General features: G+C 63.9%; 107 protein-coding genes (2 of these 107 running past the window's edge). 48 read left to right on the top strand and 59 right to left on the bottom strand.

The genetic code is table 11. The features are described 5' to 3' along the window. The 12 genes from pta to F3N42_RS09675 all read right to left on the bottom strand — a co-directional run. Positions 1–491, bottom strand: the 5' portion of a protein-coding gene (pta, locus tag F3N42_RS09720) for a phosphate acetyltransferase (RefSeq protein WP_150864232.1). Its footprint begins 1561 nt before the window's first position; the window shows 491 of its 2052 coding nt (coding positions 1–491); it begins with the start codon at positions 489–491; its stop codon lies off the left edge, out of view. A gap of 4 nt (positions 492–495) precedes the next feature. Further along, the gene (locus F3N42_RS09715; protein ID WP_150864231.1) at positions 496–1674 is read right to left on the bottom strand and encodes an acetate/propionate family kinase; all 1179 of its coding nucleotides are present in this window, start codon (positions 1672–1674) and stop codon (positions 496–498) included. A 151-nt stretch (positions 1675–1825) separates the two neighbouring features. Next, on the bottom strand, positions 1826–2908 hold the full coding sequence (locus F3N42_RS09710) for a hypothetical protein (protein WP_150864230.1): 1083 nt from the start codon (positions 2906–2908) through the stop codon (positions 1826–1828). After that, entirely contained in the window at positions 2905–3045 is a 141-nt protein-coding gene (locus tag F3N42_RS15620) for a hypothetical protein (protein ID WP_191621341.1), read from the bottom strand. Before F3N42_RS15620 ends, F3N42_RS09710 begins: the two co-directional genes overlap by 4 nt. Positions 3046–3123: 78 nt before the next feature. After that, complete coding sequence (locus F3N42_RS15615; RefSeq protein ID WP_191621340.1) at positions 3124–3285, bottom strand: hypothetical protein; 162 nt, start codon at positions 3283–3285, stop codon at positions 3124–3126. 195 nt (positions 3286–3480) lie between these two features. Continuing rightward, the gene (locus F3N42_RS09705) at positions 3481–5196 is read right to left on the bottom strand and encodes a Mur ligase family protein (RefSeq protein WP_150864229.1); all 1716 of its coding nucleotides are present in this window, start codon (positions 5194–5196) and stop codon (positions 3481–3483) included. Continuing rightward, on the bottom strand, positions 5186–7993 hold the full coding sequence (cphA, locus tag F3N42_RS09700) for a cyanophycin synthetase (RefSeq protein ID WP_150864228.1): 2808 nt from the start codon (positions 7991–7993) through the stop codon (positions 5186–5188). Before cphA ends, F3N42_RS09705 begins: the two co-directional genes overlap by 11 nt. A gap of 94 nt (positions 7994–8087) precedes the next feature. After that, the gene (locus F3N42_RS09695; protein ID WP_150864227.1) at positions 8088–8912 is read right to left on the bottom strand and encodes a cyanophycinase; all 825 of its coding nucleotides are present in this window, start codon (positions 8910–8912) and stop codon (positions 8088–8090) included. Positions 8913–8919: 7 nt separating this feature from the next. After that, complete coding sequence (gene iadA / locus F3N42_RS09690) at positions 8920–10083, bottom strand: beta-aspartyl-peptidase (RefSeq protein ID WP_150864226.1); 1164 nt, start codon at positions 10081–10083, stop codon at positions 8920–8922. A 90-nt stretch (positions 10084–10173) separates the two neighbouring features. Further along, on the bottom strand, positions 10174–11010 hold the full coding sequence (locus F3N42_RS09685; RefSeq protein ID WP_150864225.1) for an SMP-30/gluconolactonase/LRE family protein: 837 nt from the start codon (positions 11008–11010) through the stop codon (positions 10174–10176). 43 nt (positions 11011–11053) lie between these two features. Next, a complete protein-coding gene (locus F3N42_RS09680) occupies positions 11054–11266 on the bottom strand; it encodes a type II toxin-antitoxin system HicB family antitoxin (RefSeq protein ID WP_150864224.1) in 213 nt (70 codons plus the stop codon). Positions 11267–11275: 9 nt separating this feature from the next. Then, on the bottom strand, positions 11276–11437 hold the full coding sequence (locus F3N42_RS09675) for a type II toxin-antitoxin system HicA family toxin (protein WP_318190952.1): 162 nt from the start codon (positions 11435–11437) through the stop codon (positions 11276–11278). A 224-nt stretch (positions 11438–11661) separates the two neighbouring features. Between F3N42_RS09675 and napE the strand changes: the two genes are divergently transcribed. The 7 genes from napE to F3N42_RS09640 all read left to right on the top strand — a co-directional run bounded on the left by napE (position 11662) and on the right by F3N42_RS09640 (position 17983). Next, positions 11662–11838, top strand: coding sequence for a periplasmic nitrate reductase, NapE protein (napE, locus tag F3N42_RS09670; RefSeq protein WP_150864223.1), 177 nt, complete (start codon positions 11662–11664; stop codon positions 11836–11838). A gap of 3 nt (positions 11839–11841) precedes the next feature. Next, the gene (locus tag F3N42_RS09665; RefSeq protein ID WP_150864222.1) at positions 11842–12129 is read left to right on the top strand and encodes a chaperone NapD; all 288 of its coding nucleotides are present in this window, start codon (positions 11842–11844) and stop codon (positions 12127–12129) included. Next, entirely contained in the window at positions 12120–14612 is a 2493-nt protein-coding gene (gene napA / locus F3N42_RS09660; protein WP_191621339.1) for a nitrate reductase catalytic subunit NapA, read from the top strand. The genes F3N42_RS09665 and napA overlap by 10 nt, the downstream gene beginning before the upstream one ends. 10 nt (positions 14613–14622) lie before the next feature. Then, entirely contained in the window at positions 14623–15081 is a 459-nt protein-coding gene (locus tag F3N42_RS09655) for a nitrate reductase cytochrome c-type subunit (protein WP_150864221.1), read from the top strand. Between the two features lie 3 nt (positions 15082–15084). Then, positions 15085–15672 carry a cytochrome c3 family protein gene (locus F3N42_RS09650; RefSeq protein WP_150864220.1) on the top strand — a complete coding sequence of 196 codons (588 nt, stop codon included), beginning with the start codon at positions 15085–15087 and terminating at the stop codon, positions 15670–15672. 100 nt (positions 15673–15772) lie between these two features. After that, positions 15773–16222, top strand: coding sequence for a cupin domain-containing protein (locus F3N42_RS09645; protein WP_191621338.1), 450 nt, complete (start codon positions 15773–15775; stop codon positions 16220–16222). Positions 16223–16297: 75 nt separating this feature from the next. Further along, complete coding sequence (locus F3N42_RS09640) at positions 16298–17983, top strand: tetratricopeptide repeat protein (RefSeq protein WP_191621337.1); 1686 nt, start codon at positions 16298–16300, stop codon at positions 17981–17983. 15 nt (positions 17984–17998) lie between these two features. Here the strand turns inward: F3N42_RS09640 and F3N42_RS15610 are convergent, their stop codons facing one another. Further along, on the bottom strand, positions 17999–18592 hold the full coding sequence (locus F3N42_RS15610; protein WP_191621336.1) for an ECF-type sigma factor: 594 nt from the start codon (positions 18590–18592) through the stop codon (positions 17999–18001). A gap of 82 nt (positions 18593–18674) precedes the next feature. On the opposite strand from F3N42_RS15610, the gene F3N42_RS09630 reads away from it, so the two are divergent. Continuing rightward, entirely contained in the window at positions 18675–21269 is a 2595-nt protein-coding gene (locus tag F3N42_RS09630) for a serine/threonine-protein kinase (RefSeq protein WP_191621335.1), read from the top strand. 77 nt (positions 21270–21346) lie between these two features. Here the strand turns inward: F3N42_RS09630 and F3N42_RS09625 are convergent, their stop codons facing one another. The 4 genes from F3N42_RS09625 to F3N42_RS09610 all read right to left on the bottom strand — a co-directional run bounded on the left by F3N42_RS09625 (position 21347) and on the right by F3N42_RS09610 (position 26681). Then, positions 21347–22723, bottom strand: a complete 1377-nt coding sequence (locus F3N42_RS09625) for a DUF1214 domain-containing protein (protein WP_150864215.1) — start codon at positions 22721–22723, stop codon at positions 21347–21349. Positions 22724–22886: 163 nt separating this feature from the next. Further along, positions 22887–23447: a type 1 glutamine amidotransferase domain-containing protein gene (locus tag F3N42_RS09620; protein WP_150864214.1), complete on the bottom strand. Its 561-nt coding sequence runs from the start codon at positions 23445–23447 to the stop codon at positions 22887–22889. Between the two features lie 502 nt (positions 23448–23949). After that, positions 23950–25815: a hypothetical protein gene (locus tag F3N42_RS09615; RefSeq protein WP_150864213.1), complete on the bottom strand. Its 1866-nt coding sequence runs from the start codon at positions 25813–25815 to the stop codon at positions 23950–23952. Between the two features lie 23 nt (positions 25816–25838). Then, positions 25839–26681, bottom strand: a complete 843-nt coding sequence (locus tag F3N42_RS09610; protein ID WP_150864212.1) for a phosphogluconate dehydrogenase C-terminal domain-containing protein — start codon at positions 26679–26681, stop codon at positions 25839–25841. Between the two features lie 97 nt (positions 26682–26778). Here F3N42_RS09610 and F3N42_RS09605 point away from each other — a divergent pair, with 97 nt between their 5' ends. From F3N42_RS09605 to F3N42_RS09590, 4 genes are all read left to right on the top strand, one after another. After that, the gene (locus tag F3N42_RS09605; RefSeq protein WP_150864211.1) at positions 26779–28023 is read left to right on the top strand and encodes an MFS transporter; all 1245 of its coding nucleotides are present in this window, start codon (positions 26779–26781) and stop codon (positions 28021–28023) included. Positions 28024–28067: 44 nt separating this feature from the next. Continuing rightward, the gene (gene nanR, locus F3N42_RS09600) at positions 28068–28787 is read left to right on the top strand and encodes a transcriptional regulator NanR (protein ID WP_150864210.1); all 720 of its coding nucleotides are present in this window, start codon (positions 28068–28070) and stop codon (positions 28785–28787) included. A gap of 159 nt (positions 28788–28946) precedes the next feature. Next, complete coding sequence (locus tag F3N42_RS09595) at positions 28947–30896, top strand: glycoside hydrolase family 127 protein (RefSeq protein WP_150864209.1); 1950 nt, start codon at positions 28947–28949, stop codon at positions 30894–30896. Next, positions 30896–32623: a DUF5060 domain-containing protein gene (locus F3N42_RS09590; RefSeq protein WP_150864208.1), complete on the top strand. Its 1728-nt coding sequence runs from the start codon at positions 30896–30898 to the stop codon at positions 32621–32623. Before F3N42_RS09595 ends, F3N42_RS09590 begins: the two co-directional genes overlap by 1 nt. A 57-nt stretch (positions 32624–32680) precedes the next feature. On the opposite strand, the gene F3N42_RS09585 is transcribed toward F3N42_RS09590, so the two are convergent. The 7 genes from F3N42_RS09585 to F3N42_RS09555 all read right to left on the bottom strand — a co-directional run bounded on the left by F3N42_RS09585 (position 32681) and on the right by F3N42_RS09555 (position 40354). Further along, complete coding sequence (locus F3N42_RS09585) at positions 32681–33346, bottom strand: aspartate/glutamate racemase family protein (protein ID WP_150864207.1); 666 nt, start codon at positions 33344–33346, stop codon at positions 32681–32683. Between the two features lie 20 nt (positions 33347–33366). Next, positions 33367–34647 (bottom strand): four-carbon acid sugar kinase family protein, encoded by a 1281-nt coding sequence (locus F3N42_RS09580; RefSeq protein ID WP_150864206.1) that lies wholly within the window; start codon positions 34645–34647, stop codon positions 33367–33369. Continuing rightward, entirely contained in the window at positions 34644–35909 is a 1266-nt protein-coding gene (locus F3N42_RS09575; RefSeq protein WP_150864205.1) for a ribulose-bisphosphate carboxylase large subunit family protein, read from the bottom strand. The genes F3N42_RS09580 and F3N42_RS09575 overlap by 4 nt, the downstream gene beginning before the upstream one ends. Positions 35910–35996: 87 nt before the next feature. Then, entirely contained in the window at positions 35997–38942 is a 2946-nt protein-coding gene (locus F3N42_RS09570) for a TonB-dependent receptor domain-containing protein (protein WP_150864204.1), read from the bottom strand. Positions 38943–39241: 299 nt separating this feature from the next. After that, positions 39242–39607, bottom strand: coding sequence for a phage holin family protein (locus F3N42_RS09565; RefSeq protein ID WP_150864203.1), 366 nt, complete (start codon positions 39605–39607; stop codon positions 39242–39244). Between the two features lie 132 nt (positions 39608–39739). Further along, positions 39740–40093: a HigA family addiction module antitoxin gene (locus tag F3N42_RS09560; RefSeq protein WP_150864202.1), complete on the bottom strand. Its 354-nt coding sequence runs from the start codon at positions 40091–40093 to the stop codon at positions 39740–39742. A 15-nt stretch (positions 40094–40108) separates the two neighbouring features. Then, on the bottom strand, positions 40109–40354 hold the full coding sequence (locus F3N42_RS09555; RefSeq protein WP_318190951.1) for a type II toxin-antitoxin system RelE/ParE family toxin: 246 nt from the start codon (positions 40352–40354) through the stop codon (positions 40109–40111). A 257-nt stretch (positions 40355–40611) separates the two neighbouring features. Here F3N42_RS09555 and F3N42_RS09550 point away from each other — a divergent pair, with 257 nt between their 5' ends. After that, positions 40612–41202, top strand: a complete 591-nt coding sequence (locus F3N42_RS09550) for a MerR family transcriptional regulator (protein ID WP_150864200.1) — start codon at positions 40612–40614, stop codon at positions 41200–41202. A gap of 2 nt (positions 41203–41204) precedes the next feature. Beyond that, positions 41205–42545, top strand: a complete 1341-nt coding sequence (locus tag F3N42_RS09545) for a vWA domain-containing protein (RefSeq protein ID WP_191621334.1) — start codon at positions 41205–41207, stop codon at positions 42543–42545. Positions 42546–42583: 38 nt separating this feature from the next. Here F3N42_RS09545 and F3N42_RS09540 read toward each other — a convergent pair whose 3' ends face one another. Together F3N42_RS09540 and F3N42_RS09535 are read right to left on the bottom strand one after the other, a co-directional pair. Continuing rightward, entirely contained in the window at positions 42584–42898 is a 315-nt protein-coding gene (locus F3N42_RS09540) for a hypothetical protein (RefSeq protein ID WP_150864198.1), read from the bottom strand. A gap of 58 nt (positions 42899–42956) precedes the next feature. Next, positions 42957–44699, bottom strand: coding sequence for a toll/interleukin-1 receptor domain-containing protein (locus F3N42_RS09535; RefSeq protein WP_150864197.1), 1743 nt, complete (start codon positions 44697–44699; stop codon positions 42957–42959). 163 nt (positions 44700–44862) lie between these two features. Here F3N42_RS09535 and F3N42_RS09530 point away from each other — a divergent pair, with 163 nt between their 5' ends. Further along, the gene (locus tag F3N42_RS09530; RefSeq protein ID WP_150864196.1) at positions 44863–45486 is read left to right on the top strand and encodes a hypothetical protein; all 624 of its coding nucleotides are present in this window, start codon (positions 44863–44865) and stop codon (positions 45484–45486) included. A 15-nt stretch (positions 45487–45501) separates the two neighbouring features. On the opposite strand, the gene F3N42_RS09525 is transcribed toward F3N42_RS09530, so the two are convergent. The 7 genes from F3N42_RS09525 to F3N42_RS09495 all read right to left on the bottom strand — a co-directional run bounded on the left by F3N42_RS09525 (position 45502) and on the right by F3N42_RS09495 (position 55221). Next, on the bottom strand, positions 45502–48474 hold the full coding sequence (locus F3N42_RS09525; RefSeq protein ID WP_150864195.1) for a DUF3427 domain-containing protein: 2973 nt from the start codon (positions 48472–48474) through the stop codon (positions 45502–45504). Continuing rightward, complete coding sequence (locus F3N42_RS09520; protein WP_224784835.1) at positions 48461–48874, bottom strand: (deoxy)nucleoside triphosphate pyrophosphohydrolase; 414 nt, start codon at positions 48872–48874, stop codon at positions 48461–48463. The genes F3N42_RS09525 and F3N42_RS09520 overlap by 14 nt, the downstream gene beginning before the upstream one ends. A 27-nt stretch (positions 48875–48901) precedes the next feature. Next, positions 48902–49834 carry a phosphorothioated DNA-binding restriction endonuclease gene (locus F3N42_RS09515; RefSeq protein ID WP_150864194.1) on the bottom strand — a complete coding sequence of 311 codons (933 nt, stop codon included), beginning with the start codon at positions 49832–49834 and terminating at the stop codon, positions 48902–48904. 504 nt (positions 49835–50338) lie between these two features. Next, on the bottom strand, positions 50339–51985 hold the full coding sequence (locus F3N42_RS09510; protein WP_150864193.1) for an ATP-binding protein: 1647 nt from the start codon (positions 51983–51985) through the stop codon (positions 50339–50341). A 122-nt stretch (positions 51986–52107) separates the two neighbouring features. Continuing rightward, a complete protein-coding gene (locus F3N42_RS09505; protein ID WP_150864192.1) occupies positions 52108–52782 on the bottom strand; it encodes a HEPN domain-containing protein in 675 nt (224 codons plus the stop codon). Beyond that, on the bottom strand, positions 52775–54025 hold the full coding sequence (locus F3N42_RS09500) for an ATP-binding protein (protein ID WP_150864191.1): 1251 nt from the start codon (positions 54023–54025) through the stop codon (positions 52775–52777). The genes F3N42_RS09505 and F3N42_RS09500 overlap by 8 nt, the downstream gene beginning before the upstream one ends. A gap of 134 nt (positions 54026–54159) precedes the next feature. Then, a complete protein-coding gene (locus F3N42_RS09495) occupies positions 54160–55221 on the bottom strand; it encodes a nuclease-related domain-containing protein (protein ID WP_150864190.1) in 1062 nt (353 codons plus the stop codon). A gap of 394 nt (positions 55222–55615) precedes the next feature. Here F3N42_RS09495 and F3N42_RS09490 point away from each other — a divergent pair, with 394 nt between their 5' ends. Together F3N42_RS09490 and F3N42_RS09485 are read left to right on the top strand one after the other, a co-directional pair. Beyond that, positions 55616–55915: a type II toxin-antitoxin system HigB family toxin gene (locus F3N42_RS09490; protein ID WP_150864189.1), complete on the top strand. Its 300-nt coding sequence runs from the start codon at positions 55616–55618 to the stop codon at positions 55913–55915. Further along, complete coding sequence (locus tag F3N42_RS09485) at positions 55915–56283, top strand: helix-turn-helix domain-containing protein (protein ID WP_150864188.1); 369 nt, start codon at positions 55915–55917, stop codon at positions 56281–56283. The genes F3N42_RS09490 and F3N42_RS09485 overlap by 1 nt, the downstream gene beginning before the upstream one ends. A 1-nt stretch (position 56284) precedes the next feature. On the opposite strand, the gene F3N42_RS09480 is transcribed toward F3N42_RS09485, so the two are convergent. Next, positions 56285–58534 (bottom strand): hypothetical protein, encoded by a 2250-nt coding sequence (locus F3N42_RS09480; protein WP_150864187.1) that lies wholly within the window; start codon positions 58532–58534, stop codon positions 56285–56287. A 46-nt stretch (positions 58535–58580) separates the two neighbouring features. On the opposite strand from F3N42_RS09480, the gene F3N42_RS09475 reads away from it, so the two are divergent. Continuing rightward, the gene (locus tag F3N42_RS09475; RefSeq protein WP_150864186.1) at positions 58581–59204 is read left to right on the top strand and encodes a hypothetical protein; all 624 of its coding nucleotides are present in this window, start codon (positions 58581–58583) and stop codon (positions 59202–59204) included. Between the two features lie 7 nt (positions 59205–59211). Here the strand turns inward: F3N42_RS09475 and F3N42_RS09470 are convergent, their stop codons facing one another. Further along, complete coding sequence (locus tag F3N42_RS09470) at positions 59212–59619, bottom strand: anti-virulence regulator CigR family protein (protein WP_150864185.1); 408 nt, start codon at positions 59617–59619, stop codon at positions 59212–59214. Positions 59620–59677: 58 nt separating this feature from the next. After that, positions 59678–61717 (bottom strand): DUF4910 domain-containing protein, encoded by a 2040-nt coding sequence (locus F3N42_RS09465; protein WP_150864184.1) that lies wholly within the window; start codon positions 61715–61717, stop codon positions 59678–59680. 129 nt (positions 61718–61846) lie between these two features. Here F3N42_RS09465 and F3N42_RS09460 point away from each other — a divergent pair, with 129 nt between their 5' ends. Then, positions 61847–62236 carry a DUF3127 domain-containing protein gene (locus F3N42_RS09460; protein WP_150864183.1) on the top strand — a complete coding sequence of 130 codons (390 nt, stop codon included), beginning with the start codon at positions 61847–61849 and terminating at the stop codon, positions 62234–62236. A gap of 3 nt (positions 62237–62239) precedes the next feature. Here F3N42_RS09460 and F3N42_RS09455 read toward each other — a convergent pair whose 3' ends face one another. Both F3N42_RS09455 and F3N42_RS09450 read right to left on the bottom strand, forming a co-directional pair. Then, positions 62240–62677: a hypothetical protein gene (locus F3N42_RS09455; RefSeq protein WP_150864182.1), complete on the bottom strand. Its 438-nt coding sequence runs from the start codon at positions 62675–62677 to the stop codon at positions 62240–62242. Between the two features lie 84 nt (positions 62678–62761). Further along, entirely contained in the window at positions 62762–65170 is a 2409-nt protein-coding gene (locus tag F3N42_RS09450) for a tetratricopeptide repeat protein (protein WP_150864181.1), read from the bottom strand. A 116-nt stretch (positions 65171–65286) separates the two neighbouring features. Between F3N42_RS09450 and F3N42_RS09445 the strand changes: the two genes are divergently transcribed. Then, positions 65287–66168, top strand: a complete 882-nt coding sequence (locus F3N42_RS09445) for a dienelactone hydrolase family protein (protein WP_150864180.1) — start codon at positions 65287–65289, stop codon at positions 66166–66168. Between the two features lies 1 nt (position 66169). Here the strand turns inward: F3N42_RS09445 and F3N42_RS09440 are convergent, their stop codons facing one another. The 4 genes from F3N42_RS09440 to F3N42_RS09425 form a co-directional block, all read right to left on the bottom strand. Then, entirely contained in the window at positions 66170–66532 is a 363-nt protein-coding gene (locus F3N42_RS09440; RefSeq protein ID WP_150864179.1) for a hypothetical protein, read from the bottom strand. 57 nt (positions 66533–66589) lie between these two features. Then, on the bottom strand, positions 66590–66928 hold the full coding sequence (locus F3N42_RS09435; RefSeq protein ID WP_150864178.1) for a type II toxin-antitoxin system PemK/MazF family toxin: 339 nt from the start codon (positions 66926–66928) through the stop codon (positions 66590–66592). Next, positions 66915–67151: a ChpI protein gene (locus F3N42_RS09430; protein ID WP_150864177.1), complete on the bottom strand. Its 237-nt coding sequence runs from the start codon at positions 67149–67151 to the stop codon at positions 66915–66917. Before F3N42_RS09430 ends, F3N42_RS09435 begins: the two co-directional genes overlap by 14 nt. Before the next feature lie 108 nt (positions 67152–67259). After that, positions 67260–68399 carry a hypothetical protein gene (locus tag F3N42_RS09425; protein WP_150864176.1) on the bottom strand — a complete coding sequence of 380 codons (1140 nt, stop codon included), beginning with the start codon at positions 68397–68399 and terminating at the stop codon, positions 67260–67262. 140 nt (positions 68400–68539) lie between these two features. On the opposite strand from F3N42_RS09425, the gene F3N42_RS09420 reads away from it, so the two are divergent. Continuing rightward, complete coding sequence (locus F3N42_RS09420; protein ID WP_150864175.1) at positions 68540–69124, top strand: fasciclin domain-containing protein; 585 nt, start codon at positions 68540–68542, stop codon at positions 69122–69124. A 59-nt stretch (positions 69125–69183) separates the two neighbouring features. On the opposite strand, the gene F3N42_RS09415 is transcribed toward F3N42_RS09420, so the two are convergent. Beyond that, on the bottom strand, positions 69184–70254 hold the full coding sequence (locus F3N42_RS09415) for an acyltransferase family protein (RefSeq protein ID WP_150864174.1): 1071 nt from the start codon (positions 70252–70254) through the stop codon (positions 69184–69186). 36 nt (positions 70255–70290) lie between these two features. Continuing rightward, entirely contained in the window at positions 70291–71853 is a 1563-nt protein-coding gene (locus tag F3N42_RS09410) for a tetratricopeptide repeat protein (RefSeq protein ID WP_191621333.1), read from the bottom strand. A 135-nt stretch (positions 71854–71988) separates the two neighbouring features. On the opposite strand from F3N42_RS09410, the gene F3N42_RS15605 reads away from it, so the two are divergent. From F3N42_RS15605 to F3N42_RS09400, 3 genes are all read left to right on the top strand, one after another. Further along, complete coding sequence (locus F3N42_RS15605) at positions 71989–72534, top strand: hypothetical protein (RefSeq protein WP_191621332.1); 546 nt, start codon at positions 71989–71991, stop codon at positions 72532–72534. A gap of 120 nt (positions 72535–72654) precedes the next feature. Beyond that, the gene (locus F3N42_RS15910) at positions 72655–72840 is read left to right on the top strand and encodes a type II toxin-antitoxin system HicA family toxin (RefSeq protein WP_150864172.1); all 186 of its coding nucleotides are present in this window, start codon (positions 72655–72657) and stop codon (positions 72838–72840) included. A gap of 4 nt (positions 72841–72844) precedes the next feature. Further along, positions 72845–73186 carry a type II toxin-antitoxin system HicB family antitoxin gene (locus tag F3N42_RS09400; protein ID WP_150864171.1) on the top strand — a complete coding sequence of 114 codons (342 nt, stop codon included), beginning with the start codon at positions 72845–72847 and terminating at the stop codon, positions 73184–73186. Position 73187: 1 nt separating this feature from the next. Here F3N42_RS09400 and F3N42_RS15760 read toward each other — a convergent pair whose 3' ends face one another. Then, positions 73188–73496, bottom strand: a complete 309-nt coding sequence (locus F3N42_RS15760; protein WP_224784834.1) for a type II toxin-antitoxin system VapB family antitoxin — start codon at positions 73494–73496, stop codon at positions 73188–73190. Positions 73497–73570: 74 nt separating this feature from the next. On the opposite strand from F3N42_RS15760, the gene F3N42_RS09390 reads away from it, so the two are divergent. From F3N42_RS09390 to F3N42_RS09365, 6 genes are all read left to right on the top strand, one after another. After that, positions 73571–75739 (top strand): V-type H(+)-translocating pyrophosphatase, encoded by a 2169-nt coding sequence (locus tag F3N42_RS09390; protein ID WP_150864170.1) that lies wholly within the window; start codon positions 73571–73573, stop codon positions 75737–75739. Between the two features lie 102 nt (positions 75740–75841). Beyond that, positions 75842–76714 (top strand): sulfotransferase family protein, encoded by an 873-nt coding sequence (locus F3N42_RS09385; protein ID WP_150864169.1) that lies wholly within the window; start codon positions 75842–75844, stop codon positions 76712–76714. A 223-nt stretch (positions 76715–76937) separates the two neighbouring features. After that, positions 76938–77570, top strand: coding sequence for a TorF family putative porin (locus tag F3N42_RS09380; RefSeq protein WP_150864168.1), 633 nt, complete (start codon positions 76938–76940; stop codon positions 77568–77570). Between the two features lie 267 nt (positions 77571–77837). Further along, positions 77838–80489 (top strand): bifunctional [glutamate--ammonia ligase]-adenylyl-L-tyrosine phosphorylase/[glutamate--ammonia-ligase] adenylyltransferase, encoded by a 2652-nt coding sequence (gene glnE / locus F3N42_RS09375; protein WP_150864167.1) that lies wholly within the window; start codon positions 77838–77840, stop codon positions 80487–80489. A 41-nt stretch (positions 80490–80530) separates the two neighbouring features. Then, positions 80531–80740, top strand: a complete 210-nt coding sequence (locus F3N42_RS09370) for a zinc-finger domain-containing protein (RefSeq protein ID WP_224784833.1) — start codon at positions 80531–80533, stop codon at positions 80738–80740. Between the two features lie 33 nt (positions 80741–80773). After that, on the top strand, positions 80774–82057 hold the full coding sequence (locus F3N42_RS09365; protein ID WP_150864166.1) for an O-antigen ligase family protein: 1284 nt from the start codon (positions 80774–80776) through the stop codon (positions 82055–82057). Here the strand turns inward: F3N42_RS09365 and F3N42_RS09360 are convergent. Then, a complete protein-coding gene (locus F3N42_RS09360; RefSeq protein WP_191621331.1) occupies positions 82030–82983 on the bottom strand; it encodes an LpxL/LpxP family acyltransferase in 954 nt (317 codons plus the stop codon). The two genes, F3N42_RS09365 and F3N42_RS09360, sit on opposite strands and share 28 nt — an antisense overlap. Positions 82984–83068: 85 nt before the next feature. Between F3N42_RS09360 and waaA the strand changes: the two genes are divergently transcribed. After that, on the top strand, positions 83069–84340 hold the full coding sequence (waaA, locus tag F3N42_RS09355; protein WP_150864164.1) for a lipid IV(A) 3-deoxy-D-manno-octulosonic acid transferase: 1272 nt from the start codon (positions 83069–83071) through the stop codon (positions 84338–84340). 159 nt (positions 84341–84499) lie between these two features. On the opposite strand, the gene F3N42_RS09350 is transcribed toward waaA, so the two are convergent. Continuing rightward, on the bottom strand, positions 84500–85849 hold the full coding sequence (locus F3N42_RS09350) for a TolC family outer membrane protein (RefSeq protein ID WP_191621330.1): 1350 nt from the start codon (positions 85847–85849) through the stop codon (positions 84500–84502). Positions 85850–85866: 17 nt separating this feature from the next. After that, the gene (locus F3N42_RS09345) at positions 85867–86526 is read right to left on the bottom strand and encodes a protein-L-isoaspartate O-methyltransferase family protein (protein WP_150864162.1); all 660 of its coding nucleotides are present in this window, start codon (positions 86524–86526) and stop codon (positions 85867–85869) included. Between the two features lie 148 nt (positions 86527–86674). Here F3N42_RS09345 and F3N42_RS09340 point away from each other — a divergent pair, with 148 nt between their 5' ends. The 5 genes from F3N42_RS09340 to F3N42_RS09320 are packed head-to-tail and all read left to right on the top strand — an operon-like array spanning position 86675 to position 90920. After that, complete coding sequence (locus F3N42_RS09340) at positions 86675–87274, top strand: sigma-70 family RNA polymerase sigma factor (protein ID WP_318190950.1); 600 nt, start codon at positions 86675–86677, stop codon at positions 87272–87274. After that, on the top strand, positions 87261–87866 hold the full coding sequence (locus F3N42_RS09335; protein WP_191621329.1) for a DUF3379 family protein: 606 nt from the start codon (positions 87261–87263) through the stop codon (positions 87864–87866). The genes F3N42_RS09340 and F3N42_RS09335 overlap by 14 nt, the downstream gene beginning before the upstream one ends. A 55-nt stretch (positions 87867–87921) precedes the next feature. After that, on the top strand, positions 87922–88920 hold the full coding sequence (locus F3N42_RS09330; RefSeq protein WP_150864159.1) for a DUF2333 family protein: 999 nt from the start codon (positions 87922–87924) through the stop codon (positions 88918–88920). 40 nt (positions 88921–88960) lie between these two features. Beyond that, complete coding sequence (locus F3N42_RS09325; RefSeq protein ID WP_150864158.1) at positions 88961–90310, top strand: amidohydrolase family protein; 1350 nt, start codon at positions 88961–88963, stop codon at positions 90308–90310. A gap of 28 nt (positions 90311–90338) precedes the next feature. After that, on the top strand, positions 90339–90920 hold the full coding sequence (locus F3N42_RS09320) for an LOG family protein (protein WP_150864157.1): 582 nt from the start codon (positions 90339–90341) through the stop codon (positions 90918–90920). Positions 90921–91109: 189 nt separating this feature from the next. On the opposite strand, the gene F3N42_RS09315 is transcribed toward F3N42_RS09320, so the two are convergent. Genes F3N42_RS09315 through cmoA form a run of 7 tightly spaced genes read right to left on the bottom strand, consistent with a single transcriptional unit; the run spans position 91110 to position 97983 of the window. Next, positions 91110–92360, bottom strand: coding sequence for an ABC transporter permease (locus tag F3N42_RS09315; protein WP_150864156.1), 1251 nt, complete (start codon positions 92358–92360; stop codon positions 91110–91112). Continuing rightward, positions 92357–93550, bottom strand: coding sequence for an efflux RND transporter periplasmic adaptor subunit (locus tag F3N42_RS09310; protein WP_150864155.1), 1194 nt, complete (start codon positions 93548–93550; stop codon positions 92357–92359). The genes F3N42_RS09315 and F3N42_RS09310 overlap by 4 nt, the downstream gene beginning before the upstream one ends. After that, positions 93547–94578, bottom strand: a complete 1032-nt coding sequence (locus F3N42_RS09305) for an HlyD family secretion protein (RefSeq protein WP_150864154.1) — start codon at positions 94576–94578, stop codon at positions 93547–93549. Before F3N42_RS09305 ends, F3N42_RS09310 begins: the two co-directional genes overlap by 4 nt. Continuing rightward, on the bottom strand, positions 94578–95531 hold the full coding sequence (locus F3N42_RS09300; protein ID WP_150864153.1) for an HlyD family secretion protein: 954 nt from the start codon (positions 95529–95531) through the stop codon (positions 94578–94580). The genes F3N42_RS09305 and F3N42_RS09300 overlap by 1 nt, the downstream gene beginning before the upstream one ends. Beyond that, positions 95524–96234, bottom strand: a complete 711-nt coding sequence (locus F3N42_RS09295) for an ABC transporter ATP-binding protein (protein WP_150864152.1) — start codon at positions 96232–96234, stop codon at positions 95524–95526. The genes F3N42_RS09300 and F3N42_RS09295 overlap by 8 nt, the downstream gene beginning before the upstream one ends. Then, on the bottom strand, positions 96227–97249 hold the full coding sequence (cmoB, locus tag F3N42_RS09290) for a tRNA 5-methoxyuridine(34)/uridine 5-oxyacetic acid(34) synthase CmoB (RefSeq protein WP_150864151.1): 1023 nt from the start codon (positions 97247–97249) through the stop codon (positions 96227–96229). Before cmoB ends, F3N42_RS09295 begins: the two co-directional genes overlap by 8 nt. Further along, positions 97246–97983 carry a carboxy-S-adenosyl-L-methionine synthase CmoA gene (cmoA, locus tag F3N42_RS09285; protein WP_150864150.1) on the bottom strand — a complete coding sequence of 246 codons (738 nt, stop codon included), beginning with the start codon at positions 97981–97983 and terminating at the stop codon, positions 97246–97248. Before cmoA ends, cmoB begins: the two co-directional genes overlap by 4 nt. Positions 97984–98154: 171 nt before the next feature. Between cmoA and F3N42_RS09280 the strand changes: the two genes are divergently transcribed. From F3N42_RS09280 to F3N42_RS09260, 5 genes are all read left to right on the top strand, one after another. After that, on the top strand, positions 98155–99099 hold the full coding sequence (locus F3N42_RS09280) for an SPFH domain-containing protein (protein ID WP_150864149.1): 945 nt from the start codon (positions 98155–98157) through the stop codon (positions 99097–99099). Position 99100: 1 nt separating this feature from the next. After that, positions 99101–99550 carry an NfeD family protein gene (locus F3N42_RS09275; RefSeq protein ID WP_150864148.1) on the top strand — a complete coding sequence of 150 codons (450 nt, stop codon included), beginning with the start codon at positions 99101–99103 and terminating at the stop codon, positions 99548–99550. A gap of 86 nt (positions 99551–99636) precedes the next feature. After that, positions 99637–100524 carry a glycine--tRNA ligase subunit alpha gene (glyQ, locus tag F3N42_RS09270; protein ID WP_150864147.1) on the top strand — a complete coding sequence of 296 codons (888 nt, stop codon included), beginning with the start codon at positions 99637–99639 and terminating at the stop codon, positions 100522–100524. After that, positions 100524–102611, top strand: coding sequence for a glycine--tRNA ligase subunit beta (gene glyS / locus F3N42_RS09265; protein ID WP_150864146.1), 2088 nt, complete (start codon positions 100524–100526; stop codon positions 102609–102611). Before glyQ ends, glyS begins: the two co-directional genes overlap by 1 nt. Further along, positions 102611–103081, top strand: a complete 471-nt coding sequence (locus tag F3N42_RS09260) for a hypothetical protein (RefSeq protein ID WP_150864145.1) — start codon at positions 102611–102613, stop codon at positions 103079–103081. Before glyS ends, F3N42_RS09260 begins: the two co-directional genes overlap by 1 nt. 51 nt (positions 103082–103132) lie before the next feature. Here F3N42_RS09260 and gyrB read toward each other — a convergent pair whose 3' ends face one another. The 4 genes from gyrB to dnaA all read right to left on the bottom strand — a co-directional run bounded on the left by gyrB (position 103133) and on the right by dnaA (position 109443). Further along, on the bottom strand, positions 103133–105526 hold the full coding sequence (gene gyrB / locus F3N42_RS09255) for a DNA topoisomerase (ATP-hydrolyzing) subunit B (RefSeq protein ID WP_150864144.1): 2394 nt from the start codon (positions 105524–105526) through the stop codon (positions 103133–103135). Positions 105527–105663: 137 nt separating this feature from the next. Then, on the bottom strand, positions 105664–106740 hold the full coding sequence (gene recF / locus F3N42_RS09250) for a DNA replication/repair protein RecF (RefSeq protein ID WP_150864143.1): 1077 nt from the start codon (positions 106738–106740) through the stop codon (positions 105664–105666). Between the two features lie 53 nt (positions 106741–106793). Then, positions 106794–107894, bottom strand: coding sequence for a DNA polymerase III subunit beta (gene dnaN, locus F3N42_RS09245; RefSeq protein ID WP_150864142.1), 1101 nt, complete (start codon positions 107892–107894; stop codon positions 106794–106796). Positions 107895–108129: 235 nt separating this feature from the next. Continuing rightward, positions 108130–109443, bottom strand: a complete 1314-nt coding sequence (dnaA, locus tag F3N42_RS09240; RefSeq protein ID WP_150864141.1) for a chromosomal replication initiator protein DnaA — start codon at positions 109441–109443, stop codon at positions 108130–108132. 427 nt (positions 109444–109870) lie between these two features. On the opposite strand from dnaA, the gene rpmH reads away from it, so the two are divergent. The 7 genes from rpmH to F3N42_RS09205 all read left to right on the top strand — a co-directional run. Beyond that, positions 109871–110005, top strand: coding sequence for a 50S ribosomal protein L34 (rpmH, locus tag F3N42_RS09235; RefSeq protein ID WP_150864140.1), 135 nt, complete (start codon positions 109871–109873; stop codon positions 110003–110005). Between the two features lie 61 nt (positions 110006–110066). Continuing rightward, positions 110067–110447 carry a ribonuclease P protein component gene (gene rnpA, locus F3N42_RS09230; protein ID WP_150864139.1) on the top strand — a complete coding sequence of 127 codons (381 nt, stop codon included), beginning with the start codon at positions 110067–110069 and terminating at the stop codon, positions 110445–110447. 11 nt (positions 110448–110458) lie between these two features. Continuing rightward, entirely contained in the window at positions 110459–112162 is a 1704-nt protein-coding gene (gene yidC / locus F3N42_RS09225) for a membrane protein insertase YidC (protein WP_150864138.1), read from the top strand. After that, the gene (mnmE, locus tag F3N42_RS09220; protein ID WP_150864137.1) at positions 112163–113503 is read left to right on the top strand and encodes a tRNA uridine-5-carboxymethylaminomethyl(34) synthesis GTPase MnmE; all 1341 of its coding nucleotides are present in this window, start codon (positions 112163–112165) and stop codon (positions 113501–113503) included. A 10-nt stretch (positions 113504–113513) separates the two neighbouring features. Beyond that, positions 113514–113951 carry a YeeE/YedE family protein gene (locus F3N42_RS09215; RefSeq protein WP_150864136.1) on the top strand — a complete coding sequence of 146 codons (438 nt, stop codon included), beginning with the start codon at positions 113514–113516 and terminating at the stop codon, positions 113949–113951. Then, on the top strand, positions 113948–114361 hold the full coding sequence (locus tag F3N42_RS09210; protein WP_150864135.1) for a DUF6691 family protein: 414 nt from the start codon (positions 113948–113950) through the stop codon (positions 114359–114361). The genes F3N42_RS09215 and F3N42_RS09210 overlap by 4 nt, the downstream gene beginning before the upstream one ends. Before the next feature lie 83 nt (positions 114362–114444). Continuing rightward, positions 114445–114454 carry the beginning of an NAD-dependent succinate-semialdehyde dehydrogenase gene (locus F3N42_RS09205; RefSeq protein ID WP_191621328.1) on the top strand. The gene runs 1454 nt beyond the window's last position, so 10 of the gene's 1464 nt are visible here — the first part of the coding sequence; its start codon is at positions 114445–114447; its stop codon lies off the right edge, out of view.

Raw genomic sequence — 114454 nt, 5'->3', positions numbered from 1 at the left:
GCCGCCGGGCGCGCATGCAACTGGCGCAACTCGTGGCTGGTCTGCTGCACCACCCGGGCGATCTCTTCGGCACTGCGGCCGTGGCCATGCACCACCAGGGCCACCGGCGAGCCCAGGTTGGCGGCGATACGGCCGTTGATCTCGAACTCGACCGCACCGGACACGTCGGTATAGTCCGTACCCACCACCAACACCGCGTCACAGCGCTCGGCGACGGCGTGGTAGCGGCTGACGATGGTCGCCAGCGCCGCTTCCGGGTCGTCGTGAACGTCCTGGTAGGTGACGCCGATGCAGTCCTCGTACGCCAGGTCGGTGCCGTCCTGGTCCAGCAGCAGGCTCAACACGTAGTCCGAGCCATCCTCGGCCCGGGCCACCGGCCGGTAAATGCCAACCCGGCCGACGGTGCGGCCCAGCAGGACAGTCAGGCCCAGCGCCACCGTGGACTTGCCGCTGGCGCCTTCCGGCGAGGTGATATACAGGCTGCGTGTCATGCGCTCATGGTGTCACAAACGACCCGGTGTCCTCCACGAAAGTCAGCGTCTGGCGGGCGATCTCGAACTCTTCACGCGTGGGAATCACGTAGACAACGATCTTTGAGCCGCTGGCATGGATGGCAAAACCGTTGTCTTGCGGCGCCGCGTTGCGCTTGGGGTCGACATGAATGCCCAGGGCGCAGAGCTCGGCGCAGATGCCGGCACGGATTTCCGGGTTGTTCTCGCCGATGCCCGCGGTAAACACCAGTGCGTCCACGCGGCCCAGCGCGGCGGCGTAGGCGCCGACCTGCTTGGCCGCCTGGTAACAGAACTTGCGCACGGCCAGTTCCGCGGCCTCGTCTCCACTGGCGCTGCGGCGCAGCACTTCGCGCATGTCGCCGGCGCCGCACAGGCCCTTCAGGCCGCTTTCGCGGTTGAGCAACGCCGACAGGTCGTCGGCCGAGTAGCCCGCGCTCGTGGCGAGGTGCAACAGCACACCCGGGTCGATGTCGCCGGGGCGCGTGCCCATGACCAGGCCGGCCAGGGGTGTCATGCCCATCGACGTGTCGATGCTGCGGCCGCCACGCACTGCACAGGCGCTGGCGCCGTTGCCCAGGTGCAGGCTCACCAGGTTCACCTGGTCCACCGGGCAGCCCAGCCGCCGGGCCGTCTCGCCGGTCACGTACTGGTGCGAGGTGCCGTGAAAGCCGTACCGGCGCACACCATGCTCGCGGTAGACCGCTTCGGGCACCGCGTAACGGTAGGCATGGGCCGGCATGGTGGCGTGGAATGCCGTGTCGAAAACGGCGACGTGCGGGATACCCGGAAAGGCGTGGCGCGCGACTTCGATGCCGTCGGCATTGGCCGGGTTGTGCAGCGGCGCCAGTGACGCCAGGTCACGAATCGTCTGCAGGGCATCGTCGTTGACGCGGGTGGGCGCGGTGAACGCCTCGCCGCCGTGCACCACCCGGTGGCCCACGGCGACCAGGTCGTTGCCATCGATGCCCGCCTTGCCAAGCTCATCGACGATCAGCGCCAGCGCCTGGCGGTGGTTGCCGGCCTCGCCACCGGGCTCGCCGATGCGCTCGACCTGGCCACGCGCACGCTCGGACAGGTCACCGGCGTCAAACACCACGTACTTGATCGACGAGCTGCCGGCGTTGAGCACCAGCACGTGGTGCGCCGGGGTCGATGCGGCCATCTGTTTTCCCACTGGATCAACAACGGCCTTCACTCTAGCATCAATCGTTTACACGCTTGATGACGGTTCGGGGTCTAAAACCATGGCCGCAATGACCGTATCGAACTGCGGCCGTGCGGCGCGAGTGACCTGGCATCGCCCCCTGTCCCGGTCAGTCAGCCAGGCATTCCCCGGGCACCAGCTTCTGCACTTCAACCTCAAATGCATCGAACGACGTGAGTTCCGGTTTTGGTGACACCGTGGCCATCGCCGTGTTGCAGTCCGAGTAGTCGAGCGTGATCGACCCCCAGGGAATACGCACGACATCGCCCGGATCGAAGTCCGGCCCGAAATCGGCACCCTCCGTGATGACCAGGTCATCGAAGGCAATGCGGTCACCTTCACGGATACCCGTGCCGATCAGCCAGGCTTGCCGGCCGTCGAGGTAGGTGTACCACGTGATGACCTCGATGCCGGTTTCGCCCAGCACGGTCACCTGGAACCCTTCGCCGTCGCGGGCCGCGTTGTAGTAGGTGCCTGACAGCAGGGGACGCAGGTCGTCATCGGCCGGCGGGTCATCCGGCGGGCCGACGTCCGGCCCATTGCCGATGGGGCCGCTGGTAGTGACGGGCCCAATTCGCACCAGGCCGTTGAAGGACTCCTCGAAGGCCACGCTCATGGCGACGACCGTCACTGTGGTGAAATCAAACGGCGCGGTGGGGTTTGAGAAGTTGAAAAACTGCTCGATGGGCAGCGAGTAGACACCCGGCCCCGGATTCTCCAGGAACGCCACGGCGCCGTTGGTTTCCTCGCCGGAAATCACGTCACTGAGAGATACCGAGCCATTGATCAGGATCACGGCGACGATGGCGCCCGCCGCCGCTTCCAGGATTTCAAACTCCACGGCGCCGGCTTCCGTGAAGTCGAACGAGTCGCCTTCCTCATCTCCAGGCCAGCCGACGGTGCAGCCACCGCCGAAGCTTGTGGCTGTCAGGTCACACTCGAAGACGCCCCCGACGATCGATGTTGTGGCCCGGTCGCTTGCGGGCGCCTCTTCATCGACCACCGGCACCAGCACACGAAAGCCGCCCAGCACCCCGGCGGCAAACATGGTGGCCTCTTCTTCGGTCGGCTCTTCGCCGGGACCAACGGTAATCGGGCCCATGGGCACGGTGAAGTCGTCCACGGTATCGGCCAGCGCGGGTAATGTGGCGGCCACAAGGAACACGGCCAGGGCATAGCGTATCAGTGTCATGGTGCACCTCCGGCGATATACGGGAACTGAACATCTGCGGACATCGCGTCAATGGTTCGGAAACTGGACCGTGTGTTGCGGTCGATGTCGTCCGGGTCTTCGTAGACGCTGCGGATCTCGTAGCGCTCAAGGATCATGACGTGGTTCCTGTTTCGTTACCGTTCAGTTCCTGTGGGATCTAACGGAAAAAGAAATGTAACTCCGCCAAAACCGGTTCAGGTGTCCAGTTTCTTCAGTGTGGCCTTGAAACGCAGGTCGACGGGCAGGCTGTCATTCATGTTTTCCTCCCCGTCGATGGTTTCATGGCGATTGATCTCACCGCTGGCCGTGCCGCTGACAAGCACGTCATCACCATTCTCCTCAAACGTGTCGAACACAACGGTCACCGCGCCATCAAAGAACCGCCCTCCGGAGCACCCGGTCAACAAACCGGCCAGAATCAGTAAAAGTAGTCGAAAAGGGCGCTGCAACATGGACTCGTCTCCCGTGCGGGACGCCGGCCGGTAGGGCCGGACATTTCCGGTTCACATGGGATAACGACAAATCCAGGATAGATTCGCCGGAGACGGGATCTACGTCGCCCCGGCGTTTCGCCAGCTGTCGATCAGCCGCAGTACGTCGTCGCGCTGGCTGAGCGCCAGCAGGACAAGCAGGTCGCCCGGGCGGGCATCGTCCAGCACGGCGCGTACCGATGACACCGGGTCGGCGAAAATGTCGATCGCGGCGGGCGCCAGGCCCGCGGCCACCGCGAACCCGCGGATCAGCGCCGGTATGGCCCCCGGCGCGCGACCACGCTCGTAGCCGGGCAGGTCGCAGGTGACCAGGCGGTCGGGGTGCATCTCCAGCGCGGCGTTCACCATGTCACGGATATCCCGGTCCGCGCGATCGCCGGCCTGTGACATCAGCAACACCCGCCGTTGCGCCTGCATCGCCGCCACCATCCGCGCCAGGGCGCGCATGCCGTGCTCGTTGTGGGCGAAGTCGACCAGGATGCGCACGCCGCGCGCTTCGAAGCAGTTGCTGCGTCCGGGGTTGTCCTGCGCGTCACCGCGAAAGGCCGCCAGGCCGGTGCGAATCGCGTCATCATCCACGCCCAGCGCCTGGCAGAGCAGCATCGCGCCCAGCGCATTCTGTATGTTGTGACGTGCCGCACCGCCCAGGGTCGCGGGGATCTCATCCGCAGCGATGATGCGGCGTTTAGCCTCGCCTTCCGCCAGCACCAGCCAGCCGTCTTCCAGCACGGCAGCGCGTCCACCCGCTTCACGGTGCGCACGCAGCAGCGGATGGCCGGGGTCGAGGGAGAACCATGCCAGCGGCTGGTCCAGCCCGGCGGCGAAACCGACGCAACCGGCATCGTCGGCATTGAGGATCAGCGGCGCAGCACCGTGCAGGGCGCGGCGGACGATGAACTTGGCCTCGACCAGTTCAGGGACGGTGTTGATGCCGTAGTCGCCAAGGTGATCCGCGGCCACGTTGGTAACCAGCGCCGCGGAAGCCCGGTCGACGCCCAGTCCGCGGCGCAACAGGCCGCCGCGCGCGGTTTCCAGGACCGCGACCTCGGTGTCCGCATGCCGCAGCAAGGTGCGTGCGCCACCGGTACCGGAGTAATCGCCGCGGTCGAGAATCGTCTGGCCAACACGAATCCAGTCGGTGGAGGTCAGGCCGGCGCGCAGGCCGGCCGCGGCGAGAATGGCGGCGGACATGCGCACGGTGGTGGATTTGCCGTTGGTGCCGGTGACCAGCGCGACCGGGATGGCGCCGGCCCGGTTCCAGTCGACGTGTTCGGGGCTGGGCAGCTGGTCCGGCGGCCAGGTCTTTGCGCCGGCGCCGTGCCCCACCGAAACCGCGTCGTCGTCCCACAGGAAGGGCACACCATGCCGGGCGGCCGTCGCCTGCAACGCCAGCAGCGCCGGGTTGGCCTCCTCGGCGAACAGCCCGGCCAGCCGTGCGGCCTCGGCGGAAAAATCCGCCGCCCCCTTGCCGCCAAGCGTAGCCCGCGCGGCGCCGAAGGCCACCTCGTTGAGTTCGCACATGCTGTACAGCGCGTCGATGGGTGCGCTCACCAGCAGGCTGGCGCCGCCGTCGAAGGTCCGGTGAGTGAGTTGTTCATCGCCACGGCCCGTGGCTTTGAGCAGCCTGGTCACGGCGTCTTGCCAGGCCGCGATGAAGGCCGATGGATCGCCGCCGCAGGCCATGTCGATGATGGCGGCGGGCCGATCCCAGAACAGGTTGGCGCCGGTCAGGCGCCGGCTGTCGGTCAGTTCCGGCAACGCGGGCTCAGTCACCATCCTCGGTGTCCTGGCGGGCGATTCTCACACCGCGCTCGTCGCGAATCAGTTCCTCGCCATGTTCCAGGCGGAACGCACCCGGGTCCTCCTCGATATAACTCTGCCCCTGGCGCGCATCGTCATCCGATCCCTTGCCGCTGTCGAAATTGATCACCTGCTTCCAGGTGTGGGTGATGTTGTCACCGAAGATCACCAGCAGGTCACCCTCGCGGGCCAGCTCCAGCGCCGCGGCAACGGCGGCGGGTTCATCGGGGATGACCTCCACGGCCCCGGCATCCACGCCGCGCTCCAGCAGCCGGGCGCGCATCATCTGCGGCACCTCGTCCTCGCCGCGGCCACGACGGTTGTCGTCGGCCTTGCAGATGAAATGATCAAAGTGGTCGGCCACCTCGTCGGCGATGGCCAGGACATCCTCGTCGCGGCGGTCGCCGGGTGCGCTGATCACCACGATACGCTGGCCGGCCACTTCCAGGCGGTCGACCAGTTGGCAGACGGCACGCATCGCGGCCGGATTATGGCCATAGTCGAGGATCACCTTGAACGGGTGTTCGTCGTACACGTTCATGCGCCCCGGCGCCTGGAAGAACGTGGTGTTGAACGTCCGCAGGCCGTGGCGGATGTCCTCCAGCGACTTGCCCAGGCCATGCGCCAGCGCGGCAGCGAACATGGCGTTCTGCACGTTGTGCGTGGCCTTGCCTTCCAGGGTGGCGGGGATCAGGTAGGTCCACAGCAACCGGAAATGCGCCCCGTTGTCGTACAGCGTGATCATGTCGCCGTTGATGCCCTGCTCCAGCACCACCGCGCGACCGCCCGAGCGCACGTGCTCGCGCACCAGCGCGTGCGCCGGGTTCATCGTGACGTAGCACAGGTGTTCGGCCTCGCAGTAATCGGCCATGTGCAGGCACAGATCGTCATCAGCGTTCAGCACCGCGGTGTCTTGCGCCACTTCCACCACCACGCGCTTGATCTCGGCCAGCTGCTCCAGGGTATCGATACCCTTCAGCCCCAGGTGGTCCGAAGACACGTTGAGGCAGGCGGCGACCGTGCTGTGCCGATAGCCCATGCCGGCGCGCAGCAGGCCGCCGCGCGCGGTTTCCATCACCGCGATATCCACGCCCGGGTCACGCAGGACGATCTGCGCCGACTGCGGGCCGGTCATGTCGCCCTTCACCGACAGGCGGCCGTCGATATACACGCCATCGGTCGAGGTCATGCCCACCACGTGCCCGGCCGACTTGAGAATATGCGCCAGCATGCGCGACGTCGTGGTCTTGCCGTTGGTGCCGGTTATGCCCGCGATTGGTATACGATGCGGGGTGTCCGACGGGAACAGCATGTCGATGACCTTGCCCGCGACATCGCGCGGCTCGCCTTCCGACGGGGCGACATGCATGCGGAAACCGGGCGCGGCATTGACCTCGACGATGGCACCACCGATCGATTTCCAGCTGCGCGAAATGTCCTGCGTCAGGAAGTCCACGCCGCCAACATCCAGCCCCACCGCCCGAACGGCGCGTTCGGCCATTTCCCGGTTGTCCGGGTGCACCACGTCGGTCATGTCGATGGCGGTGCCGCCGGTGGACAGGTTGGCAGTGGAGCGCAGGTAGAATATCTCGCCCTGCGGCAACACGGTTTCGGCGTCGTAACCGGCCTTGGCCAGCAGGCGTTCGGCCTGGTGGTCGAGCTCCAGGCGGGTCAGCACCTTCTCATGGCCGATGCCGCGCCTGGGGTCCAGGTTGACCTCGTCGACCAGCTGGCTGATGGTCTGCCGGCCGTCGCCGACCACGTGGCCGGGCACCCGCTTGGCCACGGCCACGAGTTCGCCGTTGACCACCAGCATGCGATGGTCGAAACCTTCGATGAAGGACTCCACCAGCACGCTGCGCCCGCGCGCGGACTCCAGCGCCTTTTCGTAGGCGACGCGCACCTGGTCGTCATCCACCAGGTTGATGGACACACCGCGGCCGTGATTGGCGTCGAGCGGTTTGACCACCACCGGAAAACCGATTCGGTTCGCCGCGGCCAGCGCCCGCCGCTCGCGGGTCACCACGATCTGCCGCGGCACCGGCAGGCCCAGGTCCCGGAGCAGCGTATGGGTTTCTTCCTTGTCGCAGGAAATCTCAACCGCGATATGCGGCGTCTTCGACGTAATGGTGGCCTGGATGCGCTGCTGGTACTTGCCGTGGCCGAACTGCACCAGCGAGTACTCGTTGAGCCGCAGCCAGGGAATATCGCGCTCCTCGGCGGCACGCACCAGCGAAGCGGTGCTTGGGCCGAGCTCCTTCCGCTGCGCAAAGCGGATGAAGTCGTCACGCTCTTCGTCGAAGTCGAAATCGCCGTCAACATAATCGGACAGCGCCTCCCGCAGGTCGGCCGGCAGCAGGCTGAGCAGCAACTGGCGCGCGATCCGCGCCGCCTCCAGGCCCACGTCACGCTGGTGGTACTCGAAGACCATGTTGTACTGGCCGCTGTCCACGTCGCCGATGCTGCGGGTGCGCCCGAAGGACACATCCGAGCCGGCCATGTTCTGCAACTCGATGGTGGCGTGTTCCCAGGTATGGGCCATCCAGGTGCCGTCGTCCTCGCGCAGCCGGCGCAGGAAACCTCCGGGCTCGCCATAGGAGCAGCCGTGGCCGGCCAGCCCGGGCAATGCGTCGACCAGGGCGTCGATAAACGCCGGGCCCAGCTTCGCCGATGGCCACTGTTCCAGCACGCCGATGTCGACCTGGTGACGGATCACCGGGAAGTGCGCGTACTGGTTGGGGCCCACGTAAACGTTGGTGGCGAGGATTTTCATGCGCGGGCCATTGTTGCCAGGGGGGCTGAAATGTTACCCGTGTTACCAGGGACGTGAAAGGGAGGCTGACCCGTCACCCGTCACCCGTCACCCGTCACCCGTCACCCGTCACCAAAGCTTCCCGCTTCTCCAGGTCATAGCGCGCGCCTTCCGCCAGCACGTGCAGCCGCAGGTCGGTCAGGGTCACTGCCTGGGCCTTGCGCACCCGGCTCATGGACGAATGCCGCAATCCGGAAGGGTCGATCACCGTGACCGTGCCGCGCCCCACCACTTCAAACACGCCATCGGCATTGATGAACGCGGCGGTGTTCTCGTCGATGCCCAGGCCACAGATGAAGGGGTTGAACGACAGCGCCGACAACAGCCGGCCCATGCGACCACGCTGGCTGAAATGCTGGTCGACGATGGCGCGGTTGGTCAGGCCCAGGCCGGGCGCGAGCTCGACGCCGGATTCGCGCGGAGAAGGCCCGCTTCGACCGCCGGCGATCATGTGCTCGGACATGATGGCCGCACCCGCGGAGGTGCCGGCGACCGGCACGCCCTCGGCATGACGCCGGCGAATGGCGCGCGCCACCGGCGTGCCGCCCAGGATGGTGGACAGGCGAAGCTGGTTACCGCCGGTCATGAAAATGCCGGTGGCCACATCCAGCTTGGCCACGATCTGTTCTTCGAAACACTGCTCGCGCGTCTCGACCGGCATGCACAGGGCCCGGGCATCCATTTCCTCGAACAATTCAACGTAGGCCGGGCCGGTCTCGTCCAGCTGCGATGCGGTGGGGATGACCAGGATCTTTGCCGCCTCGCCGCCACACAGCGCCACGAAGCGTTTGAGTATGACGCTGTCCTTGCGTTTACCCTCGGCGCCGCCGATGGGGATCAGCCAGCCGCGCTGGCCGGATTCTTGGGGTACTGACGGCATAAGCGGTCTATCCTTCGAAAGTTCCAGTCACAAGGGCGCGGCCATCGCGCACCATCCAGCGCCCGCGCGCCATTACGTGGCAGGGGCGATGCCGGGTATCCAGCACCACCAGGTCCGCATCCATGCCCGCGGCGATGCGACCCTTGCGCGGCAGGCGCAGCAGCTCGGCGACATTGCGGGTCAGGCAGGGCAGCACCGCGGCCAGTTCGTGACCGCGACCCAGCAGCTCTGCCAGGGTGTCGGTGAGCCCGGCCGAAGTGGCGAAATCCATGCGCAGCATGCTGCCCTGGTTGTCGAACACCGGCAGGCAGCCGCCACCATCGGAGCTGACCGTCAGGCGCCCGGCCGGTGCGCCGCTTTCATGGAAGCGTTCCCAGGCATCCGCTCCCGACCAGGCGTCCTCGTCCGGGCCCACCGGGAACGCGGTGACATCCACCGTGCTGCCGCCGGGCGCCAGCTCACAGGCCTCTTCGAACAGCGCCTTGCGCCGGTTGACGTGGGTCGGGTGAAACATCCGTGGCGGCAGCTCGGTTTCGGCCAGCAGGCGACGCACCGGCTCCAGGCCACGCGGCCCGTCGCCCAGGTGCAGGTGCATGACCCCGGCCTTGCGGCTGAGCAGGCCCGCCACGTGGACTTCGGACGCCAGCCTCGCCAGTTCGTCGTGCGTTGGCTGGCTGGAGCGATGGTCTGAGATGGCGATTTCACCGAGGCCGATGACCGGCCCCAGGCTGACGATGTCGCGGCGCACACTGCCCGTCAGCGTGGTCGCCGGCAGGTGATAGCCGCCGGTCCAGCACCAGGCCGACAGGCCCTCTTCGCGCAGCGCGCGTGTACGCGCCAGCAGGCTGGCGGTTGAACGGGTTTCATCGTCAGTGCCCAGCAGGCCGACCACGCTGGTGACGCCGTGCGCCGTGTAAGCACTGAGCGGTACCGGCATGGCCTGGGTGGAAAACCCGTCCTCGCCGCCACCGCCGGTGACATGCACATGGGCGTCGACCAGGCCGGGCACCAGCGGCGCGCCCTGCAGGTCGAGCCGCTCGGCCAGCAGCCGGGCGTCGACGTCAATCCGCTCGCGGTCCACGTGAAGCACGCGCCCAGCCCCGACCAGCAGGTGGCAGATGCCACGCGCTTCGGGCGCATACAGGTCGGCGTTCTCGATCAGGCTGAGCATTGGGGGGTATCGCAGCGGGCTGGTAAGCAAGGCGCAGATTTTAAGGCATATGACCGGCCAATTGTGAGACCGGCATCACGCGCCCCGGCGTCAATCGATGACGAGGCGGTAAGCCGCCACGGTGTTCTCCCAGAAGCCGGGGAAAAAGGCGATGCGGTTGACGGGGTCATAGCCCATGTCGGCGGCCACGATCGTGCCGGACTCGTCGTCCAGCAGGGTGACCTCGCCGTCCCGGGTCACGTGGAAGACCGGACCCTTCCAGCACGACACCAGCCACGAATCGGCGTCGATGCGTTCCACGCCGTCCACGCGGCCTTCAATGCCGCTGGCCAGCGTCGTGTACGCACCATCGTCACCAACCAGGTGCAGGCCGCCGTCGGCCACGAAGAACAGTTCGCCATCGCTGTAAAGCACGCCGTTCAGGGCCGTCAGGCCGTCGACGAGGGTGGTGAACTCGCCATCGGCCAGTTCGTGTACCAGGCCTTTCTTCGAATCGGTGACGTACAGCACACCGTCCTCGCCCAGGCTGATGTCATTGATATTGCCGGCGTCCGGCACCGGCAGCCGGTCGATGATGGCGCCTTTTTCGATGTCGATGGTCACCACGGCGTCGTTATCGGTAACGTACAGGCGGTCACCGGCCAGGGCCATGCCCTTGGGCCCGTTCAGGCCGTCGACCCAGTCCACTTCGATGATGTTGCCGTCCAGGTCCAGGCGGCCGATTGAACCCACACCGTCGTTCTCCCAGGGCTGGGTGCCATCGATATTGGACACGTAGAGCACTTTGCGAGCCGCGTCGTAAAGCACCGACTCCGGCACTTTCAGCGTGGCCTCGGTCTGCCAGAGCTTCTCCAGGCGGGGCTCGGCAGCGGCCAGCGGCGTTGCTAGCACGGTGGCGGCCAGGACGATAAAACGCCATTCAGACATGGTTACGTTTCTCTTGGTAGTTGGAGTTGAGCGAACAACATTCTCAGGCCGCGACTTCGATCTCCACGGCGGAGGTTGTCGGCACGGGTACAGGATCGCCATCCTCCCGCATCAACGCGATATGGTCTGGAATTGCGCTTGAGAGGAGTAGCAACACTTCTTCCCGCGTAGCGCCTGCGGCGACAACGACGGGTAAATCAGGAACATAGCCACTGAATCCGGCACCTGACTTTTCAATGATCACCGTATATTTCATATCACAAGTCTAGCGCAGACCCGCCTGCTTAAGGATATGCAGGTAAGTCCCGACGCTCAATTCCGCGCTTGGCTTGCCCGCCACGGTGACCTTGCCATTTTTTACAGGATGTTTGAACTGCCGATGACTGCCTGTCGTTTTTACGTGAATCCATCCATCATGTTGAAGCATCTTCAGAACCACTCGCACTTTCATTCTGAAAATGGTGCGGCCAAAAGTTGTTGTCAAACTATCGCAATAGTTCTCCTGTACATGTAGGAAATGCGAGGCAGAAGCCGGGTTCGCCGTATTTCATTGAATTGGAACTGCCGCTTAAGTTGGATTAGATTAGATGGCGAAGGCGGTGAATCAAGGGCGATTCGCCAGGTCACTAAAACCCGGAGGCCCGCGCACCCATGAGTGAGCAACCCACAGCGCCACCCGAAATACCCACAAAGCGCAGCGAGCGCCGCGTCTTCCTGTTCATCACCGTCTTCCTGTTCCCGGTGCTGTCGGTGATGATCGTCGGCGGCTACGGGTTCATCATCTGGATGCTGCAGCTGATCTTTGGCCCGCCTGGGTCACACGGCTGATCCATGTCCGAATCCAGCGCGATTTCCGAACGCCCCGGGGCTTACCACGTGGCGTCCTTCGTGCTGCATGCCCACCCGGAAAGACTGCCTGACCTTCGCGAGGCGATGGCCGCCTGGCCGGACGTCGAAGAGCACGCCGCCCAGGGCGGCAAGGTGGTCCTGACCATCGAGGGCGCCGACACCCGCGACATCGCCGACCGGGCCCGCGACCTGTCGGAGCTGGACGGCGTACTTCAACTTTCACCCGTTTACCACGAACTCGATTCCGGAGAGACCCAGCCATGGACCTGAAACGCAGGGACTTCATGAAAGCCAGCGCCGTCGCCGCCGCAGCGGGCGTTGCCGGCATCACGGTACCCGCCAGCGCCAGCAACCTGCTGACCGACGCCACCAAGACCCGCCTGAATTGGGACAAGGCCCCGTGCCGGTTCTGCGGTACCGGCTGTTCGGTGAACGTCGCCACGCTGGACGGCAAGGTGGTCGCCACCCACGGTGATATCAACTCGCCGGTGAACAAGGGCATCAACTGTGTGAAGGGCTACTTCCTGTCGAAGATCATGTATGGCCGCGACCGGCTGAAGACACCGCTGCTGCGCATGCGCAACGGCCAGTACGACAAGAACGGTGAGTTTGAACCGGTCAGCTGGGACCAGGCCTTCGACATCATGGCCGAGAAGTACAAGGCCGCACTGAAGAACAAGGGCCCGACCAGCGTCGGCATGTTCGGCTCCGGCCAGTGGACCGTCATGGAGGGCTATGCGGCGGTCAAGCTGATGAAGGCGGGTTTCCGTTCCAACAATATCGACCCGAACGCCCGGCATTGCATGGCTTCGGCCGTGGTCGGCTTCATGCGCACCTTCGGCATCGACGAGCCCATGGGCTGCTACGACGACATCGAGGCCACCGACGCTTTCGTGCTGTGGGGCTCCAACATGGCCGAGATGCACCCGATCCTGTGGACCCGGGTCACCGACCGCCGACTGTCGGCGCCGCACGTGGAGGTGGCCGTGCTGTCGACCTTCCAGCACCGCTGCTTCGACCTGGCCGACAACGGCATGGTGTTCACGCCGCAGACCGATCTCGCCATCCTGAACTTCATCGCCAACTACATCATCCAGACCGGCCGCGTGAACCGCGATTTCGTCAATTCGCATACGAACTTCCGCCGCGGCGCCACCGACATCGGCTACGGCCTGCGCGACGAAAACCCGCTGCAACAGGCGGCCGCGAACCCCAACAGCGGCGACTCGGAACCGATGAGTTTCGAGGAGTTCGCGGCATTTGTCGCCGATTACGACGCAGAAAGCGTCTCGAAGCTGAGCGGCGTGCCGGTCAAGCAACTGCAGCGCCTGGCCGAACTCTACGCCGACCCGGACCGCAAGGTGGTGTCGTTCTGGACCATGGGTTTCAACCAGCACACACGCGGCGTGTGGTGCAACAACCTGGTCTACAACATCCACCTGCTCACCGGGAAAATCTCCACGCCCGGCAACAGCCCGTTCAGCCTGACCGGCCAGCCCTCGGCCTGCGGCACCGCGCGCGAGGTCGGTACCTTCGCGCACCGGCTGCCCGCCGACATGGTGGTGACCAACCCCGAGCACCGCGCCATGGCCGAGAAAATCTGGCGACTGCCGGAAGGCACCATCCCGGACAAGCCCGGTTTCCATGCCGTTGAGCAGAACCGCCGGCTGAAGGACGGCGACCTGAACGTCTACTGGGTACAGTGCAACAACAACATGCAGGCCGCGGCGAACATGAACGAGGAGGGCTGGCCCGGCTACCGCAACCCGGACAACTTCATCATCGTCTCGGACGTGTACCCCACGGCCACCTGCGGCGCCGCCGACCTGATCCTGCCGGCCGCCATGTGGGTCGAGAAAGAGGGCGCCTACGGCAACGCCGAACGCCGCACCCAGTCGTGGTACCAGATGGTCGAGGCGCCCGGCGAAGCACGCTCCGACCTGTGGCAGCTGATGGAGTTCTCGAAGCGGATCACCACCGACGAGGCCTGGCCCGCCGAACTGCTGGACCAGTCGCCGGAGCACCGCGGCAAGACGCTGTACGAGGTGCTGTTTGCCAACGGCCACACCAATCGCTTCGGCCTGGAAGAGGTGCCCGAAGGCAAGCTGAATGACGAATCACGCCACTTTGGCCATTACGTGCAGAAAGGCCTGTTCGAGGAATACGCCGAGTTCGGCCGCGACCACGGCCATGACCTGGCCCCGTACGAGACCTACCACCAGACCCGCGGCCTGCGCTGGCCGGTGGTCGATGGCAAGGAAACCCTGTGGCGCTACCGCGAAGGCTCGGACCCGTACGTCTCCGAAGGCAGCGGTTTCGAGTTCTACGGCAAGCCCGACGGCAAGGCCATCATCTTCGCGCTGCCGTACGAGCCGCCGGCCGAGTCACCGGACGAGGAATACGACCTGTGGCTGAGCACCGGCCGGGTGCTGGAACACTGGCATTCCGGGTCGATGACCCAGCGCGTGCCGGAGCTGCACAAAAGCATGCCCAACGCGGTGCTCTACATTCACCCGGACGATGCCCAGGACCGCGGGCTGCGCCGCGGCGACGCGGTGAAAGTGATTTCCCGGCGCGGTGAAACCATCACGCGCGTGGAAACCCGCGGCCGCAACAAGCCACCGAAAGGCCTGGTGTTCATGCCCTGGTTCGATGCCTCGCGACTGATCAACAAGGTCACGCTGGATGCCACCGACCCGCTATCGAAACAGACGGACTTCAAGAAGTGCGCGGTCCGGCTGGTGAAGGCCTGAGGAGTCGACCATGAAGAAACTGATCATCGTCCTGCTGCCACTGGCGCTGGCCCTGGCCACCGCCGCGCTGGCGAAGGAAATTGTTACGCTACGCGGCGGCACGCCCATCGACGCCGAGTCCGAGCCCGCGCCGATGCCCCGAGTGGACAACTCTGACATCAAGCGCAAGCGCAACTACCCGATGCAGCCACCGGTCATTCCACACGACACGCGCGGCTACGAGATCAACCTGCAGGTGAACAAGTGCCTGGCCTGCCATGCCCGCCATCGCACCGAGGACAGCCAGGCGCCGATGATCAGCGTCACGCACTACATGGACCGCGACGGCAACTTCCTGGCGGAAGTCTCACCGCGACGCTATTTCTGCAACCAGTGCCACGTCAACCAGGCCCAGGTGAACCTGCCGGTGGAAAACGACTTCCACGACATGGACGCACTACTGGGCGACACGGACGGCCAGGAACGCTGAGCGATGTTCACCTATTTCAAAAAAGTATGGCGCTCGATGCGGCGCCCCAGCGTCCACTACAGCATCGGCTTCCTGACCATGGGCGGGTTTATCGCCGGCGTGATGTTCTGGGGCGGCTTCAACACTGCACTGGAGCTGACCAATACCGAGGAGTTCTGCATCAGCTGTCACGAAATGGAAGACAACGTCTACCAGGAGCTGCGCACCACCATCCATTTCTCCAACCGCTCCGGCGTGCGCGCCACCTGCCCGGACTGCCATGTGCCGCATGAATGGACCGACAAGATCGCCCGCAAGATGCAGGCCTCGAAAGAGGTCTGGGGCAAGATTTTCGGCACCATCAACACCCGCGAGAAATTCCTCGAGCACCGGCTGGCGCTGGCGCAGAACGAATGGGCCCGCCTGAAGGCCAACGACTCGCTGGAATGCCGCAACTGCCACGGCTTCGACTTCATGGATTTCACGCTGCAAAGCCCGCGCGCATCAAACATGCACTCCACGTCGCTGGCTAGCGGCGAAAAGACCTGCATCGACTGTCACAAGGGCATCGCCCACCAGTTGCCGGACATGGAGGGCATTGAAGGGTTCTGACCACCAGGCCGGCTTCGTTGACACGGGTAACTATTTCCGGCGGCGTCTATAGTAAGGGGGGGGGAGAATGAAGCTGGCAACAACAAGAGGAGCCCTTTCAATGTTCACCAGACAACTCGCACCGACCCTGGCCTTCGTTGCCGCGGCAATAGCCAGCACTACGCTGTATGCCGGCGAACCGACCACCCACATGTCACCGGACAACCCGGACCTGGAATGGATTGCCTGCCCCGAGTTTTTCCATGCCGACTGCGGCATCGCCATCCTCCGGATCAACGAAGACGGCAGCAACGCCGACGTGTTCTTCCGCTACCCGGCCGGCGAATCCTTCGTTGAGCACTGGCACACCTCGGCCGAGCGGATCGCCGTGCTCCGCGGCACGCTGGAGGTCACCTACGAAGGCCAGCCAACGGCCACGGTGGCCACCGGTGAGTACGCCTACGGCCCCGCCGGGCGCAAGCACTCGGGCGCCTGCGTGGGCGACGAGGACTGTGTCCTTTTCATCGCCTTCGAGCAGGCACCGGACACGCATCCGGTGGACTCGCGCTGAACCATTCCATCGCGATGGATGGCGCGCGCACCCAGTTTGCGCCAGAATGGGGGCAATAACAGGGAGATACGCGCCATGGGCGAGGACGCGTCGGGGTTCAGGGTATTCCTTGAGAACCTCAAACGCCGCAAGGTGATCCGTGTGGCCATTGGCTACGCGGTGGCTGCTTTCGTGTTGATGCAGATTGCCGACGCGACTTTCGAGCCGCTCAACCTGCCCGACTGGTCGGCCACGCTGGTGTTGTGGCTGCTGGTTCTGGGCTTTCCGGTGGCGATCTTCATGTCGTGGATGCTCGAGGTGACCCCCGAGGGCATCAAGCGCACCGACGCCGATACGCCGCAGGGCGGCGCGCTGAAACGCGAATCCGCCGAACCGGCTGCCGCTGCCGGGACGCGCGCCACACGCGCGGCGCCAGAACCCGCGCCACGGCCGGCACCCGGCCCACCGCCCGCCGCCGTGGCCCCGCCCGACGACGGCCGCCGCTCCATTGCCGTGCTGCCGTTTGTGAACATGAGCAACGACAAGGAGAACGAGTATTTCTCCGACGGCATCTCCGAGGAAATCCTCAACCTGCTGGTCAAGCTGCCGCGCCTGCGCGTGGCCTCGCGCACCAGTTCCTTCGCCTTCAAGGGCAAGGAAGCCAGCATCCCGGAAGTCGCCGGCAAGCTGGGCGTGGAGACGGTGCTGGAGGGCAGCATCCGCCGCGCCGGCGACCGCGTGCGGATCACCGCGCAGCTGATCGAAGCCTCCACCGACTCGCATTTATGGTCTGACACCTACGACCGCGAGCTGAAGGACGTCTTCGCCATCCAGGACGACATCGCCCAGAGCATCACCGACGCGCTGGAGATGACGCTGACCCCCAAGGAACGGCGATCGATCCAGAACGTGGCCACCGCCGACGCCGGTGCCTACGACTACTACCTGCGCGGCCGCAGCTACATGTACACGATGACGAAGCACGACTACGAGCACGCCATCAACATGTTCAAAAAGGCCATCGTCCACGATGACAAGTACGCGCTGGCCTTCGCCGGCATTGCCGACGCGTACTCGTACATGTTCCGCTACACCGACGCACAGAAAGAAAATGCCCGAAGTGCCCTGGAGTATTCGGAAAAAGCGGTGGACATGGACCCGGATTCGGCCGAAGCGCGCGCCAGCCGTGGCCTGGCGATGTTCATCAACGAGCGCTACGAGGAAGCCGAAGAGCAGTTCAAGCGCGCCGCGGAGATGAACCCCAACCTGTACGAGGCCTGGTACTACGCCGGCCTGGCGTACTCGTCACAGGGCAAGTTCACCGAGGCCATCGAGATGTACAAGAAGGCCAACCAGGTGAACCCGCTCGACTACCAATCGGCCATGTTCCTGGGCCAGGCCTACGCCTCGCTGGGCCAGAAGCACGAGGAAATGAAGGCGCGCGTGGCCTCCATCGAGCTGATCGAACGACATATCGAGATGAACCCGCACGACACGCGGGCGCTGTGCATCGGCGCCAACCAGCTCAGCAACGTTGGCGAACTGGAACGCGGCGAGCGCATGGTGGAAGAAGCGCTGATCCGCGGCAAGGACGAACCCCTGGTGCTGTACAACACCGCCTGTTTCTACGCCATCAAGGGCGACGAGGAACGCGCACTGGAACTGCTGGAAGACGCGGTCAAAAAGGGCTGGGGCGACCGGGCCTGGCTGGAAACCGACAGCGACCTGGACGCCGTTCGTGAAGACCCGCGCTTCCAGGCGTTGCTGGACAGCATCGACTGACAGCGCCGTTGCGCTTCAGGCGGGGAATCGCCTGGAGCGCGCCACCAGGAAGGCGCGTGCGCGCACCCAGTCGCGCTTGATGGACCGCCCGGAACGCTGGTGCAGGGCACCGATCTCGTCGTGGGTCAGCCCGCCAAAGAACTTCAGTTCGACCAGCTCACGCAGGCGTGAATCCAGTTGATCCAGGTCGCTTAGCGCCTCGTCGATTTCCAGCAGCTCCTGGGCCCTGTCGGGGGCCGCGGCCAGCGAGGTCACCAGCGTGAGCTGGCGGACATCGCCGCCGCGTTTTTCCGCCAGCGCCCGGCGCGCGGCGTCGGCGACAATAAACCGCATTGCCCGCGCGCAGGTGGCGAAAAAATGCTGGCGGTCCGTGGCATCGAACGCGCTGCTGCCATCGAGCTTCAGGAACAGTTCGTTGACGACCGCGGTGGGCTGCAGTGTACCGTCGGGGCGGACCCCGGGGCGGGCCATCGCCATGCGGTGCAGCAGTGGGTAGATCGCCTCGTAGAGATGGTCGATGGACACATCGTCACCTGACCGCGCCGCGACCAGCCACAGGGTGATGGGGGCCGTCTCGCCCGGGGCGATGTCTGCCGCTTCGTCCGTCATACCTTGCTCGCCACGTGGGCCCTGGCACCTTTTGCTGTCGGATGACGAGTTCATCTTACAATGACACGGTTGGAGGTGCGCATTGAACCCGGAAGAGTCGCAGCGCTGGACCAGGGCACAGGCCCTGCTTGACGAGATCCTGGCCAACCCGGGACAGGAAACGCTTGCCCTCGCAGATTCACGGGCCCGCGACGCCGGTTGCGCAACGGAGCTGAAGGCCCTGCTGGCGGCACTGGACGCCGACAGCGCACTGGACCACCCACTGGCCCAGGCCGTGCGCGAGTTTTCCGGCGAGGCCAATGGCCGTGGTGCCCTCACCGGCAGGGTCATCGACCGCTGGGTGCTGGGTGACGAGATCGGCCGCGGCGGCATGTCGGTGGTCTATCACGCCCACCGAGATGGCGATGGTTTCGGGCAGGACGCCGCCATGAAGATCCTGTCGATGACCTTTGCCGGGCGCGCCATGCTCGACAGTTTCCTGCGCGAGCGCAGGATTCTCTCGGGGCTACACCACCCCGGCATTGCCCGGCTTATCGACGGCGGCGTCACCAATGACGGCGCGCCATGGCTGGTCATGGAGTATGTCGACGGGGTCCGCATCGACCAGTGGTGCCGGGACAACCATGCGAACACCCGCTCCGTGGTCCAGTTGGTCGAACAGCTGGCGCGGGCCGTGGCCTACGCGCAAAGGCACCTGGTCATCCATCGCGATATCAACAGCGCCAATGTGCTGGTAAACGAACGCAACCGCCCGGTACTGATCGACTTCGGTATCGCCGGGCTGATGGGCCGTGAAGACACCCGCACCATGCACGCCTTTACCCCGCAGTTCGCGGCCCCGGAGCAGGTCGCCGGCGAAGACTGCACCACGGCCACCGACGTCTACGCCATCGGCCGCCTGCTCCAGACCCTGCTGGTCGACCACACCGTGGACCGTGACCTTCGGTTGCTCATTGATGTCGCCACCCACCAGGACCCCGACCAGCGCTACGCCAATGCCCGCAACCTGGCCGAAGACCTGCAGGCCTGGCTGGACAACCGCCCGATGCGGGCGCGCGCACCCAGCCTGCGCTACCGTGCCGGCAAGTTCATCGCCCGCAACCGCTGGGGCGTTGCCGCCGCGGCGCTGCTGTTCGTGGCGATACTGGGCGGGCTGGCGACATCGCTCTGGCAGGCACGCATTGCCGCCCATGAACGAGACGTGGCCCGGGCCGAGAGCGCCCGCGCACGCCAGGTGACCCACTTCCTGCAGAACCTGTTCCGCGCGTCCGACCCGGACGAAGCACAGGGCGAAACGGTCACTGCACGCGAATTGCTGGACGTGGGTGGCCACCAGTTGTCCGGCGCCTTCGAAGGGGACCCCGCCCTGCGGGGCCAGATGCTGGTTCTGCTGGGCAACCTCTACCGTGAGCTGGGTGAACTCGACACGGCAGAACCGCTGTTGCGAGAAGGCCTGGCACTGGCGGACACGCACGGCGATGACAACGACCGCGTCGACGCCCTGCGCGCCCTGTCCCGCGCGCAGATGGATGCCGGCAACCACGACGACGCCATCGCCAGCGTGGAACGCGCCATCGGCATCCTCGAGGAACTGGACCAGGTGCCCGGTCCCCGCCATGCGACGTTGATGGAGCCCCTGCTGTTCAGCCTGACCGAACTGGGTCGTTCCGAAGAGGCCGTCACCCGGGGCCAGGCCGCACTGGACCTGGCGCGACAAGTGCCATCCTTGCCCGACCCGTCGCTTTACGAATACCTGTACGCGCTGTCCACGGCCATGGGCGTCCTTGAACTGAACGACCGTGCACTGCCGCTAATGCGCGAAGCCGCCGACCTGGGGGTCGTCGATGAAGACTCACCCAGCAGCCTGATCAGCCTGCTGGGCACGCTGGCTTCCGGACTGGAGCGCCAGGGCAACCTGACCGAAGGGCTCGAACTGCGCCAGCAGGCGCTGGCCACGGCCGAGCGAATCTACCCACGGGACCACCTGATCCGGGCCCGGACGCTGAACAACCTGGGCAACACGTTCAATCGGCTGGGCCGGTATGAAGAGGCCGCTGCCGCGCTGTCCAGGGCCCTGGCCATCTACGAGAAAACCTACGGCGACGAAGCCATTCCACGCGTGGCGGCGGTTCATAACAACCTGGGCAATGCGCTGCGCAGCGCCGGTGATCTGGAAACAGCCGCCACGCATATCGGCCGGGCACAGCAGATGGCCGGTGAAATCTTCGGCCTCGATGACTATCGCTTTACCATCGCGACCTGCAACCTGGGGAATGTCCATCGCCTGCTGGGCCGGTTCGAATCGGCCGGCTCATTGTTCCGGCAGTGCCTTGAAACACGGCTTGAAGTCATGGGTGCGGATCATCCCAGCGTGGGCAATGCCCAGGTGCTGATGGCTGACCTGCGGCTGGACGAGGGGAAATACGCCGAGGCGCTGGCCCTGTGCAACGCCGCGATGGCGCTGTACGACACTATTGGCTACGACCGCCCGCGTGAACGGCTGGCCACGCTCACCCGGCACGCCCGCGCCCTGGATGGGCTGCAACGCCATGCCGAGGCCAGGACAGCCTTCAACGATGCCGCCGCCCTGGCAGAAGCCGCCGGCGAAGACGCCGGCTCCAGCCGCGAAGAATTCGAGGCGGCCTACGCCGCGTTCCAGTCCCGCACAACGCCGTAGCGCCGGCGAACGTTGGGGTCAGGGTAGAGGGTCAGAGTAAATTTACTCTGACCCTTTACCCTGACCCCCTCACTCCCTCACTCCAGCGGCGGCGGGAACCAGTCGCCGGCGAGCACGTTGTCCTTCGGCACGTACATCCGCAACGTCAGGTTGAATCGCCCCTTCGACGGTGACGGCAGCCAGTTCGACTGCGGCCATGCCGGGTCCAGCGATGGCGCCACGTACAGCGTCAGCGAGCCGTCATCACCATAGGTCAACGACGAGTAGTTGTTGAAGTTGTAGCGATCGAGCGCATTACCCACCACCCGGTAACCGGGAAAGTCCACCAGGATCACCGACCAGAAGCCGTTGACGTTCTGCGCCGGCAGTTCATCGGCGGTGAAGTGCAGCCGGTAAGCCTTGCCGTCGCCCAGCGTTTCGCCGGCACCGTCGGTTGAGGCGATGAAGTAGATCACCTCCTCGGATGTATTGGCCCAGATGCCGACGAAATTGGCCGCGGCGCGGGTCCAGTAATCACCGTCGTAATTGCCCGCGGTCAGCGTCGCCAGCCAGCCGTTTTCAAACTTGCCGGCCTTCTGCGTAGCGAACTGGATAAAGCGAGGCATGGCCTGCTCGTTGATCACCTGGTCGGCATGGGCCGCCGCCGGCCCACCGTTGGCCACGTAGGCGGCGACGCGACGCGCCGTGGCGCGGATCGTCGAGGCGTCCATTTTAGTGTCGGGCGTTTCCAGGAAATGATCCACCAGGCGGAACAGTTCCACCCCGGGTGGGTCCTGGTTCGAGAACTTCGGTAGCGGCAGCGGCATCTGCGTACTGGGCAGCCCGATCACGCTCATGCGAAAGCCCTTCTGCAAGGCGATCGCGCCATCCAGGTCATCCTGCAACTCTACACGCGCCAGCATTTTCAGCTTGCGGTCGGGCACCTCGACCGCCAGCACGTCATCCGGCAGCTCGACATCGCACGGCGCCATGCACAGCGCGAAACGGCCATTCGGGTGGTCCGGAAAGTTGCGCTCATTGATGTTGACGACCACCTCGCCCCAGCCATCCAGGAACTGCGCGGTGTAGTACCGGCCCTCGATCTCCGGGATCTCCAGCACCACGGCCGAATCATCGTCGATGGCCACCCAGGCTTCCATGTAGGCCACGTCAAGGTTCGGGTTGACGAAGTCGGCCTTGCCGGCCTCGTTGTACCTGATGTCGTTGTAGGACAGCCCGGTGCCCTGGAAATCCATCTGCTCCTGGCGCACCACCAGGGCGCGGCTGAGCAGGTAGACCCAGGCCTCGACGATTTCGTCGTCGGAAACGGCCGGCTCGGTGTGCTGGATGTCGCTGGTGGCGGCGTCCGTGGCCAGCGTGGCCGATTCCGGCGCTTCTGAAGCAAGCGGGTCACAGCCGGCCAGCGCCAGGCACATCAGCACGGCCAACAGGCCGTCGAAACAAAACCGGTTCATGCTGCAACACCCCCTGAAGCGTGAACACGAAAGGTAACATGCCCGCGGGCCGGCACGCGTAACGGCCAGGCAAGAAAAAGCCCGGCACGCGGCCGGGCTCTGTTGCCGGGTAGGCCGCCCATCCAGGGCGTGTGAATGGCCGGCCGTCCGACCGAAACACGCATCAGGCGGCTTCTCTCCGCCCCTCGTGGCGACCTTCGCGGGTCTCTTCGATAACCTTGTCGCAGAAGGCGTCCAGGTCCGCAGGGCTGCGGCTGGTGACCAGGCCCTTGTCGACCACGACCTCTTCGTCGGCCCACAGCGCGCCGGCGTTGGTCAGGTCGGTGCGGATGGACGGGTAGCTGGTGACCTTGCGGTTGCGCAGCACGTTGGCCTGCGCCAGCATCCACGGGCCGTGGCAGATGGCCGCGACCGGCTTCTTGGCGTCGAACATCTCGCGGACCAGTTGCACGGCCGGCTCGCTCTGCCTGAGCGTGTCCGGGTTCAGCAGGCCGCCGGGGATGACCAGGCTGTCGAAGTCTTCGGCGCTGATGTCGTCAACCACGGCGTCAACGTCGACCTCCTCGGCCCACTCGCGGCCGCGCATGCCGCGGATCTTGCCGCGCTGTAGCGACACCACTTTCACATCGGCGTCGGTGGCGCGCAGGCGGTCGAGCGGTTCGGTGAGTTCCGACTGTTCAAAGCCGTCGGTGGCGAGAATGGCGATGCGTTTGCCTTGTAGCATGAAACCTCCATGGATTGTTGATGAGTGGCCCGGTACGACGACCGGGCGCGTTGCGCTATGCACCCTCTATCGATGCAAGAACAATGCCGACCGTTGCGCAATTCTCGCGCGACACGCGCAAACGGCTTAACCATGGGCCCGGGGGGCCATGAATGGCCGAAAAGCACGCGCCCCAGGCACGTTGAAAACGTGACCGCCCATTGAATTTTTTGCAGGCGTTTGAAAATTCGAAAGCGGCTATAGCCAGCTTGGCAGTGTGTCTATAGCCAGCTTGGCAAAGTGGCTATAGACACTTTGGCAAATCGTCTATAGCCAATTTGGTGATCTGGCTTTAGCCAAAATTGCGTGTTTATAGACAAGGGGGGCGTTTACGCGCCAACTTTTCGGGCGGTAGCGAGTAATTCAACATGAAACAAACGTCGCCACCCGCTCGCACAGAGCGCGTACTGAAAAGCCCGGCCGCCGCCGGGCTTTTCTTTTCAGGGCGTCCGCCCAGCCCGGTTCAGTTTCGGACACACATGACTGCGTAAGCCCCCAGTTCAAGCTCGATGTGGTCCTCCCCGACACCGTTAATCACCACCGGCCGGGGTTCACTGCCCAGGTTGGCCAGCCAGTACTCCGGGCCATCCGCCGCTTCGATCACCAGGCCAGTGACGCCTGGTGTGGCGGGGCCGTCCAGGACACGCGCCGCGACACCGCCGTGCCGCGCGATCCCCGACAGCACACGGAACACGGGGAAAGGTCGGTCCGGCGCTCCGCCGATACCGAACGGCCCGGCGACGGCGGACAGGCACAGTCCATCGACACCGGCGGCCAGCGCCCGGGCGATGTAGCCCAGGGTCCATGCGGCGTTGAACTGCCCCTTTTGCCGGGGATCAATCCGGGCCGAGGCGCGGCGGATATTGTCGGGGTTGGGCATGGTCGAATCCGCGTACGGATTGAAGCGCATGCCCAGCGCCGTGGGGCCTATCCAGTAGGGTATGTCGCCGGCCAGCGCGCGCACGGAGTCGAACACCCAGGGCAGCGATTCCAGCGTTTCCATCACCGAGCGGTCGTCGGCGGCATGCACGATGGGGCAGGTCGAGTGGGTCACCCAGTCGGCCTGGTCCATGGGCAGCGGCCGGCGGTTGAACTCGGTGAAATAGCTGTGCATGCCCACGGCCACCGCGGCACCCGGGAACGCGGCCCGGGTCCGTTCGTAGACGACCTCCAGGGCCGGCGCCTTCGGCCACGGCCCTTCGACCTGGTAGCCGCGGTGATAGCAGGCTGGCGAGGCCGATACCGCGGCGAAGGTGACTCCGGCTGATTCCGCGGCCTGCCTGGCCAGGCGCATATCGGCGTCGAGGGCATCGATGCTGTCGGTGTAACGCCCAGCCTTATCTTTTAGCGGCAGCACGGCCTCCAGCACCAGCGCCGCGCCGCTGTGTTCGTGCAGCTGTTTGAAGCGCGTCATCGTCCCGGCGTCGTGGCCGGCCGCCGGGTTGAACATGCAGAACAGGTGACCGACGCCGCTCTGCCGGGCCCATTCGGCCGCGATGTCCCAGTCATCGATATCGTCGGGATTCACGGCCAGCGCCAGCGCCGGAACGTGCTGGCCGTCAGACGCAGGCACGGACAACCGGGCCGGGCCAGGGCTGGACGTCACGGACGGCACAGGAATCTCACCGTCGACCGCCAAGCCCACGCGCTGCACATACCCGGTGTCGGGTTCCAGCGTGTAGGGGTGCGGGTCGGCCAGCGGGCGGATGTAGGTCTTGAACGAGCCGTCGGTCCAGTTGCGCTGGTCCTCCATCTCGAAGGCATCCCCCTCCATCGTGCAGGTCACGGCCACGCCCGGCATCACCTGGTGGCGAAGGGCGCGGATGTCCGTGAACGGCTGCGAGGGCGCGATCAGCGCGGGGAACCGTGATTCTTCGGTCGAGCCGTCCGTGTGCGTGATGGTCACCGGCTCACCGGCCACGCCGTCGATGGGGTGCAGCACCACGAAACCGGCCCGGCTGGTCAGGAACGGCGCGTCGACGCGGGCGCGGACCACGAACTCCAGCGAGCCGTCAGCGTGGCCCTCGATCATGGCGCGGTAACGGATCGCCTGTTCATCGTCCGTGCAGATCGCGTCATAGCCGATGCGGAAGCCGCCATCAAAGGACTCGACCTCCAGGTCGGAGATCCGCGGCACGTAGGTGCCCCAGTGACGGTCGCGGACGATGAAAGCGATGGCGCGGATGGCCTCGCGGCCGGCGATCGAGATACCCCGCAGGCTGCCGTTCTGCAGCACCACGGACAGCACGCCGGCGGTGATTGTCCGGCTCGGTTCCTGCAGTTCCCCGGTGCCGAACAGGCGGACATTCAGCGAGTCGGCCGGCGTCATTCCGTGATCACCATCCCGCTCACTCAGGTGATCCGCCGGATACTCGCGGCCAGTGCGTCCGGCTCAAAGACCTTCTTCCAGTCGGGTTGGACCAGGTCCGGCTTACCGTACTTGATGGCCTGGTAGCAGGCATCGGAGAAGCGCCCCTCGATCTCGTCGAAGATCACCGCGGAAAGGATGTTCATATGACCCAGCAGGAAGGCTCTCGCGGCGTCTTTCGGCACGCCGCGGGCCACCACTTCGTCCAGCGCCTCGCGCAGCGTGACCAGCAGCGTGGCGCACACGGTCTCCGAAAGCCCCGGTTCCAGCAGCGCCATCTGCTCCACGGTCAGCCGATAGGTGTCGGTCACCGGCGCGTAGATCAGCCGGGCGATGGCTTCGCCGGTGTCCCAGGCCTCTTCCGGGCCCTGCATCAGTGAACTGACCACGGCCTGCCGGGCCTTGTCGCCGCCGAAAAAGTCGCGGCGGGCGTCCGGGTCGGACTCGTCGTTGAAGATCGACGGGTGACAGGGGTGGGTAACAAAGTAGGCCAGGTCGTCGCGGTCCGGCAGGTGGCCGGCGAACGGCGCGGCCGCGTCCAGCACCACCACCATCGTGCCCGGTTTCAGCGCCGGGGCCAGCTGGTGTGAGACCTGGCGGATCAGCGTATCGGGCACGGCCAGGATGACCACGTCGGCGCCCTCAACGGCGGTGTCGGCGTCAATGCACTCCACGCCCAGTTCGTCAAACAATCGCTGGCGCCCGTTCGGGTTACGCTCCACGTGGCGAATGTCCAAACCGGATTCGGACAGGTTCGACGATATCCTGAAGCCCATCTTTCCACCGGCGCCGATCACGGCCACGGTTTTCAGTTGATTCGTGCTCATCTGTGTTAAACACCCCATTCGTGCATGCGGTACGGAGTAGTGGCATACTTAGTATACCAGTTAGAACAACGATCGCTCACGCAGGCAGACCATAACGATGACATCTGAATTCAGGCGCGGCTGGCAGGCCGTCTTCTCCGGCGCGGTGGGCATGGGCACCGGCCTTGGGCTGTACTCCATGCTCAACAGCGTTTTCATTATCCCGCTTTCGGAAGAATTCGGCTGGGAACGCTCCGAACTCGCCTTCAGCAACGTCATCGGCCTGGGCGCGCTGGTGTTCCTGCCCTTCCTGGGCGCGCTGGTCGACCGTTTCGAATCACGCCGCGTGGGCCTGATCGGCCTGTTCATGCTGGGCCTGAGCTACGTCGCACTGGCACTACAGCCGGGCCAGCTGTGGGTCTACTACCTGACGCTGTTGCTGATGACCTTCTTCGGCATGGCCACCGGGCCGATGATCTGGACCAAGGTGGTCAACACCTGGTTCCACCGCTCACGCGGATTGGCGCTGGGCATCACCATGTCGGGCATCACCGCCACCAGCATGGTGCTGCTGCCGCTGTTCGCCTTCATCATCGAGCAATGGGGCTGGCGCGTGGCCTTCCTCTGCTTCGCCATGGTACCGCTGCTGATCGGCATACCGGTGGTGGCCTGGGGCCTGCGTTCGGCGCCACCGGGCTACCTCTCGGACATCAGCGACGAAGGCGGAGACGTCGACCTGCAGAACAGCGCCCTGCCCATGAAAGACACGCTCACCAGCGCCAAGTTCTGGCTGTTGGGCCTGGCGCTGCTGACGGCCAACATCGGCGTGGGTGGCATGCTGCACCAGATGCAGCCGGTGCTGGTCGCGCAGGGCTTCGGTACCGCCCAGGCGGCCACGCTGGGTTCGGTGTTCTTCGCCGCGGTCGCCATCGGCCGGCTCAGCTCCGGCTGGATGCTCGACCGCTTTTGGCCGGCCGGCGTCGCCGCGCTGTACCTGCTGCTCCCCATCATCGGCATCATCATCTTCCTGGCCGACGTGCCGGCGGTGTTCTGGGTGGGCATCCCCGCGGTGTTGTTCCTGGGCCTGGCCCAGGGTGCCGAGGTGGACTTCCTGGCCTTCCTGGTGCCGCGGTACTTCGGCCTGGGTAACTACGGTAAATTGTTCGGTATCCTGTTGGTCATGCTGGCATCGGCGATGGCGACCGGCGGCTACATCTTCGGCGCGCTGTTCGACCATTTCGGCGACTACCGCATGGCGCTGATGCTGGGGCTGGTCGCCTACGCCTGCAGCGCCGGCCTGATCCTGCTCAGCGGCATCGTCGGCAAGGACTTCGACCCGTCCAGCGCGGTTGCGCGGGGCTGAAGTTCGGAAATATCATCGAATCAACAACGTTCCGAGGGGATCGAGTGAAAGCCACACAGAAAATCAGCAAGCGCAAACTGTCCGACGATGTCCTGGAGCGGTTGATGGAACTGATCCAGTCCGGGCAATACGAGGCGGGTGACCTGTTCCCGTCCGAACGCGAGCTGATGGAGCGCTTTGGCGTGGGCCGCCCCGCCGTGCGCGAGGCCATGCAGTCACTGCAGAACGCCGGGCTGATCACGGTGCAGCAGGGCCACCGGCCCAAGGTCACCGCGCCCACGGCCAACGGCATCATTTCGCAGATTGATATCGCCGCCCAGCACCTGCTGCGCACTTCGCCCAGCTCGCTGGAGCACCTGAAAGACGCCCGCCTGCTGTTCGAAAAGGGCGTGGTGCGGCGCGCCGCCGAGCAGGTCACCGACGAGCACGCGGCCCGTATGCGCGCGGCCCTGGACGCGCAGGAAAAGTACTACCTGACCGAGCCGGACAAGTTCGTCGAGGCCGACATCGCCTTCCACATCGCCATCGCCGAGACCACCGGCAACCCCATCCTGGTGGCCACCGAGAAGGCCATGCTGGGCTGGCTGAAGCAGTACAACTCCAAGATCGTCCGCCTGGACGGCAAGGAACACATCACCCTGGACGAGCATCGCAAGATCTACGAGTACATCGTGGCCCACGATGCCGAGGGTGCGGCCTATGCCATGGCCGACCACCTGAACCGCTCCCGCGTTATCTTCCAGAACACCGACGACAGCGCGTAGGCTTAACCGCCGCGGCCAGTCAGCCGTGGCTGGCGGTGATACCGGTATCATCACCGGTAACACAATGGTTTGCTTGTCATATATACTTAGTATATAAGTTGATATTCCCCCGCCACGGCAAGGCTCGGCCTGGCGACAAGGCAACCAGGTAAAACACAGATGAATACATTAAAAAACACGGCCAAGGTCCGCTCGGCGTGGACCGGCGGTTTCTGGAAAAACCGCTGGGACGCCTGCCGCGACCACATGATCCCGCACATGTGGGAGATCCTGGATGACAAGGAACTCAGCCACTGCTGGGAAAACTTCCTTATCGCCGACGGCCAGGCCGAGGGTGAGCATGTCGACCCACCGTTCTGGGACGGCGACCTGTTCAAGTGGCTGCAGGCGGCCATCCGGGTCTACGGCGACTCCGACCAGCAGGAATGGCTGGATCGCATTGACGCCATTATCGACACCATTACCCGCATTCAGCGCGATGACGGTTACCTGTTCACCTACAGCGCCATCCAGCACCGCAACAACGCCGATTATGAAGACCTGCAGGAAGCCAACAATTTCGAGATGTACAACCTGGGCCACCTGATCAGCGCGGCCGTCGTGCATCACCAGGTCACCGGCAAGACGAATTTTCTTGACGTGGGCATCAAGGCGGCGGCTTTCCTGGCCAGCCTGTTCGACGAGACCCGCGGCGCCGTGCCACGCACGGCCGTGTGCCCGTCGCACTACATGGGCCTGGCCGAGTTGTACCAGGTGACCGGCGATGAGCAGTACATCGAGCTGCTGGAAAAGCTGATCGCGCTGCGCGACCGCGTGGAAGACGGCACCGACGACAACCAGGACCGCATTCCGCTGGGCGAGCACCGCGAGATCCTGGGCCACGGCGTGCGCGCCACCTACCTGTATGCCGGCGTGACCGACCTGTACCGCGCCACCGGCGATTCGAAGTACGCCGAGGTCGTCCAGGCCGTCTGGAACGACCTGGTCTCGAAGAAGATCTACATCACCGGCGGCTGCGCGCCGCTGTACGACGGCGTGTCGCCTTACGGCAGCTGGGAGCACGACAAGATCCAGCGCACCCACCAGTCGTTCGGCCGCGCCTACGAGCTGCCCAACACCGCCGGCTACAACGAGACCTGCGCGTCCATCGGCAACTACCTGTGGAACTACCGCATGGCCAGCGCGTTCGGTGACGGCGTGTATGGCGACTACATGGAACGCGCCATCTACAACAGCATCCTGTCGGGCATCGACCTGGCCGGTGAGAAATATTTCTACACCAACGCCCTGCGCTGCGTACACGACCTGCCCTACGACCTGAAATGGGGCCGCCACCGCGAGGCCTACCTGACCTGCTTCTGCTGCCCGCCCAACGTGGTGCGGACCCTGGCCGAAACGCAGGATCGCCTGGCCATCACCCATGGCGACGGCATCGCTTACCTGATGTACGGCGACGCCCGCACCACGTTTGAGCGCGAAGACGGCACGGGCGCGACCCTGCGCATGCGTTCCGACTACCCCTGGGATGGCGAGATCAGCATCGTGGTCGAGGAGCGCGCCGGCACCGCGGCCTTCCCGGTCACCCTGCGCATTCCGGCATGGGCCGATGGCTGGTGTCTGTCGGTCAACGGCCAGGCCGTCGACGCGACCGCGGACAACGGCTTTGTCGAGCTGCAGCGCGACTGGCAGGCCGGCGACCGCATCGAGCTGTCGCTGCCCATGGCCGTCACGCTGAACGAAAGCCACCCCATGGTCGAAGAGACCCGCAACCACGTGGCGGTCACCCGCGGGCCCATCGTCTACTGCCTGGAGACCGCGGACCTGCCGGCGGGCACGGCCATCAGCGATGCCTATATCGACCCGGACACGCCATTCACGTTCGCGAAAACCGACATCGGCGGCACCGGGCTGGGCGTGCTGCGGGGACAGCTGCACGTCTCTCGCGCACCCGCCTGGACGGCCGACACGCTGTATCGCAGCCGCGCGCTGCCCGAGTTCGAAAGCATCCCGGCCACGCTGGTGCCGTACTTTGCCTGGGACAACCGTGACCAGGGCGAGATGACGGTCTGGCTGCCTTTACAACCCACAGATTCACAAGGAGCATCCTGATGTACACCCTGCTCAATCGCGCCGGCTTCCTCCGGGCCACCGCGGCGATCACGCTGCTGGCGGCCAGCGCCGTCGCCATGGCCGAAGATGTCGGCCTTTACCGCGTCTTCGAGACCGCGGTGGTCAACGACGGCGACTACGACAACCGGTTCACCGATGTCGAACTGCTGGTCGACTACACCGCGCCGTCCGGCAAGACCTGGTCGTTCTGGGGCTTCTACGACGGCAACGGCCAGGGCGGCGGCGACATGACCAGCGGCGACACCTGGAAAATGCGCTTCATGCCCGACGAGCCCGGCACCTGGGAATACACCTGGCGCTGGAGCGATGGCACACAAGGCGGCAGCGGCCAGTTCACCGCCACCGAGGCCAACGCCGGCCCGGGCATCATCCAGGCCTACGCCGACAACCCGTACTGGTTCGCCTACAACGGCACCGAGCCGGTCTACCTGAAGTCCTACTACGAAACCGGCCACGGCAGCATCGCCCAGGATTTCGACTGGGTCTCCGAGAACGTCTTCCAGCCACTGGTCGACGCCGGCTATAACCACCTGCAGGTGAACTGGCTGATGTCGCTGTGCTGCTTCACGCAGTACTACGACGACGGCCCGGAGCCCAGCACGCTGGACCTGGCGCTGTACGAAAACGGCGAGGTCACCACGACGATGAACCTGGGCGTGTGGCGACTGATGGAGCAGCGCATGGCCTGGCTCAACGACCGCGACGTGGGCGTGCACATGTTCCTGGGCTTCGACGGCAGCCGCAACGACGGCCCGCGCTGGGAAGACCTGGACGAGGACGAAAAGGTCTTCTACGTGAAGTACGCCGTGGCCCGCCTGGCACCGTACGCCAACCTGGCCGGCTGGAACTTCGTCTGGGAAGTGGAAGGCGACCGCGAGACCCACGAACTGGGCCTGGCGAAGCTGCTGGCCGAGTACGACATCTTCAACCACCTGCGCACCTATGAAGACGAGATGCCGCGCGAGAACCACTGGGACCAGGACGCCTACACGTTTGCGGCCACCGAGAACCACGAGATCGTCTCAACCGACAGGATCGTGGAGCGCTACAACTACTGGCGCACGCCGTGGACGCACTACATGTCCAGCCTGCTCAGCTACGTCGGCAAGCCGGTGTATATGTCCGAGGGCAACGCGCTGTGGCGCCGCTACTGGCACCAACGCACCGGCGCCACCCAGGACGACCTGCGCGGCGCGGCCTGGGCCACCACCATGGCCGGCGCCTCGTTCAACTGGAACGGCCATTCCCCGGGCGGCCGGCTGGCGGCCCATGGCCCCGATGGCCTGCCGTTCGACCCGGAGCATGCGTTCTACCCGTCGGCCCGCGCCATCGACATCCTGGTTGACGTGATGACCGACGAGGTCGAGTGGTACCGGCTGACACCACAAAGCGGCCAGCTCACCCACCACGACCCGTTCCGCGTCTTCGCGCTGGTCGAGGAGGGCCGCCAGACGGTGGTGTTCTCCATGAAGGGCGAGCCGTTCTCGCTGTTCCTGGCCGAGGTCGAGTACAGCGACAACGCCTGGATCAACACGAAAACCGGCGAGCGGCAGGCCGTGCCGGCGGTGACCGGCCATGGCGCGCTGGAGATCACGCCCAATGGCAATGGCGAACGCGAAACCTGGCCGCAGTCGATCCGGTTCGAACCGCCCAGCACCGATACCGATTGGGTGCTGGTGCTGCGCAAGGACGGCGTCAGGCCGTAAGCAGATTCGCTGGTTGAGGGTACGCCCCGGAGAGCCCGGGGCGGAAATCCGCTTGGGCTAGCCCCGCCCGGCCAGTACGTCGGCGGCCCGCCGCATGCCCAGTTCCGGGCTGGAATACGCGGGCACCTGCAGGGCCCCTTCCGGCAGCGTGTCGAGCACGCGCGCCATCGAGGCCTGGGCCAGCACGATGGCGTCCACGCCCGCCAGCCCTTCCGTCAGGCCCTGGCCGACAATGCGGTCATGGGTGGCGCCGTCTCCGGCCATCACCGCCTCGAAGGCGCCTTCACACAACTGCTCGACCACCTCGATATCACGGCCCGCTTCGGCCGCCACCGTCTTCACCAGGTCGACGGTGGGCTTGAGCGTGGTCGGCAGCGTGGCCGCCACGCCGATGCGCGCACCGGCGGCCACGGCAGCCTCCGCCATCGGCCGGTCCACGCGCAGGACGGGCAGGTCGTAGAGTGCCGCCGCCATGTCCACGGCCGGGCCGATCGACGAGCAGGTCACCAGCGCCACGTCGGCACCGGCATCAAACGTGGAGCCCACCAGGTTGATCACCCGGCGCATCGTGGCCTTTTCCAGTCGGCCACTGGCGATGGTGTTCTTGATCAGGCTCTCGTCCACGAAATGCAGCACCCGCGCGTCCGGCACGAAGCGGGCGGCGAGTTCATTGAACAGCGGGGCCAGCACCGGGGAGGTGTGAACCAGGGCAAGCGTCGACATATACGGAATTCCTTGATTGTTCAGGCGTGGCCGCGCCGGACCACTTCGAAAAAGTCTTCACCGCCCACCTGGCCGCCTTTCAGCACCATCTCCAGGCCGTCAATGGCCGGGTCGTCCGCGTGGGCGCGCACCATCGGCGCGCCGCGTTCCATGGGCGCCGCCCAGGTGAGCGCCTCGGCGCCCAGCTGGCAGACACCATAACTGGAGGTGTCGCCGCCGGCGAACATCACGCGCCGCAGCCCGGTCGCCTGGATCAGGTCATGGGCGACTGAACCCAGCACGCTGCCCAGTTTATCGCCGATGGGCACATGGCCGTTATCCAGCGGCCCCCGGGCGGAACAGATGACGCAGGACTGCCCGGCTTCGAGCGCGGCCTGAGCCGCGGCCCGCAGCCGCGCGGCCTCGGCGCCGGCATCGGCCAGCAGGGCCGGCACGTCCACCTCGTGGACGGCAAAACCCCGCTCGGCGGCTCGGTTGATCTGTTGTGCGGTCACCGGCGAGCAGCTGCCGCTGACCACCAGCAACTGTTCTACCTCGCCCACGTCTGAAGCGCCGGCCACGCCGGCACCCGGCTCGGTATCCGGCCAGGCCAGCACCAGCGCCCGGGTCAGCCCTGAGCTGCCAGCCATGAAATGTACATTGCGCGACAGCAGCACCTGGCCGGCCTGCTCCAGGTCGGACTGGTCGACGCTGTCGAACAGGACGATATCGGCGTCTTCCACGGCCCGGTCAAACACCTCGCCGGCCTGGCCCGCGCGGATGCGGTCCAGCGGCACCAGCGCCACGCGCGCGTCGGTCTGCGCGGCCAGGTGCAGGCGCAGGTCGGCCTCGTCCATCGGGGTGACCGGGTGCCGGCTCATCGTCGGGTGCTGGTCAATGCGATAGACCTGCTCGCCGGCGCGCGCGAACAGGTTGCCGTAGACCACGTAGCGGCCCATGTACGGCGCGCCCACCAGCAGCGCGACCGGCTGGCCGAACTGGCGAATGCCAATCTCGATGGCGCGACCGATGGAGCCGGTATGCGGAGCGCTGTCGAAAGTGGAGCAAATCTTGTAGTGGATGATGTCGGCGGCGGGCAGGGCGCGGAAGGCGTCGGCCAGGTGCTCGTCCATCCATTCCGGGCCGCGGCTGCGGCTGTCGCCGGCAATGCCGACGGCCTGGACATCGGGGAAGCGGTCCAGCAGCGCCGCGTCCGGCGTGCGCAGGAACAGCACCGCGCTCACGCCGCCCTCGGCCAGCTGCTCGAGCACATCGGTCGAACCGGTAAAGTCATCGCCGTAGAAAGCGTAGCGCAGCGTCACTTTTTGAAGGCCCCCAGCGCGGCCGCCAGCTCGGGGTGTTCACGCGCGGCCTCTTCCACGGGCACGCTGTCCACCGCCGCCGCCCAGGCCTGCTGCAGCGCCGTCACACCGGCCGCGGGCCCGCCCGGGTGGGCAACGATGCCGCCGCCGGCCGCGTAGATCAGGTCGGTACTGCCCAGCGCCTGGTAGGTGGCCGCCACCTGCCGGGCCGACTGGCCGGAGGAAAACACCGGCATGATCTCGCAGCCGGGGTGCGGCGGCTCGAACATCGGCGCCAGGCACTCACGCGCGGACGCAACAACGCTGTCATTGTCCTCGCAAAATTTGTTGTCGATGCCGTTCACATGGGTATGGTCGATGCCCGCCAGGCGCCACAGCTTCTGGTAGGCGATAAAGCTCATGCCCAGCGCCGGCGAACGGCCCAGCATGCCCCAGCCGTTGCGGTGGCCGTGGATGGGCAGCTGCGATTCGGCCCGCAGCGCCTTCATCGCCGGCAGTCCCACCGAGTTCATGCTCACCATGATGCAGGTGCCACCCTCGTCCAGCACGTGCTGGTGGCGGGCCAGCATCTCGTCGATGTCGCCGGTGATGTTGGCGGCGTACATGACCTTTTTCCCGGTCTTGTCGGCATGCTCACGAATGACCCGCATAACCGCGGACACGCGCTCATTGAACGGGCAGTGCGGCCCATCGGCCTGCAGCTCATCGTCCTTGATAAAGTCGACACCGGAAGACAGCAGGCGCTCGACCAGCTCGGCCGTCACTGCCGGCGACATGCCGACGCTGGGCTTGATGATGGTACCGATCATCGGCCGGTCATAGACACCGGCCAGACGACGCGTGCCATCAACGCCGAACTGCGGGCCCTGGTAGCGCTCCAGGAACACCGGCGGCAGTTGCAGGTCGACCAGCTTCAGGCCGGAAAAGGCCTTCAGCTCGGACAGGTTGCCGGCCACGGTGGCCAGCAGGTTGGGCAACGATGGCCCGAAATTGGATACCGGCCACGACAACGTGACCTGGGCCGCGCGGCGCTCGCCGCCGCCGGCCGGCAGGCCGGAGCCGGGCAGGGAAGGCCGTTCCACCGGCCCCAGGTCGGTCAGCGATTCGACCCGCGCGGCGTGCGCCTCGCGCATCTCGTCGGTCTCGCCGGGTACGCGGACGAAAGTCCCGGTCGACTGCTCCCCCGCCATCGACGCCGCGGCGTCGGCCAGCGCAAAGGCCGTCTCGATCCGGTACGTCGCCCGGACGCGTTGATCAGTCATGCAACATCCTTATTCCAGAAACAAAACAGGAGCGGCCACAAACGCGACCGCTCCCAGACGCCGTTGGCTCTAACGGCATCACCCGACTTAGAACCTTGCGGTCACGCCCGCGTAGAAGCGCTGCCCGATGGCGTCGTAGACACCCGGGTTGGTGCCGTAGTCCGCGCTGCCGCCGGCCACACCGCCGTACAGCGGCGCCGGATCTTCATCAAACAGGTTGTTGGCGCCCACGTAAACTTCGTAGTGCTCGCCAAACAGGTACTTCAGCTGCATATCGATGTACAGCACCGAGTCGACCTTGAAGTTCTCCTTGCCGGCATCGGCGCCGAATCGGCCCATCCAGTACTCGTCATCCAGGTAGGACTCGCCGATAAACTCGCCCATCAGGCTGGCGCTGAAGTTGTCCAGCTCCCAACCAATGCTGGCGAACCAGCGGTTTTCCGGATCGCCGATCTCGCCCACGGACTCGTTCTCCGCATCGCCGGTGAGCGGGATGATGCCCTTCTCCAGCAGGTGGGTGTAGCTCAGGCTGTAGTTGGCGAAGCCGCCGAACAGGTCATGCGCGTAGCTGGCGGTCAGGTCGATACCCTCGGCCCAGCTGCCACCGCTGTTGACCAGGCCGCGAACCACCTGCTCGACGGAGCCGGCGCTGTACGGCGTGGCCTCGACGGTACGGCGGGTGACGAAGTCACAGAACTCTGACAGGCTTTCTTCGTAGCACTTGTTCAACACCGTCGCCGTGGACACACGCGAAATGGCGTCCTCGATCTCGATATCCCAGTAGTCGACGGTCAGCGCCAGGCCGTTCAGGAAGCCCGGCGTCCACACCGCCCCGAATGTCATCGTCTCGCCGGTTTCCTCGGCGATATTCGGGTTATTGGCCGACAGCGTGCCCACGCCCTGGATGTCTGACTGATTCAGCGTGAACACGCCGCCGTTGGCGTTCATGTTGGCCAGCACACCCGGGTCGTTCTTACAGTTGGTCGCCAGCTCGCCGGTGTCCGCAATGTTCACACCCTCACAGGGGTCATTGATAGACGAGATCCCCGCGTTAGGTGCGGCGAACAGCTCACCGATGTTTGGCGCACGCACCGCCTGCGCGTAAGCCGCGCGGAAGCGCAGGTCGTCCGTCGGTGACCACTCGATGCCGGCGTCGAATGCCGTCACACCGCCGACCGTCGAGTAATCGGAGTAACGACCGGCCGCGCGCATGGTCAGGCTGTCCAGGATCGGCACGTTTACTTCCAGGAACACCTCCGAAACGTCCAGCTCACCCTCGGTGTTGGTCTGCTGCGTGTAGCCGTTCTGCGCGGAGTTCGACAGCGGGTCGAACACGTGAGAACTGGATTCCTCGCGGTACTCCACACCGGTGGCGATCAGCACCGGGCCCGCCGGCAGGTCGAACACGGAGCCGGCCAGGTTGCCTGCGATCACTTTCATTTCCTGCTCGGAGTTCTGGATCAGCGAGCCGTTGACGTATGCGAGCATGGCTTCGGTCATGTTGTTATCGCCAAACATGTTGGCCGGCACACAACCGTTGGACCGGGCAGCAGCATCGACACACACCGCGTCGGTGGTATCGCCATCGCCATCCAGGTCAAACACGTCCTGGCCCACCGTCAGCGCGTTGCGCAGGTTGGGACCGTGGAACAGGCCGTCCATGCGGCCATTCAGCGTGCTGCGACCATAGGAGACAAAGGTCTCGTAGGCCCAGTCGCTGTCCCCGACCAGGCCTTCCACGCCCATGACGGTACGGAAGGTGTCGCGATCCACCGGCGCCAGGCGGGTGCCGGGGCCGAACTGCGTCAAGCGCGAGTTGAAGCCGGCGTCACGCAGGCCATCACCGTTGGAATCAACGCCGCTGTTGTAGACCACGTCAGGCATGAACGGGTTACGCACCAGCTGGACTTCACCCGTAGCCGGGTTCAGCAGCCAGTTCTCAAGGTTCAGCGGTACGCCGATACCCAGCACCGAGTCGGTGCCCACGAACGGCGACGGCTCGAAGTAGGTCCGCGACTCGACCTTGCCGTAGGTGCCATCCAGAAAGATGTTGGCGTTGTCGCCCAGGTCGTAGATCGCGCGAATGGCAAAGGTCAGCCGATCAACCGGCGAGGCGATAGCGCGGTACTCGTTACGGTTGAAGCGCTCGTCCTGCGAGCCACCCCAGACCACCGCGTTACTGGCGTCGTCAAAGGTGTAATTGATACCACCGGCCTGGACAATACCGGCCGGAATCACGCCGGAGCGGCTGATGGTCTGCTCGAACACGGTGCTCGGGTCACGGGTGTTGTGGCCCAGGCTGGCGTAATCATCGTCAGTACGGGTGCGGTCCTGCGAACTGACCAGACCCTGGTCCGACCAGCCGATATTGAACATGAAGTTGCCGCGGTTTTCGGCAAAATTCACGCCGCCGGTGACGCTGGCCTTGTACTGCTCGTCATCGCCCTCGGCGGAGATGCCCGCCTGGCCGTTGAACACCAGGCCTTCGAAGTCGCGCTTGTAGATCATGTTGACCACACCCACCACGGCGTCGGAGCCGTAAATGGCCGAGGCGCCACCGGTAAGGGTGTCGACGCGCTCAATAAAGTCCGGCGGAATCATCGCCAGGTCGACCTGGGTGGAGCCGGGCGTTCCGGCCACCACGCGCTTGCCGTCCACCAGCACCAGCGTGCGGTCGGCACCCAGGTTACGCAGGTTGACGGTGGATGAACCCACCTCGGTAATGTCGGTATTCGAGGTCGTGCGGCTGGAACCCGCAATGCCGTAGACCGGCAGGCGCTCCAGCGTGTCCTGGAGGTTGACCGTGCCCAGGTCCTCGATCATGTCCGCGCCCACCACCTGCACCGGTGATGCCGCGGTGACCGCAGCGTTCTTGATCATGGTACCGGTGACGACGACCTCCTCCAAAAGGCCTTCGACATCATCGGCGTCTTCCTCGTCCTGCGCCAGGGCGCCGGTGGAAACACACAGCATGATCGCTGTCGCCAGGCGACCGAGCGCTGACAATTTAAGTCCTGAAGTACTTGGTTTCATCGTTATGCCTCTACTGGTGAATGTCGTCCACTTTGCCCATGGGGAGTAACGGACTGTTTTGAGCCTCACTGGTATACTATGTTACTAGGTATATCTGTTTGTCAACGGATTATTGACTTTTTATGACATCTTTTGATTGCTTATGACGCTTAGGGATGCGTTTTGACGACAACCAGGCACAAAAAAGCCCGGCTCGAAGGCCGGGCTTTCCCGTCTATAGCCAGTCTGGCAATTCGTCTATAGCCAATCTGGCAGTTTGGCTAAAGCCATTTGGGCAAAGTGGCTATAGCCGACCAGGCTCATGTCGTGCTGATCGCACCCACCAGCAAGATCGCCAGCAGAAACTGGATCAACGCAATGGCCACCGCGGCAATAAACGCGCCGCCAAATCCATTCACGGTCAGCCCCTTCAACATCGAGCCCGCCAGGTAGATCACCGCGGCCGCGATGACCAGGTTAATGATCGCGCCCACAATCCCGGTCAGCCCAGGCACAAACATGCCCACCAGCCAGGAAAGAATGCCGATCACCAGGCCGGCAATGATCGCCGCCCCAAAGCCATCGACCTTCAGCCCCAGGTTCAGCTTGCTGACCACCCAGATCACCACGCCAGACACCACCGCGGCAATCGCGATGGCGATAATCGCACCGATTAATGCACCCATGTTCCGATCCTCCAACCAGACGTTATGGAGAATTGACGGTACACCGGGGGGTGAGGTGGGTAAAGCGCAGGTGGCTGCTATAGCGAACCTGGCAAAGTGGCTATAGACAATTTGGCAGACAGGATAAAGCCATTAAGGTGCGCTGGCTTCAGTCAAGCTTTCATGCTCATCACTGTCCAGCCTTGCTTTGATGGCCGGCATCATCTGGATCGCCTGGTAGGCTTCCTGACCGACGTTCGTCCTGGCCTGGTCGATCTCGTAGTTTGCCTGCAGGTTCAGCCAAAACTCCGCCGTCATATTGAAATACCGAGACAGACGTATTGCTGTATCCGCAGTAATCGCACGTTTTCCCCGAATGATCTCCATGATCCTTGTCTGAGGAACGTCGATGTCTTTGGCCAGGCGATATTGGGTCAGGCTCCATTCATCCATGAGCCGCTTCAGGTGCTTTCCCGGATGTGAATGTGGAATTCGGAATCTGGTCATCTGATCACACTGGTTTCAATGGTAGTCGACAATTTCTACATCAAATGCATCGCCGTTCCGCCATTCAAAGCAGACACGATACTGACGATTGATGAGAATGCTGTACTGCCCGGCACGGTTGCCTTTCAACTTCTCCAGGCGGAAGGAACGAAATGCCCGAAGATCATTCAGGTGACGGGCCGCGTTAAGCTCATCCAGTACTTCCCGTGCCTTGTCTCGCAAAGTTGCAGGAAGCTTCCGGGTCGCGAGGCCTTCAGCCACGTACCTTGATGACCTATTACGGAAACTTCGAATCATCAAGAAACGCTAACGCAAAGCGATACTACCGCGATACAGCAGTATTCTCAAATCTCCGTAGGGAATCGCCTCAAACCCCCGTCGGCATTCTCCCCTTTTGAGAACCCCCACCCCCAGAATCACCCCCAACCCGGCAACTAATTCACCACCACCCCTTGCAATTACAGTTTTCTACACTATATTACAGTTTCTCGCAGTTAACGCCGACAAGGCCCGAAACGATGCCGAAACTCTACGACCTGCAGGAAATCGCCAAGGTGACCGGCCTGCCCGAGCGCACCGTGCGCTACTACCTGGCCAAGGTGGTGAACGCGCCCAGCGGCACGCCGGGGCGCAAGTCGTACTACGACCAGCAGACCGTGGACCGGCTGAAGCTGGCCAAACAGGTACTGGCCAGGGACTACGACCCCAAGCGCGGCGAGGTCAAACCGTCGCTGGAGCAGTTCAGCGACTGGCTCGACAACCTGGATGAAGAGGAGATCCACCGCCTGGCCGAGATGCCCTACCGCATCAAGCCCAAGGCCATCACCCAGCCCGGCAGCGCGCCGCGCCGGATCGCAATGAACGTGGCCCAGAAAGCCCACACTGAACCGAACCTGTTACAGGTCGACGAATCCGCGTCGAACTACCTGGACCGGATCATGGGCCCCGACCCGCACCGCAAACCAGAACCACCCACCGCGGACCACTGGAACGAGTTCCAGTTCGGCCATGACCTGGTCATCCGCGTGCGCAACCCCCTCACCCGCGACCAACGCCGACAGGTGGAACTGGCCGGGGCACTCCTGAAATCCGTCGTCGGAGGAAAATGACCATGACCGATATCCAAATCAAAGCCCGCTGGGACCACGCCCAGGCCCCCACCGGCAAAGACGCCACCCGCGGCCTGCTGATCGACATCATCGCCCCGGAACTGCCCGCCGATGAAGGCAACACCGAACGCCCACCCGTCAACCTGGCCCTGGTCATCGACCGCAGCGGCTCGATGAGCGGCGGCCCGCTGGAGGCGGCGAAAGAAGCGGCGATTGGCCTGGCCAACCGCCTGCGCGACAGTGACCGCCTGTCCGTGGTCGTCTACGGCTCCGATGTCACCGTCGTCGTTGATTGCGCGCGCATGGACACCACCGGCAGGAAGTCCGCCGTATCTGCGATTCAATGCATCGAGACAAGCGGAATGACCAACCTTTCCGGTGGTTGGCTCCGTGGCGCCCGCTGCGCAGCAAACGCCATGGATGAACACGGCTTTAAGTCAGGCCACGTTATCCTGCTCTCCGACGGCTGCGCCAACGAAGGCGAGTGCAACCCCGAACGCCTGGCCGAACTCGCCGGCGACCTGGCCGACCGCAACGTGACCACGACCTGCGTCGGCATCGGCGCCCACTACTCCCCCCTGCAACTGACCGCGATTGCAGAAGCCGGCCAGGGCGAACTGCACCAGTCCAGCGAGCCCAACGAAATCGTCGAAGTCCTCTCCGGCGAAATCGGCGAACAGACCCAGGTGGTCGCCCGCAAATTCATGCTGCACCTGCAAGGCCCCCACGCCGAAAACGCCCGCCAGCTGACCCACTACCGCCAACCCGGCAACGGCAACGGCGCTCGTGCCGGCGCCGGCTTCGGCCCTATCCACATCGGCACCCTGATCGCCGGCCAGACCCGCCACGTGGCGCTGCTGCTGGAGTTCGAAGCGGACCATCTGCCGGAGCCGATGACGCTGGACTACACGATCTCAAGCAACTGGCAGCACCCGGATACCGACACCGCCCATACCGCAACCGCCCGGACACAACTGGCCATCGTCCCGCCCAACACGTTCAGCGAAGACACCCGCGACAAAGCCGTCGCCGAAACCATCGCCGAACTCTGGCTCGCCCGCCAGGGCTACGAGGCCATGCTCCACAACGAGCGCGGTGACTTCCGCCAGGCCGGCGCCTCCTTCAGCGTCAACGAAGTAGCCTTCGACGCCCTGGTCCAGGACCTCGACAGCTCCGTCTCCATGCTCAGCCGCCGCGACCGCATGGCCAGCCGCGTCCAACGCAACTGGGACGGCATGTCCAAACGCGAAGCCATGGCGCTGGCCCGCAAGTCGATGCGTTCGAAGCCGGATTTCCGTAGAGCCAGGAAAGACGCCGACTGGGCGGACTCACAAGACAGCTAATCGCGGGCAGATCCGCCTGGCCGCGTCACCCTGCGCGGTCAGGCGGGATCAATCGTACCGTTGCGCGGGCCAGCGTCATCTGTACACGCGTTGTACGTGTAGGTGCCACGGTCGACACGGCGGCCCACCCGACCAACCCAGGCCTTGCCGGCGGGAATGGTGATCTGGTTGTGCTGAACCGGCGTGAGCAGGGCATTGCTGATGTTTGTCAGCGACTGCTCGTGGCCGGACAGGTTAACGATGACCACCTCGGTCTGCTGCGGCGGCCGCCAGGGGTCCTCGCTCGGAACACAACCTTCGCCCCCATCCGCGCAAGGACCCAGCACCAGTACATCATGGATATTGTTCGGCATCTTCTTCTTCCTCCCTTGTGTCACAAACGCACCGCGGCTCGCCCGCGATGCCCATACTTCAATCGGCGGCGGCCAGGCGCGGGTCACTCATCAGCGGCTTCAGCACCCGGTTAACGGTCAGCTGGCGGCTATCCGCACCCGCCGCTATGGCCTGGTTGATGTAGTCGATAGCGGTTTCGCGGTCGCCCAGCAGTTCGTGGACCTCGCCGGCGGCCATCAGCACCTCGGATGAGTCCGGGGAAAGCGCCAGCGCGGTATCGAGCCGCCGTAGCGCCAGCTCGCCGTCGCCCTGCCGTGCGTAGTAGAGCGCCAGGTCGCTGTGGACCCAGGGATCGCGTGGGTTCTGTTCACGCCCGGCCTCGGCCAGGCGAATGGCGTGAGTAAATGTCTCGTCGGCCTGGATCTCGCGCCCACCCATGTCGGTGTAGACGAAGGCCAGGTTGCCCCAGGCCAGCCAGTCATCGGCATCGATGGCCAGCGCTTCCTCGAACGCCGCCACCGCGTCCTCAAACCGTTCCTCGCGCCAATAGGCCGTACCCAGGTTGCTGTAACCCATGTAGGAAGGCCGGATGGCGATGGCCTGTTCGTACTGCTCAATGGCCTGGGCATTGCGCCCCAGCCCACTGAAGGCCGCCCCCAGGTTCACCCGCGCGCCAAAATGGTCCGGCGCCGCGTCAATCACCATGCCCCACTGGTCGGCAGCGTCCTGGTAGCGGTCCTGTCGATAGAGAAAGTTGGCCAGCGAATCGCGCAGCACAAGATTGTCCGGCGCCAGCGCCACGGCCCGCTGAAACGCCGCCTCGGCCTCATCAAGCTTGCCCTGGCGCTCCAGCAACTTGGCCATCGCCTGGTTGGCATCAGCATCGTTCGGGTCAGCGGCCAGCGCCCGCTCCACCGCCACCGTCGCCAGGTCCAGGTTGCCCTCCACCAGGTGCAACCGCCCCTGGGCAACCTGTACCGCCGCCAGGCCATCATCCAGCGCCAGCGCACGCGCCACGCTGTCAGCCGCGCTGTCCAGGTACGACCGGTCACCCGTGAGCACATAGCGCATCCGCAACGCCTCGGACAGCCGCGCATGCGCCAACGCAAAATCCGGATCAACCGCAATCGCCTGCCGATAGAGGCTCACCGCCTGCGCCAGGTTATCGCCCTTGTCCCAGCGCATCAGCAACGCCTGCGCCTGCAAATACGTCGCCTGCGCATCACCCACACCCGGCCGCGCCGCCTCACCACCAGGCGCCGACACGCCGGTCCGCGCCCCCATCAACGGCCCCCAAAGCGCAAACAGCACGGCGACCAGCGCAACCGCGCCACCCACCCAGACCGGCCACCCCAACCCCCGCCGCCGAGCCGGCGGCCGATGCCCACCCACCCGCCGAGCCACACCCGGCGCCGCCAGGCAAGCCTCGACCAGGCGATCGGCATAGCGTTCATCGTCGTAACGAAACAGCGCCTGCACGCTCCCCAGCGACAGCGCCAACTCAGAAGGCAACTCACAGGGCTCCAGGTAGACAGGCAGAATGTCCAACCCCCGATCCAGCGCAAAATCCACCTCGCGCTGACAATGCGGCGAAGCCAGCGACGCCGGCGACACATAAAACACAACCCGCGCAGACCGCTCCAACGCCCCGGCAATCTCCGCCCGCCAACGCGCCCCCGCCGAAATCCCCTCGTCATACCAGGCCCGCACCCCACGCCCACCCAGCATCAACAGGTCGTCATAAACCACCCCGGAATCGGCATGCGAATAGCAGACGAACACATAAGGCTCGTCACCCCTATACGCCTCCACCTTGCCCATACGCACCCGATCCCCACACCCCGCCGCCCAGGCAACGAGACACGCTAAACGTTTAATCCCAGTTTAGCTTGTTTGCGCAGAGCGGGTGGCCTGCAGCCCCCACCCGGCATGCTAGTCTTACCCGCAACAACTAAACGCCAGGCCAGAAGCCATCAAGCAGCGAATGCAAGCGACAAAGACACTCCTCTTTTACGCCGCAGTCATCACCACACTGGCCACGCTGGGCTACGCATTCTGGCTGGACACCCGGCCACAAGCCCCCGAACCCGAACCGAACCATTCCAAAGCCACCACCGCCCCACCAACGCCATCCCACCAGCCGCCGCCGATCGCCGCACCTTCGCCATCACCCGCCCGGAAGACACTCCGCAAATGCACCGGCGACCACGGCGAACCCGTTTTCACTGTCACCGACGACCCCAACTGCAAGCCCTACACCAGCGGAAACACCCTCTCGGTGATCGAACAGATGCCCCGCAATAGCTGGCTGGAGCAAAAGCGCAGGGCCGAGCAGGCCCAGGCTGAAAACCGCCGCACCAACACACCGCGCAAGTACAACCCCGACATCCGCCTGACCGGCAAGAGCCCGCCACGCGGCACCACGAGGGAGTGCAAATTCCCGATTGGAAGGGCTCTGGAAGTCGAACGCATGCTCAGTGCGGCTGACGATGCCAGTGAAAGCGCCTGGCTCGACGAGTACTGCGAGTGGGTTAGTGAGGCCAGTGGGCTGCAGTGCCCGGACCTGGCGAGCACGCTCTATTACGAAAAGCTTTGTTACTTCAAATAGGTCCAGCTACCCGGCTCAGTGAGCTTCGTCATGGGTGAAATAGTCGTACAACGAATCTTCAACCGGGTCTGACAGGCGGAACTGAACCTTAACGACTGGTAGCAGTTTGCCTTTATCGTTGCTAATTGTGGCTTGCTCAAAGCTATCGTCTAAAGCTTCGAGGTCGCCCACGAAATAGAAATCAGCGCCTTCATCGTCGGACTTTTTGATAAACAGCGGCATTCGCATACCAGTGTCACGGGCATTGCGAATAGCAAGTACGTCGTTGCTGTCTAAACGTCGGTTCGACTTCGACATCCAGGCGAAGGTCAAATTGTTGATGAAGTAATCTTCATAGTTTGTGGACTCCGATATGCCCTCACTCTTGTGATACGTCACGAAAATGGGACAGTTCGTTCCGTCCTCGCTGACAATGTAGCCGCCAACGTTCTGGGCGACGGGATTGGTTTCCCAATTGAGGATACGAAAGACATCTTTGCGGCTGTACTTCTTATAGAGCTGAAAACCATCACGCATTTTGGAAGCAGCGAACGCCGCATCGAAAATCGCCATCGAGTACTCAATGTTGTCGATAAGATATTTTTTAAATACTGGTTGTGCCAGACACGCCAACAGATCAGGATGAGGGCGAACGGACGAACCCCATCGTTCTACCGCCTGAAATCCCAAGATCTCGCCCACGGGCAACATTTTCCCGTCTTTTTTTGCCCTTACGAACCTCAAGTTCAGGCCGTTGATTGCAGCGTCAATGGCCGCATCCGTCAGGTCGCCATACTTTCTCGTGAATGTGCGCTTGAACTCAGTTAGATCGACAACACCATTATTAATTACGGCCAACAACAACATCGACTCTTCCGCTCGAACGCCGTTGTTGATCTCTTTCGAGAACTTCTCCTGGACTAGCTTTTGCTTCGGCGTCAAAGCGCCCTTCAGTGTGTCTTCTTGAGTTTCAGCGAAATGAAAAAACGACTTTTTAGCATCGACATAGAGATATGGGTCTCGCGATCCGTGCTCGATAAAGTCCATCATCATTGGCGCTCGGCCTAGTTGGAACTTCAACAACTCATAGTCTTTTCGCAAGTCCTTGAGCCGCTGCATGTTCGCTGTATCAATCGCGCTGTAGATTCTCTTTTTCGAGATCAGGTCGAAATTGATCGTAGATGTGCCCGGGAGCGTTCTACTGCCATCATTTAGCAACTTGCGAAGGCGGTCCTTGTTGTATGAGTGATCGCCGTAGAGCGCGATCGGTACCAGAAAGTTATTCGTGTAGTTCCCGATAAAATCGATGATCGTTAAGTACTCTTTACCACCGGTCTTTCGAAGGCCACGCCCCATTTGCTGCACAAACACAATCGCTGACTGGGTTGGCCGCAGCATAACGACCTGGTTCACCCGCGGAATGTCGACACCCTCGTTGAAAATGTCGACTGTGAAAATGTAGTCCAGTTTGTCGGCTGGGTCCTCAGACTCAAGGCGGTGGATCGCCTCAACCCGCGCCGACTCAGAATCTTCGCCGGTGAGCGCAATGGCTCGAACGCCTCGCGCCCGGAACTGCGCGGCGAGCGCCTTGCACTCATCGGTACGCGAGCAGAACACTAAACCTCGTACCTCGCCTGAGTCAGTGCCGTAAAAAGCGGTTTTCTCCAAAATCCGCGAAACGCGCTCTTCCGAGGTCAATAAGTTGAAGTCCGTGCTCTCATCAACCAGTTGGTCGTTGATGGCCAGATCCGTAACCCCGTAGTAGTGGAAAGGGCAGAGCATTTCCTCTTCGAGCGCCTGGTGAAGCCGAATCTCATAAGCAATGGTGTGGTCAAACAGGCTGAAGACATCGTAACCATCTGTGCGCTCTGGGGTTGCCGTCATTCCTAGCAAAAACCGCGGCCGAAAATAGTCAATGACCGCCTGATAGCTTGTGGCGCCAGCACGGTGAGTCTCATCGATCACGATGTAGTCAAAATGAGTCGGAAAAAACTTTCTTAGGTTTTCCGGCTTCGACAACGTCTGAACGGTGCAAAAAACAAAGTCACGATCAAAATCCCTGACCTCGCCCGAATACAAACCCATGGTGCGCGACTGTCCATGGACTTCTTGGTACGACGCCATGGCCGCCTCGGCGATATTACGGCGGTGGACCACAAACAAGAGCTTTTTGGCGCCAAACGCCTCGGCATCAAATGCCGACAAGAACGTCTTACCGGTTCCTGTCGCAGAAACGAGCAGGGCCCTTGTCAGGTCCTGCTGGCGAATCTCGTCCAAGTTGGCCAAGGCGGCTTTCTGCATCTGGTTCGGCTGAATAACCCGACGCAGTTCTTTTGCTTCGCCGTCCTGGATATCCCCAGGGTAGGACGACAACACCGGATCAAACGGTTGGACAAGAGCTCGCTTCGCTTGCGCCTTGAAGTAAACCGACTCGTACCCTTCGATAAATGCGTGATCGACGGGGATGCCGCGTTGGAACTCGTAGTCGAATTCCCGCCGCGTCTGTTCCAGTAACGCACTGTCTTCAAGCGCCGATACATGCAGATTCCATTCCGCATTTTTCGAAAGCGCATTGGCTGTTAGATTGCTACTGCCAACGATGAGCGACCAACACTGGTTCGCACGTTCAAAAAGATAGCCCTTCGCGTGAAAGTTATGCTCTACCGAGATACGAAGGTCAATGTTGGGCAGATGGAGTAGCCGGCGAAGTGCCTCCGGCTGCGTAAAGTTCTGATACTGCGAGGCAAGAATTTTGCCCCGAACGCCAAGCACCCTAAGCGTGTCGAGCGCATTAATTAGCGAAGCAACACCACTCGTCGTAATAAACGCCACCGAAAACTGGAAGCTCTTACACCGAACCAGCTGGCGCTCCAAACTGGTGAGCACTTTGCGCGATTCTTCACGATTGTTCGTCAGCAGCCGCGGTAAGAACTCCCGGCTAGAGTCGCGCCGGCGATCAACAAAACCGTTCGCGAGATTCTGAAGAAAATCGTTTTCAGAAAAACTCATTCGGCTCGTTCTGCAGCTTCTCAACAATAGGCACGTCCGCCGCGGCCCAATCAAGCACCGAAAGCTCTGCCGGACTCAACCACCGATGATCGACATGCTCCGTCAACGCCATCCCCTCAACACTTTCAGTGGTACAGACATAACTATGCATGACAATGGCAAAATCCGGATAGGCATGCGACACCGTTAGGTAGTGCCCTTCCACCGCCACATTCAATCCCAGTTCCTCTGAGATCTCCCGTACCAAAGCGCCTTCGTTGGTCTCCCCGGACTCCACCTTACCGCCGGGAAACTCGTACTTACCGGAAATGTACTCGAACTTTGCAGGGCCCCGTTGGGTACAGAGAATTTTCTTGTTGTGCGCGATGATTGCGGCGACGACTTCGATTTTTTTTATCATGCGGTAGACGGTAGCAGGTTTCGAATTTCAACGGTGCCAGCCTGCCAGTGAAGGCCCCCGAAACACACCACCCAACTCGGGTTCGCGGTGCCAACGAATATAGTCGACGCTCACTTTGGGTTCACCGGGGATAGGTTGGCGCAGGGGTTTGCCATGAAGATCTCGCAGCCGTGCGACGGCAGTATCAGAGCCTGTGAACTCCCTGGAGACCAAAATTTCGTGGTTGTCTGTCAGTGACCAGGCGCCGGCGTCGAAGAGTTTGTGCAGGGTGGGTTCCAGGCACAAGCCGTTGCTGACCATGTCCGGGCCTTCGTAGGCGTGCCACTGTACATGCGCCGCTTCGCAGCCGAAATATGTTCCGGCAAGGGCGGCCCGGAAGCCAGTTGCGGCGCAGCGATGCTCATAGGCGCGCAGGACGTCCTGTCGGAACCTGGGGTTGCGCGCCTGGCGGCGGGCGGCCATGGGTTCGGTGTCGGCAACGGCATTGAACAACGCTGCTTCGTCGAGACCCACGGCGGCGATGATTTCCTCCCGGGCGGATTCCGGGAAGTATCGATTCAGCACGGTGTCGGCAATTTCTCCGGCCAGGGTGGGGTCGTGTTTTAACAGGCCGAGCACTTCTGGTGTGAAGCCTGCCTGGGTTTCTGCTAATGCTCCCATCTTTGGGAATCCGCCAGCCTGCCTGGGAAGATATTCATCACCTTCAACTTCCCATATGCCATCGCCTCGGAGGTGCCAGTAGGGCAGTTCGGGTTGGTGCCGGGTTGCTACCGGCGGTGCCCAGGCGTTCAACAGTGGGAGAAGCATGCTGCGGGCATCATTGAAGGGCAGGCGGTCGCGCCCTTGTTGCAACTCGGCCAGGGCGCTGAGCACGAGAAGCGGCTTGTGCGGCGCGCGGCGTTCGCCGGAGCGGAAGGTGTTTAGCCCGGCGACGGTTTCCAGGAGTTGTTCGCGATTCATTAAAGAAGACCTTCGATCCAGCAGAGGACTATGGCGTTGTTTTACTTATTAACGAATTTAGTGAGTTTATTCCAAACACATAGTGGTTTCCCCACACCTGACCCTATGGATGAGGCTTGAACCGCTCGAAGATGCAAAGTCGGAACTTGAGCCAGCGATGCGTGTGTTACGACCTGTTTATGACTGGGTCTCGCGGCAGCCTGGCGTTGATTGAGACATAAAGGACTATTAATGGGCGTTTAGGGACTATTAAAAGGACTATTTGTTTTGGCCGGCTGAACTCGCTTGTCTGTTGGCCGGGGGTATCAACTCCCAAATGGTCATGGTTTCTGTTCCAAATTAGAACTGCTTTGGATTTTTTCCGCAAAGAGAGATTTCTAAAAAACCATGTATTACAAAGCGTTGTAAACCCTCATGCTGGCTTTTGTTCTGAATTTTCTAAATATCTTGGTTTTTTAACCAGCCGGAACCAGGTGCTATCAATCATTTCTGTCGCACCAGGCTTCAGGTGTCACCAGCCCTGTATCGCGAACCTGCTCGCTCGCCAATCATTACGAGGTCACCGGCATCAACCAGGTTCTTCAGGCATTTTCTTAGTTGGCTCCGAGGAATCTCCGAACCTATCCTTTCATGGATTTCACCGATACGGGAATCAGGGTATCGACCGACATCTTCCCTTACGAGTGCTGCAAGGCGATGAGGCTCAATGTGCTTGAGCGATGTGGCGCCTGTCATTCCTGAGTCTCGCAACAATTCCGGCGACACAAGGTAGCGTGTCCCCTTGGTCCGTCCCCTGGTTTCCACCAGTTCAAGCTCAAGTAGCCGCCCTAACCAACTTGATAGAGAGCCCTGGTCGGTTTCAAGCCTCTCAACCAGTTCTCCCGCTATCAGGCCATCAGACTGTGCGAGCACTCCTAAGGTAATGCGTTCACGCTGGGTGAGTTGATGGCGGGCATCGGCGTCTTGCATCAAACGCATGACTCCCGGGTTTGGCACCAGCCTGCGTATCGTAACCGAGACCCTGTCCTGTCCAACTTTCAACTCCGGGATAGGCCGCCCGCGCGACAGCAACAGGTCGTATACGAGATCGTAGCCACTGCCCTCGCGCTCCATCAGCTCAAGGTCATGGAACACTCTGGCAAGTTCTTCATTGCGCCGCCTGCTCGCATTCAGAATATTCCTGGTCGTCACACCAAGAGGCAAAGTTCCGGGGTTTACGATCTCCAGGGAACCAGGCCTGAGGTTGATATAGATATCACCTTTCTGGGTATAAGGCCGGTGAACCAATGCGTTGATGAGCAATTCCCGAACAACTTTCTCATCATAGGCCGGAACCGACTTTCGGTAGAGTCCTTCCGATACTTCATAGCTTTCCTTGAAATCCGGAATCGCCCCCCAGATCGCTTCGACGAGCTCGATTGGAGACTGGGTGTGATCATCCCACGCCCACTTATTCACCTTGTTTCCGGCATCGTCAAACTTCAGCGCCTGAACTATAGGAGCCACGCCCAGGCTCCTGCGCGTATTCGTCGAACCAACGAGTAGCGCACCGAGATTGGTCAGGTTTCGCCCAATGACAAGGCTGTAGTGCTCGAGCAACTCAGCGTCTGACTTCTCTTTCACCGAAGGCCTGACCCGTTCAGAATGCCTGAAGCTGGTAACCAACCGTTTCAGCACGAGCGGATCAATGTGTTTTTTACCAAGCTGACTGTCAACGAGCTCCCAAGCCCATCCTGGTCTCTCTTCAGCCAGCCGAAGCACGTTGTCACCAGTAATGGGCATACACTGATCTGAGACCCGGATAAAAAACCGCCCATCAGTTGTAGATGCGACGTTTTGAGAGCGGCTGATGTTCAATCGCACGTACTCCGCACCGTTCTCACAGCAAACCTTTTCAGGGAATGCATTGACGTGGATCGTCAATTCGCCAACGCGTTTACTGATTCTCTCAAGCAAGGCGTCCGATATGCGCTGCCCTTCAGGTGGTGAGGATTCGCCATCTTCGATTCCCAGAAGAATCTGCCCACCTCGGCTGTTTGCAAAGCAAACACATGTACACGCCAGTTCTTTCCAATCGGCACTCTTTCCTGAAACCAGGCGGATGGACTTTATATCGTGAGTTTGACCTTCAACAGAAGCCTTCAAATCCATTGCGTCACCCTCCGTAAATCAACAAGTTGGTGCCGCAACATGCGGAACAGGTCTGATTTGCCCAAAACTCGTGCATATCAGGCATTTTGATGTCAATCAGGTGGTCCTTCAACTTGGTTCAACTACCCCACCACCGGATAACACCCCATCTCCCACTCCACGCCCGGTCGCGCCATCATCAGGTGGATGACCACGGGCACCAATTTGCCGAGGATGTCGGCGCCGGCGGTGACCTGTTTGCGGTTGATTTGGCCGTTCCAGGTGGCGCCGCCGTGGATGAGTTGGTTGCGCAGGGTGTAGAGGCGGTCGAAGAGTTCGCCCAGGACCTGGCCGGTGCGTTGTTGGCCGAGGGCGCGGTAGGCGCGGGTTTTGGAGTGGCTGAAGCTTTGTTTCCAGGCGGCCTCGTCAAGATTGCCTTTTTGGTGTTCCCAGTAGGGCTGGAAGACATATTGGTTGTCCAGGAAGCCGCGGATGGAGTTGGGGAACTGGTCCCAGACCAGGTTGTAGAGCAGGTTCTGGCCGGCACCGGCGCTGTCGGTGGCGAGCAGGCGGCGGATGAATTCGCGGAAGCGGCGGCGTTCGGTCCAGGAGACGCGGCCGGCGACCTGGTCGCGGGCGTAGGCGGCGTTCAGGGCGATCCACGCGAAGATGAACCTGGCGTCCTGGTCTTCGGTTTCCTGCTCGGCGCGTTGCAGCCAGCTCAGGGCGCGGTGGGTGCGCAGGGCCAGGGCGGGGGAGTAGCCGTCGCGCTCGGCGCGGTGGCGGGCTTTGAGGGTTTGGTAGTTGAGGCTATTCATGCCAGAGCCTGTCGATGGGCACTGCGAAGCAGTTGGGTGGCTCGAGCGGGAGGGTGTTTGTACCCGAGTACAGCAGTGCGCCGCCCTGGAAATTTTTGCCGGCCTGGGTGGCCAGCCGGGCCAGGCCTTTGGCGTCGGTCCGCTTGATGCTGGCTGACCGTTTCACCTCTACGCCCCATACGCGGCGTCCCTGTTCGATGACCAGGTCCACCTCCTTCTGGTCCTTGTCGCGGTAGTGGGAAAATTTCAGCTCACTGTCCACCCATCCGGACTGGCAGATCAGTTGCTGGACGACGAAGCTTTCCAGGAGCCCGCCAAATTCGGTGCCGTGTAACGACCAGTCCGAGGGAGTCAGCCGGAGCAGGTTGGCGGCCAGGCCGGAGTCGACCATGTGAACCTTGGGCAGGCTGACCAGGCGCTTCATGCCGTTGCGGTGCCAGGCCGGCAGTTGCCTGACCAGGAACAGTCTTTCGAGTATCGTGATGTACCGGTTGATGGTTGTGCGGTCCAGGCCCAGGTCATTGGAAGCCGCGTTCACGTTAAGCAGGTTGGCTGTCTGGTGGGCCAGGTACTCAACCAGGCGACGCAGGTCATCCTCTTTTCGTACCTGGGCGACTGCACTTACATCTCTCTGGATCACTGCATCCAGGTACTGCCGGTACCACCGGCGCGCGCTCCTGGCGGGTCGCCCCAGGGGTTCCGGGTATCCCCCTGAACAGATTGCCTCGGCCGTTCCGCTGACCACCTGGCCACTCTCACTCACGGCGGCCTCAAGCGCGCCGGAAATCAGTGTCTCCAGGAAACTGGTTTCCGTACCCTGCTTCTCCATTTCAGACAACGGGTGTAGCCGGACCACTTCCATGCGCCCTGCAAGAGATTCGTTCACGCTCGGCAGCAACAGCAGGTTCGCCGAACCTGTCAGGACAAAACGACCCGGCGTTCGGTTCTCATCCACGAGCAACTTGATGGGTGGCAACAGCTCCGGCACGCGCTGGATCTCGTCAAGCGTCACCTGTTCCGGCAGTGCACGCAGGAAGCCCAGCGGGTCGGCCTGCGCCGCGTCGAGCAGCCCCGGGTCATCGAACGTCACATAGTGCCGCTTGGGCAGCAGTCGCCGGACAAGTGTTGATTTGCCGGACTGGCGTGGCCCGAGCAGGCACACGACTGGCGTGTCGCCCAGCGCTTCGCTCATGGCGGTTGCCATCAGCCTGGTATAGATTTTTTCCTCTTCGGCTTCGGCCATTTGTTGACTAATGCCCCGGCTATTTGCGGGCTATATTAGCGTCTATTTGCTGGTTAAGCTAGCGTCTATTTGTTGATTAGTGGGCCGTCTGGTTGCTGATTACCCTGTGTTAAGCAGCTGATATATAGCCTAAATCAGGCCTCCCCCAAAGCCCTTGCCTTGCACTGTTCCAACGCCGCCTGGTACTTAAACCCGCGCGGGTCCAGGCAGGCACAGCGGTCGGTGTCCGGGCTGTAGGCGCAGCGGACGTCCTTGGGCATCCGGTTGCGGATGTCTGTCGGGGCAGGGGCTGGCTCCGGTTCCGGGGTGGTTTCCGCGGTGGTTGGGGGTGTCGTTTCTGGTACCGGGCTCGTCGCGGGCACGGGTGTCGGCGGCGCTGTTTCAGGCGCGGGCTGCGTGGCCGCCGGTTTGCCGGTCAGTTGGCTTTCCGCATAGTCGGTCGTGATGTCACTGATGCGCTGGTAGGCAAACCAGGCCACGGCGATCATCAGTGCGACACCGATGAGTTTGAGTCCGATGTTGATGGCGAGCCCCCTGAAATACAGCTTGCTGGCTGTTGCGACCATACCATTGCCGGCGCCGTGGCGGCGAACGGTGGTTTCGATGTGCTCGCGGTCGGTCTCGGGGCCGGGGGCCAGGCGGGCGGCTTCGATGGCGTTTACCGCCGCTTTGACCTGGGTGTCGGTCAGGCGTTGGCGGGGCATGGCGCGGAGCACCTGCATCAGGTCGCGCAGTGCGAGGACGCCCTTGGGGATGCCGGTTTTGAACGTGGCCTTGCCGGTCATGATCACCAGCGACTCGAAGGCTTCATCACCCAGGCCGGTGGCGGTTTGCAGGGCTTTCACGTGTGCATGGTTCTGGCGCAGCGGATTCTGGAAGGTGTTCCTGGCGTGGCGGCCGAAGGATTGCGTCCACTTGGCGTCGCCAGCCTTACCGAAGACCCACCCGGCCAGGTGTTTCGTTTCCAGCACGAAGATGCCGTAGCGGCTGATGACGACATGATCGATCTGTGTCGTGTGGCCGCCGGTGGTGGGCAGGGTCACGTTGTGCAGTACGCGGTACTCGCCGGGGTCGAGTCTGGCCAGGGTGCGTTCGACCATGGCCTCGCCGCGGCGGCCCTTGGCGCCGGGGGAGTTGAGCCAGGCGGTCAGCACAGCAACGGCGCCGACTACAACGACCAGGACGATGTAAATCATGATTCTAGCCCGTATACCGCTGACGTCATTGACGAGAGAGCCCCAGGTTGCCGAGTGGGTTCATTCCAGATTCTGGAATCCGGAATTGGTGAAAAAGCAAAACACAATCTCCGCACCCGAGCCTCCCTTAGAGCGGGTCGCCAGCACCACTATTATCAATTTTCGGAAAATTGATAATTATTGATAGTGAGTGAATCATCTCATCATCCTTGCATTTCTGGAGTCACGCTCCTTAATTGCAATGATGATCAAGCAATGTCCTACGGGAATTTCAGATTCATGCCATAGGCCGGTGCTGTATGGCGTTCTAAACTCACATCAAATGAACACCTTGCACGCTTGTTCCCATAGCGGGAACACTCTACAATATCTCCGAAACAGGACGTCGTGACCGTTGCGAATCATCAGCCGGAAAACCCTGGTTTCGTTCTGGTCACAACCGCAGCACCAGGATGCGGAGTTGCCTTTGCGGGCCTGGTGGGTGCTCGCCCGCAAGGCGGACTGGGCGTCACCGCATGACATCAAGGGCCAGTTCGCGAGCGCCAGTGTTATCGCCGGCAACCGGATGGTGTTCGACATCGGTGGAAATAAGTACCGGCTGATCGTGAAGTTCAACTACGCGTACCGAACAGGCTATATCCGCTTTGTGGGGACGCATGAAGCATATGACCAGGTTGACGCAGAGACCATTTGATGAATGTTTACCCCATCAAGACCGAGCATGACTACGAGCGCGCGCTGGCACGCGTCGATGCGCTGATGGACGCCCGGCCGGATACGCCGCAAGGTGATGAGCTGGACATCCTGGTGACGCTTATCGAGGCCTGGGAAGAGCGCCAGTACCCCATAGCCAGCCCCGACCCGGTGGCTTTCCTGAAATCCGCGATGGATCTGATGGGCAAGGACCAGGCCGCGTTAGCGACCCTGCTGAAGTCGCGCCCGCGGGCCTCTGAGCTGCTCAACCGCCAGCGCTGCCTGAGCCTGGCGCAGATCCGCGCCATTACCTCGGGCTGGAACCTGCCAGCCGAGCCCCTGATCCAGGCTTACGAGACCGCGACCTGACTCAAGGATCCCACGCCTCGCTCTCCACCAGTTCGCGGATGACGGCCTGGCCCTGGGCGTACTCGCGGTCGAGTTCGGCGATGCGGGCGGTGACGCGGGGGTCGCTGGTGACGGCGGCCAGGAAGGGGTCGCTGTAGGCGTAGGTACGGCGGGGCCATTCGTGGATGGGAGCAGCGAGGTCTTCGAGGGCCTGGTCGGTGGCGCGTTGCAGGTCATTGCGCAGCAGGGCGTCGAACATGCGGATGTAGGGGTCGTCGGCCCATTCCATGCCGAATGCCGAGCGCGTCTGCCGGTACTGTTCCCAGGCGGCCAGCGCTTCTTCCCTGGGGCGGGTGCGGGCCAGCAGCTCTACCCAGGCGTACTGGGCCATCACGCCCTGGGGCGACGGTTGCGGTGTCGACAGGTCATCAAGGCCAGGAAAAGCCTCCTGCAGCAGAGGCAGTGCGCCTTCGCTGCGGCCGCTCATGCTCATGGCCTGCAGCCACTCAAACAGCGCGGTGGGATAGACGCCGTGGCGCATGGTGGCGGGCTGGCGGATCATGCCTTCGGCGATGTTGATGATGGCGTCGGTATCGCCGGCGGCCAGGGCACGATCGATGCGCAGGCGCTGGACGAAATCCGAGTTTGGCGCCAGCGCGCGGACCCGTTCCGCCCACAGGTCGCCTTCTTCCAGCAGGTCCCATTCGTAGAACTGGCGGGCCAGCGTGGCCACCACTTCATGGTCTTCCGGGTCGAGCTGGACGTGCCGCAACCGCCAGGCAAAACCACCGCGCAGGTCGCCCTGCACCATGGCGGAGCGGGCCATGCGGCTGTAGTGGTTGGGGTTGTCCGGCTCCAGTTCCAGCGCGCGCTGGAAGGCGGCATTCGCGTCTTCGTTGCGTTCCATGCCGCGCAGGATATTGCCCTTCTGCGCGTAGAGCTCAGCCGATAGCGGGTCCAGGATCAGGCCGGCCTCGATAATGTCCAGCCCCTGCTGGAAGCGCTGCAGGCCGTAGGCCACGCCCACGGCCAGCTGGCCGCGCAGGAAGGACTGCTGCGGCAGCAGTGCCAGCAGCCCGGCCAGTTCCGCGGCGGCGGCTTCCAACTCATCCGTCTCGGTGTTGTAGCTTCGCTCCTCGGTGAATATCAGCGACAGTTCGACGGCCCGCGCCAGGCGGTTGTCCGGCTCCTGTTCTTTTACCTGGCTGACCAACGAGAACGCGGCCGGCTCAAACTCTTCTCTCGTCACCATGCCGGTGTTGTGCTGCATCAGGTAGGTCACGGCCAGTGCCAGCTTGGCGTCGATAAAACCAGGGTCCATTGAAATGGCCTGCTTGAACAGGCTCTCGGCCTGGCCCAGCGAGGCGAACGAGCTGATGTCGCGCTGCTCCAGGCCCTGCAGGTACAGGTCGTAGGCGTCGACACTCTCGGTTTCCGGGTGGCGCGGCGCCTGGTCACCGCCCAGCAGCGCCACGTCCAGGGCGCTGGCGACATCGGTGGCGATCTCGTCCTGGATGGCGAAGATGCCTTCGAGCGGCCGCGTGTAATTGCCCGACCACAGGTGAATGCCATCGCTGGCGCGGATCAGCTGCGCGGTCACGCGAACCTGGTTGTCGGCGCGCTGGACGCTGCCTTCCAGGATGTTGCCGACGCCCAGCGCGGCGGCGATTTCCTGCACCGGCTTGTTCTGGTTCTTGAAGGCGAATGACGACGTTCGGGCCGCCACGCGCAGCTCGGGCAGCTGCGCCAGCATGTGCAGCAGTGTGTCGGTCAGGCCGTCGGAGAAGTACTCGTTCTCGGCGTTGGCGCTCATGTTGACGAACGGCAGCACGGCCACCGAGACGGCGTTGCCGGCGGGTTCGGACGGGGCCCGGGTGTCGGCGGATTCCGCCATGTTGTCGGCGACCTGTTGCGCCGGCGCGGTGTCGGTCAGGATGAACTTGTCCACCAGCAGGTAGCCCACGGCCAGCACCAGCGTGGCCATGATCACGCGGTTCAGCCGCCTGCCGGTGTTGTGGGTGATGGACTGCTGCCGGTCGACATCGCGCTCGCGCTTGACGCCCTCCGGTGTCAGCTCGAAGGCCCAGGCAAACACCAGCACCAGCGGAAAACCGATGCCCAGGGCGATCAGCAGCGTACTGAACACCCAGTCCGGCGCGTCGAGGTTGTCGATCAGCACGTCGGCAATCTGCATCAACAGCCAGGCCATCACCGCGTAGGCGATGCCCACGCGGATGACATTGCGACGCTTGAGTTCCTCGAAAAGGCCCATTGACGTTGATGATACTCTCTCTCACGCGTCCATGAACCCTGCTGCCATGCGATCCCGAATACTCACCTGCCTGCTTGCCATCACCGCCATCGCCCTCACCGCCTGCGGCCCGGACGACAGCTACGACGGCCAGCCGGTGAACCTGGACTCCTGCCTGGGCGTCGAGCCGGACGCCGCGGCGGGCACAGGTGCACCACGGAACGGCGTCACCAGCTCTGACGTGCTGGAAGGCGATTGGCCGTGGGTGATTGCCGGCGCTTCGAACCCGGCCTACGCGGAAGGCCCGGTGCGGCTGCGAGCCGGCGCCTTCGCGCGGACCACGCCGCCGGAGGCGCGGGTGTCAATCAAGGTGCTGGGCTGCCAGTGGGCGGACCTGGACGGCGACGGCGCGATTGAAGCCGCGGCGCTGGTGTCCGAGAACTTCGGCGGTTCGGGCACATTTATCTCGCTGCAGGTGCTGGACCGCCAGCGCGGCGAGCTGTTCGGGCGGCTACCGGCCGAGCTGGGCGACCGGGTGTTCCCTTACGACTTTGCCATCGAAGACGGGGTCATCCGCGTGGGCCTGCTGGCGCACGCCAAGAATGACCCGTACTGCTGCCCGTCCGTCGAGGAAACCCGCCGCTTTGCCGTCCGCGCCATGCGGGTCGAGCCGTTGCCGGCCGAGCCCTGATCCGGCGTCAGCGGAAGACGTCTTCCAGCACCTCTGCCACCAACTGGGTGCCCGCCTGGATCAGCAGCAGGTCCGTGCCCGCCACCTGCCAGTCATAGCCGTCACGATGGGGCAGCCGGTCGTAATACCCGCCAGGCATGCGGGTCTTGGCGATACCCGGCGGCATGGGTTTGCCCCGGGCCAGGTTCTTGCGAATACCCGGGGGTAGCGGCTTGTAGCCGGTGGCGCCGGTGTCGATAGCCAACTGGCGCGCGTCGGCCACGGAAATCAGGCCGCTGGCCAGGTCGACATCCACGTTCACCTTGACGGACTTGTTGCCCTTGTTGCCCGCATGGGCAGGTGGGTCGGCCATGACGGCCACCGGCATAGCCAGTGCCGCGGCGAGAATCACGGTGCCGAATCGTCGGGTTCTCATCACTTCACTCCTTTTGTGGTGGTGAGGACTTAGGCCGCCAACGGCGTCAAATGTTTCATTAACGCTCTCTAACAACCCCGATCTCCGCCAACGCCGCCAGGTACCCCGCCACCGCTTCCAGCGCCACATCGCCCTTCTGCGCCACCAGCCAGCGGCGGATATCCGTCACCGTGCGCTGGCCGTCGACCAGGTTCAGGGCCTCCCAGGTCATGTCGTAGGGCAGGGCCAGGCCGGCCGCCGTTTCGGCATCCAGCCTGTCGGCCTGGTAGCTATAGCCGAAGCCGTCCATGGGGCCGGTGATGTCCGGGTTGCGGGTGTAGACGGTCAGGTCCACCAGCTCGGCCATGGCCGGGTTGATCTTTGGCGTGGTCATGGTCTCGAGGGCGGCGTACTGGTCCTCGATCTCCGCCGCCAGGGGCTCCGGCAGCGGCGCGAAGGCGTTGATGCTGGCCAACTTGCCACGCTCATGCTGCCAGTGGATGCCCATCACCGGCACGCGGTCCATGGGCGCCAGGCCGGGCAGCGACAGCACCCGATCGCGCGCCCGCGCCAGGGCGTTGGCGGCCAGCAGGCGAGTGAGCGGCTCGACGTCGTCCTCGCCAAATGCCGCCAGGTAGTAGCCCTGCAGCGCGACGATGAAGGCGGCGCGTTTCAGCTTGGTGGGGTCGATGTTGGCGGCGGTATCGAAATTCGTGTGGATGTAGCGGTCCGGCCAGTCGTGCAGGTAGATGCCCGGGATGCGGTAGCTGCCTTCCTGGAACACCTGGTGGTCGCTGCCCATGCTGTAGACCTGCTCCATTACGGCCAGTTGCGGGTTCTTGCTGCCCTCGGCGCTCACCAGCGGGAAGTCCGCGCCCTCGCCGGAGGCATAGGCCAGGGTCTGGTCGTTGACGAAGCGTCCGATCTCGTGGCCGACGTCGCTGATAAAGGTGGGCAGGCTCATCGGCCCGCCGGCAATACGGAACACGCTCTTGGTGACCGGCGCGCCGCCCACCATGTCCAGGTGGATGTTGGCCTTGATGCGGTCGGTGTCGTCGCGGCTGACCAGGTAGATCAGGCTGCCCTCGATCTCGGCGGGCCAGATAAAGCGCAGGGTACGCGCCGGGCGCGGCAGGCGGCCCTGGTCGATCAACACCTTCAGCACGCGCGCGGCTTCGAGCTCGGCCACGCAGCCGGAGGCATTGTCGTTGGCGCTGGGTCGCGGGTGATCCAGGTGGCAGGTGTAGATGATTTCGTCGTCGGACGAGGCGCCCTTGATGGCGGCGTCGACCAGCACGTACTCGCCGGGCTCGCGCGTGGCGCGGACCTCGGCGTCAAGGGTGATGGTCTCGCCGGCGGCCAGGCGCGCCTTCCACTGGTTGGCGGTTCGCAGGTTAACCATGAAGGCGAAGGTGCCGGGCGCCTTGAACGAATCCAGGTGACCCCAGCGCACCAGGCGGTCGTCCTCCTTCCACCAGGCGCTCTTTTGGTTGGGCGCGTAGGAAATGATGCCGGCGGCGCCGTGCTCGGTCACAGCCAGGTCCTGCACCGCGCCGGGCTGGCTCTCGGTCAGCACGAGCTTGCCGGCGATATCCTTGCCCTCGTAGTCGGCCGGGTCGGTGCCGACGCCAATGTCGACCAGGGCCGCCGTGGCCCGGCCGGAGACCGAGTCCTGTGCCACCGACAGCGGCATGGCATCCCAACTGCCGTGTCGCTGCACGCGTTGGCCATCGGCATCCAGCTCCCACAGCTCGGCAAACTCGACATCCCAGGCCGGCCGCGACTTCTGCGTGCCAAACATCGTGTCGCCATCGGCGGGATAGGTGCGCAGCTGCGCGTTGTCGAAGCCGTACGCCTTGAGCTGGTCCAGCACGTGAACGGCGGCCTGCCGGAACTGCGAACTGGCGCGCGTGCGGTGGTACAGCGTCAGGGTGTCCAGGTTGCGCTTGGCCGCCACGCCGCTGACCTCGTCAGCGATGGCTTCGATCACGGGCTTTTCAACCAGGCTTTCCAGGTTTGAGCCGGGCGCTTCGGGTTGCGGTAACGGCTGGGCTGTGGTCGCCGACGCGATGGCCAGGGCGAAAAGCGCGGTGGCAACGCGCACGGAGGGCTTGTTCATGTGGTTGTCGGCCTGCTGAAGGGTTGGGCCCAGTATAGTCACCCGCCGGATGGCAGCCGAGCGCCCCAAACGCCGGCCCGGATTCGTTAGAATGACGCCCCCCGAAACACACCGACGACTCACACCGATATGAGCAACAAGTTCGAGACCACCGGCACGCTTAAGGCCATCATGGACACCCAGCAGATCAGCGACCGCTTCCGCAAACGCGAGTTCGCGCTGGAGATTGCTGACGGTAACTATCCGCAAATGGTGAAATTCCAGCTGGTGCAGGACAAGTGCGAACTGCTCGACACGTTCAAGGTGGGCGACGAACTGAAGGTGCACTTCAACCTGAAGGGCCGCGAGTACACGCGCCGCGACACCGGCGCGACTGACTACTTCACCAACATCGAGGCCTGGCGCCTGGAAGCGGCCGGCAACGGTGCCGCTGCCGGCGACGGCATGAACCAGGACTTCGGCCCCGGCCCGGACGACTACGACCAGCGCGGCCCGGCGGACGACGATCCGCCGTTCTGAGGCCTAGCCAAACACGCTGGCGGCAAAGTAGCCCAGTACAAGAGAGATAACCGCGGCAATAATCACTGAAGCCACCAGTGACTTCAGTGAGATGTGGCCAATGATGATCACCGGGTCGAGCGGCAGCACTTTGCCGATTTCGTCTTCGTGCTCGTAGAAAATCTTGTACTCGTACTCCCCGTTGACGACGTTATCGATGTCGACGGTGTGAGGAGGATGACTATCGGTGGACCGCCATTCCGTTTCGCCCGTAGCGACCGGTGACTTATTAAACTCAACGCGAAAGCCATTGGTGCTGTCTTTCTCGGTTCGCCTGAATTTGATGCTGTCACCCTTCTTTCCTTTGACGCTGAACTTTGTCTTGTACAAGGCGCCAACCCTGACCGTGTTCCCATCTACCGTTGTTTCAAGGACCTCGTGCCTGATATTGACTTGCCCCATGGTGCTCTCCCGGTGACTGGCTCGCTGTAGCCGTGACTAAAACCTAGGTCAAAATTTCCGAAAAATCCATGCGAATCACCGGGTTCAGGCTTCCGGCAGCAACTCACCAAGCCCCGGGGTCGCCTTGAGCACCCGCAGGGGGAAGCCTTTTTCCACCAGTTGGTCCAGGAGTTGGGACGCCGTTTCGAAGTCGCCAGACAACTCGGCCACGAGCGCGCCGTAGTAGATGACGTCGAAGTTTTCGGCATCCAGTTGCATGGCGCGCTGCATGTAGCGCTGACCATCTTCGGGACGACCTGTCTGTATCGCGCACCAGGCCGCGAGCGCGTGCGCCTGGGCGTCGTCCGGGTTGATCTCCAGGCTGTCGATGATTTGCTGGTACGCCAGCGCGTAGCGCTGCTCCGCATCGTCACCCGCACCTTCAACCTGTCGCTCGGCGTCGGCCAGGTTGGTCCAAAGCCGGTAGTCCTTGGGCGCGAGTTCCGTGGCCCTCGCGTAAAGGTCACGGGCGCGGACGAAATCACCGGCGTAGTAGTGCATCGTCGCCGCGTTGGACAGGGCCATGTGCGTTTCTTCCAGCGCGAGTGACTTCTCGTAGGCGAGCGCGGCCTGTTCAAAGTCACCCAGGTAGTAATGCGATGCGCCCAGGTTTGACCAGGCAGTCATGTCGCCGGGCTCCAGTGCGGTGACTTTCAAGTACGCCTCGATGGCTCGCGCAGGCTGGTTGGACATCAGGTAGGTTCGGCCCAGGTCCGCGTAGAGCGGCGCATAGGCCGGCTCAAGGCCAATGGCGTATTGCAGCACCTCCTCGGCTTCCTCGTAGCGCTGCTCCATGATCAGGGCCTCGGCCAGGCCCCGCTTGATCTCCACGTCTTCGCCGTTCAGTGCCTGGCCCAGCTCCAGGTATTTCCTCGCTTGCCGCGTGTCGCCCTGGACCAGGAAAAGATCACCCAGCGCCACCAGCACCTGGACATTGTCCTGCTGGGTGCCAAGGGCCTCCGTGCAATAGGCGCGCGCGGTTTCAAACTGGCGCTTGTCCTTGAAGGTCCGGTACCAGGCCAGGTAGGTCTGGCACAGGCCAGCCTTGGCGGCAACGAAATCGGGCGCGTGATAGATGGCCTGCTCAAACAGCGCCTGGGCCCTGCCCAGGTTCGCCTCGGTGTTCGGGCGGCTGAAATAACCCCGTGCCTCCAGGTAGAGCGGATACGCTTCAGGGCTCTCGGTGACCGAGCCGGCCAACAGGGTACTACCACTCTCCAGGCCCAGCTCCGCGGCCAGGTCGCGGGCCAGGCCTTCGCGAATCTGTCGCGCCTGTGACCGCGGCAGATCGTATCGCTGGCTCCAGCGCTCCACCGATTTCTGGGTATCGGTCAGCCAGACATTGACCAGCAGTCGGTCACCCCGTGGCCGGATCTCGCCTTCCAGCAACAGGCCGGCGCCAAGCAACGCGCCGATCTCACTGACCGACATGCCCGTGTCATCGATCGTGCGCGAGGCCCGCCTGGCGGCGATCCGGATGCGGTCGATCTGCGTGATGGCATGAAACAGGTCGTCGCTCAGCCCCTCGGCCAGGGTGGCATCTTCGCCGTCAGGGGCCAGGTTTTCGAACGGCAGCACGGCGAGCGTGGGGAGCTCGTCGTTGTCCATGAAGTTGGGGAGCAGGGTCCACAGCAGGCCGACGACGGCGGTGAGGAAGGCCAGCGCCAGGGTGCGGATCAGCAGCGAGGGTTGTGAGCCCATCGAGGAGACGGCGCCCAGGCCGCGCATGTCGGCGTCGACGGCGTCCAGGGGGCCGGTGTCCAGGCCGTGGGCGTCGGTGCCGCCGGGCCCCGGGCGGGTGACGACCTGGCCGAGGGCCGTCCTGACGCCTTCGATGTCCAGCGCGTTCAATTCCTGGTACACGCCGTCAGAGACCCAGAGCGAGCCGGGTGAGGCCATTTCGGCCAGCCGGAACGCGTCGCCGCCGGTGCCGTGGTCCATGCCCATGCGCAGCGGCAGGTCCAGGCGGCGGGCGTGGGCCTGCGCGTGGCTGGCGAAGGCCATCGCGTCCAGCGCGTGGGCGAATTCCAGCACCATGCCGTCGCTGGTGACCTGTGCGGTGTCGACGTGGAAGTCCTCGGCCAGCAGGGCGTACTCGCGCATCAGCAGGCCGGCCGGGTTGTCGGGGCCGCTGGGTGTGGTGTGTGTGCGTTCCGGCAGGCGGGCCAGCAGGGTGACCGGGGAGCCGACGGATTTCGGGCGATTGGGCGGGCCGGTGCGGTCGATGCCGCCGGGCGTGACTTCGAAGACCCAGGCCAGTACAACCACGGCCGGCAGTCCGGCCAGCAGGATCACGAACAGCGTGCGCATGCTCCAGCCCGGCGTGCCGAAGACGTCGAAGGCGATGTCGCCGAACTGCAGCAACAGCCAGGCGAACGCGCCATAGGCGATCGCCACGCGAACCACCTTTCGCCGTTGCAGTTCGCGCCACAGGGCGCTGATCGATTGGCTCAACGTCGCCACGGTCCCCCCGTTGCTGACGCATGGATCATGGCCGTGCTCCTGCCCGTTCTCCTTACCAGTCTACTACCTGTACGATAGAGCGCCACGCGACCTACAGGAGACGCCCAATGTGTGATGACCTGACTGAACGCGATATCGAACGCGATCTGCGCCGCCGCGGGTTCACGCGCCGCGAGTTTGGTGCCGGCCTGTCGGCCGCCGCGTTGATGGCCATGCTGCCGCCGGTGGCCAACGCGGCCGACGTGGTGACGTCCGAGGTCAGGGTGCCCACGCCGGATGGCGAGGCCGACTGCTTCTTCGCCCATCCCGCGTCCGGCACGGGCGCCGGGGTCATCATGTGGCCGGACGTGAAGGGCATCCGCCCGGCGTTCCGCGCCATGGGCGAGCGGCTCGCGCAGTCCGGCTACGCGGTGCTGGTGGTGAACCCGTATTACCGCATGGTGCACGGCGAGGTGATCAAGCCGGGTGAAAGCTATGGCGACCCGAAGGTGCGCGAGCGCATCGGGCCGTACCGCGCGGCGCTCTCGCCCGAGACCTGTGTCACTGACGGTGGCGCGTTTATTGACTGGCTGGACGCCAGTGACGCGGTCGATTCCGGGCGCATGATCGGCACCGCCGGCTACTGCATGACCGGCTCCTACGTGTTCCGCCTGGCGGCGGCCTACCCCGAGCGCATCGGCGCCGGCTGCTCCTTCCACGGCGGTGGCCTGGCCACCGATGCCGAGGACAGCCCGCACCGCCTGGTCAATGACATTGACGCCGGCATGCTGGTGGCGATTGCCGAGAACGACGACGAGCGCGACCCGGACGCCAAGGTTAAGCTGCGCAAGGCCTTTGCCGACGCCGGCAAGTCAGACCAGGCCGAAATCGAGGTCTACGAAGGCACGCTGCACGGCTGGTGCCCGCCGGATGGCGACGCCTACAACGAGGCCCAGGCCGAGAAAGCCTGGGCACGGATGCTGACACTGTTTGGGGAACGACTGGCCTGAGTCAGTCTTCGCCTGAGCAGGCCTTGATGGCCGCGCGATGGGCGCGGCCGATGGCGTTGGTGCGCTTAAGCAGGCCGGACGTTTTCACACCCAGGCGCTCCGCCTGGGTGTCGCTGGCCGCGCTCCAGGCCGCACTCATGTCCTCCCCCGCTTCCAGCCGCTCCATGTAATCGGCGCCGATGGCGTCGTAAAGCTCGAAGTCTTCGGCGCTCACTTCTCCCCGCAGGGCCTTGCTGGCACAGGCGCAGGCGTCCGCATCATATCGATCCAGGCACATGGCGGTCACGCCATCGCCTTCCTCGGCGTGCGCCGTGGCCATCATCAAGACCATTGTGGCGGGCATCAGCAATGTTCGTTTGCGCATGGCGTCGAGTCCTGTTGGAGAGGGGTCAATAGCCTAGCACTGAACGCCGATGTGGAATCAAACACCGATGATCAGACGCAGGCCGTCGTCGACGCGCGCGAGAATGACCGCAGGAAGCACGCCGACCCGTTCACCCAGCAATGCACGGTCGAGTGTTACCAGTTGCGATACGTTGATGGTCGATGGCCTGGACAGCCCTGAGTCCCGTTTTGACAGGCGCACGTTGCCCGGCGCTTCCGCCAGCGCCAGGTTGGACGTGATCACCGCGACGATGACGGTGGCGATTCGACTTTGATTGAACGGGTTGGACTGGACGACCAGCACGGGGCGGCGATGTCCAGGGCCGGAGCCGGTGGGGCCGGGCAGGTTCGCCCAGCGGATCTCACCACGCTTCATCGTCGATGCCGTTGAATTGCGCCCTGGCCAGGGATGCATCAAGCGCATGCCCGGCGTCACCGTGCACCCGGTCCAGGCGAGCCGTGACCGAATCACCCTCGTGTTGTGACAGGTACGCCTTCATTGCTTCTGCGTAGAGCTGGCTGCGTGGGACGCCGCGTTCCTGCGCCAGGCGTTCAGCCGCCTCGAACACGGCGTCGGGGATCGATATGGCAAGTTTCATTCGCACAGGGTAATACCCGGGTCATACCAACTCAAGCCAGTATGACCCGGATCCATCCAGGCATCTATAGGCAATTCGCCTGAATGAACGTGGGAAGTTTCAGTTAACTTAGTCGACGAAGCGGGTCGGTGGCACGGTCACTTCGCGCTCCACGCCGTCCCGGCGCAGGGTGTAGCTCACCGCTACACCGAGTTCCGGCGAACAGTCGCGGTCCAGCAGTTCGCGGCCGCTAATCCGGACGATCACGTCATCTTTGCGGATGCCCCGGCCCTCGGCGGCGCTGCCCGCCAGGACCTGGTGCACGCGCAGGCCGTCATCGACGGGCGCCAGCACCAGGCCGTTGCCTTCGAACGGACCGAAGGTGATGTCGTTTATGGGGTCTACCGGAACGATGCGCATCCGCGCGCGTGCCGGGTCGAAGGTCCACGTGAAATGGCGCATGGCCTCGCCACCCAGCAGCTGCGTGCCGCGGGTGCTGGTGAGCGTGGGCGCGCGCAGCGTGAAGCGGCCCAAGCTCGCGTCACCGGCCGCGCGGGCTGCCTGGAAGGTTTCAACCCGGTTGATCTTGAATGACGCGCCGGCGTCCACGGGTGGCTGCTGTGTCTTCACCCGGCCCAGTCGCCTGATCTTCAGCACCGTTGCGCCCGCACCGCTGTCGACCAGCACCTGGCGGCGCTTGCCGTCCAGGGTCACGTCCAGCCAGGGTCGGTCGTCGGGGCCTTTGCTGGAGTAGACGTTGATGCCGTCCGCTTCGGGCAGGCGGCCCTCGTCCAGGCGCAGTTCGCCTGATGCGTAATCCAGCGTGACCAGGTAATCGCCGAACGCCTCGAAGTGCAGGATGCCGTCAATGGGCCGACCCAGCGCCATCGACAGGTGGTCGAGCTGGCGCAGGCGGGTGGGCAGCTTGTTCCAGGTGATGTCACCGGCAGTGGCGTCGACCAGGTTGACGCGGTCGCCGGTGTCGAATTTGCGGTTCGACACCCGCTCCAGGCTCTCGGGGTCGACCACGGTGACTTCGTTGCCGGTGTCGTAGATGAACCACAGGGTGCGGTCTTCGGGGTAGCCGTCGCGCGGCGCCAGGCTGACCGGGACAAAGAAATAGTTGCGACACAATTCGCCCGGCACCCGCAGGTCGCTGAGCGGGTCATCGTTTGGCACGGACGCCTGCGCGGCTCTCGCGAACGGCAGGCCGACGCCGGCCAGCGCCAGTAACAGCGCCGCCAGGTGGTGCGGGCGTAGCGAGTTCATGGCCGTACTTCCAGGGTCATGCGACCCAGAATAGCCGTTCGGCCCGGCCCTTCACAGCGGCTTCACCCGGCGTTGACCGTCCATTGACGCGGCCCGTATCACCATAACGCTCCCCTGTTCCCCTACCTGAGGAGTTCGACATGAGAATTCGCAATGCATGGCTGGCACTGGCCAGCGCATTCATCGCCCTGCCTGCCGCCACCTTCGCCGGCCCCAAGTCTGACAACGGCAAGGGCCCGCCGGCGCAGGACACCATCGTTGATGTCGCCATCGCCACCCGCGACGCCCTGAACGCGGCCGGTGAAGACGCGCCGTTCACCATCAACACCATCGTCAGCGTGGTCGCCGGCGACCCGGCCCTGCTGAACGCCCTGACCCGCCGCGGCCAGCGCACCGTGTTTGCGCCCACCGACGAGGCCTTCGCCAACCTCGAAGCCACGCTCAACACGCTGTGCCTGAGTATTGGTGACCTGACGACGGAGCAGGTGCGGACCGTGGTGAGCTACCACGTGCTGAACGGCCGCCGGGATTCCGGCGAAGTGCTGGGCAGCGACCAACTGCGCACCATTAATGGCGGCTTCCTGTGGCAGTCCGGCGGCACGCTGACCGACGCCGTGGGCCGCGACGCCAACATCATCTTTGTCGACGTGGAAGCCGACAACGGCATCATCCACGTGATCGACGAAGTGGTGCTGCCGTTCGTGCCGCCCAGCAACTGCGCCTGAACCGGTTTTCTGTGCACTCCACCTGTTGCGGGGCCTCCGGGCCCCGCTTTTTTATGTGTTCACAGACTGATGGTCACGCCCTTGCGGTGCAGCAGCCAGGCAATCACCCAGAACAGCGCGACATGCAGCAGCGCATAGGCCAGTGAGGCGTTGACCTCGGACATCACCGAAGACAGCCCGCCATACAGCCAGCCCGTCGGCGTCTTGCCGCCGATCACGATCAGCCCATAGGTCTTCACCCAGACGATGCTGAGTACGTAGATGAATAACGGGTTGCGGCCCATCACGGCGAAAGCATTCAGGATGGGTCTTGATGCATTCAGCCTTTCCAGGGCATCCAGCAGCAGCAAAACGCCGATGGCCGCGCCGGTGGTGATGAGCACGAACGGCGGGGTCCACAACGACTTGTTGATCGGCAGCACCTGGTGCCAGGCCAGCGCGAGCACCACGCAGGCGATACCGGCAATGGCCACTTTCGTTTTGGCTGCTGTGTTTCCGCCGACGCCCATCAACACACGCGTGACTTCGAAACCCGCCATGATGCTGACGATGGACGGCAGGGTGCTGAGCAGGCCTTCGGGGTCGAAGGCGATGCCCAGGCCGCTCCACATGTGGTTGGCGCCCAGCACCGCCAGGTCGATGGTTCGCACCAGGTTGCCTTCCAGCGACCATGGCTCCGGCACGGTGACCATCAGCGCCCAGTAGCCCAGCATCAGGGTGGCGGCGATGGCCGCGCGCCACCGGCCCGGCAGCCAGCAGATGAACGCCGCCGCGCCATAGGCCAGGGCGATACGCTGCAGCACGCCCAGAATGCGCCATTCGGCCGGGCTGGATGTGAACGGGTAGGCGTTCAGCGCCACGCCGATCAGGAACAGCAGGGCGGTGCGCTTGAGGATCTTCTTCGCCTGCGTGGGGCGCGGCAGTTCGCCGGCGCGCCGGCTCGACAGGAACAGCGCCGCACCGACCATGAACATGAAGAACGGGAAGATATAGTCCGTGGGCGTCGCGCCATTCCATTCGGCGTGGCGCAGCGGCGCATAGATATGCGACCAGGAACCGGGTGTGTTGACCAGGATCATCGCGGCGATGGTGAAACCGCGCATGGCATCGAGAGCGAGTGAGCGTTTCATTCTTGGTTATGGGGTCAGAGTCGGGTCAGAGTCGACTCAGAGTAAACCACGACCCTGCTCTGACCCTAGAGCTTTCCTGGACCCCAGGTAGGCACGGTTGCTGAACCCCCGGGCTTTTGCCACGTCCAGCCAGCGCCGGGCCGCGCCATGGTCGCCGGCCAGCGCGTAGACTTCGGCCAGGATGCGGCTGAACATTTCCGTGGCGCCGGCAGCCTGCAGGACTTCCGGTGGCGGCTCCGCCGGCGGCTGGCCCGCCAGCACCTGCCCGAACATCACGCCGATACCGGCGGCCGGGTGGCGCTGCTGCGACTGCGGAAACCCTGCGGCGATCTCCCTGGCTTCTTCGTCCCGGCCATTCAGCGCCAGCGCCCAGACATAGAACAACCGTCCCAGCGGATTACCCGGATCCATCTCGTACATGATGCGGTACGGGTCGAGGCCATCCGCGACGTCACCCTCCAGGACCGCCGCCCAACCGGGCAGGCACTGGCTCAGCGGAGTCAGCGGGTCAATGGACAACAGGTGATCAATGATGGGGCGCGCGGCATCGACCCGGCCGGAGATCAGCAGGCAGTTGGCCAGCAGGCCCAGGGTGTCGGGGTCGTTGGGGTTGCCTTCCATCGAGCGCTCCAGCTCGCCGATTGCATCGGTCACGCGGCCATCGTGATAGGCCACCCAGCCGCGCAGCAGCAGGGTCGCGGGGCTCGTATCGCCCAGTCGCGCCAGGTGGTCGACGCATTCACGTGCCGCGATGAGCGGCGCCTCGCCCAGATCCAGGCCCGCTTCTCGATACTGCAGCCAGGTCCGGCCCAGTGCGGCCAGTAGCACCGGGCGTTGCCCGAGTCGATCAACGGCGGTTTCCAGCTGGGCGATGGCGTCGTCGATCGCGTCCTGCCGCCAACGCAATGCCGACTGGCGCGACTGCTGCACACACTGCCAGGCGTCCACGTCGTTGGCGGGGTTGCGCGACAGCATCTGGTCCTCACGCGGCGTGAGTCGCGGTGCGAGCGTGTCCGCGATGTGCCGGGCGATGCGCTCCTGCAGGTCGAAAACATCGTCCAGCAGTCCATCAAATTGCGCCGACCAGGCCGCGACCTCGCTGCCGGGCTCCACCAGCTGCGCACTGATCCGCAGCCGCTCACCCGCCAGTCGCACCGTGCCTTCCAACAGGTGGGTCACCCCCAGCCGACGGGCTACGTCCCTGGCCGACAGCTCGGTGCCCTTGAGCGCCATCGACGAGGTCCGGCAGATCACCCGCAGGGCCCGGATGTGGGAAAGGCGGGCGATAAGCTCGTCTGTCAGCCCGTCGGCGATGTAGTCGGACGCCGTGTCTGCGCCCAGGAATGCGAACGGCATGACAGCCAGCGAAGCATTCTGTCGGCTCGGCGTGGTGCGGGGTGACGGCGGCCGCGACTCGTGGCGCGTGCGCCAGGCATCCAGTTCATCAGCATAGGCATAGACGCTGGCCTGCACCCGGTGCATCTGCCGGTGCACGGGAAGGCCTTCCTCGTCTTCCCAGCGGCGGGCGGTGCGGACGCTGCAGCCCAGGTGACGGGCAATCGCCTTCCAGGAGTCCAGCCGCTGTCTTTGCTCGCTCATGGCCCCAGTGTAGTGGGACAAAGTCGGCCAAAGCCAGCCATCGCGGGCGTTGGCCGCGCCTGTCCGTTGCCGGATACCGCGCCAGCGACCAGTCTTGTCACCGATGCTTTTCAACCACCCGAAAGGAGACAGGACATGACCATGACACTGGTCCGCACCATCGTCGTACTGATCATCACCGCAACCGCTTCGTCGCCGGCGCCTGCGAGCACACCGGCGAAACACTGGGAAAAAACCTGCCGGTCCGAGGCATTCAGCTGTGTCGAAGTGGCAGGCACCGGCGTGCACTACTTCACCACGGCCATCGTGCACAGCGTTGAGCCCACCCCGACCGGCATGGTCCAGCGCAGCACCGACATCATTGACCTGCATGGCGACGTAGAGGGAAGGGTGCTGTACCACCCCGTCTCGGTATTCGACTTTGCCGCCGGCACGCTGGTGAACACGGGTGACCAGGTGTTCTCGGGCACCGTTCTGGGTGGCGAGCCCGTGCTGATCTACGACGACAGCTTCCGCTTTGACGTTAACCTGGCGACCGGCGAGACCACCGGCAGGGTGCTTCTCGACCAGCCCATCGCCGGCGGCCAGGTGGAATGCCACCTGGATATCGTCGGCACTGGCAGCACGCCCGAAGGGGACGCCATGGTCGACTACACGGGTGTTTGCCGTTTCCGCCGGTAAGGTCGTCCCGCAACGGAGCCGGGCCGCTCGGTCCGGCTCCTTGCATAACAAGTTTTTCCTACAGGAAGTTTCGAAGATTTCTGACAGCTCACGTGGTACCATTTCGGTACTATTCAGGTTGTGCCGCCGAAGATCCGCCAACTCGAAGTCTCTTTACGCAAGGCGGGCTTCACCCGTACCAGTGCGAAGGGAAGTCACAGGAAGTACCGGCATCCTTGTGGATTGGTAGTCTTTATAAGCGGACACCCTGGAGCCGACGCAGAAACTACCAGGTCAAGCAGGTCAGGCTTGCGCTGGACAAGGTGAACCCATGAACAATAGTGACGACTACATCCGCATTGTCGAATGGTCAGACGAGGATCAGTGCTACATCGGCCGTTCGCCCGGACTTTTCCTGGGTGGTGTACACGGCGACGATGAACACCAGGTTTACCGTGACCTGGTTAATGCCATTAAAGAGACGGTCGCCTCGGAACTGGCCGAAGGGCATACGCTTCCCGCGCCCACCGCCGGTCGCCAGTACTCTGGCAAGTTCAATCTGCGGGTTGGGCCGGAGTTGCATGAACTGCTGTCGCTGAGGGCCGCGGGCGTCAGCGAAAGTCTAAACAGCTATGTCGTCAATTCACTGGAACGTGTCGTTCAGGACAACTGATTCAAGCCGGCCCTGAACCTGACCTGGACCCGGCGACGAGACCGGGCTCCGAGCCAACCAGGGCGGCCAGTCTCTTCGCACTTTCACGCTCGACCAGGGCAATCAGGGCAGCTTCTAACAAGGTCGCGTGCGCCTCAATTCCTGTCAGTACCTGCGCGCGCTGAAGAAGGTCTTCGTCAATACTCACGGCTACTTTCATGGCGACTGCTGCTCGTACGAATGAGGTTTCATCTTTAACGGCGTGAAAAGTCTTCGTCAAATACCCCATGGCAGCGCAGGACATATCCCGCAGGCGGCACGGCAGCGTCATTTGCGCGCCGCACAGATGTGATACATTGCCGCCGGCTCATAAAAACTCATCCAAATAGAGGGAGTTCCACACACATGTCAGGTATTACCATCTGGATCACGACGGCACTGTCCCTGCTGGGGCTGGCCATCGCGTTTTTCTACATGAAAAAAGTCACCAGCGTGCCGCTGGACCTGGGGCTGGAAGCGGAAGACGCCAAGCGCCTGAAATACATCCACGGCGCCATCGCCCGGGGCGCCATGGCGTTCCTGAAAGCAGAATACCGCGTGCTGGTCATTTTCATGATCGCCTTCGCCGTAGTGATCGGCCTGCTCATTAATTACAGCCTGTACGACACCGACCACGCGACGGTGACCGGCCGGGTCGGCGGCTGGTACACCGCCATCGCCTTCCTCTTCGGCGGTGCCATTTCCATCGCCTCCGGCTACATCGGCATGAAGGTCGCCACGCAGGGCAACGCGCGCACCACGGTATCCGCCAAGCAGGACATCGGCGCCGCGTACAAGGTGGCGATCAATTCCGGCGCGGTGATGGGCTTCGCGCTGGTCGGCCTGGCCACACTGGGCCTGGTGCTGATCTACCTGTTCATGACCTGGGCGCTGGGCGACATCGGCGCGCACAACAACCACGTGTTGATGGAAGTGATCGCTGGCTTCGGCCTGGGCGGCTCGACCATCGCGCTGTTCGCCCGCGTGGGCGGCGGCATCTTCACCAAGGCGGCGGATGTGGGCGCCGACCTGGTGGGCAAGGTCGAGAAGGGCATTCCCGAGGATGACCCGCGCAACCCGGCGGTGATCGCCGATAACGTGGGCGACAACGTGGGCGACGTGGCCGGCATGGGCGCCGACCTGTTCGGCTCCTGCGCAGAGAGCACCTGCGCCGCCATGGTGATTTCCGCCATCGCCTTCGCCGGTGACCCGAACGCGCTGCTGTACCCGATCCTGATCTCGGCTGTCGGCATTCCGGTGTCGCTGGTCACCAAGCTGCTGGTGGGCGTGAAGACCGAGAATGACGTTGCGCCGGCGCTGATGAAGCTGCTGATCATCTCCAGCGGCCTGATGGCCGTGGTGATGTGGTTCTTCACCGACATGCTGATTCCGGAAAGTTTCCAGATTGCCGCGGGCGGTGACACGTACACCAACACGGGCGTGTACTGGTGCTTCCTGTCCGGCCTGCTGGCGGGCCTGGCCGTCGGCCTACTGACCGGCTACTACACCTCGGAGAAGTACAAGCCGGTGCAGGAAGTGGCCAAGTCGTGTGAGACGGGCGTGGCCACCAACATCATCTACGGCCTGGCGCTGGGCTACAAGTCCACCGTGCTGCCGTACCTGTGTATCGCCGCCAGCATCTTCATCAGCTGGGAACTGGCCGGCATGTATGGCGTGGCCATCGCCTCGCTGGGCATGCTGGGTACGCTGGTGATCGCGCTGACCATCGATGCCTACGGCCCGGTGGCGGATAACGCCGGCGGTATCGCCGAGATGGTGGGCCTGCCGCCGGAAGTGCGCGAGCGCACCGACATCCTGGACTCGGCCGGCAACACCACGGCGGCCATCGGCAAGGGCTTCGCCATCGGCGCCGCCATCCTGACTTCGCTGGCGCTGTTCGCGGCCTTCATTACCGCCGCCAACTCGCTGCTGGCATCGGAAGGCCGGCCGGCCGTGAGCGTCGACCTGCTGGACCCGGTGGTCTACACCTCGCTCTTCATCGGTGCGGTGCTGCCGTTCCTGTTTACCGCCATGACCATGAAATCCGTGGGCAAGGCGGCGTTCGCGATGATCGAGGAGGTGCGGCACCAGTTCCACACCATCCCCGGCATCATGGAAGGCACCGGCGACCCCAACTACGCCCAGTGTGTGGATATCTCCACCCGCGCGGCCCTGCGCGAGATGATCGCCCCGGGCGTGTTGATCATGGGTACCCCGCTGGTCGCGGGCTGGCTGTTCGGTGTGTCCTCGGTGGCCGGTATCCTGGCCGGTTCGCTGGTCGCCGGCGGTGTGCTGGCCATCAGTGCATCCAATTCCGGCGGCGCCTGGGATAACGCCAAGAAGTTCATCGAGGCGGGCAACCATGGCGGCAAGGGCTCTGACTGCCACCACGCCGCGGTCGTGGGCGACACGGTGGGTGACCCGCTGAAGGACACCTCCGGCCCGTCGCTGAACATCCTGATCAAGCTGTCGGCGATTCTCAGCCTGGTGTTCGCGCCGTTCTTCGTGAACTACGGCGGCATCCTGCTGGGTTAATCAGCCACACAAAGCCGGGCCCGGCTGACCGGGTTCCGGCCTGTGTCGAAAAGACCCCGCCCCGGCGGGGTTTTTTCTTGCCTAACAGGTATCCTTGCCGGGATGAACCCGGACTTCATCTGTATCGGCGCGCAAAAGGCGGGCACCACGTGGCTGTACCGCCAGCTGCGCGCGCACCCGGACGCCTGGCTGCCGCCGGTGAAGGAACTGCACTACTTCGACCGCGAAGCCCGGCGCTGCGCGCATCACCCACTGGCCAGGCTAGGCGAGCCCGGCACCCGCGCCGCCTTCGCCGAATGGCTGGGCGAATTGCGCCATCACCGCCAGCCGGGCGACCTGGCCTGGGGCAGGCATTACTTCTTCGGCGAGCGTAACGACCAGTGGTACGTTCGTCTGTTCGAGCCGGGACGAGAGCGCTTGGCCGGTGAATTCACGCCGGCCTACTCCGCTATGTCGCCAGGGCGCATCAGCCACGTGGCCCGGTTGGCCCCTCAAGCCCGGATTCTGCTGATACTGAGAAATCCGGTTGAGCGCGCCTGGTCCCACGCAGTCATGAACCTGTGTCGCTTCGCAGGACGCGCTGTGAGTGATGTCAGCGACGAGGCCTTCCTCGCGCACTTCAGCGGCCGTGGCAGCCGACGTCGTGGCGATTACCCGGGCATGCTGCGGCGCTGGCAAAGCGCCTTTCCTGCAGACCAGTTGCATGTCCGGTTCTACGACGAACTCAAGGCCTCACCAGGCGATTTTCTCGCCGGCGTATGCCAGTTCCTCGGATTGGACCCATCACCATTGCCGCGCACCCTGTCGCCGACGGGAGTGACCATCAATTCCGGCGGCTATGACCGCATTCCGGCTCGCCTTGAAAAGGCGCTCAGCGCCCAGTACCTCGATATGCTCACGTTTCTCGCCGACCAGTTTGGCACCCCCGCCGATCGATGGCTCAGTCGTGCGCAGTCCTTACTCCAGGCCCGCTGAGCCCGGCCATCGGGCCACGGGTTGATAGCAAGCCGAGAACACGAACCAAAACGGGGCACGCGTGCGCCACGATGACGCACCCATACCGTGCCGAACGGAGGTCGTCACTGATTAGTGATTGATTTATAAACAGTTTAAAGTTTGGCCCGATTCCTGCATCTATAGGGGCAAGAAGAATTATTAACGCCCGCCATGGGCACCCTTTAGAGATGAGGAGTCACCGATGTACAAGAAGCTGATTTTGGGCCTGGGTATACTGGCCGTCACACCCGCGGCGCTGGCCGTGGACTTTTCCGCCAACCTGGGCTGGAACAGTGAATACATTTTCCGCGGTATTCCGCAGAAAACCTCGTCAGCGTTCGGTGGCCTCGACATGGAAGCCGGCGGCTTCTACGCAGGCACCTGGGGCGCCGACGTTGGTGACGGCCTGGAAGTCGACTTCTACGGCGGTTACGGCTTCGATGTCGGCGACTTCTCTTTCAGCGCCGGTGGTACGTGGTACACCTACACCGGTGACTTTGACGACGATTACAAGGAAATCAACCTGAGCGCCGGGTATGCCTTTTTGACCTTTGACGCGGCGATCGGCACCTACGATAATTTCGGACAGGGTGACCTGGATTACCAGTTCTACTCCCTGACGGCCGAATTTGGTGGTTTCTACGGAACGGTAGGCACCTTCGAAGACGACTTCGACGGCAGCTATTACGAGGTTGGCTACGGCAACACGCTGACCGTCAATGACTACGACCTGCTGGACTACGCACTGGTAGGTATCTACAGCGACTCGACTCTGCTTGGCGGGGACTCCGACACGAACCTGTTGTTGACCCTGAGCAAGTCGTTCGACCTGTAATACGTTCTCCAACCAGACCTTGCCGGTATTGAGCCTACCAGCGCTAACATAAGGTCTGACCATTAAGCCCCGGCCCCCCCGGGGCTTCTTTTTATGCCCCCCCGGTAAAAGCCTGTGCGACGCTCATTAACGGCGTCTTGCGCACAAAAGTAGCGCATCCCGTTGAAGATTGCACCTTTTTTGTAACATCCCTGTCACCGTGTCGCGATAATAAGCCTGAAAACCGCGCCAGCACGACCTTTCCGGCCATGTAGGTATACTCGATTGATGGACGAACAACGCACCAAACTTGCGCGCCGCTGCAGTCCGTTCCTGGATCGGCTGGTGACGCACAACCCGGGCTGGCTGGAGACCCTGGAACAACAGGGACGGCTGCGCGAAGACCTGCCGCCAAACCGGCAGACGCTCGAAGAAACCGTGGCGGCACAAGGCCTGGATGCCGGGCTGCGGCAGTTCCGCAACCGCGAAATGCTGCGCATCACCTGGCGCGAGATCACGGCCACGGCCACGCTCGACCAGACCATGAAGGATCTCAGCGAGCTGGCGGACCTGTGCCTGGACGTCGCCATCGCGCACCATCATGAAGCGCTCGAAAATCGCTTCGGAAAACCCGTTTCGGCCGATGGAAAAAATTTACGCCTGGTGACGCTTGGACTGGGCAAACTGGGCGGTGGCGAGCTCAACCTGTCATCGGATATCGACCTGATTTTCGCCTACGAACAGGCCGGCGAGTGTGACGGCAAGCGCGGCCTGTCGGCCGAATCGTTTTTTACCCGCCTGGTGCGCGCCGTCATTCGCAGCCTGTCGGAGATGACCGAGGATGGTTTCTGTTTCCGCGTAGACACGCGGTTGCGGCCGTTCGGCGAATCGGGGCCGCTGGTCTGCAGTTTTGGCGCCATGGAACAGTACTACCAGAGAGAGGGTCGTGACTGGGAGCGCTACGCCCTGATCAAGGCCCGGCCGGTGGCCGGCGACCTGGCGGCCGGCAACGAGTTGCTGCACACGCTGCGGCCTTTTGTTTACCGCCGCTACGTCGATTACGGCTCGGTGGAAGCGCTGCGCGACATGCTCGGCATGATCCGCGCCGACGCCGCACGGGCCGGTCGCGAAAACGACGTCAAGCGCGGGCCCGGCGGCATTCGCGAAGTCGAGTTCCTGGTGCAGTGCGTGCAGCTGCTGCGCGGCGGCCGCGAACCATCCCTGCAGACACGCAGTCTTTTGGCCGCGCTCGACGCCATCGACGAACTCGGCGCCATGCCGAAATCGCGCACCGACGCCCTGCGCCGCGACTACCGATTCCTGCGCCGGGTGGAGAACGCCATCCAGGCGCTGCATGACCAGCAGACCCACACGCTGCCCGAAGGCGAGGACCTGGAGCGCGTGGCGCTGGCCAGCGGCTTCGACGACAGCGCTGGTTTGCTGGACGCCCTGGCGCAGACCCGCGCGCATGTCAGCGGCGCGCTCGAGGACAGCTTCCCCAGGAACCCGGCTGAGAAGGCCGGTGACGTGGTCACCGGCTGGTCCGAGGCACTGGACGCACTGGCCGATACCTGGCCCGAGGCGGTTGCCGGTTTCCGCGACCGGCTGGCGCGACAGGCCCACAGCCACCGCGCCGGCGCGCGCCTGGACCAGTTCATGCCGCTGCTGGTCGAGCGCCTGCAATCCGTGGCACCGGACGATCGCGTCATCAACGACGTGTTCCAGCTGGTGCTGGCCATCAGCCGCCGCAGCGCCTACCTGGCACTGCTGGTGCAGAACCCCGGCGCGCTGGACCGCATGCTTTCGCTGTTCAGCAACAGCCCGCAGATGGCGCAGTCAGTGACCCGTCACCCCGCATTGCTGGACGAGTTGATCGACCCGGCGCTGGGTTCGCTGTTGCCGGGCACGAAGGATCTCGAAGCCGGCCTGGCGCGCGTGCTGGAGGGCGCCGAGGACACCGAATCCGCGGTCAATGCCCTGAACTACCTGCGCCAGGCCCAGACCCTTCGCGTGGCCGTGGCCGAAATCCAGGGCGAACTGGACGCCGAGGCCACGCAGCGCCGCCTGAGCGAACTGGCCGAGGTGCTGGTGAGCGGCACCCTGGATGTGGCCCGGCGCTACATGCGCGAGCGCCACGGCGAGCCGCCCCCGCCAGGACTGGCGGTGATCGCCTATGGCAGCCTGGGTGGCCACGCCATGTCCTATGGTTCGGACCTGGACCTGGTGTTCCTGTATGGCGAGGGCGGTGGACAGACTGACGGCGAGCGGCCGCTGGCCGCGGAGACCTGGTACACGCGCCTGACCCGGCGCATGCTGGCACTGACGACGACGCTGTCACCGGCCGGGCGGTTGTACGACGTCGACACGCGCCTGCGCCCGAACGGCCGCGCCGGCCTGCTGGTCTCTTCCGGCAACGCCTTCCGCCGCTACCAGCTGGACAGCGCCTGGACCTGGGAACTGCAGGCGCTGGTTCGCGCCCGCGCCGTGGCCGGCGACACGCAGGTGGCGCAGTTGTTTGAAGACGTTCGCCGCCAGGCGCTGGCGCGCCCCCGTGACCCTGACCAGACACACCGCGAGGTCGCCGATATGCGCGTACGCATGCGCGCCGAGATCAACGCCGAAGACACGGCCAAGCATGCACCTGGCGGGCTGGTGGACATCGACTTCGTGGTCCAGCTGGGCACCCTGCTGATGGCGCATGAGCACCCGCAGATCCTCGATCATCATGGCAGCGACGACCTGCTGGCCGCGCTGGGTGAGACCGGCTGGCTGGATCCGGTCGACGCCAGCACCCTGCGCCGGGCACGCGACCGGCTGAACGCCGCGCGGCATGCCCGTGCGCTGGGACGTCGGGGAGACGTCGCCGTGCTGCCGGACACCTCGGCGACGGCGGAGATCTGCGAGCGAATCCTTGCCGGGGACTCGGCGACAACGTCTTGAACGGGTTAGAATAGGCGCTTCGATGATCGGGAGATTTCACCGTGGTCCATCTCACGGATGCCAACAACGACAACCTGGCCGTGGCCAACGCCGAGACGGTCTACGAAGTGAGCCGGGCCGACCTGCCCCTGTCTTGCCCGACACCGGAGCAGAAGCTGTGGAATTCCCATCCGCGCGTGTACCTGCCCATCGAAGCAACCGGCGAGGCCCTCTGCCCTTACTGCAGCGCCCGGTACCGGCTGGTCGACTGATTGCCGGCGCCCGCCGCCGGCCCGCCTGAACCCGTGAACACCCTCCTGCGCAGGTTCGCCGACGAATGGCCGGCGTGGCTGGCGATCCTGTTCGTCGTCTGCCTGCCCATCCGGCGGTTTTCGGAAGTGCCGATCATCGCCTTCGCCTTTATGCTGCCCTGGCTCTGGCGTTCCGCCCGTTACCGCGAACGGACCCGGGCCATCGCCCGCGTGATCGTGCCCGTGTTCGCCTGCTTCTGGCTGCCGATGCTGCTGTCCAGCTTCGACTCGGTCACCGCGGCCAAGAGCTGGGCCCAGAGCCTGGGCGCGTTGCGCTTCCTGGCCGCGGCCATCAGCATCGCGGTGCTGCTGCATCCACCGCATATTCGCTGGACCTTCCTGAAGTGGACGGCGCTGATCCTGCTGTTCTGGGCGTTCGATGGCTTCGTGCAATTGTTCCTGGGCTACGACGTGTTCGGCATCCCGATGCACGAGGACCGCCTGAACGCGCTGTTCTTCCGCAAATTCCAGTTCTACGGCCCGGTGCTGGCCATGCTGTCGCCGCTGGCGCTGGAGTACGTACGCCGACGCTGGCCGGCCTGGACCTGGCCGCTGGCCTATGGGCTGATCCTGGGCGCCGTGCTGATCGCCGGAATGCGCGCCGGCTGGGTCATGATGTTCGCGCTGACGATGGTCTACGCCCTGGTGCTGCTGCGCTCCAATCGGCCCGGCAAGTGGCGGCTGCTGGCGGCCATGCCGGCCCTGGGCGCCGCCGCCGTGCTCACGGCGTGGTTCGCCTCGCCGATCTTCCAGGCCCGCATCGCCGACAGCCTGCTGGCTGCCGAGCAGACCGACACCGCCATCGCCGTGGCCACGTCAAACCGCGCGCCGATTTTCCGCCACGCACTGGAAATGTACCGCGACCACCCGGTCAACGGCGTGGGCGTGCGCGGCTACCCCGTGGCCTATTTCGACTATGCGGAGGCCGATGACCCGAACATCAACCCGGAAGGCGAGAATATTGGCGCCAGGCACCCGCACAACTTTGTGCTGGAATACATGGCGGATGCCGGCACGATAGGACTGCTGGGGTTACTGGGCCTGTACGTTCTGGGTGTCGTGTTCTGGCGCGCGCTGCCGGCCGGGCAACGACGCGAGGCCCTGCCGTTCGCACTGGCGCTGTTTTTGATCTACTTCCCGCTGAACTCGCATTTCGCCGCCTTCGGTACCTATATCTCGACCTTGACCTGGTTCGTGGCGGGACTGTTTTTCGCCGTGGTTGATCCGCGGACGGGCCGGAGCGCGGTCGCTCAGGACTCGCGCGCGTCGTCGCCGTAGATGTCGGGCTGGCCCCCGGGCCGTGTCTTGAAGCGGCGATGAATCCACCAGTATTGCTCCGGCGCCTTGCGCACCTGCGCTTCCAGCACCGCGTTGACGCGGGCCAGGTCGGCCACCGGATCGTCGCTGGGAAAATCCTCGAACACCGGTGACACGTCGATTTCGTAGATGCCTTCGTCCGGCAGGTAGCGTGGCAACATCGCCAGCACCCGGCAGCCGGTCAGGCGCGGCAAACGGTGGGTAGCCAGCAGGGTCGCGGCTTCGACACCGAAGAAGGGCGCAAAAACACTCTGCTGCGGCCCAAAATCCTGGTCGGCGGCATACCAGGCAAAACCGCCAGCCCGCAGCACCCGTACCAGTGAGCGGATATCGCGTTTGCTGATCATGCTGCTGGCATACCAGGCCCGGCCGCGGTTCTGGTACCACTCGATGACCTCGTTGTTCAGGGGCCTGTAGACGCCGTGGCCAGGGAACAGCTCACCCAGCGCGCGGGCGCCGACTTCCAGGCAGGTCACGTGCGCGGTGACCACGAGCACACCGCGGTCCTCGGCCAGGGCAGCCTGGACATGTTGTTTCGCGGGCTCACTGATTCGACAGATTGACGCCATGTCCTGCGCCGGGCCCGCCCAGCACCAGGCCATCTCCGGCAGCATGCGGGCCAGCGAGCCGAAGCAGGCCTTCACCATACGCTCGCGCTCATCGGCATTCAGTTCAGGCAGGCACAGGGCGATGTTGCGCTCGGCGATTCGGCGGCGCGACGACATGAGCCGGTACAGCAGCGGGCCCAGCGGCGCGACCAGCGCGCGGCCAACCGGCCGGGGCAGGTGCCCCAGGAACCAGTAGATGCCGACAACCAGCCAGCCACCCCAGTTGCGCGGGGAGAATCCGGGGCGAGGTGGTGCGGGGGCGCGCGGGAGATCGTCCATGGCCCATTGTCCCGAACCCCGGCCCGCCTTCCAAGCCCCACGCGTCGCCCTGATATACTGCGATGGCCCGTTCGAGGAGCCTTCGATGCGATTCCTGTATTCGCTTGCCATGATCCTGGCGACGCCGGTCCTGCTGGCGTACTTCGGCGTGCGCGGGTTCCGTGATCACCGTTACTGGCAGCGCTGGAACGAGCGCCTGGGAGCCATCACCGTCGACGTACCTGGCGGCGGCATCATCGTCCACGCCGCCTCGCTGGGCGAAGTGAACGCCGCCAGCCCACTGGTGTCCGCGCTGCTGCAGCGTTATCCGGACATCCCGCTGACCATCACCACGATCACGCCAACCGGCTCGGCCCGCGTCCGCGAACTGTTTGGCGACAAGGTTGCGCACCAGTACCTGCCCATCGACCTGCCCGCTCTGGGCGGCCGGCTGCTGGCGCGACTGCAGCCACGCCTGTTCCTGGTGCTGGAAACCGAGATCTGGCCGAACCTGTACCGGGTCGCGGACAGCAGGACCGTACCGCTGGCGTTGGTCAACGCCCGGATGACGGCGTCGTCGCAGCGCGGCTACCGGCGCCTGCGCGGGTTGATTGCACCGGCCCTGCGCAGCGCCGACGCGGTACTTGCGCAATCTGAAGCCGACGCGGAGCGCTTCGTCGACTGCGGCGCCATCGCAGAGCGGGTCACCGTCACCGGCAACCTGAAGTTCGACATCGAGGTGTCCGCCAGCCTGGCGGAGACAGGCGATATGCTGAAGAGCGCCTGGGGCGTCGGCCGTCCCGTGCTGGTGGCCGGCAGCACCCACGAGAGTGACGAGGCCGAACTGGTCGAGGCCTTCCAGCGGCTGCTCAAATCACGGGCCGATGCCCTGTTGGTGGTCGCACCGCGCCACCCGGAGCGGTTCGGCCGGGTGGCCGAGGCCCTGCGCGAGTATGGCCTGCGAGTGTGCCTGCGCAGCGACGGCCGCGTACCCCCGGCCGACTGCCAGTGCCTGGTGGTCGATACCATGGGTGAACTGGGAAATTACTACGCCGCCGCCGACATCACCTTCGTCGGAGGCACCATCGAACCCGTCGGTGGCCACAACCTGCTGGAGCCCGCCGCCCTGGGCAAACCGCTGCTGATCGGCCCGCATACCGACAACGTCAAGGAAATCGCCAGCCAGCTGCTCGCCGCCGGCGCCGCGGAACGCGTGGCAGGCCGCAACGACATCGCCGATGCCGCCATCCGCCTGTTCGCCGACGCCGCCGCCCGCGACCGCATGGGCCAGGCCGCACTGCGCCTGGTCGAAAACGGCCGCGGCGCCCTCACCAAAACCATGAACGCCATCGACGGCTGGGTGACGCGTGACGCGTGACGCGTGACGCGTGACGCGTGACGCGAATGAGCGTCACGGACCGGGGTGGTTACGTCAACCCCGGACCTTCGGCGGCAAGGATGCCGCCGATGAGCGATACAGGGATGTACTTGAGCGAGTCCGGGGTTGACGTAACCACCCCGGTCCCGCTTTGACGCCTCAGTCGAGGATCGTGTTAACCGCCGCCAGGTCCTCGCGAGAGAGCATGCCCCCCGCCGCCTTCAGCTGCAGGTGACTGAGGATGTAGTCATGGCGCGCCAGCGAGTTGTCACCCTGGGCGCCGTAGTAGCGCTGCTGCGCGAGCAGCACATCGACGATGGTACGCGTACCCACTTCGAAACCGGCCTGGGTGGCTTCCAGCGCGCTCTGCGCCGACACCAGCGCCTGGTTGAACGCCTGCACCTGCTCGATGCCGGCGATCACGGCGCGATACGCGTTACGCGTGTCACGCAGCACCGCGCGCTGCTGCTGGTCCAGGTCTTCCTGGGTGGCGTTCAGTTCGTAACGTGCCTGGCGGGTCCGCGAGCTGACCGCGCCGCCCTGGTAGATGGGCACCGTCAGGCGCAGGCCATAGGTGAAATCGGTGTTTTCCAGGTCAACGTTGCCGATCGGGTTCTGGAAATCATCAAACAGCACGTAGTTGTTGTTGGTGAAGTTGCTGTAGCCGGCTTCCAGGCCCAGGGTCGGGAAGTGCCCTGACCGCTGCAGGCGGGCATTGGCATCGGCGATTTCAACACCGTACTGCGAGGCGATGATCGACGGATTGGACTGCAGTGCGATCTGCGCCCATTCCTCGGAGCTGTTCGGGTCCGGATTCACCAGCGGCAGTTCTTCCTGCAGCGGGTCGACTTCCTCGAAGTACTGCCCGGTGAGCTCTCGCAGGCCTTCACGCGCGTCCGCCAGGCGGTTGCGGGCGACGATGGCGCGGGCGCGGGCGTTATCGTAGCTGGCACGGGATTCATGCACATCGGTAATGGCCGTCAGGCCCACTTCGAAGCGCTGTTCGGCCTGCTCGAACTGGCGCTGCAGCGCGCGTTCCTCGGCCTCGGCAAAGACCACCTGGTCGCTGGCCGTGAGCACGCTGAAGTAGGATTGCGAGACCCGCACCAGGAAGTTCTGGTAGGCCTGCTGGTAAATGGCCTCGGACTGGCTCACCTGGCCGCGCGCCAGGTCCAGGCGCTCGTAGTTGGACTGGTCGTACAGTACCTGCTGCAGGCTCAGTCCCCAGCTCTCGTTGTCGACGTCGGTGTCGGACACGCGATCGCCGGCGATGGAGGTTTCGCTGTCACCGCGGGTCATTCCGGCGGAACCGCCCAGGTTGGGCAGCAGGTTGGCCCAGGCCTGGCGCTCGTTCTCTCCGGTCGCATCGCGGCGGTAGCTGGCGGCCTGCAGGATGGGATCGTTTTCCATGGCCAGGTCATGCACGCCGATCAGGTCAACCGCGTGCGCCGGGGCGGCGAGGGTGAAACCCGCGGCCACGATGGCGCAGGTGAGTAGGGATTTCGGCATGTCTGACTCCAGGTGCTTCAGAATTCGAATTCGGGCTTGGTTTCTGCGCCGACCAGCGGCGGTAAATCGGTTTCGAAAAGGCTTTCCTCGGCCCATTCAGTCGCGCCCAGCCGGCGCAACACGCGCGCCTCCATGGCGGGCGACTCACCGGAGATGACGAACATCCGGCCGCCGGGGTTGACCCAGCCGCGGAAGTGCTCCGGCACTTCGGGAACGGAACCGGTGACCACGACCACGTCGTGGGCCTGCTCGGGTTGCCAGCCTTGGAGTGCATCACCGGTGAACAGTTCCACGTTGTCGATACCGTTTTCCGCCAACCGGCGGCCGGCACCCTGGGTGAACTCCTCGATGATGTCGACGCTGACCACGGACTTGGCCAGGCGGGCCAGGCAGGCGGTGACGAAACCGCTGCCGGTACCGATTTCCAGCACCGTGTCGTCGGCGCCGATCTCGGCGGCCTGCAACAGGCGGCCTTCGACGATGGGCTTCATCATGACCTGGTCGTGCCCCAGCGGGATGTTCAGGTCGGCAAACGCCAGTTTGCGGTAGCGGACGGGGACGAAATCCTCGCGACGGATATCGCCCAGCAGGCCCAACACTTCGGCGTCGAGCACTTCCCAGGTCCGTACCTGTTGCTCCACCATGTTATGGCGGGCCTGTTCAAAATTCATGGTCATGATTCACCATCACTCCTGTGGCCAACCCCGTCTGGCCGGGGCAACCGTTTAGGTTACGACCTCCACCGGGGCTCGGCAAGGACGAGAATGAAGCCCTGCCCACCCTGGCTGAAGTGCCATAGGTCACGCGTTAGCTATTGGACGCCCGGTGGGCGGGAAAAGTTACCGGAATCGCCTATTTTCCCCTTCCGGGGCTGTGTTTTGCAATCAAACGGCGATAATACCGGTCATGAGAAGGGTGGCCCGTAAACGCGCGGACTTCGATCGGCTGGCTCGTCAGCATGGCGCCGACCTGTACCGTTTCGCGGTCTGGTTGTGCCGCGACGAGACGCTGGCCCGTGACCTGGTGCAGGAAACCTTCCTGCGCGCATGGCGAGCCGTGGACAGCCTGAAGGATGAAGCGGCGGCAAAGTCATGGCTGATCACGATCCTGCGGCGCGAGTACGCCCGGACGTTTGAGCGCAAGGTACCGCCGCTGGTGAGTATCGATGCGCTGGTGATAGAGGACCGGGACGCCGCCACGCCGCAGGAGCGCGTGGAGCGACAGCAACTGCGCCAGCGGATACTCGCGCTGCCGGCAAACTACCGCGAACCGTTGGTGATGCAGGTCGTCATCGGCATGAGTTGCGAGGAGATCGCGACCGAGCTGGAGATCAGCCGCAGCGCGGTAATGACCCGCCTGTTCCGGGCCCGCGGATTGCTGGCCGACCGGCTGGAAGAAGATGGTGAAGGCAATGGATCAATTTGAGCAACGGCTGGAAGCCGCACTGAAGCTGCCGGTGGATGACACCCTGGTGGACAGCCTGCTGCCGCCCGCCGACACGGCCGGCCAGGCGCCGCCGGCCCGGCGTGGCTGGGCCATCGCCGCCAGCGTGCTGGTCATGCTGTCTGTCGGGGTCATCGCCTGGCAGGCCAGCCGGCCCGCGCCGTCGCTGGAGGAGTACATCCTGGCCCACTACCGTCATGACGGCGCCACCGTGCTCGCCCGTGCCGGCGACGCTGGCGTCGACCCGCGGGCACTGGCGGACGTCCTCGGCCGGTTCAACCTGGAGGCCTCGGCGGAGCTGGCCAGTCGGGTGACCCTGGTGAAGTTCTGCCCCACGCCGAAGGGCCGCGGCGCGCACATGGTCGTGCAGACCGACACCGGGCCGGTCACCGTTATCGTGATCCCGGAAATGGTCGTCGAGGCACCACGGCAACTCGCCTTTGATGAAGTTACGGCCGACATCGTCGCGCTGCGCTCGGGCACGGCCGCCATTATCGGCCCGGACGCCGGCATGGACGTGGTCGTCGGCGCATGGTTGCGTGACGGCCTGGTGCCCTCCGGCACGGGTGCGTGAGCCACCGAATCTGATAAGGTTGGCGCGCTGATCGCTCAACCGCGGAGCCCCCTCAATGCACATGCCCAGTCGCCGGACCCAGCTCACCACGCTGGTCATTATCGGGATTGCCATCCTCGTCACCCTGTTCGGCATGTGGTGGTACAACGAAGAGCCACCCGCGTTCGACCCGCTCGACACCGCCCGCCGCCACGCCGAGACACACGGCCACCAGCCGGTCACCGGTTTTGCGACGACCGCCACCCTGGTCGAAGTGGTCAACGTCATGCTGACCAAGCGTGGCGGCTGGATGTCGAACGACATCATGCCGCCGTGGGTGTTCCTGGATAACATGCCCAACTGGGAGTTCGGCGCCCTGACCCAGGTGCGTGACCTGGCGCGGGTGATGCGCAACGACCTGAGCCGCTCGCAGACCCAGTCCACCGAGGACCCGGACCTGGCCGAAGCCGACCCGATGCTGCATTACGACCACGCGCGCTGGTTCCCACCGGCGACCGAGGGCCGCTACCGCAAGGCCAATGCCTACCTGGAGGCGTACCTGGAGCGCCTGGCCGACCCGTCCCAGCCCGACGCACAGTTCTATGCCCGCGCCGACAACCTGGCCGACTGGCTGGCCATTGTCGAAAAACGCCTGGGCTCGCTGTCTCAGCGCCTGTCGGCCAGCACCGGCCAGCACCGCCTGAACACCGACCTGGCCGGCGACACCGGCGCGCGCCAGTCCACCGGCGCGCCGGAAGAGGTGACCGTGAAGACGCCCTGGCTCGAGATTGACGATGTCTTCTATGAGACACGCGGCTCGACCTGGGCGCTGATTCATTTCCTCAAAGCCATGGAGCACGACTTCGAAGACGTGCTGCGCAAGAAAAACGCGCTGGTCAGCTTCCGCCAGATCATCCGCGAGCTGGAAGCCACCCAGGCGCCGCTGCGCTCGCCGATGGTGCTGAACGGCAGCAAGTTCGGCGCGCTGGCCAATCACTCACTGGTGATGGCGAATTACGTGGCCCGCGCGAACGCGGCAATTATCGACCTGCGTTTCCTGCTCAGTGACGGGTGACGCGTGACGCGTGACGCGTGACGCGTGACGGGAGGAGCTTATGACGGTTCGGCTAAGTGTGTTGCTGGTATTGGTGGTGCTGGGCTTTCCGGGAGCGGGGGCCGCGGAGAGTTGGTGGCTGGCGCCGGTTAATGTTGTCGACCCGCGTAGCGGTGAAGTCGTCACCGGGCAGGCGGTGCGGGTGACCGGCGAGCGGATTGCCGCGATCGTGCCGGCGGGTGAGTTTGATGCCGGCGGTGCCCGGGTCGTCGACGGGCAGGGGGGCTGGTTGATTCCCGGCCTGGCCGAGATGCACGCGCATGTGCCACCGCGCGAGCGCGGCGACGACCATGTCAACGACGTACTGTCCCTGTTCCTGGCCAACGGCGTGACCACCATCCGCGGCATGCTCGGCCAGCCCTGGCACCTGGAGCTGCGCGAGCAGTTGGCCAGCGGCGAGCGCCTGGGCCCCACCCTCGTCACCAGCGGGCCGTCGTTCAACGGCAACAGCGTCAGCTCACCCGAACAGGGCGCGGCGATGGTGCGCGAGCAGGCCGCAGCCGGCTACGACCTGCTGAAGATCCACCCCGGGCTCAGCCGCGAAGAGTTCCTGGCCATCATGGCGGCCGCCGACGAGGTCGACATCCCCGTGGCCGGCCACGTGTCCTACGCCACCGGCCTGGACGCGGCGCTCGACGCCGGCATGGACAGCATCGACCACCTGGACGCCTACGCCGAGGCCATGGTGCCCGAGGGCTCTCCACTGGCCGGCGTGGCCCCGGAATGGTTCGGCCTGAACCTGGGCGCGGCGATGGACCCGTCCCTGGCCGATGAACTGGCCGAACGCACGGCGCGCGCGGGTGTCGCCGTGGTGCCCACGCAGAGCCTGTTCGAAACGACTACCGGCACCGAACCGCCGGATGCACTGACGGCCCGCACGGGCATGGACATGCTCAGCCCGGAACTGCTGGCGCGCTGGACCGGCTCGGTCACCGATATCCGCGGCCGCGCCGACCAGGCCGACCGCGAAGCCTTCCTGGCCGCACGCCGGGCTTTGCTGGCGGCCATGGAGCGGGCCGGGGTGGTGATCCTGCTGGGCTCGGATGCGCCGCAAATCATGAACGTGCCGGGCTATTCGGTGGCCCAGGAACTGGTTTACATGGTCGACGCCGGCATCAGCCCGCGTGCCGCACTGTTCTCCGGCACCGGCGCCGTGGCCGACCACCTGGGCCAGCCGGACAGCGGCGATGTCGCCGTCGGAGAGCGCGCCGACCTGGTCCTGCTGGGCGGCAACCCGCTGGACGACGTCGGCCAGGTCGCCAACGTCCTGGGTGTGGCCCGCGCAGGACAGTGGCTTGATCGCGAACGGCTGGACCAGATGCTGGCCGTCGTCCGCGCGCGCGGACTCTAGGTCCCGTCGACATGCAGGGAATGACCCAATGAAGCGAATCTGCGTCTACTGCGGCTCCAGCCCGGGCCGCGACCCGGCTTACATCGACGCCGCCCGCCAGCTGGGCGAGACCCTGGTGGAACGCGGCATCGGCCTGGTCTACGGCGGCGCCAGCGTGGGCGTCATGGGCGCCATCGCTGACACGGTACTGGCCGCCGGCGGCGAGGCCATTGGCATCATCCCGCGCGCACTGTTTATCAAGGAAGTGGCCCACCCGGCGCTCACCGAGCAGCACGTGGTCGAGTCCATGCACGAGCGCAAGGCGATGATGGCGGACGTCTCCGACGGTTTCGTGGCGCTGCCCGGCGGCTGGGGCACCATCGAGGAAATCTTCGAAATCCTGACCTGGGCCCAGCTGGGCTTCCACGACAAGCCCTGCGGCCTGCTCAACGTCGCCGGCTACTACGACGGCCTGTTCCGCTTCCTCGATCACGCCATCGACGAAGAATTCGTCCGCCCGGTCTACCGCGACATCCTCACCCTGGAAGAAGACCCCGTCCGCCTATTGGACCGCTTCGCCACCTACCGCGCCCCGCAAATCCGCAAATGGATCACCCAGGACGAGACGTAGTGACGCGTGACGCGTGACGCGTGACGCGTGACGCGTGACGCGTGACGCGTGACGCGAAGAGCGTTCCGGAGTGGGGGGCTTTTGCCAAGCCCCGGACCATCGGCGGCAGGGATGCCGCCGATGAGCGTACAGGGATGTATTCACAGCGTGTCCGGGGATTGGTAAAAGCCTCCCGCTCGCCCGGAGCGGCTACTCCGCGTGCAGCGCCTTGATGGGATCCAGGTCCGCCGCCTGCTTCGCCGGATACCACCCGAATACGATGCCCGTGACCAGGCAGATGGTCACCGAGAGCACGATGGCGAACGGCGACCAGGCCGCCGGCCAGCCGGCAAACTGCTGGATGGCGAAGGCCAGCACCAGCCCGAAGAAGATCCCGATGACGGCGCCGATCGCCGCCACGGTGGCGGACTCCATCAGGAACTGCTGCTGGATATCGACCTTGCGGGCGCCGATGGCGCGTAGCAGGCCGATTTCCCGGGTCCGCTCCAGCACCGTGGCGAGCATGATGTTCATGATGCCGATGCCGCCCACCAGCAGCGAAATCCCGGCGATCGCCGACATGACGATGGTGAAGATCTGCTGGGTCTGCTGCTGCTGTTTCAGTAGCGCGGCGGGCACCACCAGCTCGTAGTCGTTCTGGCCACTGTGGCGCCGCGCGAGCAGGTGGTTGACCGTCTGCGCGGTGCGTTGCGGGCTGGCGCCTTCGGCCAGGCGCAGGCGGATCGAGTCGAGCTCGCTTTCCAGCGGCTCGAACTTCAGGCGTTTGTAGGCGGTTTCCAGCGGCAGGAATACTCGGTTGCGGTCACCGCCCAGGCGAACGCCCTGGAACTCGTCTTTGCTCAGGTCACGGTCGGCGAGCACGCCGATGACTTCCAGCCACAGGTGGTTGACCTTGATTCGCTTGCCCAGCGGCTCACCGGATGGAAACAGGTCGCGGGCGGCCTGCGCCCCCAGCACGGCCACCGGTCGGAACAGGCGGTTGTCTTCTTCATCGAAGGCGCGGCCCGAGGCGATATCCAGGCTGGCCAGGTCAAAGTACGACGGCGTGGCCGCCAGCACCTGGGCCTCGCTGGGGGCCTCGAAGCTGAACAGCGCCCAGGTCTTGATGCGCTTTTCCTCGCTGACATCCTCGACGCTGGGCAGGGTCTGCTGCATGGCGCGCACATCGCTGCGCGACAGCCCCACGCTCTTCTCGCGCACCTCCAGCAGGGTGTCGTAGTCCAGGTCGCGATTCTGCACCAGCAGGTTGCGCAGGCCCATGGACTCAATCAGGCGCATGGCTTCCTGCTGCGCGCCTTCGCCGATGCTCAACATGGCGATGACGGCGCCGACGCCGAAGACCATGCCCAGCAGGGTCAGCGAGGTGCGCAGCTTGTGCTGGCGCAGCTGCGCCAGCGCGTGACGGAATGATTCCAGGCTCAGGCCTTCTGCCCACTTCATGCGTCCACCTCGCCGGGCAGGAACAGCGCGATCTCGTCACCGGGTGCCAGGCCCTCGACCACCTGTGAGCGGTTCGGGCCACGCAGGCCCAGCCGGACGTCACGGCGCACCAGCTTGCCGCCCTCGCGCACCATCACCCAGTCGTTGCCATCTTCGCGGTAAAGCGCCTGGTTGGGCACCGCGATGGCGGACTCGACGCGGTCGATCTGGACGACGGCGGAAACAATCGCGCCGGGCTTGATCCATTCCGGGTCGGACTGGTCCAGCGTCACGGCGACGGTGAAGTACTTGACCGGGTTATCCCGCTCGATGGGCGCCGCAGTCGCACTGATCGACTTCACCCGGCCGGTCAGTGGCCGGTCCGGGTAGGCATCGATGACGATTTCGGCGACCTGGCCCGGGGCCAGGCTGACGGCCTCGGCCTCCAGCACGTGCAGTTCAGCTTCCATCATGCCCAGGTTGGGAATGCTGGCGAACTTGTTGCCGGCGAACACGGTGCTGCCAATGTCGACCGTCTGGCCAAACCAGGACTGCTCGAGCACGAAGTAGCCAGCGTGCGGGGCGCGGACCTCGTTGTTGTCCAGCAACGACTGCTGCTCATCAAACTTCGATTCCTGCGTGGCGCGCTGTGCCGCCAGCACGGCCACCTCGGCGCCCTGGCGGTCACTGTAATTCTCCCGCTTGCCTTCCAGGTGGCCGCTCTTGTAGTCCAGCAGCACCTTGTCACGCATGGCGTCGATGATTTCGAAGCGCGAATAGGCGAGTTCATTGTCGACCACGAACTGGTCGGCCATGATTTTCTCGATATCGACCAGTTCCAGGTCGTTGCCCAGTTCCGACAGCTGGCGATCGAGTTCGCGCTGCTTGCCAACCACCTGCAGGTCGACCTTGTTGATCTCGAGCCCCGCCGTGCTGGCCTGGCGCTCGGCGTCGGTGACATCGAAACTCGCTACCACGTCGCCCTCGTTGACCCAGCTGAAATTCGGCGCGAGCCAGCGGATGGTGCGCGGCGCACGGCTGCCGGGCGGTGGCGTGATGGGGGTCGACTCGGCCGCCTTCAACTCACCCTTGGTGATCAGCGAAATGGCGAACTCGCTGCTGTCCACGCGGAAGGTTTCGACGTCGTCGCCGGTGCCGCCGCAGCCGGCGAGCGCCACGGCCAGGACCCAGGCCGGTATTCGTTTCATCATGTGCCGCTGGCTCCGCTGGCCGGGCCGGTCACGATCTCGGCGTTGATATTCATGCCCGGCCGCATCAGGTCGGGGTCGGGGTCTTCCAGTTTCACCAGCGCGTCGAACACCTTGTCAGGCTGGTTGCTGGAGCGCGTGTGAATCACCGAGGCCAGCTCGACGATCTCGCCCAGGAACACCCGGTCGGGTGCCGCGTCCATGGTGAAGCGGACCTGTTGGCCCTGGCGGATGCGGGCCGACTCGCGTTCGGGAATCTCGATATGCGCCTCGAGCTGCTCCAGGTCGGGGAACTCGAGCACGCGCCGGCCGCCCCAGACGTTATCGCCGACGGCCATCTTGTTGTTGCGGCGATCGCGCACGTGGATCACCACGCCCGCGGCCGGCGAACTGATGGTCATGCGGCCGATGGAGGCCTGCAGCCGCTCGACCTCGGAGCGCCGGACGGCCACTTCGCGCTCCAGGATCCGCACCTCGGTGTCCTGGATGATGCGCTCCTTGTCCAGTTCTTCCCGGCGCAACGCCAGGTTGAGCTCGGCGTTCTTCAGCATCAGCTGGTTTTCCTGGTAGTCGCGCGCGGCCAGCAGGTTGGCCGGGATGTCGGCTTTCAGGCGGGCCTTGTCCAGGTTGGCCTTGGCCTCTTCCACGGCCAGGCTTAGCTCCGCCAGGGTCTCGCGGGCGACGATGCCGGCCTTGTCGAGCTCCTTGCGTTTCTCGTTGAGCGCGTTGTTCTTGTCCCGCAGCTTGATCATCAGCTCCTGGGTGTCGAAGCGCAGGATGGGCTGGTCGGCGCCAACCGGTTCGCCGTCGGGTGCCATGTAGGCGATGGTGTAGTTCCAGATATCGTCGATCGACGGCGGGCCGTAGAAATGCGAGTTGCCGGACTGCAGTTCGCCGGTCACGCGAACCACGTTGCGGTCTTCGCTGTCCGTTTCGGCCACGGTTTCCGCGCCACCGCCGCAGCCCGCCAGGCCCACGACCAGGGTCGCCGCCAACACGGATGCCCAGAATGTCGTCTCATCACGTCGCATCAAAGCACCTCCACCAGCGCGCTCATACCCGGCAACAGGTCGTCCACACCCTTGTCGTCGAACACCACTTCCGCCTCGAAATAATCCGCCCAGCCCCACTCCTGGCGATTGGAGCTGCTCTCGGACACGGATTCGATACGACCCTGGAACGCCCTGTCAGGCAACGCGTCCAGGCGGATGGTCACGGTGTCGCCGGCGGCAACGCGGGGCCGGTCGACGCCGTTGATCCACACCTTGACCGCCAGGTCGGCCGTATCGGCCACCTGGGCCACGTGGAAACTGGTCTGCACCTGGTCGCCTTCCTGGAACTTGGTCCGCGTCCACGGATGAATCCCGTAAATCACGTAACCGGACTGGTTGGCGCGGACCTGGAAACTCTCCAGCATCTGGGTCCACCACTCGGCCTGCACCAGCAGCTTGCGCTCGTCCAGTTCGGCCTGTTTGACCCGGTCATCCAGGCTCTTGCGCGCGTCGGCGAAGGCCTGGCGGGCGTTTTCAAGGGCTTTCGTGGCTTCCTCGAAGGCCAGCTGGTTCTCGGCGTACTCGATGGCGCCCAGCACGCCCTCGGGGATTTCGGCCTTCAGGGTGGCCAGGTCCAGCGTGACCTGCGCCTGCTCAAACTGGAACCGCGCCTGGGCCAGGGACTTCTCCAGCTGGGCGATTTCGCGTTCCGTCATGGCCTGCTCGGTGCGCGCGGTCTCTTCCTGGGTCTCCAGCTGGCGGGCCGCCTCGGTGCCGTCGAACTCGACCACGATATCGCCGGCTTGCACCTGGCTGCCCTCGGGCGCCATGGTGCTGATGCTGGCGCGCCAGTTGGTGGTCATGGGCACGATCACGGCCTGGGCCTGGCGGGAATAAACCTCGCCGGTGAGCATGGGCGGTGGCGCTTCGCCGGCAAAGGCGGCGGGCATGGCCAGGCTGGCCACCAATCCAAGGATGGCAGCTCTACGCATGGCCAGCCTCGCGCATTCCGGTCGCGCCGTTGCCGGTTTCACTGATGATATTGCCGTCCATCATCATCACCTGGCGCTGGGCGAAGTCGGCGATTTCAGGTTCGTGGGTCACCATGACAATGGTCTGGCCGTCGCGGTTGAGCTCCTGCAGCAGGTCCATGATGGCGTCCGAAGTGCGGCTGTCCAGGTTACCGGTGGGCTCATCCGCCAACAGCAGCCGCGGCTGGTTGATCAGGGCCCGGGCGATGGCGACGCGCTGGCGCTGGCCGCCGGACAGCTCATTGGGCTTGTGATCCAGGCGGCTGCCCAGGTCGACGCGGTCGAGCAGGGCGCGGGCGCGTTCGTCATCCTGCGGCCGGGCGCCGTCCTGGTGATAGCGACGCGGAAGCAGCACATTTTCCAGCGTGGTCAGGCGCGGCAACAGGTGAAAACTCTGGAAGATGAAGCCAATGTACTCGTTGCGGAAGGCTGACAGCTCGTCGTCATTCATCTCGCTGACGGCCTTGTCATCCAGGCGATAGATGCCGTCGTCGGGGCGGTCCATGCAGCCCAGCATGTTCAGCAGCGTGGATTTACCGGAACCCGAGCGGCCCATGATGGACACGAACTCGCCCTCGCCGATATCCAGGTCGACGCCATCCAGCGCATTAATGGTCTGGCCGCCGACATGGTAGACGCGGCGCAACTGTTTCAATTCAATCATTCTTTGTCGTCTGTTCTGCGCGGCCCGGTTGCCTCCGGCCCACAGCCGCGCGTTCTCCCTGTTCCCTTTTTGCCCGCATCACCGCGCGGACCGGCGCCGGGTGACCCTCGACCGTCAGTGACGGGTCGTCCGGGTCCAGGCACTCCGGAAGCGATTCGAACCGCATCCAGTCCGTGCTGCGCTGCTCCGCCACCGTGGTCCGGGCCAGGTCGACGCACTCGACGTCAATGAACCCGGCCTGTTCGAGTTGCCCGGCCAGGTTTCCCGGTGTCGGCACCCCCCAGACATTGCGCATGCGCGCGTATCGCCCCTCCGGCACCATCACCGCTTCACCGGGCTGGTCCAGCACCAGCGTCTCCAGCAGCAACGTGCCACCGGGGCGCAGGCAGGCCATCAACCGGGCCAGGTGATCGGCCGGGTCACGGCGATGGTACAGCACCCCCATGGAACAGACGGTATCGAATCCCGCCAGGTCGCAGGGCAACTGCGTATCTTTCAGAGGCAACACAAAGTTCGGAAGGTTCCCGGCAAAATGCGCCTGCGCCCGCCACTGCATGACGAACAGCGGTGTCGGGTCGATACCGACCACGCATTTCGCGCCCGCGCCCAGCATGCGCCAGCCGAAATAGCCGTTGCCGCAACCGACGTCGAGCACGGTATGGCCGTCGAGGTCCAGGTGCGGTGCCACGCGGTCCCACTTGAAGTCCGAACGCCACTCGGTATCGATCTCGACGCCACCCAGGCACAACGGGCCCTTGCGCCAGGGGTGCAGGCGCATCAGCGTGTCGCGCAGGGCTCCCGGGTCGTCGGCCGGTGCGCCCAGGCGTGGGGCACCATGGTCCAGTTCTGACCGGGTTACTACCGCGGGCAGTGCCGCCAGGGCCTGCTGCCAGCGGGGCAGGTCGCCGTGCCCCAGCGTCGCCAGTTCGTGCTCGGCCAGCGCTGACAGGCTCGCCGCGCCCGTGACCGTACTGCCCGCCAGCGCGGGCGCCAGTGCCGCGTAGACGTCGCTCACTTTTCTGCCAGGAAGCTGCAGAAGCCGAAGCACTGGAACCAGCGCGTCACGCGGCTGAAACCGGCGTCAAACAGGCGCGCCTCGTGCTCCGCACGGGTTTCGGGCAACAGCACCCGCTCCAGTGCGGCGCGCTTGCGGGCGATTTCCAGTTCCGAATAGCCGTTCAGTCGCTTGTAGTCGTGATGCCAGTCCGTCTGCCGGGCCTGCTCGGCGTCGTCTTCGAAGCGAAGCTTTTCCGACAGCACCAGCGCGCCACCGGGGTTCATGCCGGCGGCGATGCGAGCAAGCAGTCCACCACGCTCCTCGACCGGCACGAACTGCAACGTGAAGTTCAGCACCGCCATGGAGACGTTTTCGAACGCGGTCTCGCGGATATCCCCATGAACGACGTCGACGGGCACGGCCCGGTCATCGGCAGCGTCCTGGTCCAGCAGGGCCCTGAATCGTTCCACCATCGCCGCCGAGGTGTCGGTGGCGACGATGCGCACGTCGCGCCCGGCCAGGGCCTGGCGCATGACGAAGGTCACCGCACCCAGGGACGCACCCAGGTCGTGAATCACCGTACCCGGCTGGGCGAAGCGGCGGCTGAGCTGCCCGATCATCGGCACGATCAGCGAATAGCCGGGCACCGAGCGGTCGATCATGTCGGGGAAGACCTCGACCACGCGTTCATCGAACCGGAACGAGCCGCTGCCGGCCGGCTGGCGCTGGAACAGGGTGTCTTTTTCGCTCATGGGTTTCGTGACTTCTGGCGCTTCGTCCGGGGCCCGGGCTCTGATACTGTGGATATCGGAGAAATCACCTGTCTGCGAGGGTCCGGGCTGTTGTACGGGTCGGGCGCAAGTATCGCACAGGGTTGGCGCGGAAGCCCTTCCACGCCAGGGGTCAGACATAAGGAGGAGTCTATGAGCAGCAGTTTTATCTGGGCCGTGGTCATTGTTTTCCTGGTGTTCGTCATCATCCGCAAGGCGGTGGTCATCGTTCGCCAGGGCTACGAGTACACGCTGGAGCGTTTCGGCAAGTACAGCCGCACGCTGAATCCCGGGTTTTCGTTGATCGTGCCGTTCATCAACCGCATCGGCCACAAGGTCAACATGATGGAGCGCGTGCTGGACGTGCCCTCCCAGGAAGTGATTTCCAAGGACAACGCCATGATGACGGTCGATGGCGTGGTGTTCTTCCAGGTGCTCGATGCGGCCAAGGCGGCCTACGAGGTGTTCCGCCTGGAGCACGCCATCCTGAACCTGACGATGACCAATATCCGTACCGTGCTGGGTTCTCTGGACCTGGACGAAGCGCTGTCACGGCGTGATGACATCAACGCGCGCCTGCTGGCCGTGGTCGACGAGGCCACGACCCCCTGGGGCGTGAAGGTCACGCGTATCGAGATCAAGGACATCAGCCCGCCGATGGACCTGGTCGACGCCATGGCCCGGCAGATGAAGGCCGAGCGCGAGAAGCGCGCCACGGTGCTGGAGGCCGAGGGCCACCGCCAGTCCGAGATCCTGCGCGCCGAGGGCGAGAAGCAGGCCGCGATCCTGGACGCCGACGGCCGCAAGGAGGCCGCCTACCGCGACGCCGACGCCCGCGAACGCCTGGCCGAGGCCGAGGCCAACGCCACGAAGATGGTCTCCGAGGCCATTGCCAGCGGTGATATCCAGGCGATCAACTACTTCGTCGCACAGAAGTACGTCGAAGCGCTGAAAGACTTCGCAATCAGCCCGAACCAGAAGACGCTGCTGCTGCCGATGGAAACCACCGGCGTGCTGGGCTCACTGGCCGGCATCACCGAGGTCGCCAAGGCGGCGTTCAACGACAAGCCTTCGGGCGGCGCTCGCGGAGGGTCCTGAGATGGGCGACTGGCTTGACCCCGTGGTGTTCTGGCACTGGTGGATCCTGGCCGGTGTGCTGCTAATCATCGAACTGACCATGCCGGCGTTCTTTTTCCTGTGGCTGGGTATCGCCGCGGCGGCCACCGGGCTGATCGTGCTGGTGTTCCCGGGCATTTCACTGGAGACCCAGTTGGTGATGTTCGCGATCCTGTCGCTGGCGGCGGTCGTGGCCTGGCGCAAGTATCGCGAGACCCACCCGCCATCCAGCGACCAGCCCAACCTGAACCGCCGTGGCCACCAGTACGTGGGTCGCACGTTTACGCTGGAAGCCCCCATCGTCAACGGCGTGGGCAAGGTCACCGTGGATGATTCCACCTGGCGCGTGAAGGGCCCAGACCTGCCGGCCGGAGCCACGGTCCGGGTGGATGACGTCGACGGCGTGGTGTTTATCGTCTCGACGCCGGGCTGACGGGTCCATCCCCTGGCGCCTGCGGGTGCGTTGGAACACCGGCATCCACGGTATAATCGCCGGTTTACGGCAGCGCATCCGCAGGTATGACATTCCAGGACTTCATTTCCCGCCTGATCGGCTATTGGGCGGACCAGGGCTGTGTCCACATCCAGCCACTGGATCTCGAGGTGGGGGCAGGGACCTTTCACCCCGCCACCTTCCTTCGCGCCATCGGTCCCGAGCCGTGGCGCTCGGTCTACGTCCAGCCGTCCCGACGGCCCACGGACGGCCGCTACGGTGAGAACCCCAACCGCCTGCAGCACTACTACCAGGTGCAGGTGGTGATGAAACCCTCCCCGGATGACATCCAGGAGCTTTACCTGGGTTCGCTGGACGCCATCGGCATCGACCCGAAGGTTCACGATATCCGCTTCGTCGAAGACAACTGGGAATCTCCTACGCTGGGGGCCTGGGGCCTGGGCTGGGAAGTCTGGCTGAACGGCATGGAGGTCACGCAGTTCACGTACTTCCAGCAGGTCGGCGGGCTGGAGTGCAAACCGGTCATGGGTGAAATCACCTATGGCTCGGAGCGCCTGGCCATGTACCTGCAGGGCGTCGACAACGTCTACGACCTGGTCTGGACCGAAAGTGGCGGCCGCAAGGTCACCTACGGCGAGGTGTTTCACCAGAACGAGGTCGAGCAGTCGCGCTACAACTTCGAAGAGGCCGATGTGCCGGCCCTGTTCAAGTGGTTCGACACCTGCGAATCCGAGGCTCGCCGCCTGGTCGAGCTGGGCCTGCCGCTACCGGCTTACGAGCAGGTGCTGAAGGCATCGCATACCTTCAACCTGCTGGACGCGCGCAAGGCCATCTCGGTGACCGAACGCCAACGCTACATCCTGCGTGTGCGCGATGTGGCCCGTCGGGTGGCCAAGGCCTATTACGAAAGCCGCGAGGCCCTTGGGTTCCCGGGCCTGGAGGGCGCAAAGTGATGACCGAATCCAATACCGCGGACCTGCTGGTCGAACTGGGCTGCGAAGAGCTGCCGCCAAAGGCGCTGGCTACGCTGGCCCGGGCTTTTTTTGATGGTGTCTGCGCCGGCCTGGACGACGCCGGGGTTGGCTTCGATGCCAACGCCAGCACCTATTACTTCACGCCGCGGCGCATGGCCTTGCGGCTCGCTTTGGTCGAGGCGCGCCAGCCGGATCGCCGGGTCGAACGGCGCGGACCGTCGGTGCAGGCGGCCTTCGATACCGAGGGCCAACCGACACGGGCGGCCACGGGTTTCGCCGCCTCGGTAGGCCTGGAGGTCGACCAACTCGACCGTCTCGCCACGGACAAGGGTGAATGGCTGGCCTGCACGCTGGATATCCCGGGTGAGCCGCTGTCGGCGCTGCTGTTCCCGATTCTCCAGCAGTCGCTGGACAAGCTGCCGGTTCCCAAGCCCATGCGCTGGTCGGATCATGAGTTCAGTTTCGTACGGCCGGTTCACTGGCTGGTGGTGCTGCATGGTGAAAACGTGATCGATGGCGAACTGTACGGCTGCGCAGCTGGTCGCCTGACGCGCGGCCATCGCATCCATTCACCGGGGCCGCATTCGGTTGGGTCACCGGCGGACTGGCTGGATATACTCGAAAGCGCCTTCGTGATCGGTGATCACCGGGTGCGTCGTTCACGGATCAGTGAATCCGCGCAGGCCGTTGGCCAGGCGCAGGGTGGCTGGACCCGCGTGACCGACGCGCTGCTGGACGAGGTCTGCAACCTGGTCGAATGGCCGGTCGCCGTGGTCGGTCGCTTCGAGGAAGACTTCCTGGCGGTACCGCCCGAGGCCCTGATTGCCAGCATGGAGTCACACCAGAAATTCTTCCCGGTGCTGGCCAGCGAGGACGGTGAATTGACGCCCGCCTTCGTGGTTATGGCCAACCTGGACAGCGCAGATCCCGCGGAAATGGTCGCCGGCTATGAGCGGGTCGTTCGTCCTCGCCTGGCCGATGCACGCTTTTTCTGGGAGCAGGACCTGAAGACCCCATTGGGCGATCGCCTGGAGGCGCTCGATCGAATCGTGTTCCAGGAAAAACTCGGCTCGATTGGCGACAAAGTCAGACGGATCGCGTCAGTAGCCAGCAAGATCGCGTCATTTTCCGGTTCAGACGCAGCCCTGGCCGAGCGCGCCGCACTGCTGAGCAAATGTGATCTCGTCACCCAGATGGTCGGCGAGTTTCCGGAGCTCCAGGGCATCATGGGCGGCCACTACGCCCGCGCCGAAGGCGAAGACCCGGCGGTTGTCGATGCCGTAGAGGCGCATTACAGGCCCCGCTACGCCGGCGACGACCTCCCAACCGGTGAAACAGCCAGGGCCGTGGCGCTGGCGGACCGGCTCGATACCCTGGTGGGCATTTTCGCGACCGGCATGAAGCCGACTGGCAGCAAGGATCCCTTCGCACTCCGGCGCGCCGCGCTGGGCGTCATCCGGCTGCTGACCGAGGGTGAACTGGCCATCGACCTGGATGAACTGCTGGCATACAGCCGCGACGCCCTGCTGGGGCAGATCGAGATATCCGACCAGCAGCTGGCGGAAGTCCGCGGTTTTATCCTCGAACGCCTGAAGCACCTGTGGATCGAGCAGGGCGCGACGACACGGCAGATGAACGCGGTACTGGCGGCGCCGGTGACGAACTTGCCTGACCTGCGCGCCCGCCTGGACGCGGTCATCGGTTTCATGGCGCAGCCTGCAGCCGAAAGCCTGGTCGCCGCCAATAAACGCATTGGAAACATCCTGAAGCAGGCCGAATTGTCGGATTATGGCGATATCGACCCCGATCGATTCGTTTTGGAAGAAGAAGGGTGCCTTTTCGACGCCGTATCTTCCGCATCCTCTGCCTTGCCTGAACAGCTGGCGAGCGGCGGTTATGCCGCCGTGCTGACCCGGTTGGCCGAGCTGCGTGAGCCCGTCGATGCCTATTTCGACAAGGTCATGGTGATGGATGACGATGCCGGGATCCGTGCCAACCGCCTCGCCCAGCTTCACGCTTTGAAGACGCTGTTTGACGGCGTTGCGGACTTCGCCCAGGCCGACTGATGGGGCGCAAGGGCTACCAGTTGCTTGTGATCAGCCGCGATGTCCTGCTGCTGGCCGAGCACTCGCCGCTGGAATCCGGCATATTTCGCGCCCTGGCCAACCTGACCCGCAAGGGTTGCCACTTACTGCTGACGGCACCCGAGCCCGACAAATGGCTGCCCACCCGGGGGCGAGTGGATCACGTACTGACCGCACAGTCGCGGCTGCAAAAGGGAATCCAGGAATGTGGTGGAGACCTGGACGGGGTTTACTACGTGCCCCGTTCGCTGTTCACGCAGGACCGTAACCGTCGCGGCGCGCTCGAGGACATCATGCGCCGCTTTGGTGTTAGTGCGAAACAGACCCTGCTGGTCAGTAACAGTGCGCCGTTCCTGAAAGCCGCGGATGGGCTGGGTATCGAGACCCGGGAAGTGCCGCGCGGCGATTCCGCCGTGGACGTGCTGGCGAAAACCATCACCACGCTCGAGTGACCGGAGTGGTTCGACGCCCGCGGCGGTACCGCGAGCGTCGGGCCGCCGGCCTCAGACGTCCAGGTTAGACGCCTCCAGCGCATTACTTTCGATGAAATCACGCCGCGGTTCGACTTCGTCACCCATCAGCGTCGAGAAAATCTCGTCGGCGGACACCGCATCCTCGATCGTGACCTGCAACAGGCGGCGGGTTTCCGGGTTCACCGTGGTATCCCACAACTGTTCCGGGTTCATTTCACCCAGGCCCTTGAATCGCTGAACCGACTGGCCTTTACGGCCTTCGGCCATCAACCAGTCAAATGCCTGGCTGAACCGTTCAACCGGTTCGGACTGTTTACCGCGACGCACTTCCGCGCCTTCCTGGACAAAGCCATCCAGGGTTTCGGCGACCCGGCCGATCAGGCGATAGTCCGGTGACAGGAAGAACTCTCTCCTGACCCGTTGCTGCTCGATGACACCATGCGTCGAACGGTCGACGATGACATCACCGCCTTCGTCCAGGCTCACCGTGTAGCTGACGCTGGGCGGCGTGCCGGCATTCAGGCGGGATTCGATCTCTGCACACCATGCGTTCAGATCAGACGCCGGAGAATCTGGAATAAAACGTTTATAATCAATCAGTTGATTCAAAAATGCCTTGTCATAGCGGCGCGACAAACGCTCGATAGCAATCTGCGCGGCCATGTAGTCACGCACCAGGTTTTCCAGGGCCTCACCCTGCAGCACCGGCGCATCCGGATCAAAAGCCAGTGACGCGTTATCCAGCGCGCGGGCCAGCAGGTATTCGTTGAGCTCGTTGTCGTCCTTCAGGTAATGCTCCTGCTTGCCCTTCTTGATCTTGTACAGCGGCGGCTGGCCGATGTAGATATGGCCGCGTTCGATCAATTCCGGCATTTGCCGGTAGAAGAACGTCAGCAGCAGGGTACGGATATGCGAACCGTCGACGTCGGCGTCCGTCATGATGATGACGCGGTGGTAGCGCAACTTGTCCGGATCAAATTCATCCCGGCCGATACCGCAGCCCAGCGCGGTAATCAGTGTACCGACCTCGGCAGACCCCAGCATGCGATCGAAACGCGCCTTTTCCACGTTCAGGATTTTGCCCTTCAGCGGCAAGATGGCCTGGAATTTGCGATTACGGCCCTGCTTGGCCGAACCGCCCGCGGAGTCACCCTCCACGATGAAAAGTTCAGACAACGCCGGGTCTTTTTCCTGGCAATCCGCCAACTTACCCGGCAAGCCCGCGACGTCCAGCACACCCTTGCGCCGTGTCATTTCGCGTGCCTTGCGCGCCGCTTCACGGGCACGGGCGGCATCGACCACCTTCGCGGTGATCGTTTTCGCTTCCTGCGGGTTTTCCAGCAGGAAGTCCCTGAGCTCACGCGCAACCAGTGACTCGACCACCGGCTTGATTTCCGAAGAAACCAGCTTGTCCTTGGTCTGCGAGGAGAATTTCGGGTCCGGCGCCTTTACAGACAACACGGCAATCAGGCCCTCGCGCGCGTCGTCACCGGTCATCGAGACCTTGTTCTTCTTGGCGACGCCGCTCTCTTCAATGTACTGGTTAATCGTGCGAGTCATCGCGGCACGGAAACCCGCCAGGTGAGCACCGCCATCGCGCTGGGGAATGTTGTTGGTGAAGCAGAACACCGACTCCTGGTAGGCATCGGTCCACTGCAGCGCCACTTCCACGCCAATGTCACCGTTCTCAGAGGCAAAATGCATGACTGTCGGGTGCAGGGCCTGTTTCTTGCGCGCCAGGTGCTCGACGAAAGAGCGAATACCGCCCTCGTACTCGAATTTGTCGCTCTGTCCGCTGCGGTTATCGGTCAGGTTAATACATACACCACGATTGAGAAAACTTAGCTCTCTCAACCGTTTAGCGAGAATGTCGTAGTGGAAGACCGTATCGGAAAAGATCTCTCCACTGGGCAGGAACCGGATCTCGGTACCAGACTCATCGCTCTTGCCAACAGACGCGAGCGGGGCATCCGGCACACCCATGGTGTAGTTTTGCTTCCAGATCTCGCCATTTCGGTGAATGGTCAGCTCCAGGGTTTCTGACAGGGCATTAACCACCGACACGCCCACGCCGTGCAGACCGCCCGAGACCTTGTAGGAGTTGTCATCAAACTTACCGCCGGCGTGCAGCACCGTCATGATCACTTCGGCTGCGGAGCGGCCTTCTTCCTTGTGAATATCCACCGGGATACCGCGGCCGTTGTCGCTGACGCTGACCGAGCCATCTTCATGAATGACCACGTTGATGCGATCGCAATGTCCGGCCAGGGCTTCGTCGACGGAGTTATCGACGACCTCGAAGATCATGTGGTGCAGGCCGGTGCCGTCATCGGTATCGCCGATGTACATGCCCGGGCGCTTTCTTACTGCGTCCAGGCCCTTGAGCACCTTGATATTCGAGGAATCGTATTCTTTATTTGACATGTAGAAGCTGGTCCTGGCTGGAGCGGTTTGAGCGCTTTCTGAATCGCGCCATTATACCACTCAATTGGGTCCAAAGGGTTGATTTACAACCGTCTTCGTTGGTTTTCAAAGGCGGTGTTTCACGTGAAACACCGCCGCTATGTCGCCGCGCTGACCACCCCGTGTTTCACGTGAAACACGCTGGCTTTTTCCAGCCGCTGCTCCGAGAAACCCTGGGTCGATGTGCCCGTAACCCAAAGCTGGCCGCCCATCGCAAGGCAATAGTCCAGCACGCGATCGAGATGATCTTCGTCAAACTCTGAAGCCAGGTCGTCGATCAGCATCACCGGTATCTCACCGGTTTCCGCCAATCGTCCGGCCTGGGCGATATTCAGAGCCACATACAGTAGTTTCTGTTCACCCCTGGAGAGGCGATCCCGCGCAAGACGGCCATCCGTGCGGAACACCAACTCTGCGCGATGTGGGCCAACCGAAGTCCAGCCACGCTCGCGGTCAGTCTGCAGCGCATCAACGAGCGCCGACTCGAAATCTGTGGCGGACCATCCTGGATGATAGGCAATCTCGATTTCACCCAACGTACCGCTGAGTTCCGGAAGAATCATCTTCAACCGCTGCGACAGGCGTTCTGTTTCATCCCTTCGTACTTCATCCAGCCTGTTTCCATGCGACACCAGTTCCGGCGTCAGGCTATCGACTACGGCAGCGCTGGCACCCTGGCGAATCGCCGCGTTGCGTTGGGACAACGCCCTGGAATACCGACGCCAGTCGTCGAGAAACCCATGTTTCACGTGAAACACGCCCCAATCGAGATAGCGTCGCCGTCCTTCGGGCGGGCCACTCACCAGGGAGTAATTCTCCGGATGCATCGAAATAACGGGTAGCAAGGCCGACAATTCGGTCAACTGCGTGATGTCGCGCCCATCACAACGGGCTTTCCAGCCAGAACGACTTCGTGACAATCCAAGCCGATGCGTCTGCCCTGAAGCGCGTTCGATATCGACCAAAAGCGTGTAGTGGTCTGTGACTCCGCCGATCTGGGCGCTCACTGAGCCGGAACGGAAGCTACGGCCCCTGGCCAGGATGGCCAGGGCCTCCAACAACGTGGTTTTGCCGGCGCCATTGTGGCCCGTAAATAGATTAAGACCTGTACCCGGCGTTGTGTCTGATTGCTCGATAACCCTGAGGTTATCGATTTTAAGTCGTTGAATCAGCACTTTGGCTGGTACTGGCCCGTCCCGGAAGAGGAACGGGCCGGTGAGCCCTTACATCAGAGCTTGAGCGGCATAACGACGTGACGGTTCAAGTCAGACTCGGGCGCGGCCACCAGGCAGCTGCTGTTGGCGTCCTTCAATTCCATCGAGACGTCCTCGGATGTCAGCGCCGTCAATGCGTCAAGCAGGTAGTTGACATTGAAACCCACCGCCAGCGAATCGAAGTTCATTTCGGCCTCGATGACTTCAACGGCTTCTTCGTGCTGCGGGTTGTGTGCGAGGATCTTGACCGAGTTGTCCGAGGCCTCGATGCGGACGCCACGATATTTCTCGTTGGAGAGAATCGACGCGCGCTGCAGTGCCTGCATGAACACACCCCGATCCACCTTGATCTGCTTGTCTGCACCGGCCGGGATGACCATCTCGTAATCCGGGAAACGGCCATCGATGAGTTTTGATGTAAAGCGGGTGTTGCCATTGACCAGGCGGACATGATTCCGACCCAGGGAAAGCACCACGTTTTCCTTTGAATCCGAGAGCATACGTGCCAATTCGAGCACACCCTTGCGCGGTACGATCACCTGGCGATCGCCTTCGACCGGCACATCGCCATCGTAATCACAGACCGCCAGGCGGTGACCGTCGGTGGCCACGGTACGGATGCGTCCACCCTTGAAATCAAGTAACAGCCCGTTCAGGTAGTAACGGACATCCTGGTTGGCCATTGCGAATGACGTGCGATCGAGCAATGTCTTAAGCTCAAACTCGGGTAGTGACACATCCTGAACAGACGCCACGTCGTCCGTGGCCGGGAAATCGGCCGCGGGCAGTGTCGACAGGATATAGCGGCTACGACCGGCCTGAAGCGTGGCACGGTCATCCGATACCGACAGCGAAATGGTTGCGCCGTCCGGTAAGGCCTTGACGATATCGACCAGCTTGCGGGCCGGTACGGTGATTTCACCCTCGGTTTCCACGTCCGCCGATACGGTGCTGACCAACTCGACTTCCATGTCGGTACCGGTCAAAGACAGGGTTCCGTCTTTTGCGACCAACAGGAAATTCGCCAGCACGGGCAGTGTCTGCCGACGCTCGACGACACCGACGACCTGGATCAGGGGTTGCAGGAAAACTTCGCGCTGGATTTTGAACTTCATGTCCGGTCCCTAAATGATGGTTGTTCTGTTTTATTTAAATCAATGTAATAGTAATAAGTCCTGTGGACATCGAAACAACCCTGTTTAATCGTTTTATATCAACAACATGGGTTGTTTTGTCCTGTGCACATTATGCACTGGACCCTGTGTATAACATGTGGGCTTTTCCTCGCCCCGAATTCATCCCGTACTTATACACAGGCATTCAACAGGTTTGTGAGTCCATTTACCCACATCAGGTGGTCAATGTCCTTAACAGCCGTGCCTTGTCTTCGCGAATCCGGCCATCCGTATCGCAAAGCTCTTCGATTTTACGACAGGCATGCAGCACGGTGGTATGGTCGCGGCCACCAAATGCCTCGCCAATTTCCGGAAGGCTGTGCTCGGTCAGTTCTTTCGACAGTGCCATGGCCATCTGGCGTGGCCTGGCAATGGCCCGGGTCCGCCGCTTCGACAGCATGTCGGTGACCCGTAGCTTGTAGTACTCGCTGACCGTTTTCTGGATATTCTCGATCGTGATCAGCCGCTCATGTACGGTCAGCAGGTCGCGCAGCACCTCGCGGGTAAAGCTCTCGGTGATCTGGCGACCGGTAAAGCGCGAGTTGGCGATCAGCGTATTCAGTGCGCCTTCCAGGTCACGGACATTGGAACGCATGCGCTTGGCGATCAGTGCGGCGATGGTTTCATCCAGCTGGATGCCTCGCTCCTGGGCCTTGTTCAGCAGAATGGCGGCCCGTGTTTCGAAATCGGGCGGCTCGATGGCCACCGTCAGGCCCCAGCCAAACCTGGATCGCAGGCGGTTCTCCAGGCCCTGGACTTCCTTCGGGTAACGGTCACAGGTCAGGATGATCTGTTGCTTGCTTTCGAGTAACGCATTGAATGTATGGAAGAATTCTTCCTGCGTGCGTTCCTTGCCGGCGAAAAACTGGATGTCGTCAATCAACAGCGCGTCGGCGGAGCGGTAATGGTTCTTGAAGTCGTCGATCGAACCCTGGCGCAATGACTGGATCATCTCGCTGACGAAACGCTCAGAATGCAGGTACAGCACCTTGGCGTCCGAATTCTGCTCGCGGATCAGGTTACCGGCGGCGTGCAGCAGGTGCGTTTTGCCCAGGCCGGTGCCCCCGTACAGCAGCAGGGGGTTGTATGCCGCGCTGCCGGGCTTCTTGGCGACCTGCTGGGCCGCCGCGTAGCCGAGTTCGTTGGATTTACCACGTACGAAATTCTCAAACCGGTAGCGTGTGTCCAGGTTGGACTTGACGACCGGCCGCTGGCGGGCACCCCTGGCCGGTTCTTCGGCCTTTCGCCCCGGCAGGCCAATTTCGACCACTGCAGATTCACGTGACTCGCCCAGGTGTTCGAAAATGTCCCGGATCCGTTCCAGGTAGTGCAGTGAAATGTGGTCGCGAACGTAGGCATTCGGGGCCAGTAGCCGGGTCTGGCTTCTGTCGCTGACGGCCTGCAGGGGCCGAATCCAGGTGTTGATGTCTTCCGCGGGCAGTTCGCGTTCCAGGTGTTCGATACAACGTTGCCAGATCGTCTGTGACATACCCTAAAAATTTTCTGTCCGGTTTCTTTGTCGCCACCCGGCTAGAGCGGGTGGGGCTATTGTTTTAGCGGCCGCCGGGCCCGGTTTTCGGGCGCAACAGGGCCCGGAGCGGAGCGCTGGCCTGCCGTGATTCCGACGACCCGGCGAAACCGGGAGGCTGCGCGTCCACGCTGATTGGGTCCCTGGTCTTCCGGCTAACGGGCCGCCCTGGCGATCTCGGCGACCCTGGCACCGGCTGAGGTGGTGACGCGGAACAAGCATACTCCGCTGTGGATAACTTGACTACTCGGAAACCATCATCCTGTCGTGTTTAGGAAAAACCTGCACGAGTGGGTTGATAGCGAGGGAATACGGGGCTACAATTGTCCTCTTGTGTCGGCCGCCTATGCGGCTGTTTGTGTCTAAATTTTAGGTCGAGGATTCAACCATGAAGCGTACTTTCCAGCCCAGCCGCCTCAAGCGCGCCCGCCGGCATGGTTTCCGCGCCCGCATGGCGACCCGTGGTGGTCGCGCCGTCATCAATGCGCGCCGGGCCAAGGGTCGCAAGCGCCTGTCCGCCTGACGGACACGTGATCCAGCGTCCGCGTCTTCGGCGCGGGCGCCGTTCCCGGTAGCGACATCCCGTGACCGGGACATTCCCTAAGTCTTCCAGGCTCGTCAACGGCGCGCAGTACAGCCGTGTTTTCGAGCGCCCCCGTGTATACCAGGACCGTTGTTTCAGGATTCTCGCCCGATCCAGTGACGGCGAAGACGCGCGCCTGGGTCTCGCGGTTTCCAAAAAGGTCAGCCGCGAGGCGGTGGGCCGCAACCGGTTAAAGCGGGTCATCCGCGAGAGCTTTCGCCAGCGCAGGCACGACCTGGCTGATTTCGGCGGAATCGACATCGTGGTCTTGCCTGCGCGGCGAGCCGCCACCATATGCAACCGGGAACTCTTCGAATCGCTTGCCGGATTGTGGCAGCGCCTGATTGACAGCGGCCGGCGGACGGCCCGCGACCAAGGATAACCCGCATTACCATGGCTAACCTGCGCCCCGTTCTGCTGATCACCCTCGTTTTCATCGGCTACCTGCTCTGGGTCGAGTGGCAAAAGGACTACGGTCCCCAGCCCCAGCCGGCACCTGCATCAACGACCACGGCGACCGATACGCCGACGAGCGCGCCGGTTCCGGCCATTCCGTCGGAGGGCGCCTCAGTCCAGGCCGGCGACCTGCCTTCTTCGATGCCGGACACGACAAGCAACGTCGGGTTGCCGGGTGAAACCGCGGAAGCCGCGCCGGAATCACCGGTGATTTCCGTCACCACCGATGTCCTGGAACTGGATATCGACCCGGCGGGTGGTACCGTGGTCGGTGCGCGACTGCTCGATTACCCGGTGCACCTGGAGTCGCCGGAGCAGAAGGTCGCGCTGTTAAGCCGCGACTGGCCGGGCTTTCATATCGCCCAGTCGGGCCTGCTCAGCCGCATGGATGCCCCCAACCACACCACGGTTTACGCCACGGCGCGGGATCAGTACACCCTGGCCGACGGTGAAAGTACGCTGGTGATTCCGCTGACCTGGACCGGGGCCGATGGCATCCGCGTGACCAAGACGTTCACGCTGGAGCGCGGCAGTTACGAGATTGGCGTGACCCACAGGGTTGAAAACCAGGGTGCCATGGCCTGGGCCGGCAACCGCTACGAGCAGTTGCAGCGCGCCGTGCCGGGTGATGATGAAGGCTCGGGGTTCAACAACCCGGAGCGCTACAGCTTCAAGGGCGTGGGTATCTACAGCCCGGACGAGAAGCTGGAGAAGCTTGATTTCGATGACGCCGCCGAGGAGCCGTACCAGCGCTCCATCACCGACGGCTGGCTGGCGATGATGCAGCATTATTTCGTCACCGCCTGGATTCCGCCGGCCGGTGAGGCCGACGCCTATTCCACCCAGGGCTTCAACCCGGGCCATTCCCCGCGCGTGATTGCCCGTGCGGTTTCACCTGGCGTCAGTATCGAACCCGGACAGTCGCACGAGTTCTCCAGCCGCCTGTTTGTCGGCCCGAAGTTGCAGGACCACCTGTCCGAGGTCGCGCCAGGCCTGGACCTGACCGTGAACTACGGCATCTTCACCGTGATTTCCGCGCCGTTGTTCTGGCTGCTGGAAAAGATCCATGACTTTGTCGGCAACTGGGGTTGGGCGATTGTCATCCTGACCATCCTGATCAAGCTGGCGTTCTTCAAGCTCACCGAGGCGCAGTACCGCTCCATGGCGCGCATGCGCAAGCTGCAGCCGCGCATCGAGAAACTCAAGGAGCGCTACGGCGACGACCGCCAGGCCATGAGCCAGGCGATGATGAAGATGTACAAGGAAGAGAAGGTGAATCCGCTGGGCGGCTGTTTGCCGATCCTGGTGCAGATCCCCATCTTCATTGCCCTGTACTGGGTGCTGATCGAGTCGGTCGAGCTGCGCCAGGCGCCGTTCATGCTGTGGATCGACAACCTGTCGGTGCGTGACCCGTACTTCATCCTGCCGGCGCTGAACGCCATCTTCATGATCGCCACGCAGCGGCTGACGCCGATGGCCGGCATGGACCCGGTGCAGCAGAAGATGATGCAGGCCATGCCGATCGTGTTCTCGGTGATGTTTGCCTTCTTCCCGGCCGGCCTGGTGCTGTACTGGGCCACCAACGCGGGCCTTTCACTGGCCCAGCAGTGGTACATCACCCGCAAGATCGCGAACGAATAGTTGGCCGCCACTGACACCATCTTCGCCATCGCCACGCCGCCGGGCGCCGGTGGCGTCGGGGTGGTGAGGCTGTCCGGCCCCGATGCCCTGGGCATTGGCCGCAAGGTGACAGGCAAAACCCTGGCGCCACGCAGGGCCGTTTTCTGTGCATTCAACGACGACGACGGCCAGGCCATCGATTCCGGCATCGCCCTGTATTTCCAGGGCCCGGCGTCGTTCACCGGCGAGGACGTGGTCGAACTCCAGGGCCACGGCAGCCCCGTGGCGCAGCAGATGCTGTCTCGCCGCCTGGCATCGCTGGGCGCCCGCGCCGCCCGGCCGGGTGAATTTTCCGAACGCGCGTTCCTGAATGACAAGCTGGATCTCGCCCAGGCCGAGGCCATCGCCGACCTGGTGTCGTCGGGCACCGAGTCTGCCGCCCGTGCCGCGCAGCGCTCGCTGGAAGGCGTGTTCTCGGACGAAGTCGAAGCACTGGTCGCGCGGCTGACGGAACTGCGGGTCTTTATCGAGGCCGCGCTTGATTTCCCCGACGAAGAGATCGACTTCATCGCCGAGAGCGATGTGCTGCAGCGCCTGGACGCGGTGATCGAAGAACTGGCCGGCCTGCAGCGCCGGGCCCAGCGCGGCCAGGTGCTTCGCGATGGAGTGACGGTCGCGATCGTTGGCCAACCCAATGCCGGCAAGTCCAGCCTGCTGAATGCGCTGGCCGGTCGCGACGCCGCCATCGTCACCGATATCCCCGGTACCACGCGCGATGTGCTGCGTGAAACGCTGTCGCTGGATGGCCTGCCCGTCCATATCGCCGATACCGCCGGTATTCGCGACAGCGATGACCAGGTCGAAGTCGAGGGCGTGCGCCGCGCCCGCGCGGCATTGCGGGTGGCTGATATCGCCCTGCTGGTGCTCGACGGCAGTCTCGAGCTGGAGCCCCAGCGCGCATTGCTGGCCGACTTTCCCGAGTCCGTGGTCACCATCGAGGTGATCAACAAGATCGACCTGGCCGGCCAGGCGCCGGCGGTTGACGGCCCAAAGCGTCGCGTCAGCCTTTGCGCCCGCACGGGCGAAGGCCTGGATGGGCTGGTCGGTGAGATCCGTGTCGCGGCCGGCCTGGGTGGCCAGGTCGACGGCACTTTCTCTGCCCGCGGCCGTCATCTCGATGCCCTGTCACGCGCGGCGGAGCACCTGGTGACGGGCCGCCAGCAGTTGCAGGCGTTCGCCATGGCTGAAACCCTGGCCGAGGAACTGCGTCTGGCGCAGGACGCGCTGGGCGAAATCACCGGCAAGGTGCTGGCCGACGACCTGCTGGGCGCGATCTTCTCCAGTTTCTGTATCGGCAAATAGGCGCGAGACCATGGAATTAACGACATTCACCCCGCTGCTGGCTGCCGCCGGTGGCCTGCTGGTCGCCGCGTCGGCGACCCTGCTCATGCTGGGGCTGGGCCGCATTGCCGGCATCAGCGGCATGCTCGCCAGCGCCACGCGGCGTAAGTCCGCCGACCGGGCGTGGCCGGCCGTGTTCCTGGTCTCCATGGTCGCGGCGGCGGGTATCACGTTTTACCTCGCCGGCTTTTCGTTTACACCCCGGCAGGGTTTTTCTACCGTCGCCCTGGTCCTGGGCGGCCTGCTGGTGGGCTACGGCACGGCGATGGGGTCCGGCTGCACCAGCGGCCATGGGGTCTGTGGCCTGGCCAGGCTGTCACCACGCTCCCTGGTGGCCACGGCCGTGTTCATGACCACAGCCATCGTGGTGGTCTGGGTTGTCCGCCACCTGCTGGGACCGGGCGCGTGAGCCGGTTGCTGTTCGCCGCACTCGCCGGTGCCCTTTTCGGCGCCGGGCTGGTGGTGTCGGGCCTGTCGAACCCGAATAAGGTCCTCGGTTTCCTGGATATCTTCGGTGACTGGGACCCGAGCCTCGCGGTGATGATGGGTACCGCGGTGATCGGCACCGCGCTGGGGTTCCGCTGGGTATGGCGTCGACAGGCACCGGCCTGCGATACCGCATTTCATGTTCCCGCCAGCCGAGTCATCGACCGTCCGCTGGTCGTTGGCGCGGTCTTCTTTGGCCTGGGCTGGGGGCTCACCGGGTACTGCCCGGGGCCAGCACTGACAGCGCTGGTCATTCATCCGGCTGAAGGCGTGCCGTTCGTGCTCGCGTTACTCGCCGGTGCCGCGCTGCGTCGCTGGCAAACGCGGGATTGACAAGCCCCCGGCAAGCGTAGAGGGTAGGCACCCCGGCGGCGGGACCGAACACACGGTTCCAGGAACTTACGGATGACTACGACATGCTGAAAC

The sequence above is a fragment of the Marinihelvus fidelis genome, assembly GCF_008725655.1.
GTDB classification, from domain to species: Bacteria; Pseudomonadota; Gammaproteobacteria; order Xanthomonadales; family SZUA-36; genus Marinihelvus; species Marinihelvus fidelis.
This window is presented reverse-complemented; position numbering and strand designations above follow the sequence as displayed.

Bases quoted from the DNA above. Each gene is read 5' to 3' on its own strand.
- F3N42_RS09485 (WP_150864188.1), top strand. From the start codon at position 55,915: ATGAATGTTTACCCCATCAAGACCGAGCATGACTACGAGCGCGCGCTG.
- napE (WP_150864223.1), top strand. From the start codon at position 11,662: ATGAGTGAGCAACCCACAGCGCCACCCGAAATACCCACAAAGCGCAGC.
- F3N42_RS09390 (WP_150864170.1), top strand. From the start codon at position 73,571: ATGTCAGGTATTACCATCTGGATCACGACGGCACTGTCCCTGCTGGGG.
- F3N42_RS09275 (WP_150864148.1), top strand. From the start codon at position 99,101: ATGGGCGACTGGCTTGACCCCGTGGTGTTCTGGCACTGGTGGATCCTG.
- F3N42_RS09505 (WP_150864192.1), bottom strand. From the start codon at position 52,782: ATGAATAGCCTCAACTACCAAACCCTCAAAGCCCGCCACCGCGCCGAG.
- F3N42_RS09575 (WP_150864205.1), bottom strand. From the start codon at position 35,909: ATGACTGATCAACGCGTCCGGGCGACGTACCGGATCGAGACGGCCTTT.
- F3N42_RS09410 (WP_191621333.1), bottom strand. From the start codon at position 71,853: ATGAGCGAGCAAAGACAGCGGCTGGACTCCTGGAAGGCGATTGCCCGT.
- F3N42_RS09445 (WP_150864180.1), top strand. From the start codon at position 65,287: ATGTGTGATGACCTGACTGAACGCGATATCGAACGCGATCTGCGCCGC.
- F3N42_RS09475 (WP_150864186.1), top strand. From the start codon at position 58,581: ATGCGATCCCGAATACTCACCTGCCTGCTTGCCATCACCGCCATCGCC.
- F3N42_RS15620 (WP_191621341.1), bottom strand. From the start codon at position 3,045: ATGATCCTTGAGCGCTACGAGATCCGCAGCGTCTACGAAGACCCGGAC.
- F3N42_RS09565 (WP_150864203.1), bottom strand. From the start codon at position 39,607: ATGGGTGCATTAATCGGTGCGATTATCGCCATCGCGATTGCCGCGGTG.
- F3N42_RS09215 (WP_150864136.1), top strand. From the start codon at position 113,514: ATGGAATTAACGACATTCACCCCGCTGCTGGCTGCCGCCGGTGGCCTG.
- F3N42_RS09425 (WP_150864176.1), bottom strand. From the start codon at position 68,399: ATGAACTCGCTACGCCCGCACCACCTGGCGGCGCTGTTACTGGCGCTG.
- iadA (WP_150864226.1), bottom strand. From the start codon at position 10,083: ATGCTCAGCCTGATCGAGAACGCCGACCTGTATGCGCCCGAAGCGCGT.
- F3N42_RS09400 (WP_150864171.1), top strand. From the start codon at position 72,845: ATGAACAATAGTGACGACTACATCCGCATTGTCGAATGGTCAGACGAG.
- F3N42_RS09645 (WP_191621338.1), top strand. From the start codon at position 15,773: ATGTTCACCAGACAACTCGCACCGACCCTGGCCTTCGTTGCCGCGGCA.
- F3N42_RS09500 (WP_150864191.1), bottom strand. From the start codon at position 54,025: ATGGCCGAAGCCGAAGAGGAAAAAATCTATACCAGGCTGATGGCAACC.
- gyrB (WP_150864144.1), bottom strand. From the start codon at position 105,526: ATGTCAAATAAAGAATACGATTCCTCGAATATCAAGGTGCTCAAGGGC.
- F3N42_RS09705 (WP_150864229.1), bottom strand. From the start codon at position 5,196: ATGGTGACTGAGCCCGCGTTGCCGGAACTGACCGACAGCCGGCGCCTG.
- F3N42_RS15760 (WP_224784834.1), bottom strand. From the start codon at position 73,496: ATGACGCTGCCGTGCCGCCTGCGGGATATGTCCTGCGCTGCCATGGGG.
- F3N42_RS09325 (WP_150864158.1), top strand. From the start codon at position 88,961: ATGACGGTTCGGCTAAGTGTGTTGCTGGTATTGGTGGTGCTGGGCTTT.
- F3N42_RS09655 (WP_150864221.1), top strand. From the start codon at position 14,623: ATGAAGAAACTGATCATCGTCCTGCTGCCACTGGCGCTGGCCCTGGCC.
- yidC (WP_150864138.1), top strand. From the start codon at position 110,459: ATGGCTAACCTGCGCCCCGTTCTGCTGATCACCCTCGTTTTCATCGGC.
- F3N42_RS09455 (WP_150864182.1), bottom strand. From the start codon at position 62,677: ATGGGGCAAGTCAATATCAGGCACGAGGTCCTTGAAACAACGGTAGAT.
- F3N42_RS09315 (WP_150864156.1), bottom strand. From the start codon at position 92,360: ATGAAGTGGGCAGAAGGCCTGAGCCTGGAATCATTCCGTCACGCGCTG.
- rpmH (WP_150864140.1), top strand. From the start codon at position 109,871: ATGAAGCGTACTTTCCAGCCCAGCCGCCTCAAGCGCGCCCGCCGGCAT.
- cphA (WP_150864228.1), bottom strand. From the start codon at position 7,993: ATGAAAATCCTCGCCACCAACGTTTACGTGGGCCCCAACCAGTACGCG.
- F3N42_RS09595 (WP_150864209.1), top strand. From the start codon at position 28,947: ATGAATACATTAAAAAACACGGCCAAGGTCCGCTCGGCGTGGACCGGC.
- cmoA (WP_150864150.1), bottom strand. From the start codon at position 97,983: ATGAGCGAAAAAGACACCCTGTTCCAGCGCCAGCCGGCCGGCAGCGGC.
- F3N42_RS09480 (WP_150864187.1), bottom strand. From the start codon at position 58,534: ATGGGCCTTTTCGAGGAACTCAAGCGTCGCAATGTCATCCGCGTGGGC.
- F3N42_RS09345 (WP_150864162.1), bottom strand. From the start codon at position 86,526: ATGACCATGAATTTTGAACAGGCCCGCCATAACATGGTGGAGCAACAG.
- F3N42_RS09525 (WP_150864195.1), bottom strand. From the start codon at position 48,474: ATGAGTTTTTCTGAAAACGATTTTCTTCAGAATCTCGCGAACGGTTTT.
- F3N42_RS09665 (WP_150864222.1), top strand. From the start codon at position 11,842: ATGTCCGAATCCAGCGCGATTTCCGAACGCCCCGGGGCTTACCACGTG.
- F3N42_RS09680 (WP_150864224.1), bottom strand. From the start codon at position 11,266: ATGAAATATACGGTGATCATTGAAAAGTCAGGTGCCGGATTCAGTGGC.
- F3N42_RS09585 (WP_150864207.1), bottom strand. From the start codon at position 33,346: ATGTCGACGCTTGCCCTGGTTCACACCTCCCCGGTGCTGGCCCCGCTG.
- F3N42_RS09545 (WP_191621334.1), top strand. From the start codon at position 41,205: ATGACCGATATCCAAATCAAAGCCCGCTGGGACCACGCCCAGGCCCCC.
- F3N42_RS09530 (WP_150864196.1), top strand. From the start codon at position 44,863: ATGCAAGCGACAAAGACACTCCTCTTTTACGCCGCAGTCATCACCACA.
- F3N42_RS09380 (WP_150864168.1), top strand. From the start codon at position 76,938: ATGTACAAGAAGCTGATTTTGGGCCTGGGTATACTGGCCGTCACACCC.
- dnaA (WP_150864141.1), bottom strand. From the start codon at position 109,443: ATGTCACAGACGATCTGGCAACGTTGTATCGAACACCTGGAACGCGAA.
- glyS (WP_150864146.1), top strand. From the start codon at position 100,524: ATGACCGAATCCAATACCGCGGACCTGCTGGTCGAACTGGGCTGCGAA.
- F3N42_RS09615 (WP_150864213.1), bottom strand. From the start codon at position 25,815: ATGACGCCGGCCGACTCGCTGAATGTCCGCCTGTTCGGCACCGGGGAA.
- F3N42_RS09350 (WP_191621330.1), bottom strand. From the start codon at position 85,849: ATGCCGAAATCCCTACTCACCTGCGCCATCGTGGCCGCGGGTTTCACC.
- F3N42_RS09460 (WP_150864183.1), top strand. From the start codon at position 61,847: ATGAGCAACAAGTTCGAGACCACCGGCACGCTTAAGGCCATCATGGAC.
- F3N42_RS09640 (WP_191621337.1), top strand. From the start codon at position 16,298: ATGGGCGAGGACGCGTCGGGGTTCAGGGTATTCCTTGAGAACCTCAAA.
- F3N42_RS09550 (WP_150864200.1), top strand. From the start codon at position 40,612: ATGCCGAAACTCTACGACCTGCAGGAAATCGCCAAGGTGACCGGCCTG.
- glnE (WP_150864167.1), top strand. From the start codon at position 77,838: ATGGACGAACAACGCACCAAACTTGCGCGCCGCTGCAGTCCGTTCCTG.
- F3N42_RS09685 (WP_150864225.1), bottom strand. From the start codon at position 11,010: ATGTCTGAATGGCGTTTTATCGTCCTGGCCGCCACCGTGCTAGCAACG.
- F3N42_RS09605 (WP_150864211.1), top strand. From the start codon at position 26,779: ATGACATCTGAATTCAGGCGCGGCTGGCAGGCCGTCTTCTCCGGCGCG.
- F3N42_RS09470 (WP_150864185.1), bottom strand. From the start codon at position 59,619: ATGAGAACCCGACGATTCGGCACCGTGATTCTCGCCGCGGCACTGGCT.
- F3N42_RS09330 (WP_150864159.1), top strand. From the start codon at position 87,922: ATGCACATGCCCAGTCGCCGGACCCAGCTCACCACGCTGGTCATTATC.
- F3N42_RS09710 (WP_150864230.1), bottom strand. From the start codon at position 2,908: ATGACACTGATACGCTATGCCCTGGCCGTGTTCCTTGTGGCCGCCACA.
- waaA (WP_150864164.1), top strand. From the start codon at position 83,069: ATGCGATTCCTGTATTCGCTTGCCATGATCCTGGCGACGCCGGTCCTG.
- F3N42_RS15605 (WP_191621332.1), top strand. From the start codon at position 71,989: ATGACCATGACACTGGTCCGCACCATCGTCGTACTGATCATCACCGCA.
- F3N42_RS09625 (WP_150864215.1), bottom strand. From the start codon at position 22,723: ATGAACCGGTTTTGTTTCGACGGCCTGTTGGCCGTGCTGATGTGCCTG.
- F3N42_RS09620 (WP_150864214.1), bottom strand. From the start codon at position 23,447: ATGCTACAAGGCAAACGCATCGCCATTCTCGCCACCGACGGCTTTGAA.
- glyQ (WP_150864147.1), top strand. From the start codon at position 99,637: ATGACATTCCAGGACTTCATTTCCCGCCTGATCGGCTATTGGGCGGAC.
- F3N42_RS09435 (WP_150864178.1), bottom strand. From the start codon at position 66,928: ATGAAGCGTGGTGAGATCCGCTGGGCGAACCTGCCCGGCCCCACCGGC.
- F3N42_RS09305 (WP_150864154.1), bottom strand. From the start codon at position 94,578: ATGCGACGTGATGAGACGACATTCTGGGCATCCGTGTTGGCGGCGACC.
- F3N42_RS09515 (WP_150864194.1), bottom strand. From the start codon at position 49,834: ATGAATCGCGAACAACTCCTGGAAACCGTCGCCGGGCTAAACACCTTC.
- F3N42_RS09695 (WP_150864227.1), bottom strand. From the start codon at position 8,912: ATGCCGTCAGTACCCCAAGAATCCGGCCAGCGCGGCTGGCTGATCCCC.
- F3N42_RS09535 (WP_150864197.1), bottom strand. From the start codon at position 44,699: ATGGGCAAGGTGGAGGCGTATAGGGGTGACGAGCCTTATGTGTTCGTC.
- F3N42_RS09420 (WP_150864175.1), top strand. From the start codon at position 68,540: ATGAGAATTCGCAATGCATGGCTGGCACTGGCCAGCGCATTCATCGCC.
- F3N42_RS09675 (WP_318190952.1), bottom strand. From the start codon at position 11,437: ATGCTTCAACATGATGGATGGATTCACGTAAAAACGACAGGCAGTCAT.
- F3N42_RS09540 (WP_150864198.1), bottom strand. From the start codon at position 42,898: ATGCCGAACAATATCCATGATGTACTGGTGCTGGGTCCTTGCGCGGAT.
- napA (WP_191621339.1), top strand. From the start codon at position 12,120: ATGGACCTGAAACGCAGGGACTTCATGAAAGCCAGCGCCGTCGCCGCC.
- F3N42_RS09590 (WP_150864208.1), top strand. From the start codon at position 30,896: ATGTACACCCTGCTCAATCGCGCCGGCTTCCTCCGGGCCACCGCGGCG.
- F3N42_RS09385 (WP_150864169.1), top strand. From the start codon at position 75,842: ATGAACCCGGACTTCATCTGTATCGGCGCGCAAAAGGCGGGCACCACG.
- F3N42_RS09560 (WP_150864202.1), bottom strand. From the start codon at position 40,093: ATGACCAGATTCCGAATTCCACATTCACATCCGGGAAAGCACCTGAAG.
- F3N42_RS09510 (WP_150864193.1), bottom strand. From the start codon at position 51,985: ATGGATTTGAAGGCTTCTGTTGAAGGTCAAACTCACGATATAAAGTCC.
- F3N42_RS09520 (WP_224784835.1), bottom strand. From the start codon at position 48,874: ATGATAAAAAAAATCGAAGTCGTCGCCGCAATCATCGCGCACAACAAG.
- dnaN (WP_150864142.1), bottom strand. From the start codon at position 107,894: ATGAAGTTCAAAATCCAGCGCGAAGTTTTCCTGCAACCCCTGATCCAG.
- F3N42_RS09495 (WP_150864190.1), bottom strand. From the start codon at position 55,221: ATGATTTACATCGTCCTGGTCGTTGTAGTCGGCGCCGTTGCTGTGCTG.
- F3N42_RS15610 (WP_191621336.1), bottom strand. From the start codon at position 18,592: ATGACGGACGAAGCGGCAGACATCGCCCCGGGCGAGACGGCCCCCATC.
- F3N42_RS09415 (WP_150864174.1), bottom strand. From the start codon at position 70,254: ATGAAACGCTCACTCGCTCTCGATGCCATGCGCGGTTTCACCATCGCC.
- F3N42_RS09260 (WP_150864145.1), top strand. From the start codon at position 102,611: ATGGGGCGCAAGGGCTACCAGTTGCTTGTGATCAGCCGCGATGTCCTG.
- F3N42_RS09610 (WP_150864212.1), bottom strand. From the start codon at position 26,681: ATGAGCACGAATCAACTGAAAACCGTGGCCGTGATCGGCGCCGGTGGA.
- F3N42_RS09360 (WP_191621331.1), bottom strand. From the start codon at position 82,983: ATGGACGATCTCCCGCGCGCCCCCGCACCACCTCGCCCCGGATTCTCC.
- F3N42_RS09570 (WP_150864204.1), bottom strand. From the start codon at position 38,942: ATGAAACCAAGTACTTCAGGACTTAAATTGTCAGCGCTCGGTCGCCTG.
- F3N42_RS09430 (WP_150864177.1), bottom strand. From the start codon at position 67,151: ATGAAACTTGCCATATCGATCCCCGACGCCGTGTTCGAGGCGGCTGAA.
- F3N42_RS09650 (WP_150864220.1), top strand. From the start codon at position 15,085: ATGTTCACCTATTTCAAAAAAGTATGGCGCTCGATGCGGCGCCCCAGC.
- F3N42_RS09465 (WP_150864184.1), bottom strand. From the start codon at position 61,717: ATGAACAAGCCCTCCGTGCGCGTTGCCACCGCGCTTTTCGCCCTGGCC.
- F3N42_RS09320 (WP_150864157.1), top strand. From the start codon at position 90,339: ATGAAGCGAATCTGCGTCTACTGCGGCTCCAGCCCGGGCCGCGACCCG.
- F3N42_RS09440 (WP_150864179.1), bottom strand. From the start codon at position 66,532: ATGCGCAAACGAACATTGCTGATGCCCGCCACAATGGTCTTGATGATG.
- F3N42_RS09335 (WP_191621329.1), top strand. From the start codon at position 87,261: ATGGATCAATTTGAGCAACGGCTGGAAGCCGCACTGAAGCTGCCGGTG.
- F3N42_RS09280 (WP_150864149.1), top strand. From the start codon at position 98,155: ATGAGCAGCAGTTTTATCTGGGCCGTGGTCATTGTTTTCCTGGTGTTC.
- F3N42_RS09295 (WP_150864152.1), bottom strand. From the start codon at position 96,234: ATGATTGAATTGAAACAGTTGCGCCGCGTCTACCATGTCGGCGGCCAG.
- F3N42_RS09715 (WP_150864231.1), bottom strand. From the start codon at position 1,674: ATGGCCGCATCGACCCCGGCGCACCACGTGCTGGTGCTCAACGCCGGC.
- F3N42_RS09310 (WP_150864155.1), bottom strand. From the start codon at position 93,550: ATGATGAAACGAATACCGGCCTGGGTCCTGGCCGTGGCGCTCGCCGGC.
- F3N42_RS09300 (WP_150864153.1), bottom strand. From the start codon at position 95,531: ATGCGTAGAGCTGCCATCCTTGGATTGGTGGCCAGCCTGGCCATGCCC.